112 protein-coding genes, 4 tRNA genes, 1 pseudogene, 1 riboswitch and 1 other annotated feature are annotated in these 115,343 nt (G+C 45.0%); of the genes and pseudogenes, 47 read left to right on the plus strand and 70 right to left on the minus strand.

Going from position 1 to position 115,343, the window contains the following annotated elements; translation table 11 throughout:
* From ELS82_RS04015 to ELS82_RS04045, 6 genes are all read right to left on the minus strand, one after another.
* The coding region (locus tag ELS82_RS04015) for a GNAT family N-acetyltransferase (protein ID WP_134834316.1) at positions 1 to 268 on the minus strand (268 nt) is incomplete at its 3' end.
* 715 nt (positions 269 to 983) lie between these two features.
* The gene (locus tag ELS82_RS04025; RefSeq protein ID WP_134834317.1) at positions 984 to 1,562 is read right to left on the minus strand and encodes an AbiU2 domain-containing protein; all 579 of its coding nucleotides are present in this window, start codon (positions 1,560 to 1,562) and stop codon (positions 984 to 986) included.
* Positions 1,563 to 1,708: 146 nt separating this feature from the next.
* Positions 1,709 to 2,527: an abortive infection family protein gene (locus tag ELS82_RS04030; RefSeq protein WP_134834318.1), complete on the minus strand. Its 819-nt coding sequence runs from the start codon at positions 2,525 to 2,527 to the stop codon at positions 1,709 to 1,711.
* 144 nt (positions 2,528 to 2,671) lie between these two features.
* A complete protein-coding gene (locus tag ELS82_RS04035) occupies positions 2,672 to 3,181 on the minus strand; it encodes a hypothetical protein (protein WP_114743500.1) in 510 nt (169 codons plus the stop codon).
* 148 nt (positions 3,182 to 3,329) lie between these two features.
* Positions 3,330 to 3,635 (minus strand): NIPSNAP family protein, encoded by a 306-nt coding sequence (locus ELS82_RS04040; protein ID WP_134834319.1) that lies wholly within the window; start codon positions 3,633 to 3,635, stop codon positions 3,330 to 3,332.
* 233 nt (positions 3,636 to 3,868) lie between these two features.
* The gene (locus tag ELS82_RS04045; RefSeq protein ID WP_134834320.1) at positions 3,869 to 4,576 is read right to left on the minus strand and encodes a class I SAM-dependent methyltransferase; all 708 of its coding nucleotides are present in this window, start codon (positions 4,574 to 4,576) and stop codon (positions 3,869 to 3,871) included.
* A 341-nt stretch (positions 4,577 to 4,917) separates the two neighbouring features.
* Here ELS82_RS04045 and ELS82_RS04050 point away from each other — a divergent pair, with 341 nt between their 5' ends.
* A complete protein-coding gene (locus ELS82_RS04050) occupies positions 4,918 to 5,256 on the plus strand; it encodes a thiamine-phosphate diphosphorylase (RefSeq protein WP_167489227.1) in 339 nt (112 codons plus the stop codon).
* Between the two features lie 71 nt (positions 5,257 to 5,327).
* On the opposite strand, the gene ELS82_RS04055 is transcribed toward ELS82_RS04050, so the two are convergent.
* Complete coding sequence (locus ELS82_RS04055) at positions 5,328 to 5,984, minus strand: isochorismatase family protein (RefSeq protein WP_134834322.1); 657 nt, start codon at positions 5,982 to 5,984, stop codon at positions 5,328 to 5,330.
* A gap of 183 nt (positions 5,985 to 6,167) precedes the next feature.
* Here ELS82_RS04055 and pncB point away from each other — a divergent pair, with 183 nt between their 5' ends.
* Positions 6,168 to 7,400, plus strand: coding sequence for a nicotinate phosphoribosyltransferase (gene pncB, locus ELS82_RS04060; protein WP_134834323.1), 1,233 nt, complete (start codon positions 6,168 to 6,170; stop codon positions 7,398 to 7,400).
* On the opposite strand, the gene ELS82_RS04065 is transcribed toward pncB, so the two are convergent.
* Positions 7,397 to 8,350, minus strand: coding sequence for a LysR family transcriptional regulator (locus ELS82_RS04065; protein ID WP_134834324.1), 954 nt, complete (start codon positions 8,348 to 8,350; stop codon positions 7,397 to 7,399). The genes pncB and ELS82_RS04065 overlap by 4 nt on opposite strands.
* 104 nt (positions 8,351 to 8,454) lie before the next feature.
* On the opposite strand from ELS82_RS04065, the gene ELS82_RS04070 reads away from it, so the two are divergent.
* The 5 genes from ELS82_RS04070 (at position 8,455) to ELS82_RS04090 (ending at position 14,896) form a co-directional block, all read left to right on the plus strand.
* Entirely contained in the window at positions 8,455 to 9,795 is a 1,341-nt protein-coding gene (locus ELS82_RS04070; protein ID WP_134834325.1) for an MATE family efflux transporter, read from the plus strand.
* Positions 9,796 to 9,831: 36 nt separating this feature from the next.
* Positions 9,832 to 10,284, plus strand: coding sequence for a hypothetical protein (locus tag ELS82_RS04075; protein WP_134834326.1), 453 nt, complete (start codon positions 9,832 to 9,834; stop codon positions 10,282 to 10,284).
* Positions 10,285 to 10,441: 157 nt separating this feature from the next.
* On the plus strand, positions 10,442 to 11,668 hold the full coding sequence (gene gltS / locus ELS82_RS04080) for a sodium/glutamate symporter (protein ID WP_134834327.1): 1,227 nt from the start codon (positions 10,442 to 10,444) through the stop codon (positions 11,666 to 11,668).
* 503 nt (positions 11,669 to 12,171) lie between these two features.
* On the plus strand, positions 12,172 to 13,680 hold the full coding sequence (locus ELS82_RS04085) for a DUF3360 domain-containing protein (RefSeq protein WP_134834328.1): 1,509 nt from the start codon (positions 12,172 to 12,174) through the stop codon (positions 13,678 to 13,680).
* Positions 13,681 to 13,894: 214 nt separating this feature from the next.
* A complete protein-coding gene (locus ELS82_RS04090) occupies positions 13,895 to 14,896 on the plus strand; it encodes a metal-dependent hydrolase (protein ID WP_134834329.1) in 1,002 nt (333 codons plus the stop codon).
* Between the two features lie 42 nt (positions 14,897 to 14,938).
* Here the strand turns inward: ELS82_RS04090 and glgC are convergent.
* The 3 genes and pseudogenes from glgC to pheS all read right to left on the minus strand — a co-directional run bounded on the left by glgC (position 14,939) and on the right by pheS (position 19,937).
* Positions 14,939 to 16,155: pseudogene (gene glgC / locus ELS82_RS04095) on the minus strand (glucose-1-phosphate adenylyltransferase).
* Between the two features lie 374 nt (positions 16,156 to 16,529).
* Positions 16,530 to 18,935, minus strand: a complete 2,406-nt coding sequence (gene pheT, locus ELS82_RS04100) for a phenylalanine--tRNA ligase subunit beta (RefSeq protein WP_134834330.1) — start codon at positions 18,933 to 18,935, stop codon at positions 16,530 to 16,532.
* Between the two features lie 18 nt (positions 18,936 to 18,953).
* Positions 18,954 to 19,937 carry a phenylalanine--tRNA ligase subunit alpha gene (pheS, locus tag ELS82_RS04105; RefSeq protein ID WP_004413586.1) on the minus strand — a complete coding sequence of 328 codons (984 nt, stop codon included), beginning with the start codon at positions 19,935 to 19,937 and terminating at the stop codon, positions 18,954 to 18,956.
* A 255-nt stretch (positions 19,938 to 20,192) separates the two neighbouring features.
* Between pheS and ELS82_RS04110 the strand changes: the two genes are divergently transcribed.
* Positions 20,193 to 20,675 carry a GNAT family N-acetyltransferase gene (locus tag ELS82_RS04110; RefSeq protein WP_134834331.1) on the plus strand — a complete coding sequence of 161 codons (483 nt, stop codon included), beginning with the start codon at positions 20,193 to 20,195 and terminating at the stop codon, positions 20,673 to 20,675.
* Here the strand turns inward: ELS82_RS04110 and ELS82_RS04115 are convergent.
* From ELS82_RS04115 to ELS82_RS04135, 5 genes are all read right to left on the minus strand, one after another.
* Positions 20,672 to 21,778: a GGDEF domain-containing protein gene (locus ELS82_RS04115; RefSeq protein WP_134834332.1), complete on the minus strand. Its 1,107-nt coding sequence runs from the start codon at positions 21,776 to 21,778 to the stop codon at positions 20,672 to 20,674. The two genes, ELS82_RS04110 and ELS82_RS04115, sit on opposite strands and share 4 nt — an antisense overlap.
* A 177-nt stretch (positions 21,779 to 21,955) precedes the next feature.
* A complete protein-coding gene (locus ELS82_RS04120) occupies positions 21,956 to 23,137 on the minus strand; it encodes a hypothetical protein (RefSeq protein ID WP_134834333.1) in 1,182 nt (393 codons plus the stop codon).
* A 7-nt stretch (positions 23,138 to 23,144) separates the two neighbouring features.
* Positions 23,145 to 23,939, minus strand: coding sequence for an outer membrane lipoprotein-sorting protein (locus tag ELS82_RS04125; protein WP_134834334.1), 795 nt, complete (start codon positions 23,937 to 23,939; stop codon positions 23,145 to 23,147).
* Between the two features lie 12 nt (positions 23,940 to 23,951).
* A complete protein-coding gene (locus ELS82_RS04130; protein WP_134834335.1) occupies positions 23,952 to 26,348 on the minus strand; it encodes an efflux RND transporter permease subunit in 2,397 nt (798 codons plus the stop codon).
* Between the two features lie 177 nt (positions 26,349 to 26,525).
* On the minus strand, positions 26,526 to 27,314 hold the full coding sequence (locus tag ELS82_RS04135) for a TetR/AcrR family transcriptional regulator (RefSeq protein WP_134834336.1): 789 nt from the start codon (positions 27,312 to 27,314) through the stop codon (positions 26,526 to 26,528).
* A gap of 226 nt (positions 27,315 to 27,540) precedes the next feature.
* Here ELS82_RS04135 and ELS82_RS04140 point away from each other — a divergent pair, with 226 nt between their 5' ends.
* Positions 27,541 to 28,620: a PQQ-dependent sugar dehydrogenase gene (locus tag ELS82_RS04140; protein ID WP_134834337.1), complete on the plus strand. Its 1,080-nt coding sequence runs from the start codon at positions 27,541 to 27,543 to the stop codon at positions 28,618 to 28,620.
* Positions 28,621 to 28,652: 32 nt separating this feature from the next.
* Here the strand turns inward: ELS82_RS04140 and ELS82_RS04145 are convergent, their stop codons facing one another.
* From ELS82_RS04145 to uvrY, 9 genes are all read right to left on the minus strand, one after another.
* The gene (locus tag ELS82_RS04145) at positions 28,653 to 30,080 is read right to left on the minus strand and encodes a sensor domain-containing diguanylate cyclase (RefSeq protein ID WP_134834479.1); all 1,428 of its coding nucleotides are present in this window, start codon (positions 30,078 to 30,080) and stop codon (positions 28,653 to 28,655) included.
* 62 nt (positions 30,081 to 30,142) lie between these two features.
* The gene (locus ELS82_RS04150) at positions 30,143 to 30,634 is read right to left on the minus strand and encodes a hypothetical protein (RefSeq protein WP_167489229.1); all 492 of its coding nucleotides are present in this window, start codon (positions 30,632 to 30,634) and stop codon (positions 30,143 to 30,145) included.
* 244 nt (positions 30,635 to 30,878) lie between these two features.
* Positions 30,879 to 30,954: transfer RNA gene (locus ELS82_RS04155), tRNA-Gly, on the minus strand.
* Between the two features lie 30 nt (positions 30,955 to 30,984).
* A tRNA-Leu gene (locus ELS82_RS04160) sits at positions 30,985 to 31,071 on the minus strand.
* An 84-nt stretch (positions 31,072 to 31,155) separates the two neighbouring features.
* A tRNA-Gly gene (locus tag ELS82_RS04165) sits at positions 31,156 to 31,231 on the minus strand.
* 3 nt (positions 31,232 to 31,234) lie between these two features.
* Positions 31,235 to 31,308: transfer RNA gene (locus tag ELS82_RS04170), tRNA-Cys, on the minus strand.
* Between the two features lie 236 nt (positions 31,309 to 31,544).
* Positions 31,545 to 32,102: a CDP-diacylglycerol--glycerol-3-phosphate 3-phosphatidyltransferase gene (gene pgsA / locus ELS82_RS04175; protein ID WP_134834339.1), complete on the minus strand. Its 558-nt coding sequence runs from the start codon at positions 32,100 to 32,102 to the stop codon at positions 31,545 to 31,547.
* A gap of 78 nt (positions 32,103 to 32,180) precedes the next feature.
* Positions 32,181 to 34,010, minus strand: a complete 1,830-nt coding sequence (uvrC, locus tag ELS82_RS04180; protein ID WP_134834340.1) for an excinuclease ABC subunit UvrC — start codon at positions 34,008 to 34,010, stop codon at positions 32,181 to 32,183.
* Between the two features lie 47 nt (positions 34,011 to 34,057).
* A complete protein-coding gene (gene uvrY / locus ELS82_RS04185) occupies positions 34,058 to 34,702 on the minus strand; it encodes a UvrY/SirA/GacA family response regulator transcription factor (protein ID WP_134834341.1) in 645 nt (214 codons plus the stop codon).
* A 322-nt stretch (positions 34,703 to 35,024) separates the two neighbouring features.
* Between uvrY and ELS82_RS04190 the strand changes: the two genes are divergently transcribed.
* On the plus strand, positions 35,025 to 37,388 hold the full coding sequence (locus tag ELS82_RS04190) for a DNA polymerase II (protein WP_134834342.1): 2,364 nt from the start codon (positions 35,025 to 35,027) through the stop codon (positions 37,386 to 37,388).
* A gap of 42 nt (positions 37,389 to 37,430) precedes the next feature.
* Here ELS82_RS04190 and ELS82_RS04195 read toward each other — a convergent pair whose 3' ends face one another.
* Positions 37,431 to 38,198: a nucleotidyltransferase domain-containing protein gene (locus ELS82_RS04195; RefSeq protein WP_134834343.1), complete on the minus strand. Its 768-nt coding sequence runs from the start codon at positions 38,196 to 38,198 to the stop codon at positions 37,431 to 37,433.
* 132 nt (positions 38,199 to 38,330) lie between these two features.
* Here ELS82_RS04195 and yeiP point away from each other — a divergent pair, with 132 nt between their 5' ends.
* Both yeiP and ELS82_RS04205 read left to right on the plus strand, forming a co-directional pair.
* The gene (yeiP, locus tag ELS82_RS04200; RefSeq protein WP_053438637.1) at positions 38,331 to 38,897 is read left to right on the plus strand and encodes an elongation factor P-like protein YeiP; all 567 of its coding nucleotides are present in this window, start codon (positions 38,331 to 38,333) and stop codon (positions 38,895 to 38,897) included.
* 2 nt (positions 38,898 to 38,899) lie between these two features.
* A complete protein-coding gene (locus ELS82_RS04205; protein ID WP_134834480.1) occupies positions 38,900 to 39,220 on the plus strand; it encodes an HI1450 family dsDNA-mimic protein in 321 nt (106 codons plus the stop codon).
* A gap of 130 nt (positions 39,221 to 39,350) precedes the next feature.
* On the opposite strand, the gene ihfA is transcribed toward ELS82_RS04205, so the two are convergent.
* On the minus strand, positions 39,351 to 39,647 hold the full coding sequence (gene ihfA, locus ELS82_RS04210; RefSeq protein ID WP_004413569.1) for an integration host factor subunit alpha: 297 nt from the start codon (positions 39,645 to 39,647) through the stop codon (positions 39,351 to 39,353).
* 609 nt (positions 39,648 to 40,256) lie between these two features.
* Here ihfA and ELS82_RS04215 point away from each other — a divergent pair.
* The 7 genes from ELS82_RS04215 to ELS82_RS04245 all read left to right on the plus strand — a co-directional run bounded on the left by ELS82_RS04215 (position 40,257) and on the right by ELS82_RS04245 (position 43,714).
* On the plus strand, positions 40,257 to 40,478 hold the full coding sequence (locus tag ELS82_RS04215; RefSeq protein ID WP_134834344.1) for a hypothetical protein: 222 nt from the start codon (positions 40,257 to 40,259) through the stop codon (positions 40,476 to 40,478).
* A gap of 101 nt (positions 40,479 to 40,579) precedes the next feature.
* Positions 40,580 to 41,131 (plus strand): septation protein A, encoded by a 552-nt coding sequence (locus ELS82_RS04220; protein ID WP_134834345.1) that lies wholly within the window; start codon positions 40,580 to 40,582, stop codon positions 41,129 to 41,131.
* 86 nt (positions 41,132 to 41,217) lie between these two features.
* The gene (gene yciA / locus ELS82_RS04225; protein WP_134834346.1) at positions 41,218 to 41,598 is read left to right on the plus strand and encodes an acyl-CoA thioester hydrolase YciA; all 381 of its coding nucleotides are present in this window, start codon (positions 41,218 to 41,220) and stop codon (positions 41,596 to 41,598) included.
* A gap of 104 nt (positions 41,599 to 41,702) precedes the next feature.
* Positions 41,703 to 41,999, plus strand: coding sequence for a YciI family protein (locus ELS82_RS04230; protein ID WP_004413565.1), 297 nt, complete (start codon positions 41,703 to 41,705; stop codon positions 41,997 to 41,999).
* Between the two features lie 5 nt (positions 42,000 to 42,004).
* On the plus strand, positions 42,005 to 42,409 hold the full coding sequence (locus ELS82_RS04235; RefSeq protein WP_134834347.1) for a GspS/AspS pilotin family protein: 405 nt from the start codon (positions 42,005 to 42,007) through the stop codon (positions 42,407 to 42,409).
* Between the two features lie 209 nt (positions 42,410 to 42,618).
* Entirely contained in the window at positions 42,619 to 43,179 is a 561-nt protein-coding gene (locus tag ELS82_RS04240) for a VC2662 family protein (protein ID WP_134834348.1), read from the plus strand.
* 313 nt (positions 43,180 to 43,492) lie between these two features.
* On the plus strand, positions 43,493 to 43,714 hold the full coding sequence (locus ELS82_RS04245) for a hypothetical protein (RefSeq protein WP_134834349.1): 222 nt from the start codon (positions 43,493 to 43,495) through the stop codon (positions 43,712 to 43,714).
* A 1-nt stretch (position 43,715) separates the two neighbouring features.
* Here the strand turns inward: ELS82_RS04245 and ELS82_RS04250 are convergent, their stop codons facing one another.
* Both ELS82_RS04250 and ELS82_RS04255 read right to left on the minus strand, forming a co-directional pair.
* Positions 43,716 to 43,907 carry a DUF1289 domain-containing protein gene (locus tag ELS82_RS04250; RefSeq protein WP_167489219.1) on the minus strand — a complete coding sequence of 64 codons (192 nt, stop codon included), beginning with the start codon at positions 43,905 to 43,907 and terminating at the stop codon, positions 43,716 to 43,718.
* A gap of 72 nt (positions 43,908 to 43,979) precedes the next feature.
* The gene (locus ELS82_RS04255; protein WP_134834351.1) at positions 43,980 to 44,228 is read right to left on the minus strand and encodes a DUF1289 domain-containing protein; all 249 of its coding nucleotides are present in this window, start codon (positions 44,226 to 44,228) and stop codon (positions 43,980 to 43,982) included.
* A gap of 194 nt (positions 44,229 to 44,422) precedes the next feature.
* Here ELS82_RS04255 and ELS82_RS04260 point away from each other — a divergent pair, with 194 nt between their 5' ends.
* From ELS82_RS04260 to ELS82_RS04280, 5 genes are all read left to right on the plus strand, one after another.
* The gene (locus ELS82_RS04260) at positions 44,423 to 44,869 is read left to right on the plus strand and encodes an META domain-containing protein (RefSeq protein WP_053438628.1); all 447 of its coding nucleotides are present in this window, start codon (positions 44,423 to 44,425) and stop codon (positions 44,867 to 44,869) included.
* 198 nt (positions 44,870 to 45,067) lie between these two features.
* Complete coding sequence (locus tag ELS82_RS04265; protein WP_134834352.1) at positions 45,068 to 46,210, plus strand: ABC transporter substrate-binding protein; 1,143 nt, start codon at positions 45,068 to 45,070, stop codon at positions 46,208 to 46,210.
* A gap of 7 nt (positions 46,211 to 46,217) precedes the next feature.
* Positions 46,218 to 47,927: an ABC transporter permease gene (locus tag ELS82_RS04270; protein WP_134834481.1), complete on the plus strand. Its 1,710-nt coding sequence runs from the start codon at positions 46,218 to 46,220 to the stop codon at positions 47,925 to 47,927.
* The gene (locus tag ELS82_RS04275; RefSeq protein WP_134834353.1) at positions 47,893 to 48,540 is read left to right on the plus strand and encodes an ATP-binding cassette domain-containing protein; all 648 of its coding nucleotides are present in this window, start codon (positions 47,893 to 47,895) and stop codon (positions 48,538 to 48,540) included. The genes ELS82_RS04270 and ELS82_RS04275 overlap by 35 nt, the downstream gene beginning before the upstream one ends.
* Positions 48,534 to 49,166, plus strand: a complete 633-nt coding sequence (locus ELS82_RS04280; RefSeq protein WP_134834354.1) for a CDP-alcohol phosphatidyltransferase family protein — start codon at positions 48,534 to 48,536, stop codon at positions 49,164 to 49,166. Before ELS82_RS04275 ends, ELS82_RS04280 begins: the two co-directional genes overlap by 7 nt.
* Here ELS82_RS04280 and ELS82_RS26255 read toward each other — a convergent pair.
* The 5 genes from ELS82_RS26255 to ELS82_RS04300 all read right to left on the minus strand — a co-directional run bounded on the left by ELS82_RS26255 (position 49,146) and on the right by ELS82_RS04300 (position 54,332).
* A complete protein-coding gene (locus tag ELS82_RS26255; RefSeq protein ID WP_167489221.1) occupies positions 49,146 to 49,295 on the minus strand; it encodes a hypothetical protein in 150 nt (49 codons plus the stop codon). The genes ELS82_RS04280 and ELS82_RS26255 overlap by 21 nt on opposite strands.
* A 109-nt stretch (positions 49,296 to 49,404) precedes the next feature.
* The gene (locus ELS82_RS04285; protein ID WP_134834482.1) at positions 49,405 to 50,337 is read right to left on the minus strand and encodes a class I SAM-dependent methyltransferase; all 933 of its coding nucleotides are present in this window, start codon (positions 50,335 to 50,337) and stop codon (positions 49,405 to 49,407) included.
* Between the two features lie 11 nt (positions 50,338 to 50,348).
* Entirely contained in the window at positions 50,349 to 51,044 is a 696-nt protein-coding gene (locus tag ELS82_RS04290) for a TIGR01621 family pseudouridine synthase (protein ID WP_134834355.1), read from the minus strand.
* A gap of 88 nt (positions 51,045 to 51,132) precedes the next feature.
* Positions 51,133 to 52,749: a methyl-accepting chemotaxis protein gene (locus ELS82_RS04295; protein WP_134834356.1), complete on the minus strand. Its 1,617-nt coding sequence runs from the start codon at positions 52,747 to 52,749 to the stop codon at positions 51,133 to 51,135.
* A gap of 152 nt (positions 52,750 to 52,901) precedes the next feature.
* A complete protein-coding gene (locus ELS82_RS04300; RefSeq protein WP_134834357.1) occupies positions 52,902 to 54,332 on the minus strand; it encodes a sodium-dependent transporter in 1,431 nt (476 codons plus the stop codon).
* Between the two features lie 368 nt (positions 54,333 to 54,700).
* Between ELS82_RS04300 and cls the strand changes: the two genes are divergently transcribed.
* The 4 genes from cls (at position 54,701) to ELS82_RS04320 (ending at position 59,465) form a co-directional block, all read left to right on the plus strand.
* Positions 54,701 to 56,155, plus strand: coding sequence for a cardiolipin synthase (gene cls, locus ELS82_RS04305; RefSeq protein WP_134834358.1), 1,455 nt, complete (start codon positions 54,701 to 54,703; stop codon positions 56,153 to 56,155).
* 67 nt (positions 56,156 to 56,222) lie between these two features.
* Entirely contained in the window at positions 56,223 to 57,428 is a 1,206-nt protein-coding gene (locus ELS82_RS04310; protein ID WP_134834359.1) for a cystathionine beta-lyase, read from the plus strand.
* Between the two features lie 236 nt (positions 57,429 to 57,664).
* Entirely contained in the window at positions 57,665 to 58,600 is a 936-nt protein-coding gene (locus ELS82_RS04315; protein ID WP_134834360.1) for an esterase/lipase family protein, read from the plus strand.
* 10 nt (positions 58,601 to 58,610) lie between these two features.
* Positions 58,611 to 59,465, plus strand: coding sequence for a lipase secretion chaperone (locus tag ELS82_RS04320; protein WP_134834361.1), 855 nt, complete (start codon positions 58,611 to 58,613; stop codon positions 59,463 to 59,465).
* A gap of 42 nt (positions 59,466 to 59,507) precedes the next feature.
* Here ELS82_RS04320 and ELS82_RS04325 read toward each other — a convergent pair whose 3' ends face one another.
* From ELS82_RS04325 to pspA, 7 genes are all read right to left on the minus strand, one after another.
* Positions 59,508 to 60,071, minus strand: a complete 564-nt coding sequence (locus ELS82_RS04325; RefSeq protein ID WP_134834362.1) for a DNA-3-methyladenine glycosylase I — start codon at positions 60,069 to 60,071, stop codon at positions 59,508 to 59,510.
* A 65-nt stretch (positions 60,072 to 60,136) separates the two neighbouring features.
* Positions 60,137 to 63,238: an efflux RND transporter permease subunit VmeI gene (vmeI, locus tag ELS82_RS04330; RefSeq protein ID WP_134834363.1), complete on the minus strand. Its 3,102-nt coding sequence runs from the start codon at positions 63,236 to 63,238 to the stop codon at positions 60,137 to 60,139.
* A complete protein-coding gene (locus ELS82_RS04335; protein ID WP_134834364.1) occupies positions 63,231 to 64,319 on the minus strand; it encodes an efflux RND transporter periplasmic adaptor subunit in 1,089 nt (362 codons plus the stop codon). Before ELS82_RS04335 ends, vmeI begins: the two co-directional genes overlap by 8 nt.
* Position 64,320: 1 nt before the next feature.
* Positions 64,321 to 65,352 carry an efflux RND transporter periplasmic adaptor subunit gene (locus tag ELS82_RS04340; RefSeq protein ID WP_134834365.1) on the minus strand — a complete coding sequence of 344 codons (1,032 nt, stop codon included), beginning with the start codon at positions 65,350 to 65,352 and terminating at the stop codon, positions 64,321 to 64,323.
* Between the two features lie 187 nt (positions 65,353 to 65,539).
* Positions 65,540 to 65,959 (minus strand): envelope stress response membrane protein PspC, encoded by a 420-nt coding sequence (gene pspC / locus ELS82_RS04345; protein WP_208733136.1) that lies wholly within the window; start codon positions 65,957 to 65,959, stop codon positions 65,540 to 65,542.
* Complete coding sequence (gene pspB / locus ELS82_RS04350) at positions 65,922 to 66,155, minus strand: envelope stress response membrane protein PspB (protein ID WP_053438612.1); 234 nt, start codon at positions 66,153 to 66,155, stop codon at positions 65,922 to 65,924. Before pspB ends, pspC begins: the two co-directional genes overlap by 38 nt.
* 77 nt (positions 66,156 to 66,232) lie before the next feature.
* Entirely contained in the window at positions 66,233 to 66,901 is a 669-nt protein-coding gene (gene pspA, locus ELS82_RS04355) for a phage shock protein PspA (protein WP_053438611.1), read from the minus strand.
* Positions 66,902 to 67,113: 212 nt separating this feature from the next.
* On the opposite strand from pspA, the gene pspF reads away from it, so the two are divergent.
* From pspF to ELS82_RS04390, 7 genes are all read left to right on the plus strand, one after another.
* Positions 67,114 to 68,109 (plus strand): phage shock protein operon transcriptional activator, encoded by a 996-nt coding sequence (gene pspF, locus ELS82_RS04360; protein WP_134834367.1) that lies wholly within the window; start codon positions 67,114 to 67,116, stop codon positions 68,107 to 68,109.
* Positions 68,110 to 68,223: 114 nt separating this feature from the next.
* Entirely contained in the window at positions 68,224 to 69,843 is a 1,620-nt protein-coding gene (gene sapA, locus ELS82_RS04365; RefSeq protein ID WP_134834368.1) for an ABC transporter substrate-binding protein SapA, read from the plus strand.
* The gene (locus ELS82_RS04370; RefSeq protein ID WP_134834369.1) at positions 69,843 to 70,805 is read left to right on the plus strand and encodes an ABC transporter permease; all 963 of its coding nucleotides are present in this window, start codon (positions 69,843 to 69,845) and stop codon (positions 70,803 to 70,805) included. Before sapA ends, ELS82_RS04370 begins: the two co-directional genes overlap by 1 nt.
* Positions 70,792 to 71,679, plus strand: a complete 888-nt coding sequence (gene sapC / locus ELS82_RS04375) for a putrescine export ABC transporter permease SapC (RefSeq protein ID WP_134834370.1) — start codon at positions 70,792 to 70,794, stop codon at positions 71,677 to 71,679. The genes ELS82_RS04370 and sapC overlap by 14 nt, the downstream gene beginning before the upstream one ends.
* Positions 71,679 to 72,692 carry a peptide ABC transporter ATP-binding protein gene (locus tag ELS82_RS04380; protein ID WP_053438607.1) on the plus strand — a complete coding sequence of 338 codons (1,014 nt, stop codon included), beginning with the start codon at positions 71,679 to 71,681 and terminating at the stop codon, positions 72,690 to 72,692. The genes sapC and ELS82_RS04380 overlap by 1 nt, the downstream gene beginning before the upstream one ends.
* Positions 72,689 to 73,474, plus strand: coding sequence for a peptide ABC transporter ATP-binding protein (locus ELS82_RS04385; RefSeq protein WP_134834371.1), 786 nt, complete (start codon positions 72,689 to 72,691; stop codon positions 73,472 to 73,474). The genes ELS82_RS04380 and ELS82_RS04385 overlap by 4 nt, the downstream gene beginning before the upstream one ends.
* 7 nt (positions 73,475 to 73,481) lie before the next feature.
* A complete protein-coding gene (locus tag ELS82_RS04390) occupies positions 73,482 to 74,270 on the plus strand; it encodes a DUF2927 domain-containing protein (RefSeq protein WP_134834372.1) in 789 nt (262 codons plus the stop codon).
* Between the two features lie 53 nt (positions 74,271 to 74,323).
* On the opposite strand, the gene ELS82_RS04395 is transcribed toward ELS82_RS04390, so the two are convergent.
* Both ELS82_RS04395 and ELS82_RS04400 read right to left on the minus strand, forming a co-directional pair.
* Complete coding sequence (locus tag ELS82_RS04395) at positions 74,324 to 74,701, minus strand: DUF2750 domain-containing protein (protein WP_134834373.1); 378 nt, start codon at positions 74,699 to 74,701, stop codon at positions 74,324 to 74,326.
* Positions 74,702 to 74,769: 68 nt separating this feature from the next.
* Positions 74,770 to 75,675 (minus strand): manganese-dependent inorganic pyrophosphatase, encoded by a 906-nt coding sequence (locus tag ELS82_RS04400; RefSeq protein ID WP_053438603.1) that lies wholly within the window; start codon positions 75,673 to 75,675, stop codon positions 74,770 to 74,772.
* A gap of 306 nt (positions 75,676 to 75,981) precedes the next feature.
* Between ELS82_RS04400 and ELS82_RS04405 the strand changes: the two genes are divergently transcribed.
* Positions 75,982 to 77,187 (plus strand): putative manganese transporter, encoded by a 1,206-nt coding sequence (locus ELS82_RS04405; RefSeq protein WP_134834374.1) that lies wholly within the window; start codon positions 75,982 to 75,984, stop codon positions 77,185 to 77,187.
* A gap of 100 nt (positions 77,188 to 77,287) precedes the next feature.
* Here the strand turns inward: ELS82_RS04405 and hisIE are convergent, their stop codons facing one another.
* The 9 genes from hisIE to ELS82_RS04450 all read right to left on the minus strand — a co-directional run bounded on the left by hisIE (position 77,288) and on the right by ELS82_RS04450 (position 86,420).
* Positions 77,288 to 77,923 (minus strand): bifunctional phosphoribosyl-AMP cyclohydrolase/phosphoribosyl-ATP diphosphatase HisIE, encoded by a 636-nt coding sequence (hisIE, locus tag ELS82_RS04410; RefSeq protein WP_053438601.1) that lies wholly within the window; start codon positions 77,921 to 77,923, stop codon positions 77,288 to 77,290.
* A complete protein-coding gene (hisF, locus tag ELS82_RS04415; protein ID WP_134834375.1) occupies positions 77,920 to 78,693 on the minus strand; it encodes an imidazole glycerol phosphate synthase subunit HisF in 774 nt (257 codons plus the stop codon). The genes hisIE and hisF overlap by 4 nt, the downstream gene beginning before the upstream one ends.
* Entirely contained in the window at positions 78,675 to 79,412 is a 738-nt protein-coding gene (hisA, locus tag ELS82_RS04420; protein WP_004413522.1) for a 1-(5-phosphoribosyl)-5-[(5-phosphoribosylamino)methylideneamino]imidazole-4-carboxamide isomerase, read from the minus strand. The genes hisF and hisA overlap by 19 nt, the downstream gene beginning before the upstream one ends.
* Positions 79,413 to 79,440: 28 nt before the next feature.
* Positions 79,441 to 80,055 (minus strand): imidazole glycerol phosphate synthase subunit HisH, encoded by a 615-nt coding sequence (gene hisH, locus ELS82_RS04425; protein ID WP_134834376.1) that lies wholly within the window; start codon positions 80,053 to 80,055, stop codon positions 79,441 to 79,443.
* 12 nt (positions 80,056 to 80,067) lie between these two features.
* Positions 80,068 to 81,141, minus strand: a complete 1,074-nt coding sequence (gene hisB, locus ELS82_RS04430) for a bifunctional histidinol-phosphatase/imidazoleglycerol-phosphate dehydratase HisB (protein ID WP_053438598.1) — start codon at positions 81,139 to 81,141, stop codon at positions 80,068 to 80,070.
* A gap of 60 nt (positions 81,142 to 81,201) precedes the next feature.
* Positions 81,202 to 82,242, minus strand: coding sequence for a histidinol-phosphate transaminase (gene hisC, locus ELS82_RS04435; protein ID WP_134834377.1), 1,041 nt, complete (start codon positions 82,240 to 82,242; stop codon positions 81,202 to 81,204).
* 11 nt (positions 82,243 to 82,253) lie between these two features.
* Positions 82,254 to 83,549 (minus strand): histidinol dehydrogenase, encoded by a 1,296-nt coding sequence (gene hisD, locus ELS82_RS04440; RefSeq protein ID WP_134834378.1) that lies wholly within the window; start codon positions 83,547 to 83,549, stop codon positions 82,254 to 82,256.
* A 5-nt stretch (positions 83,550 to 83,554) separates the two neighbouring features.
* On the minus strand, positions 83,555 to 84,451 hold the full coding sequence (hisG, locus tag ELS82_RS04445; protein WP_134834379.1) for an ATP phosphoribosyltransferase: 897 nt from the start codon (positions 84,449 to 84,451) through the stop codon (positions 83,555 to 83,557).
* Positions 84,452 to 84,505: 54 nt separating this feature from the next.
* Positions 84,506 to 84,642: a sequence feature (His leader region), on the minus strand.
* A 176-nt stretch (positions 84,643 to 84,818) separates the two neighbouring features.
* Positions 84,819 to 86,420, minus strand: a complete 1,602-nt coding sequence (locus ELS82_RS04450) for a Na+/H+ antiporter NhaC family protein (protein ID WP_134834380.1) — start codon at positions 86,418 to 86,420, stop codon at positions 84,819 to 84,821.
* 114 nt (positions 86,421 to 86,534) lie between these two features.
* Positions 86,535 to 86,717: riboswitch (Lysine riboswitch) on the minus strand.
* A gap of 569 nt (positions 86,718 to 87,286) precedes the next feature.
* Between ELS82_RS04450 and ELS82_RS04455 the strand changes: the two genes are divergently transcribed.
* Entirely contained in the window at positions 87,287 to 87,694 is a 408-nt protein-coding gene (locus ELS82_RS04455) for an H-NS family histone-like protein (protein ID WP_134834381.1), read from the plus strand.
* Positions 87,695 to 87,806: 112 nt separating this feature from the next.
* Here the strand turns inward: ELS82_RS04455 and ELS82_RS04460 are convergent, their stop codons facing one another.
* A complete protein-coding gene (locus ELS82_RS04460; protein WP_134834382.1) occupies positions 87,807 to 89,111 on the minus strand; it encodes an inosine/guanosine kinase in 1,305 nt (434 codons plus the stop codon).
* A 199-nt stretch (positions 89,112 to 89,310) separates the two neighbouring features.
* On the minus strand, positions 89,311 to 89,580 hold the full coding sequence (locus ELS82_RS04465) for a hypothetical protein (protein ID WP_134834383.1): 270 nt from the start codon (positions 89,578 to 89,580) through the stop codon (positions 89,311 to 89,313).
* Positions 89,581 to 89,753: 173 nt separating this feature from the next.
* Here ELS82_RS04465 and mnmA point away from each other — a divergent pair, with 173 nt between their 5' ends.
* The 3 genes from mnmA to purB all read left to right on the plus strand — a co-directional run bounded on the left by mnmA (position 89,754) and on the right by purB (position 93,081).
* Entirely contained in the window at positions 89,754 to 90,890 is a 1,137-nt protein-coding gene (gene mnmA, locus ELS82_RS04470) for a tRNA 2-thiouridine(34) synthase MnmA (RefSeq protein ID WP_134834384.1), read from the plus strand.
* A 30-nt stretch (positions 90,891 to 90,920) separates the two neighbouring features.
* Complete coding sequence (gene hflD / locus ELS82_RS04475) at positions 90,921 to 91,541, plus strand: high frequency lysogenization protein HflD (RefSeq protein WP_134834385.1); 621 nt, start codon at positions 90,921 to 90,923, stop codon at positions 91,539 to 91,541.
* 169 nt (positions 91,542 to 91,710) lie between these two features.
* The gene (gene purB / locus ELS82_RS04480; RefSeq protein WP_134834386.1) at positions 91,711 to 93,081 is read left to right on the plus strand and encodes an adenylosuccinate lyase; all 1,371 of its coding nucleotides are present in this window, start codon (positions 91,711 to 91,713) and stop codon (positions 93,079 to 93,081) included.
* Between the two features lie 290 nt (positions 93,082 to 93,371).
* On the opposite strand, the gene ELS82_RS04485 is transcribed toward purB, so the two are convergent.
* From ELS82_RS04485 to htpX, 9 genes are all read right to left on the minus strand, one after another.
* Positions 93,372 to 93,893 carry a DUF3833 domain-containing protein gene (locus ELS82_RS04485; protein ID WP_134834387.1) on the minus strand — a complete coding sequence of 174 codons (522 nt, stop codon included), beginning with the start codon at positions 93,891 to 93,893 and terminating at the stop codon, positions 93,372 to 93,374.
* Positions 93,893 to 94,435, minus strand: a complete 543-nt coding sequence (locus ELS82_RS04490; RefSeq protein ID WP_134834388.1) for a chalcone isomerase family protein — start codon at positions 94,433 to 94,435, stop codon at positions 93,893 to 93,895. Before ELS82_RS04490 ends, ELS82_RS04485 begins: the two co-directional genes overlap by 1 nt.
* The gene (locus ELS82_RS04495) at positions 94,392 to 94,910 is read right to left on the minus strand and encodes a DUF2878 domain-containing protein (protein WP_134834389.1); all 519 of its coding nucleotides are present in this window, start codon (positions 94,908 to 94,910) and stop codon (positions 94,392 to 94,394) included. Before ELS82_RS04495 ends, ELS82_RS04490 begins: the two co-directional genes overlap by 44 nt.
* A 26-nt stretch (positions 94,911 to 94,936) precedes the next feature.
* The gene (locus tag ELS82_RS04500) at positions 94,937 to 96,184 is read right to left on the minus strand and encodes an SAM-dependent methyltransferase (RefSeq protein WP_134834390.1); all 1,248 of its coding nucleotides are present in this window, start codon (positions 96,182 to 96,184) and stop codon (positions 94,937 to 94,939) included.
* Positions 96,185 to 96,199: 15 nt separating this feature from the next.
* Positions 96,200 to 96,961, minus strand: coding sequence for a DUF1365 domain-containing protein (locus ELS82_RS04505; RefSeq protein WP_134834391.1), 762 nt, complete (start codon positions 96,959 to 96,961; stop codon positions 96,200 to 96,202).
* A complete protein-coding gene (locus tag ELS82_RS04510; RefSeq protein WP_134834392.1) occupies positions 96,962 to 98,236 on the minus strand; it encodes an NAD(P)/FAD-dependent oxidoreductase in 1,275 nt (424 codons plus the stop codon). It lies immediately after the preceding gene.
* A 10-nt stretch (positions 98,237 to 98,246) separates the two neighbouring features.
* Entirely contained in the window at positions 98,247 to 98,975 is a 729-nt protein-coding gene (locus tag ELS82_RS04515) for an SDR family NAD(P)-dependent oxidoreductase (RefSeq protein WP_134834393.1), read from the minus strand.
* The gene (locus ELS82_RS04520) at positions 98,972 to 99,391 is read right to left on the minus strand and encodes a nuclear transport factor 2 family protein (protein ID WP_134834394.1); all 420 of its coding nucleotides are present in this window, start codon (positions 99,389 to 99,391) and stop codon (positions 98,972 to 98,974) included. The genes ELS82_RS04515 and ELS82_RS04520 overlap by 4 nt, the downstream gene beginning before the upstream one ends.
* 149 nt (positions 99,392 to 99,540) lie before the next feature.
* Positions 99,541 to 100,404, minus strand: coding sequence for a protease HtpX (gene htpX / locus ELS82_RS04525; protein WP_053438579.1), 864 nt, complete (start codon positions 100,402 to 100,404; stop codon positions 99,541 to 99,543).
* A 293-nt stretch (positions 100,405 to 100,697) separates the two neighbouring features.
* Here htpX and ELS82_RS26260 point away from each other — a divergent pair, with 293 nt between their 5' ends.
* A complete protein-coding gene (locus tag ELS82_RS26260; protein ID WP_167489223.1) occupies positions 100,698 to 100,865 on the plus strand; it encodes a hypothetical protein in 168 nt (55 codons plus the stop codon).
* A gap of 53 nt (positions 100,866 to 100,918) precedes the next feature.
* On the opposite strand, the gene bioD is transcribed toward ELS82_RS26260, so the two are convergent.
* From bioD to bioB, 4 genes are read right to left on the minus strand one after another with little or no spacing between them, the layout of a single operon-like run.
* Complete coding sequence (gene bioD / locus ELS82_RS04530) at positions 100,919 to 101,605, minus strand: dethiobiotin synthase (protein ID WP_134834395.1); 687 nt, start codon at positions 101,603 to 101,605, stop codon at positions 100,919 to 100,921.
* On the minus strand, positions 101,602 to 102,405 hold the full coding sequence (gene bioC, locus ELS82_RS04535; RefSeq protein WP_134834396.1) for a malonyl-ACP O-methyltransferase BioC: 804 nt from the start codon (positions 102,403 to 102,405) through the stop codon (positions 101,602 to 101,604). Before bioC ends, bioD begins: the two co-directional genes overlap by 4 nt.
* Before the next feature lie 4 nt (positions 102,406 to 102,409).
* Positions 102,410 to 103,549, minus strand: coding sequence for an 8-amino-7-oxononanoate synthase (gene bioF / locus ELS82_RS04540; RefSeq protein WP_134834397.1), 1,140 nt, complete (start codon positions 103,547 to 103,549; stop codon positions 102,410 to 102,412).
* Positions 103,536 to 104,588, minus strand: coding sequence for a biotin synthase BioB (bioB, locus tag ELS82_RS04545; RefSeq protein ID WP_134834398.1), 1,053 nt, complete (start codon positions 104,586 to 104,588; stop codon positions 103,536 to 103,538). The genes bioF and bioB overlap by 14 nt, the downstream gene beginning before the upstream one ends.
* Before the next feature lie 133 nt (positions 104,589 to 104,721).
* Here bioB and bioA point away from each other — a divergent pair, with 133 nt between their 5' ends.
* Positions 104,722 to 105,999: an adenosylmethionine--8-amino-7-oxononanoate transaminase gene (gene bioA / locus ELS82_RS04550; protein ID WP_134834399.1), complete on the plus strand. Its 1,278-nt coding sequence runs from the start codon at positions 104,722 to 104,724 to the stop codon at positions 105,997 to 105,999.
* Between the two features lie 65 nt (positions 106,000 to 106,064).
* Here bioA and ELS82_RS04555 read toward each other — a convergent pair whose 3' ends face one another.
* On the minus strand, positions 106,065 to 106,838 hold the full coding sequence (locus ELS82_RS04555; RefSeq protein WP_244230750.1) for a YccT family protein: 774 nt from the start codon (positions 106,836 to 106,838) through the stop codon (positions 106,065 to 106,067).
* Positions 106,839 to 106,874: 36 nt separating this feature from the next.
* Positions 106,875 to 107,825 (minus strand): porin, encoded by a 951-nt coding sequence (locus ELS82_RS04560; RefSeq protein WP_134834400.1) that lies wholly within the window; start codon positions 107,823 to 107,825, stop codon positions 106,875 to 106,877.
* Between the two features lie 516 nt (positions 107,826 to 108,341).
* Between ELS82_RS04560 and dinG the strand changes: the two genes are divergently transcribed.
* From dinG to ELS82_RS04585, 5 genes are read left to right on the plus strand one after another with little or no spacing between them, the layout of a single operon-like run.
* The gene (gene dinG, locus ELS82_RS04565) at positions 108,342 to 110,414 is read left to right on the plus strand and encodes an ATP-dependent DNA helicase DinG (RefSeq protein WP_134834401.1); all 2,073 of its coding nucleotides are present in this window, start codon (positions 108,342 to 108,344) and stop codon (positions 110,412 to 110,414) included.
* A 31-nt stretch (positions 110,415 to 110,445) separates the two neighbouring features.
* Positions 110,446 to 111,225, plus strand: coding sequence for a sulfite exporter TauE/SafE family protein (locus ELS82_RS04570; RefSeq protein WP_134834402.1), 780 nt, complete (start codon positions 110,446 to 110,448; stop codon positions 111,223 to 111,225).
* A gap of 10 nt (positions 111,226 to 111,235) precedes the next feature.
* Positions 111,236 to 111,784: a primosomal replication protein gene (locus ELS82_RS04575; protein ID WP_134834403.1), complete on the plus strand. Its 549-nt coding sequence runs from the start codon at positions 111,236 to 111,238 to the stop codon at positions 111,782 to 111,784.
* The gene (rsmS, locus tag ELS82_RS04580; RefSeq protein WP_134834404.1) at positions 111,784 to 111,954 is read left to right on the plus strand and encodes a pleiotropic regulatory protein RsmS; all 171 of its coding nucleotides are present in this window, start codon (positions 111,784 to 111,786) and stop codon (positions 111,952 to 111,954) included. Before ELS82_RS04575 ends, rsmS begins: the two co-directional genes overlap by 1 nt.
* Entirely contained in the window at positions 111,942 to 113,075 is a 1,134-nt protein-coding gene (locus ELS82_RS04585; protein ID WP_134834405.1) for a ribosomal protein uL16 3-hydroxylase, read from the plus strand. The genes rsmS and ELS82_RS04585 overlap by 13 nt, the downstream gene beginning before the upstream one ends.
* An 81-nt stretch (positions 113,076 to 113,156) precedes the next feature.
* Here ELS82_RS04585 and ELS82_RS04590 read toward each other — a convergent pair whose 3' ends face one another.
* Positions 113,157 to 115,274, minus strand: coding sequence for a methyl-accepting chemotaxis protein (locus ELS82_RS04590; protein ID WP_134834406.1), 2,118 nt, complete (start codon positions 115,272 to 115,274; stop codon positions 113,157 to 113,159).
* Positions 115,275 to 115,343: the final 69 nt, after the last annotated feature.

Below are 115,343 nucleotides of genomic sequence, written 5' to 3' on the forward strand. Positions count from 1 at the left end.
CTAATAACTGAGTACCTATATTTTTCCCTTGGTGGTTATTCGAAATATATAAGTGATGTATAAAATTTTCTGGTTCCCAGATTGAAATAAACCCTAATACCTCACTACCAGCAACAGCGACCAAAACACGTTCACCTTCAGTGTCACGACTAAAGTCTGAAAGTTGATAGCCACTGACATCAAGCCAAGTAAACGTGGAAACCCTAGCACTCAAATACAGCTCGCTTACTGCTTCCAAAAAGTCATCACTGTAGTCTTTGATTTCCATAAATCCCTTTCCGAAACCTAACGCCCAATTAACGTGTGAGCAGCGCAGACACTGAACTTAAACACTGCGCCGTAAACACTTAACTCAACCCGAAGTGAAAGCGCCAAGCGTTGCGAATCACTGTTGAATTGTTTGTTATGTTTTACCACAAACACATGATTTACTTGAGAAAGAACTGCTAATTTTAGCTAGCTTTCTGAAGCAAACCACAAGGCAAAAACCAACGTGGCCACCAAAAGCGACCAACCAGAAACGAGTAATTCCACTTCCCTGCCCAATGAGGCAACCCGACCTAGTTTCAACAAGCACCCTGTCTTTCCAACCAAAACGCAAAACAATGAAAAATTGCCGAGGCAACTGCCAAGCCAAAATGCTAATTGGCCTAGAACCTAAAAGCGACTTTGAGCCAGTTATACGAGAAGCCAACCGCCACGACCTTACATTGAAGCAACCCGCGAACATTGGCATGTTTTACGGGTTGAGAGATTCAAGAACTTAGGCCGACAATACTGATTTGCTGAGTCTACTAGGGACGAATTACCTGAGGGACAAAGAACTAGAGCCTAAGACATTTAAGCCTTTGAAATACAAGTAAACATAACGCCAAATTAAGGTGTGAACAACGCTACCACCTTACCTAAACCATTGTGCCATAAACACTAAACTGGCTTGAAGTGAAAGCGCCGAGCGTTGTGAATCACTCTTAAATTTATTGTTATGTGTTTTTTCTTTTGAGAGACTCAACTAAAGCATCGCTACCTGTACCGTAAGGAGCATGAACATGTTCATAGGCAGTTTCAGAATCGCTATGATAGCATTCATAGATGTTCATAAACTCTCGCACCTGTCTAAGAGCCTGTTCTATTGCGATTTGAGATATACCAGGAAGAGCTTTGTCTGCTTCATTTAACGCATGTTTCAAATCGGAGTGAGCAATTCGCTTATTGCGAATTTTCTTGAACCCTTTACAAGCTGATTCGACCTTTTCAAATGCCCCCGAAAGTTGGACATGTAAATCGTCATCTCCATGGGTTTCAGCATCTCTAAGTAGTTGTTTCAGGCTCAGGTTTTTATTTCCGCTAGTCGTCTCAGGGTCAGTTAATTTTGACAAAGACAGTGCTATATAATCCAGCATCAATAACTGATTGACGCGGAAAAAACCTGAGCCATTTCGATTGAGTAGGTCAACTACATCAGGACTTACTGCATACAAATCACAGTACATCTGCCACGTATAATGGATATCACATACTTGTTCCCATAAACGTTTAAAAATTTGTTCATATTCATTCATATCGACCAACTCATGAAAACACATAACGCCAAATTAAGTAGTGAGCAACGCTGCCACGTACCTAAACGATTGTGCCGTAAACACTAAAGTTGGTTCAAACTGAAAATGCCAAGCGTTGCGAATCTGCTTAAATTTATTGTTAGGTGCTACGAGTGCGTCAATTCCTCTATTACAAATGTAGTAACACTGTGTGCAACATTTATTGCCAAACGAGCCTCATGTGTTGAAATGGCAGGAGGCACAGACCCACGACCATGAGCCGAGCCAATATGCGATCTAAAAGCACCAACACCGTCTATTATTGTGGTTACACCAGTTAAGATCTTATTCTGGTCTTCGTTAAGTTGGGCATCCCTGTTTAAGGGCAGATGTTGACGAACGGTTTGCCATAAAGGGCCAATATTCATTCTAGTAGGCATCGTCAGTTCGTTACGTTCAATATAGTACTTCAGAACCGATTCAATAATTGCACTTGCAGCAGTTATTGATGCATGAGGATCACTATTTATATTCGAAATAGCTCTCTCGAACTCAACCTCAATAGACGTAAAGTCCCCTTTTTTTAGATAATCTTCTAGCGTCTTAGTTGTAATTGAAGAACCAGCGTCGAGAACATACCCATTCATTTTATATGTAAGCTGATTTTTCTCCAAAGCAGCGGTGATTCGGGCTTGTCCTTTGGTTATGTCATTTTCAATAATGCCCCCATCGAAAAGACACGTAGTTGGTTCAATATCCATGAAATTTTGAATGACACCACCTAACACCTCCAAAGCGTCAACATTCGAATCCTCATTGCACCTCTTCAACCAAGTGGAGCATTTAGTTTCACAGTTTCCCTCGGGTACATCTCCCGGAGCACCTGCCTCCATAAATAAAGAGTTCAACTTGCTATGACTAAAATAATGAGCAGCTATCACGTTAGCGACAGCTCCTATAACTGAATTTGGAATAATACTACTCAAATTTCCTCCAAGTACACCTAACGCCCAATTAAGGGGTGAACAACGCTTTCACCCAAACCTAAAGCATTGTGCCATAAACACTAAATTTGAAGTAAAAGCAAAAATGCCAAGCGTTGTGAATCCCTCTTAAATTGCTTGTTATGTTTAAATCTTAAAGCGTCTGATGAACTCAATCACTGCGCCACTTACAAGTGCTGCCGAAATATCTGAAGTTATCAAATACACGATCACATCCACTGTTACGTTTATCGCCACCCATATAGTGTTGTAGCTAAGTTTTAGTTCAGATAAAACGGGGAGATTGTGAGGATTCGCTGAATACAGGTGTTGATTTTCTTTAGTTTCACCTTTCTCAAGAACTTCGTAATGTTGGAAGTATTTGATTTCAAGAAGCTCTAAAATATGTTGTTTCAAGAGCTTATTTATAAGTGTCGATGGTATGAAAAACTCTAGTTCGCCACGATAACCACCTACGGCTTGATCTCCACCTTTCCACGAAACAGATTTAGTTTGGTAAGATGAAACTGACAGTATGATGTCAATCACTTGTTCACCTAGATAGGACTCTAGTAGCGTGAGTTTCATCCACTTCGACAAGCTGATGCCTTGAGTCGAACCTCTCGAGAACACTTTTGAAAATACTGAACTTCTCAATATTTACTCCTTAAACATAACGCCAAATTAAGTAGTGAGTAACGCAACCACCCACCTAAAACATTGCACCGTAAACACTTAAGCTGATTCAAACCGAAAGCGCCAAGCGTTACGAATCTGCTTAAATTTATTGTTATACGTTGCTTCCCTACCTAAGTACAGGCCTGAAAAAACTACGTTCATAGCTAATGATGCAGTCTACTTTATCTGCAAACTCAAAAGCTTCAATACACTCGGGATCATTTAGAGATTTGAGACGATACTCTTCGTATGCTGATAAGCTTTCAAATGTGAACAAAGCTAGAGCTATATTATTCGCACCTTCTGAAGGTAGAAAATAGCCATTGTGTTGACCACCAAACTTCTCAACAAGTGGAATCCACATTCTTGCGTATTCTTCAAATTCTTTGACCTTTTTCGGGTCAATCACGTATCTGACATAGCAAGTAATCATAAGCTTTAAATCCTTCTAATTGCTTAATTTCACGCGCAACGTATAACGCTAATTAACCCACATTAAGTCGCTCTAACCACTAGCACAAGTGTAACCTTTCACTCATGTGCGATTACATCAAACCACCAGCAACCTAATGATTAGTAAAGCTTTATATTACATAACCATATCACTAACTTAGGAGTTAGGTTGCAAAGTGTCGCATAATTCTCGACGTGGGTAGAAACTAACCGTTAATCGCCAAGCTTACTGCACTTCATAAAAATAAAGTTAGGGTTGCGAGATAAACGCTCATAAACGTCCTCATCTAACTCTTTTACTTTGTCTGATACTTTGCCTTCCGATAGCTGAGATATAACAAGTCCACTGCTAGTAATCGCATCCGTGATTTCCATTAAGGATCGACGGTAGAACCTAATGGGTACTGGCGTTCCGACCGTGTTCCATTCTTCTTCAACTAACTCTCGTTCAAAGTAGTTACCCGACTTCGAGCATTCAAAATCAGCAAATGGGTGATGAGTTGAAAACACAATATATCCCTTTGGCTTGAGTACTCGGCTGACCTCATTGAAAAATAGGCTTAAATCTTCGAGATAATGAAGAACGAGTGGACAAATCATGACATCCACACTAGCGCTTTTCTCTTTAGGTAAACCAAGAGAGAGATCTTGCTGATAAGTGCTCACTCGCCCGCCAAACTTCTCTTTAACTAGCTCGACCATCTCATCTGAGTAGTCAACACAAGTGATTTTAGAGGCGTCAGATTCTAGTAGATACTGCGAATAAACTCCTGGTCCACAGCCCAGATCCATAACGTTCAAGCCTGAGACAGAACCTAGCATGCTGAGAAGTGTTGGCCTGTCTAAGTGAGCATTGTAGATATTGTCGGTAATAACAGAGTCATACTGCTTCGCATAAGTTGAGTAGAGTTCAGACTTCACGGTGTCTCCTTGGGGGCTAGAAAAGTGGTGAGTATATTAACTACAAGCTGAGAATGGTCACTTGTGTGTCAATTGTTCTAGACGTTAGCAGAAAAGGCCTCAGGGGCAGAAAAATTATATTTATCGTCTAAACAAAATCCTTAAGTTGCTGCAATTTTGTCATCTCTCTACCATGCCTTCAATTATTGATTACCGAAGATAAATAGCGGTTGTTATAGATCGACCTTTGAATGTGAATTCAACTTCACCGTTTTGAGCCAAATTCGGCTCAGCTTACATCTATAAAAATCTCTATTGGAGTAATTTTCGTGAACGATTTAAAAAATATTTGTCCTGCAAGAATGAGCAAAGAGCGTATCAAGCGTGAATACGACCTACGCGTGCTCAACTGCGTTAGTGAAGGCGAGTATGAATCACGAATGGCAGTTTGGAACAGTTTAACCCTAGCGGGCGCGACAGCTCTAGAAGCCAAAACTTATGTGGATAATGCATTCGATAAGTTGCAACACGATCTTAAGGAAGCAAAGCGCGAATTAGCGATTAACTACGCTGATTTTTCTACAATGGCAAACGAAGAAATTAACTTCATCAAAGTCCACGTAGCAGACAACAAAACCCAATATTTCTGGTACGCAACGATCGTGCTGATGATCGCGGGTACCATCGCTCTGTGCATCTAGTTTTACGCGAGAGCTCATCGCCAAGGACGGCGTGAACTCTCACTGAACATTTAAACTTTCTTCATACTGATTTAGTCGATCAATACTATCGACTCTGAACTCTCGATAATCTCAACGCCAAGTTCTCTCAACTGTTCGACAATATCACTCGCGTTATCAGGAAAGACTGCACGAGTCGACGCTAGGTTTAATATCACGCTGAATCCTGCATCAACTAACTGCTCTACTGACTTTTTCACACAGAAATCTAACGCCAACCCACCAACAATCACATGGCTGATCTGGTGAGATTTCAAGAACTCAATTCCGCCAGTAGAAAGGGTATCAGCCTGGTCGTGATAAAACGCGCCATAAGGGTGTGCATCAGGATCAATGCCTTTGTTGATTTGAAAATCATACTCTCGAATAGCAGGCAGTCCTGGCAGTAGTTCAACGCCAGTTGTACCCACTACACAATGCGGGTTCCACTTAATATCAACCTCTGGCAGGCCAACTGGCTCTAACATCTGCTCGGGCGTTTCTGCCTCCCATGCAGCGCCCGGAGGATGCATATCACGTGAAACCATTTTAATCGCTGCCTTCGAATGATTACGTTTCAATTCTTCAACAATGTCTAGCGCACCTTGCACAGGTAACTCATTAGGACACAGTTCACTGAACCCTTTTTGCGGATCCACATCAATGGCTGCAGTTTTAGATCGTAGTAACTGAATAGTTTTCAAAGACATGGAGGTTCCTTTAGCGAATGTTCAAACGTATTAGGCCATTTCATTCTCTATAATACTCAAGTTAGCGGATAAAACACCTGCTTTAAGCCGAGATAGCATTTAGTATGCAGAATTTGACAATTTTCATCGCGTTAACTAGAGTGCGACTCTTCACCAAGCCTAGTAATACAATAGGAAGGCCGGATGTCAGCCTCACTTTTCAACGACAAAATTATCCAAAGCGCACTCGACTTAGATGTCTACAAAATCAATATGATGTTTGCCGCTTTCACGCACTACCCGCAAACTGAGGTGCGTTATGAGCTTATTGTGCGTTCGAGCGAAGACATATCCGACTTACACGGCTTAATTGAACAAGAAATCAATCTACTTGCAGAGTGCTCTTTCACCACTGGTGATATTGCTTACCTTAGCCAACATGCCAGTTATTTAAGTGATAACTTCCTCTCCTACTTGGCTGATTTTCGCTTTTTGCCGCAGCAACAAGTTACTGTCTCACAAGCCGATGATCAGCTTAGTGTCTCAATCAAAGGCGTCTGGCATGAGACTATCTTGTATGAAACGCTGGTAATGAGCATTATCTCCGAAATTCGCAGTCGTGAGCGTTGGAACAAGATCCCCACTGCGCAATTCTCGAAAGTACTAGAACAAAAAGTGTCATTGTTAAAATCTGAGCTTTCGAAGCGCTCGCTGACTAACTTCAATTTTTCTGAGATGGGTAGCCGCCGCCGTTTTAGTGCTCAGGTTCAACATGATGTCGTTGCCTACCTTAATCAACACGTTCCGGAACTGATGACCGGGACCAGCAACTATCACCTTGCTAAAAAGTTCGGGCTGACACCCATTGGTACCGTGGCACATGAGTGGTTTATGGCCCATCAGGCGCTTGTCGCTCCCGCAAAGTCTCAGCAAGTCGCCCTAGACCTATGGCAATCGACCTTTGACGGCAAGCTTGGTATTGCTTTGACCGATACGATTGGTATTGATGCATTCCTAGAAGACTTTAATTTGGAGCGAGCTAGCGTTTATGCTGGAGTTCGACATGACTCAGGTAACCCATTTGAGTGGGGTGATAAGATGATTGCCCACTACGAGTCTCTGGGCATAGATCCGATGTCAAAAGTGCTCATTTTTACCGATGGTTTAAACTTTGCGCGCGCGATTGAGATATGTGAATACTTCGCCGGCCGAGCGAACATCAGTTTTGGTATTGGCACTTTCCTCGCCAATGATATGGGCGGTTACGTATCAGATGATATCGAATACCAACCACTGTCTATTGTCGTCAAAATGGCAGAGTGTAACGGTCGACCAGTTGCGAAAATCAGCGATGAACCAGAAAAAGCCATGTGCGAAGACCTCCTGTTTCTTACCTCTCTAAAGCAAAGCTTTGGCCTCTTACCTCAACACAGCTAGAAATTGACTTCTTCAATAGACCAACCAAATTTGTCGCACAGTGACATGAGCTGTGTGACATCCGACTGAGTCTGTGCCACCAGCCACTCCAAGATTTCATTGGCAATAGGGTTGGGATTTCTTTGGTAACAAAAGTACTGCCATTCACTGTGCTGAAGGGTAATGTTCTCCGGACATTTGAGAAACTGGCGTTTGAGCTCAGGTAATACCAGCAGCAAATCGGTCACCGTCACTCCTTGACCTGATAAGCATGCGCTAAGAGCCAGATCTAAACTATAGAATACCGTGTCTCTGCCCTGCTTTTTGCCCTTGAGTTTGGCGTTACTAAGCCATAATTTCCAATCTTGATGGTCAAGCGTGGCATGCAAGTGCGGCAAGGTCAGTAGATCTTCAATCTTAATGCTCTTGTCCGATAGTGATTCGGCGTAAACCGGCGCCATATACTCTTCTCGTAACACGCTAATACCCGCACGATTCTGATAGCGGGAACGCTTGCAAGAGTTGATAATCAGTAAATCGCAATCTTCTGATTCGAGTTGGGGATCCTCATCGATAGCCGGAATGATGACGATCTCATGTTCTGGATACTTTTCATTGAGTAACGCCACATTGGGCATCAATACACGAGTCGCAAAACTGAGCGCACTTTTGATCACAATACGCTTCTTCGCGGGTACCTTCCACTGCCCGATTAATGCATCTAGGTTATGGTAGTTTTGTCGCAGCACCTCATAAAGATCCTTGCCACTTTGCGTCAATTCAATCGCGCGATGTTTACGTATCAGCAGTGGTGAACTTAACTCTTGTTCAAGCTGCTTGATTTGCCTGCTCACCGCGCTTTGAGTCACGTTCAGCTCATCGGCCGCTTTGGTAAAACTCATCAGCCTTGCTACCGCCTCAAAGACTTTTAATGCGTTGTGTGAATAAGGAAGGTGGCTGTAAGGGCTCATAAGTCACTCGCATGATCTGAAGTTATGTAAGAGTGGCATAAATGTCATTTGAATGCCAAGTGGATAACTCGTACCTTTATGTGATAACGATCACGAGGCGCATCATGAAAAAAATTCTCTCCTTGGCCATTCCACTTATTATCTCGCAAATGATCTCTATGGCGTTGGTGTTGACTGACGTATGGATGATGTCGCGATTAAGTGTGTCTGCCATTGCTGCGGGAGGATTAGGTGCTTCTGTCTATTCGTTCGTGTTTATTGTTGCAGGTAGTACTGTTGGCTGTGTCGCTAACCTAATCGCGATTGCCTATGGGCAGCGTGTCGCAAGGCCCGACCATGGCAACCAGCAAATTAGACTCGCAGTTAAAGGCGCTGTCTTGCTGTCATTTGTACTGACAGTCATCTTAACCATCAGCTTTGCCTTTGTTCCAGAGCTGCTAGCCCTTGCTAACCAACCAAGCGAACTCGCTGCGCCGGCCATGCAGTATGTGGACGCCTTGAAGTGGGCGATGCTGCCATCACTACTGCTGCTTGTGTTGCGCGGTTTAACCAGTGCATTTGGCAATGTGCGTTCGATTATGGTGATGTCACTACTAACCGTCTCGCTCAATGTGCCAATCAGCTATGTATTGGCCTTTAGCTTCGATTTAGGTCTTGCGGGTTTAGGGGCAGGCACAGCGCTCGCGGCCTTCATTGTTATGATAGGCTACACGCTTTGGGTATTTAAACGCCCTGAATACGCCCCGTTTGCACCGTGGTTGAATCGTGAAGAGTATTCTCTGTCTCTTCTCACTCCCCTACTGGCCATGGGCTTGCCTATCGCGATGGCAGCACTGCTTGAGCATGGCTTAATCTATGGCGGTACTTTGATGGCAGGTACCATCAGTATTGCTGCGTTAGCGCTACACCAAATTCTATTGCAATGCTTAAGCTTTACTTGGAACATCAACTTTGGCTTCTCACAAGCCGCAGCTATTCTCGTAGGACAAGACTTCGGCGCTGAAAACTATGACGGCATCAAACGCACTGCTCTGCGCAGTTTTGGTATCACCACACTACTGAGTGTCATTTTGGCAGGCGGCTTTACGTTATGGCCTGAGCTTATCGCCGGTATCTTTAACCTAGATGCTGATCTAACGCACTTACTGACTATGGTTCTTTGGGTAGTCGCGCTGTCATTCGTTGTTGATGCATGGCAATTGTTGGCGATAAACCTATTGCGTGGCATGAAGATTGTCATGGGCCCGACCATTATGACGGCGATTGGTTATTGGGCATTTGGTCTGCCGGCGGCATGGCTACTCATGCCAGAGTTTGAATTGGCGGGTATCTGGGGCGGCATTGGTATAGGTTTAGGTGTAACAGGCGTGTTACTGCTTATACAGCTCATCTTTGCTATCAAAAAGCAGCGCAACACAGATTCACTTGCGATGGCGATGAGCTAAGCGATACACTCGCAACTCATCATCAAGAGCCAAGCTATGACCGATCTAGAACTCGAATTTGAACATATCTATTTAGAAGTAAAAGCGCAGCGATGGCATCAAGTCGAGCGCTTTTTGTTTAGCTACTACTGCTACAAACACGATTACGTCAGCAAGCTAGGCAAACCTGATTGGGAGCTAGCACGTCAAAGCGTTGCTCACTCTACCCACTGTAAAAGCTTAAAAGAGTCAACCCTTGAGCCTGTCGTGCCACTTAGCGTCGTTATTGGAGAGATAAAGCGCTACTGGCGAGATGGAGAGCTGACGCCAAGCAACTTACGTCGCGTGCTAGATACTCTGCTTGACTACGTGTTGATTTCTAAAGCCGAGCTACAAGCATTAAAAAACGCAGGCCTTCAGAACGCAATGCCAGCTTCTTGGTATCAAAGCCAAGAGCGTATCCCTACCGAAAGGCTGACTTCAGTGGGCATTGAAATTACGCCTCATTAACGCCGCTTCAACCACTCTTCTCCCCCGACCGCAACCGAACAGTCACGACATAAACAATGTTTGCGACATTCGCTCTAAGTCTTTGTAAACAAACCTTGATTAAACACAGAGATGCATATTACCGTATCAGATAACTAACCCTTCATCCGGAGTACATATGGAATTTGTAGACGGTGTGTTGCGTATAGAGTCTTTTCTCGCAGTCACTCTTGGTATTGTCGTTTTATTCTTGGGTCGTCGACTGACTCAAATGAGTTCATTTCTAAAAGAGTTCAGTATTCCTGAGCCAGTTTCGGGCGGTATTCTGGTCTCTGTCATCTTTACGCTTATCTATTACGCCGTTGGTATCAACGTTGAATTTGACCTCGCGACACGCGACCTGTTATTGGTCTACTTCTTCACCACCATAGGTATAAACGCCAGCCTCAAAGATCTTCTCAAAGGTGGTAAGCCATTAGTCGTATTGCTGATCATCACCATTGGCTACATGCTGATTCAAAACCTCACCGGGATTGGTGTCGCGACCTTGCTTGACCAACCTCCTGTCGTTGGCATGCTAAGTGGTAGTGTGTCATTGATTGGTGGCCATGGTACCGCGATCGCTTGGTCACCTAGAATTGCCGAGATGTTTGATCTGCAAACCGCGATGGAGATTGGTATTGCGAGTGCCACGTTTGGTTTGATTCTCGCCAGTTTAATGGGTGGCCCAATCGCAAAGTATCTGATTAATAAGCACAGCTTAACGCCAAGCAAGATTGAACGGATGGATGTCGGCACTTCACCCACTAAACCTGATCCTAAGATCACTTCTTATGACTTTTTAGACGCCGTATTAGCCATTCATATCTGTATTATTATTGGTAGTATTCTGAATGAAGTGGTCAGCGAGATTGGTTTAGATTTACCACTGTTTGTGACCTGCCTGTTTGCCGGTATTTTGATTTCAAATCTTATTCCAAGTAACTACCGCAGATTGACCGGAACTCGCTGGCCATCACGTCAACCTGCTGTCGCTCTGATTGCAGATATGGCGCTTGGTGCGTTCTTAGCAATGTCATTGATGAGCATGCAATTGTGGGCGTTAGTTGACCTTGCAGGGCCAATATTCATCATTCTTGGAGCTCAGTTCATTGTCGCTATCTTGGTTGCCATATTTATTGTGTTCCCTCTGATGGGCAAAACCTATGATGCGGCAGTCGTGTGCTCTGGCTTTGGTGGAATATCGTTAGGTTCGACTCCAACAGCGATGGCGAACATGTCAGCGGTGACTCAAAAATACGGCAACTCGCACCAAGCTTTTATCATTGTGCCATTGGTGTGTGCTTTCTTTATCGATCTCGCAAATGCGCTGATCATCCCTTACTTCTTAAAAGTGCTTGGCTAGAACGAGCGCCATAAAAACACCCGACATTTTTCTTTGTGACTTGATGTCCTACTTATTATCTGACGTTACAAACAAGGCCCCACAATTGTGAGGCCTTATTTTTTATCGATAAATTTCATCTCTATTATCTAACCTCTTCGTCCCAGCAGTCTAACTCTACGACTAATGTCTAACTCACTGAGACTATTTGTTTTTTTGAGTTTGGTTTAAGGTACTAGCGACTTCAATGATTCGTTTATTGATAGGGCAATTTATTCTTTATATTTAACTGTGAACCTCAAGCTTTTTACAACAATACCAACGATATTCATGCTTGTTTCCGACCCTATTCTTAGTCAGTCATCTTCACTTTTAAACAATGACTCAAGTTACCCCTAATAGAGATTTATCGAATTCTTTGTAGAAGAACGACTATCACTCACTACTCCGCGACATCTTCATACCGCGAGTAAATTACGTTTGTTGGAACAACACACCTCAGAGTGTGAACGAAAGGAATCAAAATGAGCAGTACTTTAGAGTCCGCACATATAAGAACAGATAAGCCTCAAGCCAATGAGGATGAACTCAGTTATGAACAACAACACAAACCAAGCTCTGAATTTGAGTCCCGAGAGCAGTATCTAGAACACGAATTGCAAATCATGTCGCCGAAACGCTGGCGTCCAAACCTGCCGTTTAAAGATTATCGATTTGAGATTGAAGACACCATCCCAGCAATGGCGGCGACCATTGGTAAAGTGGTTATGGTGGGCGCGATTGCAGCAACCTTTGCTGGGGCTCTAGGGCTAAATGAAGGATTCATTCTAGAAAATGTTCGTTATGAATTACTTATCGCATCAGTTTTCATTATTCTTTTCTCTGGCTTTCTATTGCCGACCGCTAACCTCGCAGGTACACACGGCCCACTTATCCCTCTAATTCCTATTGTGGTTGCCGCAGGCGGACACCCGATGGCCTTTGGCTTGCTGATAGGCGCTTTTGGCTTAATGTTAGCCATCAGTAAAGGTGGCAGCATGTTGGCGAATCTCACCAGTAAAGGCGTGTGTGGCGGCTTATTGCTCTACCTAGGCTTTGTTGGGACCGTTTCTCAAGTCAAAAAGCTATTCGCTTGGGCAGAAGGAATTGGTATGAGTCACATCGCTTTCGTCGTGATTTTTTGTACCATTATTTTGTATGCGCTACTGGAACATTTCCGTAAGCGTTGGCTAGCCGTGCCTCTTAGTTGCTTGCTAGGTGGCACGTTAGCTTTTGCTATGGGCGCACCATTTTCTTTCCAAACCGAGCCTGGTCTGCCTCATATGAACCCTATGTATTGGTGGGGAGAAGATACAGGTTGGATGCTAGGCCTACCGACAATTGAACATTTCATGGTGGTATTGCCGTTCGCTATTTTAGCCGTAGCGATGTGGTCGCCAGATTTCTTAGGCCATCAAGTATTCCAAAAAATCAGCTACCCTGAACGTACCGAAAAAGTGCACATGAACATTGACGATACCATGACCACGGCTTCTATTCGTCAGACGTTTGGTTCTTTGCTCGGTGGTACTAACTTTACCTCTTCATGGGGGACTTACATCGTGCCAGCCGCAATTGCTAAACGCCCTATTCCTGCTGGCGCTTTGCTCACAGCTCTGTTTTGTATCATCGCCGCAATTTGGGGCTACCCGATGGATTTGGCTATCTGGCAACCTGTACTTTGTGTGGCGCTGATTGTTGGTGTATTCGTTCCATTGCTAGAAGCTGGCATGGAAATGACGCGTGAAGGAAAAACCACCCAATCTGCTGCGATTGTTGTGTTTTCATCAGCGCTCGTAAACCCTGCATTTGGTTGGTCGCTCACTATGCTGTTAGACAACTTAGGTTTAATCGGTTGTAAAGAACGTAGCGGTGAACTGAGTAAAATGAGCCGTTGGGTGTTGCCGGGCATTATGTTTGTAGTCCTAACCAGTGTGATGGCGCTAGTTGGTCTTCTTCCAGGTATTCCTGCAATTATTCCAAGCTTTCGTTAACCAGATTAAAGCGGTTTAGTGCTGTGGTGCTAAGCCGTTTTTTCTATTCTTCACTAAAAATACAGCTCGTTGGTATCAGTATTGGAACGTAGGAGAAATTGAGTTATTAAAGTCGGTGGCAATGTACGGCGTTCACTCGCATTACTGGTATTTGGGGTGGTGAAGCTCATCGAATCATCTACTATTAATTAATACATAATCAATGAGTTAATTGATGGACCCACTAACGCAAGGTGTACTGGGCGCGTCCCTCTCTCTATCAGCGAGCAAAAAACAGCACTTACTCGCTGCTGGCTTTTTTGGGCTAGTCTCTGGCATGGCACCCGATCTGGATGTATTGATTCGGTCTGAAAGCGATCCTTTACTCTTCTTAGAGTTCCACCGACAGTTTACTCATTCACTCTTTTTTATCCCTTTTGGCAGTTTCTTATGTGCTCTGATTTTATACCCGCTATTTGGCAAAAAACTCCAACTCTCATTTCAACAGAGCTGGCTTTATAGCGCACTTGGTTATAGTACTCACGCATTGTTAGATGCTTGTACCTCTTATGGTACGCAGCTGTTTTGGCCTTTAACCACTGAACGTTACGCTTGGAATGTCGTGTCCGTGATTGATCCAGCCTTCACCCTTCCCATATTGATATTACTCGTCTTCGCAATGCTTAAACGAAACGCTTGGCTAGCACGTATTGCCGTTATTTGGGCGTTAACTTATCCCACACTTGGCATGATTCAAAGAGACAGAGCTGAAGCGGTAGGATGGCAGCTCGCGAAAGAACGGCAACACATACCGATTCAATTAGAAGCCAAGCCGACTTTCGCGAATATTTTGGTTTGGAAGGTCATTTACGAAACGGAGGAGGAGTACCATGTTGATGCCATTCGAGTGGCTAGCTCAATTAAAAACTATCCCGGTGAGGCCATCGCAAAGCTAAACTTAAGCCGGGATTTTCCTTGGCTCGACCTTAATTCACAACAAGGCAAAGACATTGAGCGTTTCAGACAGTTTTCAAACGGCTTTCTAGCGAGATCCCCCGACGACGAACTAAGCATCATAGATATACGATATTCAATGGTACCCAATCAGTTCAATGCACTATGGAGCGTCAAGCTATCACCAACAGCGAGTGCGTATGAGCATGTCGAATACGTGACACATCGTGACAATAGTTCAGAATCGAGACAACTCTTCTCCGACATGCTATTCGATTTTTAACCAAGCCAATAGAAAACTATCTTCTACTGATTGGTTTTTTGGTCAATCAAAACGGTAGCTTTCAGGAATAACGACTACCCCACTTTCTGAAATATGAAAACGCTGAGCATCTTCAGTAGGATTAAAGCCAATTCTAGTATTAGGTGGGACCTTGACGTGTTTATCCACTATACAGTTTTGTAGTTGGCTATTTTTTCCGACCTGAACACCATCAAATAAGATGGAGTCAGCGATGGTTACCCCGTCATTAATTCTCACGTTAGCAGATAGAATGGAATGATGAACCGAACCTCCAGAATTCACGACACCGTTAGCAATAATAGAATTAATAAAGATACCTTCATTTCCCGTATCTGATGACACGGTTCTAGCCGGTGGGTATTGATGTTCGAAGGTTCTCACTGGCCAATTAGGCTGATAAAGATCTATTGGGGGAACGGCCTCCAAAAGATCCATGTTTGCTTGATAAAATGAATCGATAGTTCCTACATCTCTCCAATAAGAGTCTCTACTAACGCGGCCTTGTGCGTCACCAAATTGGTAGGCATAAACAGACTGCTTATCGATGAGCTTAGGAATGATATCTTTGCCAAAATCGTGGCTAGATAAATCATTCCCTGCTCTAACTCTAAACTTTCAGCCAGCGCTTTCATTGAAAAAATATAGATCCCCATAGAAGCTAAACTTTTGGTTTTGTCCTTCGGTGTCGCTGGTGGGTTTTCTGGCTTTTCTTCGAAGGCCACAATTTTTCGTTCACTATCGGTGCCAACGCAACCAAACGCACTCGCTTCACGAATAGAGACTTCCATACACGCAATAGTAAGATCGGCCCCCGTTGCTTTGTGTTGAGCAAGCATAGGTTCATAGTCCATACGGTAGATATGGTCACCAGATAACACCACCACATATTCGGCTTCACTTCTGTCCAGTAACCATAAGTTTTGGTAAATAGCATCTGCCGTTCCTTCATACCAATTTTCACCTTTACGCATTTGCGGCGGTACGGCTGTAATATATTCTCCAAGTTCTGGGTTGAAGATAGACCAGCCATCTCTCAGATGTTTTTGTAACGAATGCGATTTGTACTGAGTGAGAACAAGTACACGTCGTAAACCTGAATGGAGACAGTTGGATAAAGTAAAATCAAGGATTCTGTATTTACCACCGAACGGTACGGCAGGCTTTGCTCTATTATCGGTCAGCGGAGACAGGCGAGAACCCATACCTCCGGCAAGTATTATTGTGAGTACATCTTGCATAGTCGTCATCCTTGATTCTGATTTAACGTTTGGGGGGAGATACTCAAATAAGCATCAAGAATTGGACCATTTATAATTCATTGGTTTTTATATGGTTTAGCTAAACTTAAATTTTCTCTGCACTATGTTGGTGAGCGCATATCAACACAAGAGCACCGAGTTGGTGCGTTTGTATTCGTCCTTTGCCAATTTCAACAGTCTTTGCGGTTAAACATGTAGCTGCACTTATCACGTTCAGTATTCAGTTCCTCCCATCTCCTGTTATCAACGTTGTGTTGAACTGCTGTGGTTGCTCAAGCATTGGTAAAAATTACCACAAACACAAAAAGGCCTCACAATGCGAGGCCTTTGATTTTCTATCTAATCAGAAGTGATTAGTCACGCAGTGACGCACCAAACTTCTCAGATACGTGAGCTACGATAGCATCAACCGCACCAGCGATGTCTGCATCTTCAAGCGTGCGCTCAACTGACTGTAGCGTCAGTGCGATTGCTAGGCTCTTCTTACCTTCTTCAACGCCTTTACCAACGTAAACGTCGAATAGTTTAGCGTCTTTAAGGAACTCACCACCTTGCTCAAGACATGCTGCAACGATGTCACCAGAAGCGACTGCTTCATCAACAACTACTGCGATGTCACGACGGTTTGATGGGAACTTAGAAAGCTGTACAGCTTCTGGAATCACTTTAGTGTTGATTGCAGACCATTCCACTTCGAATACGATAGTACGGCCGTTTAGACCAAACTTACGCTCAAGCTCTGGGTGAACTGTACCAATCACACCAACTTGCTTACCATCAACGATGATAGCTGCAGATTGACCTGGGTGAAGCGCTGGGTTCGCTGCTTTATCTTCAGCAGAAAGTGCTGCGAAAGAGTAAGCTGCTTCGTTAGCTGTTAGCTCAAGAACGGCTTCTAGATCACCTTTAAGGTCAAAGAAATCAACTGTGTTGGTTTCGATGTCCCAGTGCTCTTCGCTGCGAGTACCTGCGATAACACCTGCAAGCATAGGCTCTTGGCGCATACCGTTTTCAGCAGACTCACATGGGATGAAACGTAGGCCGTATTCGAATAGACGAACACGTGGCTGTTGACGTTTCTGGTTGTGAACCACAGTGTTTAGTAGACCTTGGATTAGGCCTAGGCGCATTGCTGACATGTCCGCAGAGATTGGGAATGGCAGGATTAGCGGCTCAACACCTGGAACAACAAGCTTTTGCTGCTCTGGTTCAACGAAGCTGTAAGTGATCGCTTCTTGGTAACCACGGTCAACAAGTAGGTTACGAACGCGTTTTAGCGGAATGTTCGCTTCAACGTGGTCGTGCATCTTAAGTGCTGCCGCTGGGTTTTGGTTAGGGATGTTATCGTAACCGTAGATTCGGCCTACTTCTTCAATTAGGTCTTGCTCGATTGCGATATCAAAACGCCATGTCGGTGCTGTCGCTGTCCAACCTGCGTCTGTAGTCTCTACAGTTAGGCCAAGACGCTCTAGAATTTCAACAACATCGCTATCAGCAATGTGGTGACCTAGTAGGCTGTCTAGCTTAGTACGACGTAGTGACACTGTGTTTGCTTTTGGTAGGTCAGCTTCTGACTCTACAGCAACAACAGGGGCTACTTCACCGCCACAGATCTCAACAAGAAGTTCTGTTGCACGCTCCATTGCGCTTGTTTGTAGTGCGAAATCGACACCACGCTCAAAACGCATTGAAGAATCCGTGTGTAGACCGTAGCTACGAGCGCGGCCACGGATGTGGTCTGGTGCAAAGAATGCACACTCAAGTAGTACGTCTTTAGTCTCAGTCGTTACGCCAGACTCTTCACCACCAAAGATACCTGCGATAGCAAGTGCTTTGTTGTGGTCTGCGACAACTAGAGTATCAGCGTTTAGCTCAGCTTCATTGCCGTCCAGAAGAGTAAGCTTTTCGCCCTGCTCTGCCATACGAACTACGATGCCACCTTCAATCTTAGCTAGATCAAATGCGTGCATTGGCTGGCCTTGCTCTAGAAGAACAAAGTTAGTGATGTCTACAACAGGATCGATAGAACGAATGCCACAACGGCGAAGCTTCTCTTGCATCCATAGTGGTGTTTCAGCTTGAACGTTTACGTTCTTAACCACACGGCCAAGGTAACGTGGACATGCTGCTGTCGCTTTCACTTCGATAGAAACTGTGTCGTCGATAGCTGGTGCTACTGGTTTAACCGCAGGCTCAGTTACGTCAGCACGGTTTAGAACGCCAACTTCACGCGCCATACCACGGATGCTGAAACAGTCAGCGCGGTTAGCCGTTAGGTCTACGTCTACTGTTACGTCGTCAAGACCTAGGAATTCGCGGAAATCAGTACCGATTGCTGCGTCTTCTGCTAGCTCCATGATACCATCAGATTCAACGTCGATACCTAGCTCAGAGAATGAACACAGCATGCCGTGTGATGGTTGACCACGTAGTTTTGCTTTTTTGATTTTGAAATCGCCTGGTAGCACAGCACCAACAGTCGCTACAGCAACTTTGATACCTAGACGGCAGTTAGATGCGCCACAAACGATGTCTAGAAGTTCTTCAGCGCCAACATCTACTTTAGTTACGCGTAGTTTGTCAGCGTCTGGGTGTTGACCACACTCAACCACTTTACCTACTTTAACGCCAGTGAAAGAACCAGCAACAGGTAGTACGTCGTCTACTTCTAGACCCGCCATTGTGATTTGGTGTGTAAGTTCGTCAGTCGATACCGCAGGGTTTACCCACTCACGAAGCCAAGATTCGCTAAATTTCATAGTGATGTATCCCCTGGATTACTTGAACTGTTTTAGGAAACGAAGGTCGTTCTCGAAGAACGCACGAAGATCGTTTACGCCGTAACGAAGCATAGTTAGACGCTCAACGCCCATACCAAATGCGAAACCAGAGTATTTCTCAGGATCGATGCCTACGCTGCGAAGTACGTTCGGGTGAACCATGCCACAACCTAGAACTTCAAGCCACTTGCCGTTTTTACCTTTCACGTCTACTTCAGCTGAAGGCTCAGTGAATGGGAAGTAAGAAGGACGGAAACGAACTTCAACTTCTTCTTCAAAGAAGTTACATAGGAAGTCGTGCAGGATGCCTTTAAGCTGTGCGAAGTTTACGTTCTCGTCTACTAGCATGCCTTCCACTTGGTGGAACATTGGCGTGTGCGTTTGGTCGTAGTCGTTACGGTAAACACGGCCCGGTGCGATGAAGCGGAATGGTGGTTTGCCATTTTCCATCGTACGGATCTGAACGCCAGACGTGTGAGTACGTAGCATTAGATCTGGGTTAAAGAAGAACGTGTCGTGGTCAGTACGCGCTGGGTGATCTTCTGCGATGTTTAGTGCATCAAAGTTGTGGAATGCATCTTCAATCTCAGGACCAGACTCAGTGTTAAAGCCTAGCTCACCAAAGAACTGTTCAATACGCTCAACAGTACGAGTCACAGGGTGTAGACCACCGTTCTCGATACGACGACCTGGTAGAGTCACGTCGATTGTTTCAGCGGCTAGCTTCGCTTCTAGCTCTGCACGTTGTAGTGCATCTTTACGAGCTGCGATCGCTTGCTGAACAACGCCTTTCGCTTTGTTGATCTCTTGACCAGCTTCACGGCGCTCTTCTGGTGGTAGTTTACCTAGGCTTTGAAGCTGAGCCGTTAGCTCACCTTTCTTACCTAGATACTGAACACGCACTTCATCAAGTGCAACTAACGAATCTGCAGCTTCAATAGCGGCGTTCGCGTTAGCAATGATCTCTTCTAGATGTTGCATCGTTTCCTCATCTACCTACACCTACATGCAATAGGCATAAGTGGTAGTGTCCATTCTGGGTGAAGCGCAAACTGCGATTACCCGACAGGGATCTTGGGTCTATAAATAGCTGTACATAGTAACGAATGACAGGGTCAAATCCAAATTGAAATCACGCTATTTACTGCCTTTGGGTAAAATTTCGGCTGAGCGCTTGATAAAAAGCCTTTTAGCACCCAGTTATTTAATCACTAAGCTGCATTATAAGGATTTAATATGACCGTTTTGATAGAGCCAATTCGCCGCGAGCAGGACGCAAAAATCCGCGCCATCATTAAAGCTGTGGGGGCTGAATTTGGCGCTGTTGGCGAGGGGTTTGGACCTTCCGATCCTGAAGTCGATGCCATGAGCGAGCATTATATCGCTGACACTAAGAGCCTTTACTTAGTCGCGACGTTAGATGGCAAAATTGTTGGCGGTTGTGGACTTGCCCCGTTCAATAACTCAGAGCAAGTTTGTGAGCTGAAAAAGCTATTTTTATTACCAGAAAGCCGCGGATTAGGCTTAGGCAAAACATTGAGTGAACAGTGCCTATCATTTGCAGCAGCACAAGGGTTTAACGCCTGCTATCTAGACACGCTTTCTTCTATGACTTCGGCCATCAAGCTCTATGAGAAGCTTGGCTTTGAGCATCTCGATAAAGCGCTCGATGGCACAGAGCATGGTAAATGTGATGTATGGATGTTAAAGCAGCTTTAACTTTCTCTCTCAACTCGATTTCGACCTGCTGATTTCGCTTTATAAACTGCGTTATCAGCGGCTTTGATCAGATCGTTAAAGTCTGCCATCTCAGGCTTGCGCTCCCCGACTCCGACACTAATGCTGCCACGCCAAACACTTTCGCCAACCGGCACCAGCATTTGATTCACTTTGTGACGGACACGCTCAGCAATATGTACCCCACCTTCTAATTCCGTGTTAGGACATATAACAAAGAACTCATCCCCCCCGAGACGACATACCAAGTCATCACTGCGGAATGAATCCGCGAGAGTTTGCGCAAGCTCAATCAGTAATCTGTCACCTGCGTCATGGCCCGCCGTGTCATTGACCTGCTTAAAGTAATCAACGTCAATCATGATGCACACCAACGGCTCATCATTTTCCGCCGACTCCTGCCAGTATGCTTTCAGTTTACGAATCGCGCAGCGGCGGTTAGGCAATTTGGTTAAAGAATCGGTTAAGGTCAGCTCTTCAAGCTGTTTATTGACACGCGATAACTGCTTGGTTCGCTCTAAGACTTTATCTTCAAGACTCTGGTTGAGTTCAAGCAGCTCCTTGTTTCGCTCTGAGACTTGATCAAACAATCCGCTCAGTGCTTTAAGTAAAGGCTCCGTCGAACTGTCTTGTTTTTTCTCTTCCGCTTCCCACGCAATCTTGGGATCAACCCCAGACTCTATCTGCGCTACCTGACGGGACATATTCTGGTCGATGCCCAAAATGTGGTAGGCCAACCAATGAATTAAGAAATTTAATAAATGCTCAGATGCCTTCTTGTTTTCTTCACTAATGAAGGCCTGCATACTGATGATGTCCGCCATAAAAGCGCGGTGGATCTTAATATGCCCTTCAATATGCTTCTCATACAAACCGACACTGCGCATCAGTGCCTCTTCTTCCTTGAAGTGAAATTCAGCGTAACGAGACAACTCAAACAGAGCCATACGAATGTCATGCAAAGAAATATTGTTCTCTGCGATTAACGCCCCGTAACGATTGATGATCCCGACAAGATACTGATGCTGTTCATCCACGTCGTGAATACCTGTTTCGTAGCAGCTATCCCATTCAAATGACTTCATTGACCAATACCTTTAGATGTTCCCGCTAGAACTATTCATTAAGTCTAGCAGTTTATAATTACCTTTATCATTATGGGGATTTTACATATTTAGCAGACAAATCTAAGGGGCAACAAACAAAAAAGGGAGCTAGATCAGCCCCCTATATTTGGAATCGATGTCACGCATCACGTTTTATCAAAAGTAGTACTGCAACGAAAACTCGATAAAGTCATCTTTTCGCGCGAAATAAAGCAGATCGTCCGGCGTATCATTTTCAAACAACCAACCATTAACCGTCCAAGAGAGATGATTGGTTAATCGACTTGATGCCTCCAGTTTTGCGCTGTATACATCACTGTTGTCTAAGTCCTGACTGATGCCAAACAAAATCTCAGTACTGTCTTCATCATTTAAAGCCAATCGAGTGCCAGCAAAAAGATCGTTCTGGCCAACAGATTGGGCGTTGTTGCCACGACTGTCATACAAATATTCCGCTATCAGCCCGATATCCCATACCATGTCGAACGCCCCGACTATGGTGTATTCAAAGCCGCCAACGACACCCGTATGATTGTCAAAGCTGTCGCGATAAATGCTTTCTATTTTCCACAGCCAATCACCGACGATACCTTGAATATCAATCCCAACTTGCTTGGCTTGTGCGTAGTAAGGCTTTAGCTCATTGCCATGGATTTGATAATAAGGATCCCGATTGGTGCCTTGGAAATAGCTAAAACCTAAATCCCAATCCCCAAACATTTGTGAGTAGCGAACGGCGTAGTCGATGTGTTTTTCTTCACGTGAGGATTCATAAACCGCATCATTTGATACCGGAACGGTCGGCCTCAATCGACCATCAACACCTGCAAAGGTGCGCTCTCTGAAATAAGGCAAGATCATCGCATCAACAGTGCCCCACTCCTTGATAGAGGTGAAATGCACCATCGGCTGACCAAGCTTATCTTCGCCATCGACCGACTCAATGGCGTCGGTTTGGTTGACGACATCGACAAGGTGAGCTGACTCAGTTACGCCCCAAAAGACCTTGCCGATACCCGCACGCAGCTCGTAGTCGTCCCAATAGGTGAGGTATAGCGCTTCGCGAATATCACCGTGGCTGCGCTCTTCATCTAAGCTATCTAAACGATAAAACGGCGTAAAGGTAAAATCGGACGATTCACCCCACTGCCAATACAATTCAGGCTGAAATACTATCGAACTTTGCCCTTTATCTTGCCCCTGTAATCCGTGGCTGGCAAATTGGCGATGCTCTGCATTAATTTGCCCCGACAACTCAACTGCATGACATTGTAACGCCACAGAGGTAAGCAATGCGCTGGCCGTTAACCGACCAGCTAGATTGATGACTGATTTCATACCACCTCTACTTCACACGTTTAAGGACGTTTTTCTCGAAATCTTTCTCACGCAGTCCTGTTTGGAAATCCAACAGGCTCGTCGTCAGCAAGGTACTTTTACCGGTTTGGTGGTTGACCATTGCCATCGTATGAGCGCGCCAATACTTATCGAGATACTGTTTGTAGTCATCGAACTTGAGCGTTTTGAGCAATGTGCCTTTACGGTCATAAAACTCGACCTGAAGGGGGCGATAATGCTCAGTGTCCAACCAGACCAGTTGCTTGGTGTAGCCGGAGTTTTTATCCGTTGGCGTTTGCTCTAATAAATAAGTTGAGACGCCATTAAAGTCCTGATTGCCTAAATGGTTAAAGGTGTATTTTTCGAGCTCAAACGAGCTAAGATCTTCGTAAGCGAATTCACTGCCCATAAACGGGCCAGACTTATTGCGCGATGAGATACGTTTAACGCGTTTTAGAGCCGGCAGGTAAAGCCACTGATCATCCGCTTCAACGCTGTGCGAATGATTGAGAAAAGCGGTTCCTTTCACATCGCGCGGCTGATCAAAAATGGTCAGTCCCTTATCGCCATCATTAGCGACCTCAAACGACTTCAAACGCATTTCTCGGGTGCTGCTTTCACCTTGCGCATTTTTTAAGATCATCTGCATGGTCGCAACTGAATCACCCCACCCTTCATCACGTGCTTTACGTTCTTTGGCGATCTCCAGTCCTTTCTCTGGAGATGCAAAACTTTGGCTGCTAAGAGCGAACAAAGCCGTTAGCGCGATGGTTTTGATTATTGAGCTGCTTTTTACTTTCATCGAGACATCCTTTTAACTTTGTAATTGCGTCGTTGCTGGAGAAGTTGTTGCTGAATTAGTTGTTGCGTTAGCGGTCTGCGGCTCGTCTTGGCTATAGCTCGCGGTATCGAACTTCATCAGCAGCGCTGGTAGGAAAACGAAATCAACCACTAAGGCAATAAAGATAACGATCGCGCTGAGCTGGCCCATATCGGCGTTAAGTCTAAAGCTCGACATCGCCAACACCGAGAAGCCCGCAACTAGCACAACAGTGGTAATCCACAATGCACGACCTACGGTATGGAAAGCGTAACGAACCGCTTGTTCTGCGTTTTGCCCTTGCTTACGTGCTCGCTGATATTTAGAGAGGAAGTGCACCGAATCATCCACGACAATCCCCAGCGTGAGAGTCACCACCACCGATAGACCAAGGTTGATTTCACCGGAGAACAGTGCCCACAGACCAAAGCCGATAACTGCCGGCGCCATGTTAGGTACCACACTGATGATGCCGAGCCTTAGTGAGCGTAGCGAGAAGATCATCAATGCAGAAATTAAGATCAAGGTGATAGGTAGAGTCGCCAACATACTTGCCATGTTGGTTTCGCCAATGTGAGCAAACATTAGGGTTGGACTCGATGCGACGACTTGGTACTGAGGTGCATGCTGGTTAAACCAAGCGTAGATACGGTTCTCAAGATCGACCATCTCGACGCTGCCAAGATTCGCTACGGTTGCGACCATCTTGATTGAAGACTTATCGACATTGATTTGGTTGTTCAGATCCAGTCCATAAGGCAGAGACATTTCATACAGTAGCAGGTATTGCGCGGCTAACTCTCGATCCAATGGCAAGGTGTAGTAGCTGTTCTCATCGCCATGCATGTTTTTGTTCAAACGCTTATACACGTCCGATAACGTCGCCACATGGTCAGTTTCTGGTTGCTCACGCAGCCACTTGGAAAAATCGCCAATAGTCTGCAAATAGGTAGGATCCGCGATACCTTGAGACTCATCGCTTTTGACGACGATATTGATATTGCTCATGCCACTGATGCGCTCTTCCATAAAATCAGCGGCTCGGCGAAACTCGCTACGAGAATCAAAATACTTGACTGATTCATCATTGATTTTATTAAGCGGTAACAAGCTTGCAGAGACAGCGATCACTACTGCAGAGACAGGCAGCAACACTTTTCTGTTTCTCACCACCCAGTCGCCAAGCTTGTCCATAACGTCACTTGGCTCTGGGTTGTGTGCGTCAACCGCGTTGACTTTAATCGGCAAGATTCTAAGCATCGCTGGCAGCATAGATAATGAAAGCAGGCAGGCGATCATCACACCAAGGGCGGCCAGATTACCGAAATCTCGCAATACCGGAGAGTCGGACATATTCATCATCAAAAAGCCAATCGCCGTGGTGATTGAGGTAATGACGATAGGCATAAAGTTAACGCTGACACTTTGATCTATCGCGTAGCGTTTACTGTGGCCAAGCTTCATATTCTGGCGCATGGTCGCAATCACATGGACACAGTCGGCGACAGCTAATGTCATCACCAAGGTTGGGATGTTAACTGTTGCGGTGCTAAGAAACATGCCTGCCCAGCCAGAGAGTCCCATGGTCGCCGCCACAGAGCCGATAATAACGACAAGTGTCGCCACCACGCTGAGCACTGAGCGCAACATCAAGGTTAAGAACAGTAAGATGACCAGTAACATAGTCGGAACCAAAGTCGAGCTATCATCTTGCGCAGCAACCATAAACGCATGGTTCATCGCAATGATCCCTGCTTTATGGAATTCTACGTCAGGGTGCTCAACTTGATACTGAGCAATCATTTGATTCACCGCCGCCACCACTTCGAGAACTTCCGCGGTTTCATCAACCTCAGGCAGTTGCACGGTAATGTTCACGACTGACACATCACCTTTTTCTGAAATCATTGAATGCTTGATCACTGGCTCAGAGAGCGCGATCTGTTTCACTTTGGCGATGCGTTCAGGCGTAAGACTATATTCGTCGAGCAATAGATCTTCGACAATCAGATCGTCTTCGGTCGCTTCGGTATGTTGGTAGTTTGCTAACGAATCAACACGGCTGGAATATGGGACTTGCCAAGCATCTTGAGTAAGACGCTGGATAAGCGTTAAGGTTTTTGGCTCGAAAACATTACCGCTTTTAGGTGCAATAACAATTGCGAGGTTATCTGACTTGGCGAAGGTAGTTTGAATTTCATCAAACGCTCGTAGCTGAGCATTTTCGCCATCAAAGAAGATGTTGTAATCACCTCTGAAATAGAGGTTTTTTCCACCGATTGTTGCTGCAATCACCATCAGCATGGTTAGTAGCAGTACCCACCAACTTAAGCGAGTGGGCATCGTTAGCCAATTAGGGGGCTGTTTTGAGCTTGTTTGTCTGGTATTCATCACACTCTCCGTTTGTGACGTTTCGTCAAAAGTTATTATTTAAAAACCAGCAAGTGCTGGTATTTAAGTAATAAAACTCACAATGAATTACTGAACCTAAGTTCAAGAGTCATTTATTGACGATTCGTCACTAACATCTAATTGAAAAGCCCTAATGGGCTCTTAATCGAGTGTTTGTTATCTTCCGACCGAGTCGAGATACTCAATCTCTTGAGCAAACAGTTCTTGCTCGACTCGTTGCCATGACTTTCTGTAATCCCACTCACTAGAAAGTGGTTTCCAGTTAAGACCATCCAACAGCATATTCGCGTTATGTAGTACAGAGAACGGATCCTGAATACGTTTAATACAGTGGCTGTTTGAAGCGTTTTGCGTTAAGGCGTTAGAACCAAAGGCAATCGACCAATTGGCAAACACGATTGCATCAGAACCAATACCAGGGGAGAATTTCAAATCCCCCTGCTCTACAGCGAAATTCACTAGTCGATCGGCATTTCCAATCACTTCTTCTTCTAGTTCATTTAGTGCTTTAACGCGCTCGGGTGACGCTTTTTCTAATACCCATGGGGTTTTAGCCATGATCGCGCAGGTAGACAATATCGGCTCCATACGAGCATAAATACGATAGCCTACGTGCATCGCCATCACTTTTTCACGAGTATTACCTTCAAATTCCGCCGCCCTTGCAAACAGCACACCTTCACTCTTCAATGAGTGGATGCACAGGGCAACAATCACATCTTCTTTGCTACAAAAATGGTTATAGATAGTCCCTTTCGAGTACGCACTCGCCGCAGTCAACTTATCCATAGTTAAGTTATTCCAACCCTGCTCCTGTACCAAAGATTTGGCAAGAAGGGTCAGCTCAACTTCTCTATCTGCAATTGCCTGCTGCTTTTTAGAACGTCCAAAACTGCAACTAGGGCCTTCTTTTTTGTCATTTTTACTACAGCCAAAGCCAAACATGATCTACCAATCCGTATCTATCCGTTACTCCTTAACTTTTTTAATTGTAACACGAATAACGAAAGCGTGATAAAACACTTTTATGACGCATCGTCATTTTTGACACTTCGTCATAATAGCGCATAGATTGATCAATTCAAGTAAATTTATAAGAAACATTTATGACAGCTATAGATTCTCACTAATGCTACTCTTTGTGCATGAAGGTGTTTAAAAGGAATGAAAGATGAAGCATAGGGTCTATTTGTTGGTGATAGCACTAATGGCCTCGTTCGCTACCCATGCGAGCAACTGGAATGGTGAGCTATTAGCTGAGGGGCTGAACGTACCGTGGGGCTTGAGTTACGTTGGTAACAACCGCGTGATGGTCAGTGAAAAAAACGGCACTGTTGGCTTACTTAACCTTAGCAATAACAAATACACTGCCATCGGAACACACCCTAATGTTCGTGTTTCTGGGCAAGGAGGACTGCTCGATATCGCCCAATCTCCTTTTGATCATCAGCAGATCTATTTTACCTACGCTAAGCAAGTTGGCAATGCAATAGAAACGACCCTAAGCGCAGCCAAATTCAATCAAGATCAATTATCCGATTGGCAAGATTTGCTCACGACTCACTCTGGTTCAGACGGTGGACGCCATTTTGGCAGTCGCATTACCTTCGATAATCAATCACTCTATTTTAGCGTCGGGGATCGCGGAGAGCGCAGTAATGGACAGAACTTAGCAACCCATTCAGGAACGATTTTACGCGTCACTCCAGAAGGTCAGCCGGTCGCCGACAACCCATTTGTTTCCAATAGTAATGCTAGAGCTGAGATATGGAGTTATGGCCACCGTAATCCTCAAGGGCTATTTTTTGATAAAGCAAAGAATCAACTGTGGTCGATTGAGCACGGTCCAAGAGGCGGTGATGAAATCAACTTAATTGAGAAAGGTGCAAACTACGGCTGGCCGATAACATCACATGGTAAGGAGTACTGGGGACCAATAAAGGTTGGTGAAGCGCAAGAGAAAGAAGGCATAAACTCGCCGAAGAAGGTGTATGTTCCTTCAATTGCTCCGGGATCGTTGATTCTTTATCGAGGAGATAAGCACCCTCAACTGGATGGAAAGCTACTTGCGGGTGCTTTGAAGCTCACACATATCAATATTCTTACCTTGCAAGGCAGTGAAGTGATATCCGAGCTGCGAATATTAGAGCAGTTAGGTGAGCGAATCCGAGATATAGAAGCTCTGCCAAATGGTGAGATTATATTCAGTACCGACAGCGGCAAGATCTATCGCTTAACAAGTAGCCAGTAATCGATATTAGCCGCTAGCGCTAACTTGACGTATCAGTTGCTACCCGACCATGTCGCTTGGTTTCGCCCGTTCTGCTTACCAACATAAAGGGCTTTATCAGCGACATTAAACATCGACTCTTGCAACTCTCTATGGGTGATGAAGTATTCGTTGATGTCTTGTAGCGTGGCCACAGAGCCGCCTAAGGTGATCGTCACTGTGCCATAGGGCTGATTGCCTTCATGCGTGACGTTTAAGCCTTCAATCTCTTTTCTTAACCGCTCGGTAAAGTTGATCAACTGATTCATTTCAGGTCGAGCACAAAGAAGAACAAACTCTTCGCCGCCATAACGGAACGCCAGATCGTTATCCCTTGCAAGTTCATTGATTTTTGACCCAATCAACGACAGGGCATTGTCCCCTTCCGTGTGGCCGTATACGTCGTTGAACGCCTTAAAATTATCGACATCGCAAACAATCAGGCCAACATATTGCCCCTTGGAAAGGTGGTGCTTTAAAAATGGAATCGCGGTGCGTGAATATTTGTAACGTGAACCTAGGCCCGTCAATGGATCGGTATCCGACCGAGTACGAAGGATATTAAGCTGGTGATCCAATTTTTTCAGTAGCCCTTGATAAGCACGCGCCAACTGACCAATTTCATCACTTCGATCCAATTCGTTTAGTGTATTGAGATTTTCACTGGTGTTGTCGGAACGCATGTGATTAGCCAATGACTTAAGTGGAGAGACAATCCAATGAGAGACCCAACCAATCAATACCAGAGAAATAGCCAGTGCAACTATCGCCTCAGCAATGATCTCTTCAACCAGAGAATGTTGTAAGGCGGTAAGTTCGCTTGCATCAAAAACCGCCCATACCTCACCACCATTTTTATTTCTCAGCGGCAATACAACATTCAAGGTACAAAGCTCTTCATCCAAGTAATAGCTTTCATTGTTCACTGGCGACTTTTGCCAAGGAATATAGATGTTCTCCGACACAAAAATGCTTTCTGCAACCGCTTCATATTCGCGCTTGACCCTATTTTGAATGAATTTAAGCTTTTTATGTCGAACCGCATTTGCAGGATCTGTTGCCTCAATCTGCGCTTTTAAGTCCGAGAGCTTACTCTCTAGCTTGTGCAGTTCCTCTTGGCTAACATCCGCTCGCCACAAGTACTCTAAGCGCTTAAAGTAACTGATGTGCATGGTCTGTGCGGAATAGTCGGACGTGCCCGTAATATCAAGAAACTCTAAGTCATCAATCGATGCAAACAAGTCTTTGGTCGCGGGCATGGTCAAATTGGCATAATTGATACCAGCAACAGAAGTGGAAATAAACGAAATATGCGGCGCAAGCGTGAGCTTAGCTAAACTGGCAGAATACTCGACGTGCCTGTTCCACTCGCTCTGATAGCGAGTATAGCTAAAACCCGATATGAGAATTAGCACCAAAAGAAGATGCGATACGACCAACATTTGATTGATCGATAGCTTCTTCACAAGCCTTTTAGGTAACTTTCGGAGCTTCAAGAAAGTAATCACTCACTGTACATCTCTAGAACAGGCTCAGTGCATGTTCCATTGATACAGATATCTTTATAGGTGGTATGGCAGCTTTGACAAAAGGTCGGCTGCAAGGTTGGGTGCTGATGGCTGATATCCTCACCTTGGCGATTGTAGCTGCCATACACAGCTTCTCCACCAATATGCTCCGTTACCCACACAATACCCTGTGCTTCTGACACTGCGACAGCGGTCGGCCCGTCGCTGTATGGGCCATGCGTTTGGTATTCGGCTAACTTGTTAGGATTCACCCGAATCGTTAACGGAGATCCCTGTCCGTTATTAATCCAACTGTAAGCTCTTACGGACTCTTGAATAAATAGAGAGGTATCCGGGGGTAAAACCGCATCGGCGGGTAAACTAGCGGACTCTTTGACCACAGGCCAATCTAAAAAATCTTTAGGAAAAGAAGCAATCGATTCGGCTTTTACTGGTAGGACAATCAAAGCAGTGACGAATAGACACATTGCCAGCAATCCTTTGGGTCTACTCATACACATTTACCTCACTGATTTGTGTCATCCTCATTATATATTTTGGTCATTTTATTTGATTTAAAAATAAAATCACTAAAAAGTATGAACAAAAATCGGTCTAAACGGGCATAAGCGAGGCAATACTCATTAAGGATTAGACGTTAAGCACTAATTCCATTGAAGAAAAATGCCAGAAACGAAAAAACCCCAGCATTTCTGCTGGGGTTTTAAAATTTGGAGCGACACACGAGGTTCGAACTCGTGACCTCAACCTTGGCAAGGTTGCGCTCTACCAACTGAGCTAGTGTCGCATATTGTTTGCTAATTAAATTAGCGTTAGATGGTGCCCCGGGCCGGACTTGAACCGGCACAGCGCGAACGCCGAGGGATTTTAAATCCCTTGTGTCTACCAATTCCACCACCAGGGCACACAAATCTAAATTTGCGATGCCTTTACTGAATAAAGTAAAACACCATCTTGATATCGAACTATATTTCGCTATCCAAAAATTTGGAGCGACACACGAGGTTCGAACTCGTGACCTCAACCTTGGCAAGGTTGCGCTCTACCAACTGAGCTAGTGTCGCAAATGGAGGCGCGTCCCGGAGTCGAACCGAGGTCCACGGATTTGCAATCCGCTGCATAGCCACTCTGCCAACACGCCTTCACAACACCAATCAGAACCGCTTCTCGCTGCATTCCTCTTGGGTACGGGATGCATTCTACGGATTCGAACTAATGAGTCAACACTATTTTTTGTTTTTTGAATCGTTTGTCTATTTAACGTCCAAAATCGCCCAAATAGATGAGTTTTCTAGCAAATAACAGTTTAAAACTGCTGACTTAAGTGAACTATTTGGTGATTGAGATAAAAAAAAGCGGACTGTCGTCCGCTTTTTTTTAATGATGTTCTTCGTCGAGCAAATCGTCTTTGGCAGCCATTAAATACTGCGCCATAGACCAGTAAGTCAAAATCGTTGCTATATAGAGAGCTGCATAACCAACCCAAATCATCCAGTCGTCATAGCGCCAGATTAGTACCCAAAGCGCAAACATTTGACTGACTGTCTTTACCTTACCTACCCAAGAAACGGCAACGCTCGCACGTTTACCTATCTCAGCCATCCATTCTCTTAAGGCTGAAATGATGATTTCACGAGCAATCATCGTCACGGCTGGAATAGTTATCCAAATGCTGTGGTAGTGTTCAGTAATCAAAATTAGCGCTGTGGCGACTAGGACTTTATCCGCCACTGGGTCAATAAATGCACCAAAACGGGAGGTTTGGCCTAACTTACGAGCCAACATGCCATCAAGCCAATCAGTAAAGCCTGCTACCCAGAACACCATTGCTGCGGCAAAAGGAGACCAGCTATAAGGAAGATAAAAAACAACGACAAAGACTGGTATCAAGAATAGTCGCAACAAAGACAGTATATTGGGGATATTTAAACGCATATTTTATTAAGGCTCTTTTTGTTTGCGTATTGCTCTATTTGGTACTTCAAACAGGGCCCTTATGGTGCGGGATTTTTGTTATTGTTTCAATGCTTGATAGATGTTTTCTGCTAAAGAAAAACTAATACCCGGCACTTTGGCGATTTCTTCTACACTTGCTCGCTTCAACTCTTGTAAGCCACCCATGTATTTTAGAAGTGCTTGCCTACGCTTTGGCCCTACCCCTTCAATCCCTTCTAAGGCACTGGTTCTTCTGGTTTTTCCGCGTTTCGCTCTATGCCCTGCAATCGCATGATTATGGCTTTCATCACGAATATGCTGCATGAGGTGAAGAGCTGGCGCGTCACTTGGCAAATTAAATTCGTCTCCTTCGACGGTAATCAAAGTTTCCAAACCCGGTTTACGCGTGACGCCTTTAGCAATACCAATCAAATGCGGGCGCTTTGGCCAATCTCCCCAATATTGAGAGATAATTTCATGCGCTCGATTGAGCTGTCCTTTACCACCATCGATGAAAACAATATCGGGTATTTTTTCCACTTCGAGCTGCTTAGAGTAACGGCGCTCTAATGCTTGTCCCATGGCAGCGTAATCATCACCACCGGTAATTCCGGAGATATTGTATCGACGATACTCCTGCTTCACCGGCCCTTCTTGGTTAAACACCACGCACGATGCAATGGTACTCTCCCCCATCGTATGGGAAATATCGAAACACTCCATGCGAGTAATGCTTTCCATGTCCAATAGCTCTCTTAGCTCTTTAAAACGCTGAGAAATCGTCATCTTATGGTTGATCTTGGTGGTGATCGCCGTAAGAGCGTTGGTATTGGACAGTTTGAGGTATCGACCGCGGGTTCCGGTTGGATTGACATGAAACTGCACGCGACGCCCTGCAATCTCAGACAAGGCCTCTTCTAGTGACTTGGTTTCATCCACCAGCCCACTATTGAGAATGATTCTGGTCGGAACCGTACGCGCCTCATTGTGACTGAGATAGTATTGACTCAAGAAGGAGTAAAACACTTCTTGCGAGGTGGTACTGTTCGGGATCTTAGGAAAATGACTGCGACTACCAAGCACTTTACCTTGGCGGATCATCAAGATGTGGATACAAGCAATACCGTTTTCTTGGGCAAAACCTAATACATCCATATCATCCATCGAGTCTTCAGAGACAAACTGCTGCTCTTGAACTCGGCGAATGGCCTGGATTTGGTCGCGGAACTTAGCGGCTTGTTCAAAACGCAGCGACTGGCTCGCTTGCTCCATCTTCTCAACCAAGGAACTCAGGACTTGCTGATCTTTACCCTGCAAGAAAAGTCGAACCAAATCGACCAGCTCCGCATACTCTTGATCAGAAATAACACTACTGACACAAGGTGCGGCGCAGCGGCCAATTTGATACATCAAACATGGCCGCGTTCGGTTGCTGTAGACCGTGTCTTCACACTGTCTGACGGGAAAGATTTTTTGCAGTAGATGGAGCGTTTCTCTTACCGCGCCGGAGTCTGGGTAAGGTCCAAAATACTCGCCTTTGCGCTTTTTCGCCCCGCGGTGCATAGAAAGTCTTGGATGCTTGTGTCCACTGACGAAGATATAAGGATAGGATTTATCATCACGCAGCAGTACGTTGTATTTCGGCAAATACTGCTTGATGTAGTTGTGCTCTAGAATCAGTGCTTCTGTCTCGGTATGAGTAACCGTGACATCAATCTTATCGATGTTACTGACTAACGCGCGCGTTTTCTCGCTATCCACTTTGACACGGAAATAGCTAGAGAGGCGCTTTTTGAGATCTTTTGCTTTACCGACATAAATAACAACAGCCTCGGCGTTATACATACGATAAACGCCAGGCTGGTTAGTCACGGTTTTGAGAAAAGAAGCCGAATCAAATTGGCTCATACCAACTCCGTGAATTGGCTGAATAGAGTTGCGATGGTAATGATGCCTTATAAGGTTTCGGTATCAATCATGCCATGGCGAATAGCCAAGTGAGTCAATTCTACATCACCACTAATATTCAGTTTATTGAATAAACGGTAGCGGTAACTGTTCACTGTTTTCGGGCTAAGATTTAGCTGCTCTGAAATATCAGTGACTTTCTGGCCCTTGGTAATCATCATCATGATTTGCAATTCACGCTCAGACAAATCAGCGAACGGGTTTTCCGATGCCGGAGAAATTTGACTTAATGCCATCTGCTGTGCGATTTCAGGCGAAATATAGCGTTGTCCACTATTCACCATGCGAATTGCGTTGACCATTTCATCTGGACCAGCGCCTTTTGTTAGGTAGCCTGCGGCACCTGCTTGCATCACTTTCGTTGGAAACGGATTTTCCGTATGAACAGTTAAAACGATGATTTTCACATCAGGATTAAAACGCAGGATCTTCTTGGTTGCTTCAAGACCACCAATACCCGGCATATTCATATCCATTAAAATGACGTCAGCATGATTGCTACGACACCATTTTACTGCTTCTTCACCGCTTTCAGCTTCCCCTGCTACGTTCATTCCACGGACGTCTTCAATAATACGTCGTATCCCTGTGCGAACCAGCTCGTGATCATCTACAAGGAAAACATTTATCAAACTTGTATCTCCACACTTTTACATTCGCTTTTCACCCACAATTTATGGGTTATGCTATAGATGTTTAGTTTAACCTAAAACACAAAATTTACTTAGTCTGAATATGTGCTGAAATGGAAAGATTAGCAAGTACTTATTTTCATATCTGCCACTCCTGTAGCATTTAACCTATTAATCAATGAGTTATAAGTAATTTACTGGCGCTTAATCAACCAGCGTCTATAAAACTCAGTATGCTGAGAGGTTCTATTTATGTGGCTTCGCATGTGGTAATCTATCGCTGCGGGTCAGGCTCCGCATCACCTCACTTATCGTCAGTATCATGGTTATTCAAAACGGTTTTTTACTCACTCGCCAAGCTCGCGACATCAATGGTCAGACTCAAATTGATCTTTGGCTATCGACCCCTAGTGGACCTGCGCAACTGCTTATTCATGGTGAAAAGCCAGTCTTTTTTATCCATCAGGCAGACTTAGCCACAGCAGAAGGCATAGCTAAGCAGCATTCGTTCACCGCCCAGTGGAAGCCGTTACCACTTAAGAGTTTCGCTTTAGAACCTCTTGCAGCCTGCTACTGTCAGTTAAGTAAGCAGTCTCAACAATTGAGTCAATTACTGAAACAGCAAGAAATTACCGTGCTTGAGGATGACATTCGCCTTGCCGACCGCTATTTGATGGAGCGCTTTATCAAAGGCAGTGTTGAATTTACTGGCAACGAGCAAAACAGAACTCACTTTACTCGCTATAGCGACGTGAAATGCCGCCAAGGTGACTATACACCAAGCCTGAAAGTCGTCTCGCTGGATATCGAATGTTCCGAGAAAGGCATCCTCTACTCTATCGGCCTAGACAGCCCTATGGATAGCCGAGTGATCATGATTGGTTCACCACAAGAGTCTGACACCCCGATTGAATGGGTAGCCGACGAAAAAGCCTTGTTGTTGGCCATGGTTCACTGGTTCCAGAAATTTGACCCTGATGTCATCGTCGGCTGGAATGTGATCGATTTCGACTTTAGATTGCTACACAAACGGGCCGATTGGAACAAGGTCAAGTTGGCGATTGGTCGTGGCCAGCAAAATAGCTATTTCCGAACGTCTAATACCACCCAACAAGCGTTTATCTCGATCCCTGGCCGTGTGGTGATGGACGGTATTGATACCCTGAAAACCGCTACTTACCACTTCCGTAGTTGGTCATTAGAGTCGGTATCACAGGAGCTCCTTGGTGAAGGAAAGCAGATCCACAACGTTCATGACCGCATGGATGAAATCAATCAGATGTTTCGTTCTGATAAGCCTTCACTCGCCAAATACAACTTGCAAGACTGTGTGCTGGTCAACAAGATATTCGCCCATACCCACCTGTTAGAATTTGCCATTGAGCGGGCTAAATTGACCGGCGTTGAGCTGGATCGCGTCGGTGGCTCAGTCGCCGCCTTCACTAACTTGTATCTGCCTCAGATCCATCGTGCTGGCTACGTGGCCCCTAATCTGCACCCAGAGAACTGGATTGCCAGTCCGGGTGGTTATGTGATGGACTCGATTCCCGATCTCTATGACTCGGTATTAGTACTCGATTTCAAGAGCCTTTATCCATCTATCATCCGTAGCTTTTTGATTGATCCAATGGGGTTAATTGAAGGGTTGCAGCTCGATATAGGTAAAGAGGATAACCAAGCAGTACCGGGCTTTCGCGGTGGCCAATTCCACCGTTCGCACCATTTTTTACCGGAAATGATCGCACACCTTTGGGCTGCTCGTGATGTAGCAAAAAAGAACAATGAGAAGGCGTTTTCTCAGGCGATTAAGATCATCATGAACTCTTTCTACGGTGTATTAGGTTCGTCTGGTTGTCGCTTCTTCGATACACGCCTTGCCTCAAGCATTACCATGCGCGGTCATGAGATCATGAAGCAGACCAAACTGCTGATTGAGGAAAAAGGCTATCAAGTGATTTACGGCGATACTGACTCAACCTTTGTCTCGCTAAATGGTGAGTACTCACAGCAACAAGCGGATGAAATAGGTCATGAGTTGGTTGCCTATATTAACGCGTGGTGGACTCAGCACCTGAGTGAAGAATATAACCTCAACTCGATACTTGAGCTGGAGTACGAAACCCACTATCGCAAGTTCTTGATGCCGACCATCCGTGGCCAAGAGACGGGGTCGAAGAAGCGCTACGCCGGACTGATTGGTGAAGGCGACAATGAACGTATTATCTTCAAAGGTCTGGAGAGTGCCCGCACCGACTGGACGCCGCTTGCGCAGGAATTCCAACAGTCACTCTACTCTATGGTCTTTAAAGGGCAAAACCCTAGCGACTATGTACGCACCTTTGTCGAGCAAACCAAAGCTGGCGAGCATGATGGCAAGCTCATCTATCAAAAACGACTGCGTCGCAAGTTGCATGAATATCAGAAAAATGTGCCGCCCCAAGTGCGTGCTGCGCGCATGGCCGATGAAATAAACGCCCAGCTCGGCAGACCGCTGCAATATCAGAACAAGGGCCGTATTGAGTATGTGATTACCCTAGGTGGGCCTGAGCCGAAAGAATATCAGCAAAACCCGATTGATTATCAGCACTACATTGATAAGCAGCTTAAACCGGTTGCTGAGGCTATTTTGCCGTTTATCGGCATCGACTTTACGTCACTGAGTGAACCTCAGCTTGGCTTGTTCTAGCGAGGCAGGCCGTTGATTCCAATAGGTGGAATCACCACAACCTTAGCCAATTCGAAATTCTGTTTTTTTGTATTGCTTGACCAACCAATCACCAAAGCTATCTAGAATGCCAATCACCGAACGCTTGGCAATCACTCGACCAGACAACAAGATTCCTAAACGTTCAATTTCGATCTTCTTCTCTGGATAGTAAGTGAGGAATTGCTTTCCGCACTCTATCGGATCATCAAACCACTGTTTATCTTTGTACATCACTAGTGAGTAACTCGCTCGCAGCAGTTTCTTAGCAATGATCTTTTGCGCCTTCACTTGGTCTTCATCTTTGTCGGTTCTTGCGATGCGATTACGGTAGACCGCGACCCAATCCTCAACGTCCATATTCCAATGTTTGGCAATCTCCCAGCTCGGCTCATAATCGCCAAAACATTCCGAAAGATCTTCCCCGTGAACACACACAGAGCAATGACGAAGTAAGAATCCCCACGAAAGGATACCTTCAAGGCTCGCCACATCATCCACCAGCGCCGTTTTAAATGAGACTTCCGTTACGAATGGATAGGCTATTTGAAAACGCCATTTGATCGAGTTAAATAGCGTGGTACGCATATCGCCAAAGCTGCGGTGTGTCACCACAATAACATCAATGTTGGAATGGCCAGGTCTAGCTGTCTTACGCGCCACACTGCCATACAAATACAGGCTATGCAGATTTTCGCCTAAGCCATTTTTCAGATAGCTCACGAGATCATCAATTGCTGGTTGGTAATTAGGCTGAAAGGCTTGGTTAGGATCAATCGTGGTAAGATGCATCTGATTATGAACAAAAAAATGAACGGACTGTCTCTTATGTTCGCCTACAGCGATAGATGAATCAAGATATTCCTTCCTTAATTAGCTCGGTATATAATGCCGCTACTACCTAACACACGAAGGAAAATGTTCATGCCAAAGGCAAGTGAGCTTAAAAAAGGTTTTGCTATCGAATCTAATGGTAAAACACTACTAATCAAAGACATCGAAGTAACCACTCCTGGTGGTCGTGGCGGCGCTAAAATTTACAAACTGCGTTGTACTGACCTAAATACAGGTGCTCGCGTTGATGAACGCTACAAATCTGACGATGTGCTTGAAACAGTAGATATGTTCAAGCGCGCATCTTCTTTCTCTTACGTTGATGGCGACGAGTACATCTTCATGGATAACGAAGATTACACTCAATACACGTTCAAGAAAGACGAAATCGAAGAAGAACTTCAGTTCATCACTGAAGAAATCAAAGGTCTTCACATCATTCTTGTTAACGGCAGCGCAGTAGGCATTGAACTACCAGCGACAGTAGAGCTAGTGATTGAAGAAACAGACCCATCAATCAAAGGTGCTTCTGCTTCAGCGCGTACTAAACCTGCTCGTTTCTCAACAGGTCTAACGGTGCAAGTACCTGAGTACATCGCTACTGGTGACCGCATCGTGATCAACACGACTGAACGCAAATACATGAGCCGCGCATAGTGATGACTGAGTTAATGTCATACGACGACGCGATTGATACCGCTTACGATATCTTTCTGGAAATGGCGCCTGATAATCTTGAGCCTGCAGACGTGATTTTGTTCACTGCGCAGTTCGATGAGCGCGGTGCGGCCGAACTTGTAGAAACCGGTGATGACTGGGCTGGACATGTTGGCTTCGATGTAGACAAAGAAGTCTATGCTGAAGTGCGTGTTGGTCTAGTGAACGAAGAAAATGACGTCCTTGATGACGTGTTTGCGAGACTGCTGATCAGCCGTGACCCAGAGCATAAGTTCTGTCACGCATTGTGGAAGCGCGATTAATTCGTTATCAAACGCTAAATACTAAAACACCCTAGCCTAAGCTGGGGTGTTTTTTTATCAGGGTATCACCGTGTTCATCACATATGCGCTAGCAAGCAACATCGCGACTTACCAACATCGGAAACCAGACTTAGTCATCGATCTTAATGTTTTCGACACGGGCTTTTAGTTTTTGCCCAGGACGGAAGGTCACTACGCGACGTGCACTGATTGGAATGTCTTCACCTGTCTTCGGGTTTCGACCTGGTCGTTCATTCTTATCACGCAGATCAAAATTCCCAAAACCAGACAGTTTTACCTGTTCGCCACTTTCAAGTGCCTTACGAATTTCTTCGAAAAACGCCTCAACCGTTTCCTTGGCATCCCGTTTACTGTATCCAAGCTTCTCAAACAGGTTCTCAGCCAAATCGGCCTTTGTGAGCGCCATAAAACTTTCCTCAAAGCTGTGTTAAACATTGCCACCAATAGGCGGCGCCTAAACATTTCGCCAAGCCAATCAACAACATATCGGCTTTACTTTGGAAAGTGTATGCCAAGCTTATGATTTTCGCCAACTTTTTTATTAAAAGAGCAGAGTTTAACCACTTAAAACAACAACATAGATGCTATTTACAACAGTATTATCTAAAATTTCTGAGTAAATACCCCTTAAATATCAGAATATTAGCCCATTAGTAACACTTAACTCAGTAGCAAAAACTAAATCCATTAACTTTTACAATTAAGCTGTTGATGTAGAAAGAGAAACAAAATCCCCCCTATTGGGTATGTGTCATTCTAAAGCAAGAGGCACAATGCTTTGATAATAATTGCATGTCGAATTGAGTCGCAAATTGCCTCTCAATCGATTTTAGCGTTCAAATTACCGCCCAGTGGCAAGGATCGTCAATTTCCTTACTCTAGATTGTTCACCTTTATCTGCTTAAATTCATCCACTTAACCTCAGCTGCTCGTAAATGGCATTGAATATGCTTTTTAACAAGGCAAGAAGTAATACGGCAAAGTTTCGACACTGCTAGACGTTAAGGGGTACATTATGGAAGTTCAACGTCATACCTACTACCGACTCATTCACCATGGAATTAAGAGTCTACTCGTTGACCGAATTGGCCATTTTACCGAGTTGGAATATCACGAATATTTAAATGGCATGACGGGTAAATCCTGTTGTTTTGCCATGAGCGATGACGAACTCAGATTTACTGTTGATAGCCTACGTAGTGAAGGATACTTGGAGGACTTAAAGCACGTTATTTAACGTCAAGTTCCTAGAGTATTGTTAGAGTTACGTGAAGCGCTTTGTCAATGACGTATATTTCGTTAGACTGAGCGCAATTTCGTCTCATAAAAATTAACGCAATGAAACAACTGCTCGACTTTATCCCTCTGATTATCTTTTTTGCCTTATACAAGCTGCAAGATATCTATGTCGCAACCGGTGCACTGATCATTGCGTCTGCGATCCAAATCGCTATCACCTATGTCATCTATAAAAAAGTCGAAAAGATGCAACTTATCACTTTTCTGATGGTAGCCATTTTTGGTGGTATGACGATATTCCTGCACGATGATAACTTCATTAAATGGAAAGTCACCATTATCTACACTCTATTCGCATTTGGCCTCGCGATAAGCCATCTAATGGGTAAGTCGGCAATAAAAGGAATGCTGGGTAAAGAGATGAGTCTACCAGAGCGTGTCTGGGCCAAAATAACTTGGGCTTGGGTGATTTTCTTCTCATTGTGTGCGGGCCTCAATATTTACGTCGCCTTCCAGCTCCCACTTGATGTCTGGGTGAACTTCAAAGTGTTTGGTTTGCTCGCCGCTACGTTCGGTTTCACTCTATTGACGGGTATTTACATCTATAAGTACCTGCCAAAAGATGACAATAAGGCAAGCCCTAGCGAATAGCGCGCCTGTTTTGCTACAATGCCCTTTTTCCAGCGACCTCTTTGGTCGCTGTTTTGTTTGTACCGGATGTCACAAAGAGCCACGCAATGAATACACCTAAAGGCCAACTTCTTCTAAGAACTCTCGCAATGCCCGCTGATACTAACGCTAATGGCGATATCTTCGGCGGATGGATCATGTCACAACTCGATTTAGCTGGCGGTATACTGGCCAAAGAAATTTCGTCCGGTCGTATCGTTACTGTGTCTGTTTCAAGCATTACCTTTAAAAAGCCAGTACGTGTGGGTGATGTTGTATGTTGCTATGGCGAATGTACCCGCATCGGTCGTACATCAATGAGTATTGATCTAGAGGTTTGGGTTAAGCCAGTGAAAGAACATGGCTTAGAAGACCGCTTTATGGTCTGTGATGCCACTTTCAATTACGTTGCGATTGATTCTGACGGTAAACCTCGTCCAATCAAGTAAGCAATGGCAGAAGTCTAATATCTCTATTTCAAGGCTTTAAATTAGCTTGATTTCAGGTAGAGTAATTGAACTCTGTTACATTCTTCATATAAGGACATCTGAACATGTGGTACGTCATCTTTTCACAAGACGTTGAAAACTCATTAGAAAAGCGCCTAAGCGTTCGCCCTGCACACTTAGAGCGTCTGCAAGCACTGCAAAATGAGGGACGACTGTTAACCGCTGGACCAATGCCTGCTATCGACTCAGATAACCCGGGAGAAGCTGGCTTTACTGGCTCTACGGTTATTGCTGAGTTTGACTCCCTTGAACAAGCGCAAACTTGGGCCGATGCCGACCCATATATTGAAGCGGGTGTTTACGAAAAAGTCATCGTTAAACCATTTAAGAAAGTATTTTAATCACTATGATACGAGTAAAATCGCTTACTTTGCTGACTCTTGCTGGCATTCTAGCTGGCTGTTCATCTGCAACCGCAGAGAAGCAAAGACACCTTGAAATGCTCGCCGACAGTCGAGCAAACCTGCTGGCATCAGAGTTACCTTTGGAACACGGGCCGCTTTCTATCATGAGAGCAAGCTCGAAGGGGACGACCATTGAGATGATGATGGTGTACAACCAAGACGCTCCAGGTGCGAAGCCAACAGCGCAAGTGCTAAAGCAAAGCGTTCACACCTATTGCACCAACCCAGCGACAAAGAATAACCTTGAAGTGGGGTTAAGCTATCGAATTAAGATTCGTAACAGCCGCGGCCAGCTAATGGCGGATGAATTGATCACGCACGAGCGCTGCACCAATTCAGCAAACTAATCGTTTTACCTTCACAATATTCAAAGCCTCGCTATGCGAGGTTTTTTTATTCCCCCACTCCGATACAACGACTTGCTCTACCTTACAAGTCGGCATATGATAAAACCATCACCCATATCTAAGACCTTGACTATAATTGCAATGTCTCAGCCTATGGGTGAGCAATGACTCTCAAATGGGTAAACGGAAAAATCCTCGGAGCTATAACTATGAAAAAAATTCTTACTGCAGTGGCTATTGCAACAGCATTCGCATCTTCAGTCGCTGTTGCTTCAACGCCGGTTATGTTTTCTTCTATTAATAATTTCAACGCACCTGATAACTCAGCGGTAGGCGGTGTTCGTCTTGCAGCCCTACACGGTAAAGTGAATACGTTAAAAGGTGTCGATTTTGCGATTGTTGGCATGTCAGAATCAGACGTGACAACAGGTGTTAACTTTGGTCTTTTCCTTGGTGCATCAAAAATCAATCAAGAGATGACCGGTGCGTCACTCGGCCTATTCAACTGGAACGAAGGCCAAACCACAGGGGTTAACCTAGGCGCAGTTAACGTGACTAACGATGTGAAAGGCGCAAACGTCAGCTTTGTGAACTACTCAGAAGGTAACACTATGGTTGATGTAGGTGCAGTTAACCTTTCAAGTGAATCAACCGTTCAAGTTGGCTTCTTCAACAAAACAGCCAAAATTGAAGGTGTGCAGGTTGGCCTTATCAACTGTGCTGACAATGGCTTTCTGCCATGCTTCCCTATTGTAAACTTTGCTAAGTAATACTTGGTTTAAGTCTCCAATACTAAGGCCTCGCAATGCGGGGCCTTTTTGTATCTGCGCTCTCACCCAGTGAGTGTTAACTTTTTCGGTATCCAGCAAAGTATCTATGAATTTTTTATTTCAACTGCTTTGCTGCCTTAACTAACAAGAAAGCCATTGAATCAAGCACCTACCCAACCTAACAAATCAATGCCATCGCAAATGAATTCTATCCTGACTATTTTCTGACTATTTTTTAACCAAGATCAATTGACGTAGGTCACATAGACTTCTAACTTTTCATATTAGTGTCATAGCCAAGGAGGTCCACCAAATGAAACGTGCTAGCAATTCATACCGTCTGCAGTTAATTAAGGAAGTCGCCACTCGTCAGCAGCGGCTTAAAGGTGGCGATCCCATGGCAAGTCATATCCAACATCTGTTGGATGATAAAGGGCACGATGACTCAAAAAGCGAATTGAACCACCGCTTTTCCGGCACTCACTTTGATGAACACGCCGGTGGTTGGGTCAGTGATCACTGGGGCCCTAAATAAGCTAGCGCGGATCGACAATGATTGAGAGAGAGTCGCTATCAAGTCTAGTCAGTATCTCTCTCTGTTCTACTTCAGATAGCTGATACCAACGGTACCTTTCTTGGCGCGTTCTTCCGCAGCCAATACAAAGGCCATTGCTGTCAGCTTGGCATAGACCGACACAGGGGTTTGTCGGTTGACATCTCACATCCATATAACACCTCAATATACAATGCGACATAGTTATTGTATGGGATGTAAATGTTGAAATGTCAAGGAGTTAACTCTAAAACAAGTCTTGTTGCGGGTCTGAATCAGGTGCATTTACACCTATGTCCCCAGGCGATCTGCGGTGTTTACGGATATATCGTTGGCGACAAAGCTTAATCACATGTAGTTGCTGGGCAGGCGTCATATTGAGCCAATTGAAGCGCTCTTCGCGTTTGCGCATACAGCCCTGACAGTAGCCTTTTTCGTCTACTGTACAAATGCCCACGCACGGACTAGGGACAATGAAAAACTCTAGTTGCTCCAAAAGATGACTCACCTATTAATGTGCCACTCATCTACTTTATGTGAACTATAAGTAGATGTTTATCAATAAGTTCCAATATGTGATTTAGTCCAAACTATGACTTAGAGCTGACAAAAACAGTGTTTTATTATCTATACTGCTCTCATCAGGCCTAGCAACAGGCTTACCTATCTACTTATTGGAGTTGATCTATTATGAAGCTTAGTCCAAAAACGTTACTTGCAGCAATTGCCCTTCCTTTTGTTGTAACAGCATGTGCAAGCAATGGTGACGATGTGAAACAAATTACAGCTCAAGATCTACAGCACCACAACTGGGAGCTTGTGAGCATCGACGGTAAAGACATTGTTCTTGAAGGCCGTCAGACTGCCCCTCGCCTAGAAGTTGGTGAAAAAATGACAGCAAATGGTAACGCTGGTTGTAACAACTTCTTTGGCCAAGCAGAGCTAAAAGACAACCAATTCCGCATTGAAAAAATGGGTATGACGATGAAAATGTGTGTCGGCGACGTAATGGACGTTGAACAAGCTTTCTCTCAAACTCTGTCAGATTGGAGTGATATGACTCTAACTAAAGACGCAATGGTTCTTAAGAATGACGTTCATACGCTAACGTTCAAACTTAATGACTGGAAGAACTAATCGGTTCTCCCTTTGATTTGAAAAAAGCAGCTCTCGAGCTGCTTTTTTTGTTTTTGAGGCCTAATTTTCATACAACCCGTCAACAAACATATCAAATAGTTAATAAATCAGACTTTTTTCAGTCATAATGAATGAATAATTGGATTGCTCCGGTCTATCACACTGACCGTCACAACTATTCAACGAACAGGGACTATTATGACAAGGTTGATCACGCTCCTCTCTACTTTACTCCTTTCTATTAGCGCTTACGCTAGTGAAGAGTGGCAACAAACATTAGAAGAAGCAAAAGGACAAACTGTCTATTTTCACGCATGGGGTGGCAGCCAAGAAATTAATCAATATATTCAATGGGCAGGTGCCAACCTAAAAGCCAATTACGATGTCACACTTAAACACGTAAAAGTTACCGACATTGCGGAAACCACGGCGAGACTCATTGCTGAAAAAGCCGCAGGCAAAAACAGTGGTGGCAGCGTTGATATGGTTTGGATCAATGGTGAAAACTTTAAGTCGATGAAAGACAATCAACTTTTGTTTGGCCCTTTCACGCAAGCACTGCCAAACTGGCAATACGTTGATCAGTCACTCCCTGTAGACGTAGATTTCTCTGAACCAACAGAAGGTTTAGAAGCACCTTGGGGTGTCGGTCAATTGGTATTCATTCATGATAAATTGGCCCTCAACAACCCGCCGCGTTCGTTTAGCGAATTTATCAGTTACGCCAAAGCGTTTCCGAATCGCTTGAGCTACCCTCGCCCACCTGAGTTTCATGGCACCAGTTTCTTGAAAGCCTTGTTGATTGAACTTACCAACAACGATGCTTCCTTAATGAAGCCAGTAGACGAAGAGAGCTTCCAACTAGTGACTGCACCGCTATGGAAATACCTAGACGAGTTCCATACGGTTGCATGGCGTGGTGGCAAACAATTCCCATCGGGTACGGCTGAATCTATCCAACTACTTGACGATGGACAAATCGATCTCGCGATTACTTTTAACCCAAATGCGGTCTATTCAGCGCAGGCTAATGGTAAGTTAGCAGAATCAACCCAAGCTTATGCGATGGACCAAGGCGCGTTGTCTAACATCCATTTCTTAGCGATTCCTTGGAATGCCAATGCGACGGCAGGTGCTCAGGTTGCCATTAACTACCTATTAAGCCCAGAGGCGCAATCGCGTAAAGGGGACACGAGCATTTGGGGCGATCCGTCAGTGCTAAATAGTCAGTACCTGACAGGCACAGCGAAAAATACCCAGCAATTTAAAGCCGTGGCTGAGCCGCACCCAAGCTGGCAAAGCGCCCTTGAACAAGAGTGGCTAAAGCGTTACGGAAACTAAGCTTGTGATCTTACCTGCGTTATACCTACTACTTATTGTCATCTGTATTTTGCCTACCATCCCGGGATTACTCGGGGTGGGATTGGCAGCATTCGGTTATATCCCGCCCGTCGGGTTAACCAATATTGGCTTAGATGGGTTTACGCAGGTATTCAATTGGAGTGGGGTTAGCACATCGATAACTCTAACCCTCTACTCGACAATTGTGAGCAGCTACCTTGCCTGCTTTATCACCTTCTTCATCTTGCAATCCTGTTGGAATAAACGTTTTTGGCGAGTGATTGAATCGACGCTCTCGCCTTTACTCGCTATGCCTCATGTCGCTTTCGCTATTGGCTTTGCGTTTCTTTTCTCTCCAACCGGCATTGGCGCTCGCACCCTGTTTCATCTATTTGGTTATGACCCTAATGACCAATCAGTGTCTGACCTTGCTCTGCTGATCAAAGACCCATATGCGATTGGGCTGATTGTGATGCTCACATTAAAAGAGATCCCTTTTTTACTCCTGATGAGCATTCCAATTATTCAGCAGCTGAAAGTCGAGCGAATTGAGACAGTCAGTGCATCTTTAGGCTACAGCCGAGCTCAAACTTGGTGGAAATGTGTGTTACCGCAATGGTTGTCTAAAATGCGCTTCCCAATGTTTGCGGTGATTGCTTATAGCTTATCTGTAGTCGATGTCGCGCTGATTATTGGACCAACAAACCCACCGACATTCGCCGTTCTCGTCTGGCAATGGTTCAATGACCCAGACTTAGCCTTATTGCCGAGAGCATCGGCAGGCGCGGTAATACTGTTTATCATCGCTACCCTACTCATCGGCTTTGCAAGAGCGTTCGAGTGGCTGCTGATTCACCAATGGCGCAGCTGGCAAACGTCAGGCCGCTTTGGCGTGCAATTGCCCGGTCGCGGGGTGTTTGTGGGCTTAGTGCTATTAACAGGGGTGATGATCCCGTTAACTGTATTATGGAACTTTGCTCAGCGTTGGCGCTTCCCTGATCTTCTTCCGAGCCAATACAGCAGTCGATTTTGGCAATACGAATGGTCCAATATTTTGAGTACTCTTAGCCAAAGTCTGTCTATTGCCGTGATTTGTGCCTCTGCGGCGCTAATACTGGCTGTTATTGCCCATGAATACCGTTTGCGCCATCGATGGACGCTGCCTCACTATCTGATCGCAATACCTATGCTGATCCCGCAGTTATCGATTTTATTTGGCATTCAAGTAACAACGCTCTATATCGACAGTAGCGCTTATCTGTTGTGGGTTTGCTGGGCGCATGTGTTCTTTATCTTTCCTTATGTTTACCTCTCGCTGGATGGGCCTTGGAACAGCTACGACTCAGGGTTAACTCGTGTGGGACTTAGTTTAGGCAAATCTCCCATCCATGTATGGCTAAAAATTAAACTGCCGATATTACTTCCTGCGGTGCTTTTCGCTTGGGCAATTGGTGTCAGTGTTAGCCTGGCACAATATCTCCCAACCTTGGTATTAGGCGCAGGCCGAATAAGTACCATCACCACTGAAGCGGTTGCGCTTTCAAGTGGATTCGACCGCAGAGTCACCGCCATCTACGCCTTATGGCAAGCACTGTTGCCGTTACTGTTTTTCTCTATTGCTATCTTACTTGGCCACTTCCACGCTAAGTATCGTAGGTTGTCTATAAAGGGATTGTTACCCAATGAGTCTTTGTCTCGAAAACCTCACCGTCTGTAAAACTGACGGCGAGCCTCTGTTTACCGATTTTTCTCTCGAAATAAACCGCGGGGAGATTGTCACCATCATGGGCCCTAGTGGTTGTGGTAAATCCACACTGCTTAGCGCTATCGCCGGTCACCTCGCAGCAGACTTTACCCTTACAGGCTCTATTCAGCTCAATAATCACAGCATTGACCAACAGCCAGCCCATAAGAGACAGGTAGGGATTCTTTTTCAAGATGACTTACTCTTCCCTCACCTGACCATTGCTGAAAACCTCGCATTTGCTTTACCTGAGTCAATAAAAGGCGCCGAGCGAAAACAGCACGCAAACGATGCATTGAAAAGTATTTCGCTGAGCAAGTTGGCAAACGTATTCCCAGATCAAGTGTCAGGAGGACAACGAGCGCGAATTAGCCTGACTCGTATGTTACTTGCTAAGCCTCAAGCGGTACTTCTTGATGAGCCGTTCAGTAAACTCGACAAGACCCTGAGAGCGCAGTTTCGTGATTGGGTTATTGAGCAACTCGCCAGAGAAAATATCCCGACGTTAATGGTTACGCATGACGAAGAAGACATTCCGCCGAACAGCCGCTGTATTACTTGGCCTTGGGAGGGAACAACATGCTAGATAGATTTAGCATCAAGGTGATTCGCTGGCCCCTGTCCCAATGTGCAGCCCTGATTGATAAAACGGGCGTCAGTGCAAATCAAGTGACCTTATTTGGCTTTGTGCTTGGTTGTATGGCGTTTCCATCACTCATTGCTGAGCAATATACGCTGGCTTTAGTTTTTATCGTCCTCAACCGCGTTTGTGATGGGTTAGATGGTGCGCTTGCACGAATACAAGGCATCACCGATGCAGGCGGCTTCTTAGATATTAGCCTCGACTTTCTGTTTTACTCGCTAATCCCGTTTGGCTTTGTGCTCGCCAATCCAGAGCAAAATGCCATTGCCGGCGCATTTTTGATTTTTTCGTTTATTGGAACGGGTTCAAGCTTTCTTGCTTTTGCCACTATGGCGGGCAAACGGGGCATCGATAACCCTGTCTATAAACACAAATCACTCTACTACATGAGCGGCTTAACTGAGGGGACGGAAACCATTGGCTGTTTCATTACTTTCTGCTTATTCCCTCAGCACTTTGCCATTATTGCTTATCTGTTTGGTGCCGCTTGCTGGTTTACTACGTTTACTCGGATTTATTCAGGTTTTCATACTCTGCACAGTGATCCGCTAAAACACGATAAAGAGTAACAATGACGCTACCACACCCGCACTAAAGCTTGGGGTATGGAATCGACTGCCGCGAGCTCGAACATACTCTTTGGCTAGCTCTTCTTGGTAGGTTTTGATGCTTAGTTCTTTGATGTAATTGTTGTACATAATCTTGTCCTCCTCATTGACTGTTAAGCCAAGCTTAAAACCTCAAGTTAAGTTGAGATCAAGAGCGAACTACAAAAAAAGCGCCATTTGGCGCTTTAGTCGTAAGAGATTATTTAAATCTAAGTACTTTAAGTGAAGCCTCAGGGTCCGTATCTTCAAATTCTGGCGGGTTATCTAAACGCTCAATAAAGCTGAGTGCTGGCGCTTCTTCCTTCATACCATCAATCAAGAACTGGCTTGTCACCTGCGGAGAGTTAACACACGCAATCACTTCCCCACCCTCAGCAAGAAGTTCAGGGAGTTTTCTTAAAATACGTTTGTAGTCTTTGGTTAACGCAAAGCTGCCTTTTTGGAATGATGGCGGATCGATCACGATAAGATCATAACGGCCCATCTTTTTGATTTTTCCCCACGAGCGGAAAATATCATAGCCTAAGAACTTCACCTGATTGATATTGTGTTGGTTAAGTTTGTGGTTCTCGCGACCTTTCGCCAGCGAGCCTTTCGACATATCCACATTGACCACTTGGTCAGCACCACCAGCGATTGCTGCGACTGAAAATCCACACGTGTACGCGAATAGGTTAAGTACATTCTTGTGTTTTGAGTTCTCTTTTACCCAGTCACGCCCATAACGCATATCGAGAAACAGGCCGAAGTTCTGGTTACGACCAATATTCAGCTGGTATTTCAGCCCCGATTCATGCACGACAGGCTGGCTTTCTAGTTCACCCAATACCACTTCAGAAGGTGCACCGTCTGCGTAGCGATGCTGAACAACAATCGACTTACCCTGCTTGTGTTGCCACAAATCAGATTCAGACAAGGTTGCTAAGCCCTGCTTAAGCGTTTCAATAAACAACTCATCCACTTGCTTGAATATCGCAACAATTAATTGGCCTTGAACCCAATCACAGGTTAACTGCTCTAGACCTTCAAAACGACGACCACGACCATGAAAAAGTCGGCGAACCTCGTTTGGCGCCTCAGTTAACTGCAGATTTAGCTGCTCAAAGAACGTTGGTAGTTTGTCAGCCTGCATAGGCGCAGGAATTACTTGTTGATCTTCGGCCATGATAACTCCCATGGGGTAAGCCAAGCCTCGACACCTTGGCATGTGATATCCGTGTTCCATTTACTCCCCAAAACACTGTGGTTTCTTGGGTCGCAAACAAATTCAAAATCTTGATGTTGATAAGTGAAGCACAGCGCAAAAGCGTGCAGATAACCACGATCCGACTCAGAGCCTGCATTGTAAATAGGATCGCCGACGATCCCTGAACCAACAGATTTGAGCGCCACCCTGATTTGGTGCGTTTTTCCGGTATGTGGCTTACATAAAAACAATCTCTCCCCCGGCTCTGCGGCCAGTGAGAAGAACTGAGTAATAGCAGGATTAGTTTGAGAGTTAAGCAGCTTCCACGAAGCGCGGCGTGAACGCTCCATATCTCCGCTCACAAGCCCTTGTTTCTTTTTCGGCTTCTTACTACCAATCGCAAGATAGTACTTTTCTACACTGCGCTGGGCAAACATTTGAGAGAGTTCACTGGCTGCTGCAGAACTTCGGCCCAAGAGCAAAATTCCTGAGGTCATTTTATCTAGACGATGGATAAGATAGAGCTTTGCGTCGCCGGTTTGTTTGGCAACTTCTTGCAGTAACATGGTATCGCCATCATCCTTATGTACAGAAACATTCGGGTGTTTGCTGATGACAATAAAATCAGTGTGGGTGTGTAAGATATCGAACATTAAAACTGGCTCCACTTTGGACGCACGAGTATACCCGTAATCCCAATGAAAGCCAGTTTCAAGTGTGGGGAACTAAACCCGTTAGGCCTTAGCTCAGCTTGAACTTGCCGACCAACTGCTCTAACTCTGCAACTTTCGAGTTCAAGCCTTCTACATTCTGTGAGCTGCTGTTTGCCAATTGCAGTGAGCGCTCGGAAATATCACTGATCGCGGTAATATCGGCGGCAATTTCTTTAGTCACGGCAGTCTGCTCTTCTGCTGCAGTAGCAATTGAGTTGACCATAGCCTGCACGTTGGCGGCTCCAGAAACGATTTCTTCTAGCGCATTCACGGCTCCAGAGCTACGTTCAACACCGATTTCAACCAGCTGGCAGTTCTCAACGGTATAGGTCACCGCTTCTTGAGTGCCAGATTGGATCTGTTGAATAATGCCGCCCACTTCCTGGGTCGCTTTGGTTGTTCTTTCAGCCAGCGCTCGCACTTCATCAGCAACCACAGCAAAACCACGACCAAATTCACCAGCGCGAGCTGCCTCAATCGCGGCATTAAGTGCAAGTAGATTGGTTTGCTCAGCGATTTCTTCAATCACTCGAATCACTGAACCTATTTGCTCACTGTGCTGACCTAGGCCATTCATCTGCTTTGACATCTCTGTCATTTGCAAACTCACCTGCTGAATTGAGTCGACCATCTCAGTAATCACTTGGCGACCAGACTCGGCACTTCCTTCTGAGCGCTGAGCCTCTTCAAACGTAGCAGAGCCTTGCTGCGCTACCTCAGCGATCGTTAAGCTGAGCTCTTCTGCTGCGGTTGCAATCAAATTAGCTTTGTCTGCCTGAGATGACGCGCCATGAACAATGTCTTGGCTAACGTTAGACAACTCGCCGGTGACACTCTTCACTTCATTCGCCACAGCGGAAATTCCGCCAATCAAGGTCGTAAGTGATGCTTGCATCTTATTGATCGACACCGCAAGGTTTGCCAACTCATCGCCCGATTTATCGGCAATATCTTCTGCTGTCAGATCGCCGTTCGCGACCTTTTGCGCCACACTATCTAACTTGGTGAGACGCGTGGTAATTGAGTTTGAAAGCAAGTAGGCAATGGTACAAGTCAGGATCAATGCGATAACAAACAGAATTAAGATCGTGTTTTCAATGGTGTTAAATGATTCAGTCAAGCCAAGCAGAGAGTTGTCCGTATCTTCAATTTCTTCTGATGATGCGGCATCCAATAGCACTTCGATTGGCGCTAGGTAAGATTCATACAACTCACGCAGTGCTGAGATTTCTTGCTCTAAGGCATCTTTGTTACCCAGTAAAGGGACGATATCTCGCTCAAACCCTTGGGTAAAGCCGCGCATCAGTTGTTCAATTTCTTCAACTCGCTGGTAGTCTGATTTTCCCGGCGTTTCTAATGTTTTCACGTGAGCAATCGCATCAGCGAATTCTTGCTTATTGGTTTTGTAATCTTCAAGTGCACCCGGCACGCCCGTTATGGCTCCCGTTGCGTCTCGATACACATCGCCGGCCTCATCAATCAAGATCAAATAGCCGACCACTTCTGGGACATCATCGTTACGGATTTCATCGGCAACAGCATGTGATTTGGTCACTTCCATCCAGATAACACCCGCCATGATAGTCATAATGGTAAGAATACAGCCAAACCCGGCGTACAATTTATTTCTAACAGACCATTTCACTATGTACCTTCCTATACTAAATGCTTCACGTAAACTTAGGATATTCCTTACTTATCGGCGGGGAGGAGGGTTTCTTTAATAAAGTTATTATTAGAAACGAAAAAACCTCCCAATTGGGAGGTTTTTGCTTATTTCAGATTGTCTGAGTCGCTTTATAGCTTCTTAGAGAACAAACCTGCTAGAGCGATGATACCAATACCTAAGAGCATGATTTCACCTTTACCGCTATCAAAGCCAGACTTGATGCCCATAAACGCTACGATTGCGATTGCTACTGGAATTACGTACTTAACTAGGTTGTACCATAGACCGAACAGTGGGAAAGATACTTCACCGTCGTTAGTGATCTCTTTCTCTAGCTCAGCACGGTTTAGACGCCAGCCAGCGAAGATACATACCAACATACCGCCAACAGCTAGGAAGATCTTATCTGTTAGTAGGTCGAAGATATCGAACGCGCCAGTACCGAATAGTGTTGGACCAACACCACCTAGTGATAGTGATGCGAACACACATAGCGTTGCCATTACTGAACTTGCAGAAATAACCGCTGTTGAACGCTTCATGCCTTTTTCATCGATTAGGTAAGACACTACAACTTCAAGTAGAGATACAGAAGATGTCAGTGCAGCTACCGTTAGACCAAGGAAGAACATTAGAGCGATTAGGAAACCAATCACCCCGCCCATTTCAGCAAATAGCTGAGGAACCACTACGAATACTAGACCTGGGCCTGCTGCTGGCTCCATACCGAATGCGAACATTGCTGGGAACATAGCTACACCAGCTAGAATCGCAACGCCTGTATCCATTGCCGTAACCATACCTGTCGTTTGAACAAGGTTCTCTTTCTTCTTCAGGTAAGAACCGTATGTCAACATACAACCCATACCTAGTGATAGAGAGAAGAACGCCTGACCAAGAGCAGCAAGTACTACATTGCTGTCTACTTTCGAGAAGTCTGGCATGAATAGGAATTCTAGACCCGCCATTGCACCTGGAAGCATTAGGCCTTTAACAGATACAAAGATAAGGATCAGGAATAGAAGAGGCATTAATACCTTACCTGCTTTCTCGATACCGCCAGAAATACCTTTCATTACGATAGCGATGTTTAGCACTAGGTAAATACCCATCCACATTAGTGGCTGTACTGGGTCAGAGATGAAACCACCGAAGCTATCACCGATTGCTTCAGGCGTGTTCAGTAGACCACCACCCACTTTGAAGATATAAGCAAGCGCCCAACCACCTACTACAGGGTAGAAACCCATGATTAGTAGGCCACTAAGCACACCCATAACACCAGTAAACGTCCAACGACGGTCAGTCGATTTAAACGCACCTACTGCTGATAGACCTGTCTTACGACCAATAGCGAATTCTGTAAGCATTACGCTAAAGCCGATAAAAATTACAAAAATTAGGTAGATAGCAACGAATGCACCACCACCACTTTCACCCGCTGTATAAGGAAACTTCCAAATGTTGCCAAGACCTACAGCTGAACCTGCTGCAGCCATTACGAAGCCTAATTTAGACCCCCATGTATCACGGGGCTGTGCACTTGTACTAGTAGCCACGATTTACTCCATTAAAATCATTTTATAAGTTGTGTTTGCTTCTGTTAGGCGTCTAGAAAAGTGATTGTAAATATATTTTTACACTTATTAGAATTTTGAGTGACGCTAACGTTGTAGCAAGTAAACCAGTTTAGGAATAAAATTGGAAGTCAAAAAAGTATATTTTCCCACCACAAATGTAATTAATATGTTTAAATGCTGTTTTTTTAGCCTTTAACATGTATTACACACCAGTTTTAACATTCACCTAACAGATTTGTCCTATCTATTAATCTATAGCCATGATTAGCTGATTTGCGAAAATCCTGCTTGTCGTTGTTCCTGTTGAGTTCTACTATTGGGAGTGCCATACACTTCTAGGTTATTGAATGGAAAAGTTTTATCACTTTCTTACACTTGCTGGGATTGCCTTTTACTGGATTCTAGTCGCGGGTGTGACGATTCGCGTTGTACTTAAACGACGCGCTGTCAGTGTTTCTCTAGCTTGGTTGATGATCATCTATATCATCCCAATTGTTGGTGTTGCGTGTTACTTCATGTTTGGCGAACTCAATTTGGGGCGCAAACGTGCCGAACGTGCCAAAGAAATGCTCGCTCCCTTCGCTAAGTGGTTCTCTAGCCTTAATAACTGCCACGCACACTCTCCAGAAAGCTTTGGCCGCCACATCTACCGAATTGATGAACTTTGTAACAATCGCTTAGGTTTACCAGCTCTTTCGGGCAACTCACTCTCTTTGCAAAGCTCACCTGATAAAATCCTTCATTCGATCATTGAAGATATTGAGAGTGCGCAAACTAGCATTCGTCTGGTCTTTTATATCTGGCATCCGGGTGGATTGGCAGATTCCGTTGCATCAGCACTTATCCGCGCGTCAAAAAGAGGGGTAGATGTTAAATTATTGCTCGATTCAGCGGGCAGCCCGCGCTTTTTCCGCAGTCAGTGGGCGCAAATGATGCGTAATGCGGGTATCCATGTCGTGCAAGCGCTTGAGGTTAGCCCATGGCGTATTTTCCTCAGACGCCTCGATTTGCGACAACATCGTAAAATAATTGTTATCGATGAGAAGATTGCCTATACAGGTTCAATGAACTTGGTCGACCCTGCCTACTTCAAACAAAATTCCGGTGTCGGCCAGTGGATTGATATTATGGTGCGTATTACTGGGCCAACGGTGAATGTCCTTTCAGCAATCCACTGCTGGGACTGGGAAGTAGAAACCGGCTCACGAGCATTCCCTCAATCACCAGAGTGTTCTATCAAGCCCAACGAACCGCAACACCCTGTTCAAGTGGTGCCATCAGGCCCCGGTATGCCTGAGCATTTGATTTCTCAAGTGCTGACGCTGGCGATTAACCAAGCAAATCAATCTGTACGCATTACTACCCCTTACTTTGTGCCAAGTTCCGACCTACTGGAAACACTGAAAATGACAGCACAGAGGGGAATCAATGTTGAGCTGATCATTCCACATAAAAATGACTCGATGATGGTTCAATGGGCGTCTCGCGCTTTTTACAGTGAGTTATTATCCGCAGGGGTTAAGATCTTCGAATTCTACGGTGGACTATTGCACACCAAGTCAGTTGTGATTGATGAGCAGTTCTGTTTGGTGGGTACGGTCAATATGGATATGCGCAGTTTGTGGCTCAATTTCGAACTGACTTTGGCGATCGACGACGAAGCGTTCACTAAAGAGATGTTTTGGCTACAGCAAAGCTATATCGACAATTCACACCAAGTCGACTTTGAACAGTGGAAAAAACGTACCCTATCCTCTCGCTTTTTAGAACGCACTTTCTATCTATTCAATCCGCTACTTTAATCGGGCTTGCTATTCACGCTTTGCCATGGTTTAAATATGGCAATACGTGATTAGATAAGGACTTCCAATGTCAGAGAGCAAGCAGACCAAATACGTTACCGCAGGTCGAGATAAGAAGTGGACCAACGGAGTTGTAAACCCTCCGGTACAGCGCGCGTCAACCATCGTATTTGATACTGTAGCGGAAAAGCAGCAAGCGACGATTAACCGCGCCAATAAAACGCTTTTCTATGGCCGCCGTGGTACTAATACCCACTTTGCCTTCCAAGACGCAATGACAGAAATTGAAGGCGGCGCTGGATGTGCCCTTTACCCTTGTGGTACTGCGGCCATCGCCAATGCCATTCTTTCGTTTGTTGAAACTGGCGACCATATTTTAATGGTGGATACCTGTTACGAGCCAACACGTGATTTCTGTGACACCATCATGAAGAAGATGGGTGTTGAAACGACTTACTACGAGCCGACCATTGGCGAAGGCATCCGCGACCTGATCAAACCTAATACCAAGGTTCTGTTTTTGGAGTCACCAGGCTCAGTCACGATGGAAGTTCAAGACGTTCCTACGCTGTCAAGAATCGCGCACGAACAAGAGATCATCGTAATGCTCGACAACACTTGGGCTGCCGGTGTGAATTTCTCACCTTTCGAACATGGCGTTGATATCTCAATTCAAGCCGCGACCAAGTACATTGTTGGTCACTCAGATGTGATGCTGGGTACAGCAGTCGCCAGCGAGAAGTATTGGGACCAGTTACGTGAACAAAGTTACTTGATGGGTCAGTGTGTTTCTCCAGATGATGCATACTTAGGCCTACGCGGTATTCGTACGCTGGATGTGCGCCTGCGCCAACACGCAGAAAACAGTTTAAAAGTCGCCAAGTGGCTACAATCTCGCCCAGAAGTCGATCATGTTCGCCACCCTGCCCTTGAAACCTGCCCTGGTCATGAATTCTTCAAGCGTGACTTTACCGGAGGTAATGGCCTGTTTTCATTTGTCCTGAAGACTACTTACCCGAAAGCGACCACTGCCCTGTTAGATGGCATGAAGCATTTCAGCATGGGTTATTCATGGGGTGGTTACGAGAGTCTTATCTTAGCCAACGAACCAAAGAGCTTTAATAGTCTGCGCACCGTGGCTAACCCGAACTTTGAAGGCACCTTAGTGCGCCTGCATATCGGCTTAGAAAATGTCGATGATCTGATCGCAGACTTGGAAGCAGGGCTTTCTCGCTACAATACGTTGATCTTAGAGAAAGAAGCGACAGCGTAGAGCTTATAGACCTAAGCACGACCACCAAAAAGCCTCGTTCGCGAGGCTTTTTAACACCCTGATTTTATTGATAAAAACACTCTCGGTTATCTGCCTCATCTGCTCACTAATTAAAACTGTTGTTTTCTAACTAAATATCACAGTTTAACATTTCACTCGCCAGCCAAATTTGTATCAGTTGGTTTTTCTTCTACGTTTAAATATCTCATCAGAGGTCATACCAGAAGGAGCTAACTTTGAAACCATTCTATTCACTTGTCCTAACTTGCGCTTTAGCACTTGGACAACCAATATTCACTAATGCTGCCCATGCGAGTGGCTACACTCAGACTCAATACCCAATTGTCTTAGTCCACGGACTGTTTGGCTTTGATACCCTTGCTGGCGTCGACTATTTCTATGGAATACCCCATTCATTAACCAGAGATGGAGCCACGGTCTATGTCGCGCAGGTATCCGCCTCTAACAGCACTGAAGTTAGAGGCGAGCAACTCCTCGCCCAATTAGAGACCTTGCTTGCCGCCACTGGCGCGACCAAAGTAAACCTAATTGGCCATAGCCATGGTGGGCCAACTGCTCGTTATGTTGCTTCGGTAAGGCCTGATCTTATCGCATCAGTTACCAGTATTGGCGGTGTAAACAAAGGCTCTAAAGTCGCCGATCTGGTTAGAGGCAATGTTCCTGAAGGCTCTGGCTTAGAAGGGTTAGCCGTCAAGCTTGCTGGCGGACTCACCACACTGATTAACCTTCTTTCTGGCGGCACAGATCTCGATCAAGACCCACTAGCCTCTCTCGAAGCGTTAACCACCGAAGGTTCGTTAGCTTTTAACCAACATCACCCATACGGAATCCCTAACACTGAGTGTGGTGAAGGCGATCTGCTCGCGAGCAATGGGGTGTATTACTACTCTTGGACAGGTTCTTCCACTTTCACCAACCTTTTTGACCCAACTGATGGTGCTTTGGTAGTACTCGGATGGGCCTTTGATGAACCTAATGATGGATTAGTCAGTGCATGTAGTACCCACCTAGGCAAAGTAATTCGCGACGATTACAAGATGAACCATTTGGATGAGATTAATGGACTGATAGGTATTCACCATCTGTTTGAAACTGACCCTGTGACCCTCTATCGCCAACACGCTAATCGTCTTAAACAGCAAGGACTATAAGGATTACACGATGAAAAAGGCCGCTCTCATTTTCGTTTCTCTTATGACATCTGTTGGGTTAGGAGCGGTCTTATTTTTCTCCGATCAACAGTCACCTTCAGCCCCAGTCGCGCAATCCCAAGCAGATGTGGAGGTTGATACTACGAGCACAAAGCACTTCTTCGATTTTTCACTGAGCAGTTTAGGTGAGCAAAATCTCGATGAGATTAAACAGAGAATCAGTCAGCACACATCGTCTGACATAGACCTCAACGACGACGAAGAGCTCTTTGAGGCCTATTTACAGTACAAACAAGCACTGACCGAATTAGAGCCTTTACAAACAACCCAACTCTCGGCAGTCGATTTAGAGCAACTTCACTTACGCATTTTAGATCTGCAATTTGAATACTTTTCCGAACAGCAAATCGAGCAATTATTTGCAGAGGAGAACCAGCTGCGCCAGCTAGCAATAGAAAAAATGAAAATAGCGCAGAATGATTTGGCTAGCGAACAGAAACAAGCACTGCTCAATGACCAGCTTGTCGATATGCCTGAATACGTTCAGCAAGCAGAAAAGAACAATCAACTAGTGGTTAATCTCACCACTCTATCGACGCTCGATGGCCAACAGAAACATCTCGCAGCAGTTGAATTGGTTGGAGAAGCGGGCGCAGAGCGACTGAAAGCACTCGATCAACAAAGAGCTTCGTTCCAAGACAAGATTGACTCTTACTTACAGCATCGTGATGAGTTACTGACATCAGACTTTCTGTCCGAGCAGGACAAGCTCATGCAAATCACTCAGCTTAGAGAGGAGAGCTTTGACCCAACACAACTTAGACGGGTCGAAGCGCTTGAGCGGATTCATGATCAAAGCCGCTAGGCATGCAGACATTGGCAGCGCAATACCGGCTGCCAATTAGCACTAACTTGCCTTTTTAGGACAGTCGACCAAATGGTCATCGACCATACCTACTGCCTGCATGAAAGCATAGCAAATCGTCTCGCCGACAAACTTAAAGCCCTTTTTCTTTAAGAACTTACTCATTGTCTTTGATTGCTCAGTAGAAGCAGGTACATCGCTCATTTCCGTCCAGTTATTGATGATGGGTTTGCCATCAACAAACTGCCAAAGCGCATTAGATAGGCTGCCATACTCTTCTTTTAAAGCCAGTGCTGCGCGCGCGTTACTGAACACGGAATTAATTTTTCCTCGATGCTTAACCACATCGAAGTTTTCAATGATTCGCTCGACTTGTGACTCATCATAATTGGCAAGAATGTTTAAATCATAGCCTTCAAATGCCGCGCGGTACCCTTCTCGCTTCTTGAGAATAGTGATCCAGCTGAGGCCAGCTTGCGCACCCTCTAAGGTTATAAACTCAAACAGGACGTTATCATCATAAACCGGCACGCCCCACTCAGCGTCATGATACTCACGCTCTAGTTCATGGTTCATTGCCCATGCACAGGTTGTATCCTTGCTCATCTATTATCTCCTTTAAAAACAAACGCCCCTAACTTAGTCAGGGGCGCTTGATTCGTTGTTACTCTTTAACTTGGCACTTTGACTTTGTGGAATAGACGATATAACACAGGTACGACAATAAGTGTCAGTACAGTTGCAAAGCCTAAACCAAACATGATGGTCACCGCCATTGGTTTGAAGAAGATATCAGGCAGTAGTGGGATCATACCTAAGATAGTCGTGATTGCCGCCATACATACAGGACGTACACGACTAAGCGATGCGTCAACTACCGCTAGATATGGGTCTTTACCTGACTTCATTTCAATTTCAATCTGATCCAGCAGTACGATACCGTTTTTCAGTAACATACCTGACAAACTCAAGAAACCGAGTAGTGCCATAAAGCCAAACGGGGTGTTCAGAGCGAGCAGACCCGTGGTTACACCAATGATCGCTAGTGGCACCGTTAACCATACAATCAACGGCTCTTTGACCGAGTTGAATAGGAACACGGTTACTAGGAACATAAACAAGTAACCCATCGGCATTGTGGTAAATAGCGAAGCTTGTGCGTCACCTGAAGACTCATACTCTCCACCCCACTCTAGCGAGTAGCCTGGCGGCATTTCAATCGCTTCGATTTGCGGCATTAAACGTTTCTGTAATGTCGAAGCGGTCTCTTCACCAAGAAGATCCGGATCCGCCATAACCGTTAGCATACGTTTACGGTTCTTACGCACAATAATTGGATCTTCCCAACGTAGGTCATAGCCCATTGTAATTTGCTGCAGTGGGATGTATTCACTCAGCGCCGGACTCCAAATCTTCATACCTTCGATATTGCGAATATCGACACGCTCATCTTCAGGCAAACGAGCCACAATTGGCATCAAGGTTGTACCATCACGATAAACACCGATCGCATTGCCTGAGAACGACATCGCTAAGAACTCATCCACATCAGACTTCGTGATACCGTAACGACGAGCTTGGCTTTCGTTGAATTGCGGCTCTAGCACCTTAGTACGCGCACGCCAGTCATGTCGAACGTTGGTCGCACCTGGGTCAGCGTGCATGATCTCTTCAACTTGTTTGGCAATACCACGCAATATCGTTGGATCAGAGCCAATAATACGAGCTTCAATCTTAGCGCCGCCACCTGGACCTAATTCGATCTGCTTCAACTTGTAGTTGATCTCTGGGAAGTTTTTCTCAAGATGCTGTCTGAAATTCGCCATCAAATCGGCAAGCTTTTCATAGTCCGTCACGCGAGTCGTGATCTCACCATAGGCTGCATAGCTCTTTTCTGGAGCGTAAGTCAGCATAAAGCGCTGCAGACCTTTACCGGCAGTGGTGGTGATGTGATCAACGCCATCCTGCTCCGAAATCCATGACTCTAACGCCTTTAATTTGGTGTTAGTTGCACGAATGTCTGTCCCTTCTGGTAGCCAAATATCTGCCTGGAAGATTGGCGTTGTTGAGGAAGGGAAGAATGACTGTTTAACTTGCGTAAAGCCGGCAATGCTAGCAGCAAGGCCCAGAATCAAGACAATGACCGTCAACCATGCGCGCTTCATACAGAACTCTAAGAAGCCCTTATACAGCACGAAAATCATACCGTTATATGGGTCACTATTTTCGCCATCTTGCTTGAACTTCTGACCTTTAAAGAAGATGTCAGCAAAAAACGGCGTCAGCGAGATAGCGGTAAACCAACTCAGCATTAGCGAGATCAACAGTACGGTAAATAGAGTGCCACAATATTCACCGGTTGCGTCTTCAGACAAACCGATCGGTGCAAACGCGGTAACAGCAATAACCGTTGCCCCTAATAAAGGCCACTTGGTTTGCGTCACAATGTCGGTCGCCGCTTGCATCCTCGTTCGGCCTTTCTGCGTCCCTATCAATATCCCTTCGACGACCACGATGGCATTGTCCACCAGCATACCCAGCGCAATAACCAACGCACCTAGCGAGATACGCTGCAGATCGATGGCAAAGTACTTCATGAAGATAAAGGTACCCAGTACCGTCAACAGAAGAATCAAACCAATCAACAGACCAGAGCGTAAGCCCATAAAGAACAGCAGAACAATGATTACAATCGCAACCGCCTGGCCTAGACTGACAACAAAGCCGCTAACGGATTTATCCACCTCTTTTGGCTGGCTGTAGATTTCAGAAATATCAACGCCAACAGGTTGTTGGAACTTCAATTCTGCTAAGCGGCGGTCAAAGCGCTTGCCTACCTCAACCACGTTGACTCCTTGGGCGAATGAAACCCCTAGGTTCAGCGCAAGGTCACCATTGAATGTGATGATGTTGGTCGGCACTTCAACATAGCCGCGCTTAATCTCCGCAACGTCTTTCAAGTAAATGAGGCCCTGAGCACCACTTTCAGTAATGATCAAATCACCTAACTGGTCGACATTTTGGAACTCACCGGTTGGATGAATACGAACATATTCGTCACCAATTCGAATGGCGCCGGCATCAGAGACCACGTTCTGGGTCGAGAGTAAATTAAATACGGTATTTGGCGAGAGGCCTAAGCTACTTAGGCGCTTCATCGACACCTCGATAAAGACTTGCTCTTGCTGCTGACCCGACACCGAGACTTTACTCACCCCATCAATCAGCTCTAGCTCACGCCTCAAATAATCCACATAATCAAGCAGCTCTTTATAGCTATAACCATCACCTGTTACCGCTAATAAGATCCCGTAAACATCACCGAAATCATCGATAACCTGAGGATCGTTCACCCCAGGCGGCAATTGCCCTTTCAAGTCATTAACTTTACGACGCAGTTCATCCCAGATCTGAGGTAAGTCATCAGGACCATAGTTATTTTTCATGGTCACGGTGATCTGAGATAACCCACGGCTTGAAATGGAGTTCACTTCGTCAACATAGGTTAGCTGCTGAATCGCTTTCTCAAGTGGGTAAGTCACCTCTTCTTCCACTTGCTGAGGCGTTGCACCTGGGTAAGAAGTCACCACCATGGCATCTTTAATGGTAAACGCCGGATCTTCTAATCGGCCTAAGCCAAAGAAAGCAGCGGCACCGCCAATAAGAAAGATCAGTGAGATCATCCAACTGATTACGCGATTGCGAATAAAATACGCCGCGATCCCTGTGATATCGTCATCGCTTTGAGGCGAGTTCACTTTGTTATCACTCATTACCAGCCTCCTGCTCGATCACTTCAACTTCTAGTCCTTCGGTTAATCGCGACACACCCGCAATCACAACGACTTGCTCATTGGTCAAACCTTCTAAAATCTGCACGGCATCTTTACTCGCTTTACCTGTTTTCACTAATTGCTTAGTTACCGTGTTATCTGAGTTGAGAGTCCAAACGTATTTATTATCTCGCCCAAGTTCATCACCATCGCCATTGAAGATCGCTTCAATCGGAATTCGTACCCCCGCATTGAGGTCAAGGCCAATGTCTTCACCTTTTGATGTCACCGATACCGCCATACCATCAAGGATGTATTCATTTTCTGGCATTGGCAGTGATAACGTCACGGTAAAGGTCCCAGTAGCAGGATCTGGCTCTGTGGTGAATTCCTTAATTCGCGCGCTGTATTCATTGCCACTCGGGACCTTCACATACGCGTTAACCTTCTCAAGTGCCGTTTGGCTTGGTTGATTCACGTATAAACGGTCAGGTAGCTGAATCAATACTTCAACGTCTTCGACACTATGAATATTCACCACTTGCTGGCCCACTTGAATATTCTCAAACTGATCGGCACTGACGCGGGAAATAATTCCGTCAACGGGGGCTTTTAGCTTGGTAAACGACAGGCGTAGCTTTGATAACTCCAGCTCTGCATAAGCTATCTGTCTGTTAGCGGCAATTTCATCAAATTGAGATTTCGCCAGCAGCCCTTTTTCAACTAGAGGTTTCGAACGCTTGTACTGACTATTAACAACGCTATAGCGAGCGGTGGCATTATCTACATCCAATTGATAGTCGGTTGGATCCAACTCGGCAATCAAATCGCCTTTTTTAAGCTGGTCACCCTCTTTGACATAGATCTTGCTGATTTCCCCTGCAACGCGGAAACTCAAATGTGAACGTTCTGCCGCGTTCGCTACCGCAGGAAAATAGAGTCGGTCTTCTTGCACATCACTACCGGAAAGTTCAAACACCTTCACTTTAGGCGCACCAAAATCAACATACTGTTGTTCACCGCCACAGCCAGCCAAAAGCGCTGCCGTCGACAATGCGCATAGATTTATCCATTGCTTCATCTTATAGGCCTCGCTCTTTAACCCATTCACGAACCTTAATTCCCGGTTCGATCCCTGCCACACCAGAAGTAATGATCTGGTCACCTTCATTTAAGCCGCTTTCAACTTGGCGCTTGTCATTGAGCTCGACTTGAGCCTTAGCGACAATACCTTGTTCATCAACGCGCCATACGTACATTTGGCCATTTTCATCCATCAGCGCCGACTCTGGTATTCTCGTTGCACCGGTTGATTCAACCGCAACATGAACTGCTCCAGCCATGCCCGGTAAAATACCGACATCACTTGGCCTTTCCATCACCATGGTCACCTTATACGAGCCCGTTTTAGGATCCGCTTCAGTGTCGACTTCTTGGAAAATTAATTCGTATTGATTTTGTGGAAAGGCATCAAACGTCATGGTCGCGGCTAAGTTCACGCCACTGGCAAATCGATTCAACAAATGATCCGGCAGTTGAAAGATCACCTTCATCAGTTGGTTAGTTTGAATGTTCATTACACCTTGTTTCGCTGCAATGTACTCATGGGTTTCGGCAGGAATAAGAGAGATGGTTCCCTCATAAGGAGCAACAAGCTGTGTGTAGCGTAGATTAGCTTTCGCTTGCTCTAACGTTGCTTTGGCTGAGTTATGATTCGCTTTCGCTTGGTCAAAGTCTTGTTCAGAGACGACTTTATCTTTACGTAGCTTTTTATAACGCTGATATTGAACATCCGCTAAACGAAATTGCGCTTCGGCCTGTTTAGCCAACAAGGTGTATTCGTCTGGGTTTAAGGATGCGAGGACATCGCCTTTTTTAACGGGCTGTCCAGCTAATACATCTATCGATTGCATTTGGCCAGGTACGCGGAATGCGAGGACAGCTTTATCGCCAGCTTCAGAAGTTGCAGGAAAAGTTCGTTCAAACTGGGCATTGCCAACGGAAACTGTAAATAATTTTGCGGGCCTAGAATCAGGCTCAGGAACAGGTGGAAGCTCCTTGCCACAGCCACTCAAAGCGGCCGTTATTGCAAGAAGCAAAACAGATTTATGCATAGTCAATCATCCATTTGTATCTATTAGGTACAAAGATAGATGAATGCTAACGTGACTTCCATAGCGATGGCAGTAAATTATTATGAAAATTAATAATTTGCTTGTGTATGGCGACAATGTCGCAAAAGCGAACAAAGAATAATTATGAAAAAAGCACTCTAAGCATAGAGTGCCTTAAAAAGTGGAGTTACAGCGATTTAAACTCTCGATCGACTTTAAATGCATCTGAGGTCACATAGGCCTCTAGGTTGCGTACCTGCGTTTCTAGCTGAGAGAAATCTTTTTCTATTGTGTTTAGCAATAGCTCTGGTGTCTGGCCTTGCTTCCACGGTTTATTTTTCAGCTTGTGCTCTTGCTCTGCTTTCATCGCTTCGACATAATTTTTCGGCTGCTTTTCAATCATGAGCGTCATTGCGATATAAGCGAGCAATACTAGGAAGCTCCCTCCTAATAGCGCCGCAGAAATCACTAGGATTCTCACTAGCCACACTTCTAATGAAAAGTAGTTAGCAAGACCAGCACAAACCCCGGTGATCTTGCCATTGACCGTATCTCTATAAAGCTCTCGTTTAGTCATAACGGCGTCTCCAACTTGGCGACTCCGCATCAAGAATTCGCTCTAAGGTATCAACACGCTTTTGCATGTTTTCTGCTTTCTCAGATAGTGACTCTAGACGCTGCAAGTCTTCTTGCGATAACCCAGTACTGGCATTCTTTTTACTTCTGTAATGCAAAAACAGCCATAACGGGGCAACGAAAATGAGAAAGACAATTAACGGACCAGCGATTAGAAATGACGACATATATAACTCCTTAAATGGGGAAGATGAGTGGGCTTAGCACCCATCTACCTAGCTAACCTAACAAAAACAAACAGGAATTACTTTTTATCTTCCATTTGCTGCTTCAATTTCTCTAGCTCTTTTTCAATCTCATCTTGCGCTTGAAGCTCGGCAAATTCCTGATCAAGAGATTTTGCATTGCCAGTTTTTGCGTACAAGTCGGCTTCCGCTTCCATTTCATCAATCTTACGTGAGTACTGCTCAAACTTAGCCATAGCTTCGCTTGTTCTTGCCGTGTGGAGATGCTTTTGCACGTCACGACGGTTTGATGCAGTTTGGCTACGAATTGCTAATGCTTGTTGCTTGGCGCGAGTCTCAGTAATCTTGGTTTCTAACTTACCAATCTCGCCAGTTAGCTTTTCAATGGTTTCTTCTACTAAAGTTTGCTCAGTGTGAAGGCCTTTAAGCATATCTTGTAGCTTTTGCTTTTCAATCAGTGCGGCGCGAGCTAAATCTTCACGCTGTTTCGCCAACGCTAATGTTGCCTTGTTTTGCCACTCTTCAATGGTCGCTTCAATAGATTCTACTTTACGTGCTAGCTCTTTTTTATCCGCAATGGCTTTTGCAGAATTAGTACGCACTTCTACCAGTGTGTCTTCCATTTCTTGGATGATGAGACGAATCATCTTTTCTGGATCTTCAGCTTTATCTAATAGAGCACTGATGTTTGAATTAACGATGTCTGCAAATCGAGAGAAAATACCCATAGCGAGGCTCCTTATGTTGATAATATTGGAACACAGTCAACTGTACTCCGTATAAATTCGTTTAGTGTTACCTAATGCTATGTAATATTCCAATTAACGTGCCAACTTTTAAAACAATAAAAATCAAACACTTAACAAATAGCACATTGCAATCCTACGCTTCCTGTGATGAATTTAACCAACAGTAGGTAAATTTCGCCACGGAGTCAGTCATGCAACAAAACTTGATTGGAGAGTCGCCCGCTTTCCTATCGGTACTGGATAAAGTATCTAAATTGGCAGCAATCGAACGCCCTGTACTCATTATTGGTGAGCGCGGCACAGGTAAAGAACTGATTGCTCAGCGACTCCATTACTTATCCAAGCGCTGGGATCAGCCACTTATCTCGCTAAACTGCTCGACCTTAAGCGAAGGGTTGATTGACTCCGAATTATTTGGCCATGAACAAGGCTCATTTACTGGTTCAAAAGGTCGCCATAAAGGTCGCTTCGAGCGTGCAGAAAACGGCACCTTGTTTCTCGATGAACTCGCGACGGCGCCTTTACTGGTGCAAGAAAAATTACTTCGCGTGATTGAATACGGTCAATATGAACGTGTCGGTGGGCACCAACTGCTCAACGCCAATGTACGACTTGTCTGCGCCACCAATGCCGACTTGCCCCAAATGGCAGCACAGGGCGGTTTTCGCGCGGATTTACTCGATCGACTGGCATTTGATGTGATTCACCTTCCGCCTCTTAGAGAGCGCCAAGAAGATATCTTGCTGCTCGCGGAATACTACGCCATCAAAATGTGTCGTGAACTCGGCTTTGAATACTTTGTTGGATTCACTTCGTCTGCAGAGCAAGACTTACTCGATTACCCATGGCCCGGCAACGTTCGCGAGCTAAAAAACGTCATTGAGCGCGCCGTCTATCAACATGGTATGCAAGATACCCCAATCGACGAATTGGTCTTTGACCCTTTCCAATCAAGTTGGCAAGACCCCGCAGACGCAAATAGCCAACCACCAGAACTAACCGCGGCACAATCATTTCAATTTCCACTCAGCTATAAGCAGTGGCAAGAAGACCAAGACCAACTCATACTTAAAGCAGCATTGGTTCAGAGTCAGTACAACCAGAAGAAAGCGGCAGAGCTTTTGGAGCTGAGCTATCACCAATTGCGAGGGATGGTACGTAAGTACGACATCAGCAACGACAGTTAACCCACCAAATTTGTGGTTTTACTATCGTTCCAAGCGGTAAATAGTGGTAAATTATTAGGATCTTAAGGCATAATGGCCAGTTCCATTGCGCTTTGTCTCAGACAAGTTCTTTCTATGAAAGTATTCATACAGTTTACATTAGGTTTATTTAGTCTCGGTCTATTAGCAGGCTGTGGCGAAGAGATTGATCATGACAAAATCCGTCAGAAGGGTTTTGTCTATTGTGGTCAAGGTGGACCAGATACGTTCAACCCTCAATTGGTTGATAGCGGTATCACACCTGAGACGCTCAGTCCTCAGCTATTCAATACATTGTTGACGTTAGACAATAAGACATATCAGCCAAAACCTAGCTTGGCGAGTTCGTGGCAAGTCAATCAACAAGGTACCGAGTACATTTTCGAGCTGCGTAAAAACGTTCAGTTTCAAACCACTGCTTGGTTTACCCCGTCTCGCGCAATGAATGCGGACGACGTCGTGTTCAGTTTCCGCCGCATCATCGACAGTACTAACCCATTCCACTATGTGGGCAGTGGTTTATACCCTTGGTTTAGTGGTATCGATTTTCAGAACTTGGTTGTGGATGTTGTTGCTCTGTCAAAACACAGAGTCAAATTCACTCTTAGTCGCCCTGATAATAGTTTCTTATCAAATATCGCCACCAGCCACGCAGTTATCCTCTCTAAAGAGTACGCGGGGCAACTCGAAATAAGTGACGAAAAAGGCATGCTCGACAGTCACCCTGTTGGCACTGGGCCATTTTATCTCGCTGAATACCAAGTTAACGATTTGATTCGTCTAAAACGCCATAATGGTTACTGGGGTGGTTCACCGAAGATGGATCAAGTGGTGTTCGATATTTCGCAGCGCGGTACGGGTACCTTAGCCAAATTACTGAGAAAAGAGTGTGATGTGCTCAACTCACCTCTTTCTAGCCAACTGCCGATTATCGAGAAGAATGAACACGTTGAGTTGACGGCAAAACCTGCGATGAATATTTCTTTCGTGGCCGTAAATACTTCTCACCCTGCGCTCAATGATGCGCGGGTTCGCAAAGCTCTCAATTACGCTATCAACCGCCAGAACATCCTTGATTCGGTTTACTACGGAACGGGTAGTCAGGCCTATTCGGTACTGCCACCATCTTCTTGGGCGTACCATAAAGATGCGGTGCACATTCGCTATGATCGTAACTACGCTATCGCACTGCTTAGAGAAGCAGGTTACAGCAAAGGGCTAGAGCTGACGATGTCAGTCCCTCTCGAACCTAAAGCCTATAATCCAAGTCCAAGAAAGACAGCTGAGCTCATCCAAGCTAACCTTGCTGATGTGGGCATTAAGCTTAAGTTGATGACGGACGATCGTTTCGATCGTAGTAACCTCAGCGAAAATACCTATATAGACCTTTATCTGACGGGCTGGAGCGCGCATACCGGCGATCCTGATAACTTTTTCAGACCGCTACTTTCGTGTGACTCGAAACGGGCTGGGCTGAACGTTTCAAGCTGGTGTAACCCAGATTTTGACTTCCTACTTGATCTTGCGCTAGAGGTCGACAAGCCCCGCTACAGACTCAACCTGTATAAACAAGCGCAAAACATCTTGAACGAAGAGTTCCCTGTCATCCCGCTCAACCACGGAATGCAGATGCAAGCTCACGATCGTTCTTTACAAGGATTTAAAGTGAGCCCATTTAATGCTCAGCCGTTTGATACCGTCGAGAGGGTTCAGTAATGCTGTTATACACTGTTCGACGTTTGAACCTGTTTATCATCACCTTGCTTATTTTGACGATGGTGGGTTTTAGTCTACTGCGACTTGAACCTCAATCACCTTGGGCTATTCAAGATTTCTGGAGTGGTTGGTCAACCTACTTAGGTGAGTTGATGCAGCTGAACTTTGGAGTGAATAAAGCGGGAATTCCAATTATTGACGAGCTGCAGATTGTCTTCCCGGCAACGCTAGAGCTGTGTTTTATCGCCTTTGTTCTTTCCTTGCTGATCGGTATTCCGATTGGCACAGTTGCGGGAATGAAGCAAGGTAAGTGGATTGATACCGCAATCTCATTTACCTCAATGTCAGGCTACTCTGCGCCGCTGTTTTGGATTGCGCTGTTGATGATCATGGTGTTCTCCCTACATTGGGAAATCTTCCCTGTCGCAGGCCGTTATGACTTGCTCTACCAGATTGAACACGTGACTGGATTTGCTCTCATTGACGCCTTCTTTGCTGATGGCAAATACCGCGCTCACGCATTACAAAGCGTCATTGAACACTTAATCCTGCCGTGTTTGGTGCTGGCACTAGCCCCGACGACACAAGTTATCGGCTTGATGCGTACCTCTGTCGCTGAAGTGATGGGGCAAAACTACATTCGAGCGGCGCGAATCAAAGGCCTCTCTACTCGTGAGATCGTCACTCAGCATGTACTCAGAAATGCCATTCCACCCATCATTCCAAAAATTGGCGTACAGCTTTCAAGCATGTTAACCCTAGCGATTATCACCGAATCTATCTTTAACTGGCCGGGTATTGGCCGCTGGTTACTTGATGCCCTCTCTAATCAAGATTATGTCGCGATTCAAGCTGGCGTTATCGTCGTTGCGACATTCGTGCTGACCGCTAACATCCTGTCTGATTTGATTGGCGCTATGATTAACCCGTTGGTAAGGAAAGAGTGGTATGCTAACCGATAACGTATATCAAGAAGAGCGCATCCCTACTCAGTTCGAGCGCTTTTGGCGTAGCTTCCGCGCAAACAACCTAGCGATGTTCGGCTTGTGGTGTTTATTACTCATCGTATTGCTGACACTGGTATCACCTTGGATAACGCCACATGATCCACAAGCTCAAACGGGCGAACTGCTTGTACCACCATCATGGAATCCAGCAGGAACGGTCGAGTATTTCTTGGGTACTGATGATTTGGGCCGTGATATTCTCTCTCGCCTGATTGAAGGCACTCAGCTCACGTTTGGCGCTGCGGTGATCATCACCCTGATTGCCTCCTTCATTGGCTGCATTATTGGCGTATTAGCGGGTATGACTAAAGGCTTACTATCGAGCACGCTTAACCACTTACTCGATACCGTTATGTCGATTCCGTCGTTGCTACTGGCGATTATCTTCGTCGCATTTTTAGGCTTTGGCGAATTCAATATCTTACTCGCGATCTGCTTGGCGCTGATCCCCCGCTTCATTCGCTCAGTCTATATTGCGGTTCATACCGAAGTTGAAAAAGATTACATCATGGCGGCGCGCTTAGATGGCGCAAACGACTTTTACTTGCTGTGGAACTCGATACTACCCAACATCTTGGTTGTGATCGCCTCTGAAATCACCTTAGCGCTGTCTATTGCGATTCTCGACATCACCGCACTGGGTTTCTTAGGCTTAGGCGCACAAGCACCGAGTACGGAATGGGGCGCCATTTTGGGTGACTCCGTTGAGCTTATCTACTTAGCGCCTTGGACAGTGACACTGCCGGGTCTGGCGATCATGTTTACCGTTATTGTGATTAACCTTGTTGGTGAAGGTGTTCGCCAAGCACTGAATGCGGGGATCGAATAATGCCATTACTTGATATTCGACATCTGACGATTGAGATTGAAACTCCGCAGGGCATGATGAAAGCCGTTGATCGTATGAGCCTGACCCTTAACGAAGGTGAAATACGCGGTCTTGTGGGTGAGTCTGGCTCAGGCAAGAGTTTAGTTGCAAAAGCGATCGTTGGCGTCTGTAAAGATAACTGGAAAGTGACTGCTGACCGAATGCGCTTAGGTAATGTTGACCTTCTGCAACTGACACCGAAAGAGCGTCGACGCGTTATCGCCCGTGATATCGCGATGATTTTCCAAGAACCGTCGACATGTTTAGACCCGTCAGAAGAAGTGGGTAGCCAGCTGATTGAAGCCATTCCTTCACGTTCATTTGAAGGTAAATGGTGGGAGCGCTTTAAGTGGCGCAAAAAGCAAGCTATTGCCCTACTGCACAAAGTTGGTATTAAAGATCATAAGCAAATCATGAGTAGCTACCCATACGAGTTAACTGATGGGGAATGTCAAAAGATCATGATTGCGATGGCTATCGCGGCTAAGCCTAAGTTGCTGATTGCCGACGAGCCAACTAACGACTTAGACCCAATTACCCAATCGCAGATCTTACGATTGTTGAGTCGTATGAACCAAGTGCACAACACCTCAATCATGCTAATCGGTCACGACTTAACCACGATTACCCAGTGGGCAAACCGTATTACCGTGATGTACTGCGGTCAATCGGTTGAATCGGCCGATACCAAGAAAATTTTAGAGAAACCTAAGCACCCATATACGGTTGCTCTACTGAAAGCGATGCCTGATTTTAGTGATTGGATCCCTCACAAAGAGAAGCTTCAATCATTGCCTGGCACCATCCCACCACTTCAGCACCTCCCGATTGGTTGCCGACTGGGTCCGCGCTGCCCGTATGCTCAGCGCCAATGCGTCGAAATACCAATGACTCGCCGTATTAAGAACCATAAATTTGCTTGTCACTTCCCATTGAACCATTCGCCTAAAGAGCGGGAGAAGAAAAAAGTATGAGCGCACTATTAGAAGTAACCGATCTTTCTAAGTCGTTTATCACTCGTTCTGGTCTGTTTCGCAAAAAAGTTCAAGAGGCGGTCAAACCTGTCAGCTTTAGCCTTGAAGCGGGACAAACCATTGGATTTATTGGCCAAAATGGTTCGGGTAAGTCGACCCTTGCGCGTATGCTCTCTGGCGTGGTTGAGCCAACTTCAGGTGAGATTCGCGTTAATGGCGAGCTGTTAGAGCACGAAGATTACTCAACGCGTTGTAAATTGATTCGGATGATTTTCCAAGATCCAAACACTTCTTTGAATCCACGTATTCAAATTGGTCGTATCTTAGAAGGTCCGCTCAAACGAAACACCAGCATGCCTCCTGAAGCGCGTATTAAACGTGTCAAAGAAACCTTGCTGCGTGTTGGCTTGCTACCAGAGCATGCCTATTTCTATCCGCAAATGCTGGCAACAGGTCAAAAGCAGCGTGTCTGCCTTGCTAGAGCGTTGATTCTACAACCCTCAGTCATTGTGGCCGATGAAGCGCTGAACGGCTTAGACATGGCTATGCGCTCACAGATCATCAACCTATTTCTGGAACTTCAAGAAGAAATGGGCGTATCCTTTGTGTATGTATCGCAGCATATCGGGGTGGTGAAACATATCACCGATAAAATCATGGTAATGCACGAAGGCGTAGTGGTTGAAAGCGGAGAAACCCATCAAGTTCTCTCATGCCCTGAGCACCCTATCACTCAGCGACTGGTTGAAAGTCATTTTAATAAGGCAACATGCTTTAAATAGGAGAGACATGCTAAGGACAGCAGCTATATTATTAGGCCTATTCTCCCTACTCTTTACCGCTCCTGGATTTGCTTATTCTTCTCAGCAGACTTGGCTTGAGCCAGACTTTGTCGCGCAAGCCTTTATCGATGTCGCGTTAAGAAATGAATACTCTTCCGGCCAAAAACCACTTGTTAAGTGGCAAGAGCCAATTCGAGTCTGGGTCAAACATGACGTTGCCGATCGAGAGCTTCATGATGAACTCACCAATGCCCACCTTAGACACCTAAGCAGTATTACAGGCCTGCCAATCAAACGGGTTCCATCAAGAAAAGAAGCTAACATCGTTTGGATCTATTCCAATGATGCTAAATGGGAGAAAGAGATTGAGCGAGAGATGGGCAAGTCCTCTCTCAAGCATGTTAGAGATGCGATTTGCAAAGCTGGTTATCGCATTGGCAGCAATAACGCCATCGTCTCAGCGTCGATAGTTATTCCTGTCGACCGCGCCAGAATGCACGGAAAGTTGATTGCTTGCGTGGTAGAGGAGATAACCCAAACTCTTGGACTACCTAACGACTCCGACAGCGCGTTTCCTTCGATCTTTAATGACAATACGCCAGAGGACCTACTTTCGCCTCTTGATGTAGTGCTGCTTAAACTGCTCTATGAACCGGAGCTCAAGGTTGGAATGACAGAGCGACAAGTCACGCCTATCGTCAAGCGCATACTCAAACGCTATCAACAAGATGGTACGCTAGACAAGGCTGTTTCGATTGCCAAAAGCGGTGAGCTATTTCAGTTAATTGGCTACTGAAAGCGATAAGGAGATGCCCAACTATGAGGACATCACCAAATGAAAACCTACGGCTATTTAGCGCGCTTTTTCAATTCGAATTCAAACTCATCAGGGTAAAGTACCACACCCTCTTCGTTGTCATTCGGGAACACGACTACCGACAGTTCATCATCTTCCAAACCGTGAGTCCAACGGCTGAACCACTTAGCGGTTGAGATTGCTTCTGCTTTACAGTGCTCCCACTCGCCAGTCGCCCACTGCGCGGCGAACTCTTCATGCGGCCATACTGGCACGCAATCTTCATCTTCCGTGTTTAGCATCACACAGCCATGTTCGTCGGTAAGAATCCACACTTTGCGATGCTGTGCAATTTCTTTAACGCAGTAGTTAAAACGCTCGTCAGGGCGCATTTTGTTAACCGACTCCAACTGATCTTTAGATAGTGACATTTTGTATCCTCCAAATAAAACGCCCACGGCTAAGCCATGGGCGTTTAAAATTCATTGAGCTATGGAAATTAAGCCAGTTCAGTTTGAAGCCAAGGCCAGCCTTGCTTCTTACGGCTTAGAGTGTTTTCCATCATCAGCATGCCGTTTTCTTCATGCTTAACCAGTTTCTCAGCCCACTCACCTTTGTAAAGTAGACGAGTTTGAGCTGTAGTGATGTCAGTTAGCATCACTGCTGCAAACGCTAGACCTTGCTCAGCGCAACGACGCTCAAGATCCGCTTCTAGCGCATCGATCATGCCGTCTACTTGCTCAAGAGTTGCAAGCTCAACCTGACCAACAACCACATCACGGCCATTGAACGGGTAACCTTTCAGGTCTTTCTCAACAAGCTCAGCTGCTGATAGACCTTCAATGTTTGTCTTAGCAATCAATAGATCTTTAATGAATGCATCTACGTCACATACGTCAGCGATAGCCGCTAGTTCTTGAACTGCGTCTTTATCTTTCTGAGTACATGTTGGTGATGCAAAACCAACTGTGTCAGATAGGATAGCTGACATCATTAGTTTAGCGATCTGAGGAGTGATTGCGTGACCTTCAATCTTGAACATGTTGAATAGTACAGTATTAGTACAACCAACAGGCCAGATCCAAGCTTCCATTGGGTTAATAGTCATCACATCACCTAGACGGTGGTGGTCAACAATACCTAGGATTTCAGCTTCAGCTACGTCATCTGGTGCTTGTGCAAGATCTGAGTAGTCTACTAGCCAGATTTTTTCACCAGCTACTGAAGTACGTAGTTCAGGAACTTCTGCACCCGCGACTTCTAGAATGTGCTGAGTTTCACGGTTGATTTCACCTTGGCGAATTGGCATAGCTTCAACGCCGCGTGCTTTTAGTAGCTCAGTTGCTACTAGTGCACTACAGATACTATCGCTATCAGGGTTCTTGTGACCTACTACTAGAATCATCTTTTTTCCTATCTGACTATATTTCTACCCAACAGAGGGCTATTACTCACAAACCCAACATTTTACCTGATTTTGATAATTTGTCATCGGATCGAAAAAGAATATTTCGCTATAAGGCATGACAGACCTTAACAATGCGATCTACTCTCCCTATAAGTTTAGCACCAACCCGTCAATTTCGTGGTTCATGCTCCACCATCTCGAGTCAGTAAATCTGCATAGTTAGCACTCTTAAAAATTATTTATTGCAAATAATTCTCATTAGCACACAGTTGATAATAATTCGTATTCACATTATGTTAGCTTATGGATTCTTTACGACTTTCTCAATCATTGCCTAGCTGGTTATCCTTAACCCAGTTTAGGCCTGCGTATAAGCGCCTCATTTTACCTATCTCACTGATTGCTCTTGTGGCAAGTGGCGTCACCCGTGAAGTGACCGTAAATACTTTGTCTGATGCCTTTTGGGCTGTGTCGAGTTACGTCGCATTCACCCTCGCGATCTATCACTACGTGTCCGGCTTTATCAACAAAGAAAATCGGATTGCCAATCTCTATCGTACCTCCCGTGATCACCAGGTTTTCTTCGCCGCCTTATTAGGTGCGCTTCCGGGATGTGGCGGGGCGATCATCGTTACTACACAGTTTGTCAGTGGCCGCGTTGGCTTTGGTGCCATTGTTGCCGTATTAACATCAACCATGGGTGATGCCGCTTTCTTGTTGCTTGCGAGCAAACCTGATGTTGGATTGGCCATTGTTGCTCTTGGTGTATTCGTCGGCGCCCTTTCTGGTTGGATAGTCAATGCGATTCATTCCGATGATTTTCTGCGCCCTGAAGTCTCAGCACTTGCAGAGCGATTTGGCTGCGGAAAACATGAAACAAGTGGCATTGAACAAAAAGCGATCAATCTTCAAGGCGCGTTTTGGAAGTGGTTACTTGTCCCTGCAACAGTTATCGCTGCCCTTGGCTCATTCCAAGTTGATATTAACCAACTCCTTCAGTTGCCAGAAATGACGATTGAGTGGATTGGCGCGGTACTCATCATTGTCAGTATGCTGCTTTGGTCATTAACCAAAGAGATTAAAGACTACGAATCGACTGTCGCTGAAGATACCAAACAAGTTTCTTCTCACCCGATACAAAAAGCGGCGCAAGACACTAACTTTGTCACGGCCTGGGTTATTCTCGCCTTTATGGCTTTTGAACTCATCACATTCTTTGGCCATATTGACCTTGCCACTACTTTTTCTGGCTGGGGAGTTTGGATGCCGTTAATGGGCTTGGCCGTTGGTTTACTGCCTGGATGTGGTCCCCAAATCCTAGTGACCAGTTTGTACATTTCAGGCGCGGCTCCGCTGTCTGCACAATTGGCTAATGCGATCTCCAATGATGGTGATGCTTTGTTCCCTGCGATTGCTCTTGCGCCTAAAGCAGCCCTTGTTGCAACAATTTATTCCGCAATACCCGCTTTCATCGTAGGCTACGGTTACTACTTCTTGTTCGAAATATAATGCTAGCAATACTAAGTTAGCGCTAACAACTCTAATGGCTAGGTTCAAGAAGCAAAAATGCCCTCTTAATTGAGGGCATTTTTGTTGGATTGAATAATGATTACTTGTGACGCTCTTTAAGCTTATTCACCACATCATTCATCGATAGACCTTGATCTTGCAGCAGAACCATCAAGTGATAAATCAAATCTGCCGATTCACACACTAGTTCCGCCTTATCGCCCGACGTCGCCGCAAGCGCGACTTCAACGCCTTCTTCGCCCACTTTTTGCGAAATACGCTTGGTACCACGCGAATATAGGTGCGCTGTATAAGAAGATTCTGGGTCGGCGTCCTTGCGGGCAGCCAGTAGCTGCTCAAGTTGATGAAGCCACACCATTTGGCTCTCTTCCTGAGGATCGCCATCCCAGCAAGTTGTCGTCCCTGTGTGGCACGTAGGGCCAATAGGATCCACTTTAACGAGTAGCGTGTCATTGTCACAGTCGAGTGCGATATTTTTTAGCTGAAGAACATTCCCAGAGGTTTCCCCCTTAGTCCACAGGCGCTCTTTGGTTCGTGAGAAAAAAGTGACTTGACCCGTTTCACCAGTTTTGGCTAACGCATCTTGGTTCATGTATCCCATCATCAACACTTGGCTTGATTGAAAATCTTGAACAATTGCAGGTACAAGGCCATCTACTTTGTCCCAATCAATACGTTCAGCTAGCGTATTTACTTCTGTCGCTGCAAAACTCATAGACGTACCTCTACACCTTGTTGTTTTAAATACTGCTTAAGTTCACCAATATTGATGACTTGCTTATGAAATACCGATGCTGCTAACGCTCCATCAACATTGGTTTGCTTATAAGCTTCAGCAAAGTGTTCCATTGCCCCAGCGCCGCCAGAAGCGATAAGCGGTACATTACACACCTCACGAACCATATTAAGCTGATCCAAGTCATAGCCGTTACGGACACCGTCTTGGTTCATCATGTTCAATACAATTTCACCCGCACCACGCTTTTGTACTTCTTGTACCCAATCTCGGGTTTCCCACTTGGTTGCTTTAGTGCGCGCCTCGTCACCGGTAAATTGGTATACCTGATATTTGCCCGTATCTTTGTCAAAGTAAGAATCGATACCCACTACAATACACTGCACACCAAACTTATCAGCAAGCTGAGTAATCAGTTCTGGATTCGCAAGCGCAGGTGAGTTGATAGACACTTTGTCAGCACCAAACTCTAAAATGCGTGCGGCATCTTCTGCTGACTTAATACCACCAGCGACACAGAAAGGAATATCAATCACTTCAGCAACACGTTGAACCCAGCTCTTGTCGACCACTCGGCCATCGCTCGATGCAGTAATATCATAAAACACCAACTCATCAGCACCTTCTTCAGCATAACGCTGAGCAAGAGGGACGATATCGCCTATGATTTCGTGGTTGCGAAACTGAACACCTTTTACGACTTGTCCATCACGAACATCAAGACATGGGATTATTCGCTTTGCCAGCATGCAAACGCCTCCTCTGCGGTAAACTTACCATCCAATAGCGCTCGGCCAACAATCACGCCTGCGACACCACTACCTTTTAGAGCTTCGATATCGGCTAATGAACCGATACCACCTGAAGACTGAAATTGCACCTGTGGATATTGCTTGCATAGGTCAACGTAGAGTTCTACGTTCGAGCCTTCCAGCGTACCGTCACGAGAAATATCGGTACAAAGCACGTGCTTAAGACCAACAGTTAGGTAGTCATTGATCAAGGCTTCAATCGTCACACCAGAGTCTTCTTGCCAGCCTGAAATCGCGACTTTACGCGTGCCGCTTTCATCAATATTGATATCGAGCGCTAAGACGATTTTCTCTGCGCCGTATTTCTCCATCCAACCTTTGACTAGCTCTGGTTGTTTTACCGCTGTAGAGCCGACAACAACGCGCTGCGCGCCAGCTTCCAGAAGATCTACAACATCTTGTTCACTGCGAACGCCGCCACCAATTTGAATATTGGCCGGGGTACTTGCCAGCAGCTTAGCAATCAGGTCTAGCTGACGAGCCGTGGTATCTTTAGCGCCAGTTAGGTCAACAAGGTGCAACCAACCCGCACCTGCTTGGTGATAGAGATTAAACTGCTCTGCTGGATCAACTTTGTATTCGGTTACTTGCCCGTAGTCACCTTGGTATAAGCGTACTACCTGACCTTCAATTAAATCTAATGCTGGAATAATCACTGAATTACTTCCCTTTGATTCTTTAAAATTACAGCTCTAAAAAGTTCTGTATAAGCTTTGAGCCAGCTTTCGAAGAGCGCTCTGGGTGAAATTGCACCCCGTAGTAATTGCCACTTTGCACTGCCGCTGTAAAGGGTTTGCCATACTCACACTGAGCAATGGTGTAGTCACCAACGGGCATACCGAAACTGTGTACGAAGTAGAAGTACTCTCCCTCTTCGATATCTTTAAACAGTGGGTGTTCTGGAATCGATTTAACGGTGTTCCATCCCATGTGTGGCAAGGGAAGGTCGCCTGTTTCAAGCAATTTGACTTCGCCTTCACATAGGCCGAGACATTCGACCAATTCATTCGCTTTCTGGCCTTTCTCTTGCGACACTTTGCCAAGTAGCTGCATACCCAGACAAATACCAAGCAGAGGTTTTTCTACTTGCTTCACCAGTTCAATCAGATCGCGCTGCTGGAGGTTTTTCATCGCCTCACTTGCCGTGCCTACACCAGGTAGAAATAGCTTATCGGCTGCAAGAACAACGTCAGGCTGTTTTGAAATCGTCACGGCATAACCAAGACGCTCGATAGCAAACTTTACTGAAGAGACGTTGGCGCAGCCGGTGTCAATAATCACTACTTTTTGATCAGTCATAACCCGCCCTTCCTACAGTACGCCTTTACTACTTGGTAGCTCGTTGCCTTCTACTTTAATTGCTTGGCGCAGCGTGCGGCCAAACGCTTTAAAGAGAGACTCAATGATGTGGTGATCATTGTCGCCAGCAGAAGATAGGTGCAGCGTACACGCAAGGGTATCGGTTAACGAACGGAAGAAGTGCACGACCATTTCTGTTGAAAGATCGCCGACTTGTTCGCGGCTAAACTCTGCATCGAACTTAAGGTATGGACGACCAGACAGGTCAAGCGCACACTGAGCGAGACACTCATCCATAGGTAGGCTAAAACCGAAACGGCCAATGCCACGTTTATCGCCCAGAGCATCCTTCAATGCCTGACCAAGCGCTAGAGCGGTATCTTCGATTGTGTGGTGATCATCAATGTGCAAATCACCTTCGACATTACACACCATTTGGAAGCCACCGTGAGTCGCAATTTGATCCAGCATGTGATCAAAGAAACCAAGGCCAGTTGAGATTTGATTGCCGCCCTGCTCATCGAGGTTAACCTTAACCTTAATATCGGTTTCTTTGGTAGTACGAACGACTTCAGCAACACGCGCTTTTACTGTTAGGTCTTTAAGAATTTGCTTCCAACCCATTGTTTCAGGGTTGTACTGAATACCTTGAATCGCCATGTTTTCAGCAAGCTGAAGATCGGTTGCACGGTCGCCAATCACAACTGAGTTTTGGAAATCGACTTTGCCACCTTGCAGATACTCTTTAACCATGCCTAGCTTTGGTTTACGGCACGAACAGTTATCTTCTTCGAAGTGTGGACAGATAAGCACATCATCAAACTTAACTCCCTGCGATTCGAAGATCTCCATCATCATGTTGTGTGGCGCATCGAATTCGTCTTGCGGGTAGCTATCAGTACCTAGGCCATCTTGGTTGGTCACCATCACTAGACGGTAGCCAGCGTCTTGCAGTGATAGCAAACTTGGAATTACGAACGGCTCTAGCTTAAGTTTATCTAAGCGGTCCACTTGAAAATCAACCGGCGGCTCAACAATAAGGGTGCCATCTCGGTCAATAAATAGGATTTTTTGTTGCTTGCTCACACGAACTTCCTTATTTCTAAAATTGGATGGCTCTTGCAAAGGGCAAGAGCCAATAAATCGTTAGTTGTAATAATTTCTAATAAAACCAAGTGTTTTTTCACACTCATCTCGGCTGCCAATACTGATGCGAACGCAGTTGTCGATTGGCGAGTTACGCAGAATAATTCCGTTATCCCAAGCTGCTTTAAATATTGCGTCACCGTCAGGGAATTTAACCAAAAGGTAGTTGCCCCACCCTTCAAATATCTCCAGACCTTGAATCATCGACAAACCAACTTGAAGGTAAGCGCGATTGGCATTAAGGTCTAGCACTTGATATTTAGCGCGCGCTAAACCAGCTTCTGACAAGGCTTGCGTCGCAATTTCAGCCACTGGGATTGGCACTGGATACGGTGCAATCACCTTAAGCAAAACATTGATTAGCTCTTCATTCGCGAGTGTGAAACCGCAGCGAAGGCCTGCTAATGCGAAGGCTTTTGACAGCGTACGTAGAATCGCTAGATTTGGATATTCTGCCAACAAGTCAACTGTCGAAGCCTCTGGACAAAAATCGATATACGCTTCATCCATTACGACAATCGCTTTGCCTTTGGTCATCTCCAATAAAGAAACGATATCTTCACGCTTAACTAAGTTACCTGTTGGGTTATTTGGGCTACACACAAAGACTAACTTAACGCTATCTAGGTTTTGCGCAATGCCCTCAAGGTCTAACTGCCAATCAGCAGTAAGTGGAACCGTCTTACGTTCAACACCAATAGTTTCCGCACTGATCGAATACATTCCATAAGTTGGAGGGCAGTATAAGATCGCATCTTCGCCTGGCTCACAAAACGCGCGGATAAGCAGTTCAATACCTTCATCAGCACCACGAGAAGTGAGTGTTTGCTCAGGTTTAACTCCCGCGTATGCCGCATAAGCTTCAATTAACGCTTTAGGCTGACATTCGCTGTAACGATTCAAACGCGAGAAGTCCGTTTTGTATTCATTATCAAACGGAGATTCATTGGCGTTGAGCCAAACATCACCCGTACCACCGATACGTCTTGCTGAAAGATAAGGCGTCAGTTTTTGAACTTGTTTACGTGCTAGCTTTTCCATCTCAAACTTCCTTATGCTTTCGACGCTAACTTTTCAACGCGAATTGTTACTGCGCGTTTGTGCGCATCTAAACCTTCCGCTTCAGCCATAGTCACGACTGTTGGTGCAAGAATCTGTAGGCCTTCTGCACTCAATTCTTGCACTGTCATGCGCTTAGAAAAATCAGCAAGACCAAGGCTTGAGTAAGTACGCGTATAACCGTAAGTCGGCAGTACGTGGTTCGTACCTGACGCATAATCACCTGCAGATTCTGGCGACCAGTCACCCAAGAAGATTGAACCAGCGTTGTCTAACAGCGGCAATAGCTCACGTGGGTTCTTGGTTTGCACAATCAAGTGCTCTGGACCGTAGTAATTCGAGATAGAAACCGCTTGTGTCAGTGACTCCGAAATAATGATCAAGCTTGACGCCAACGCTTTCTCGGCGATATCTGCGCGCGAAAGCTCTTTTAGTTGACGCTGAACCGCATCAGTTACCTGATCGGCAATCACTGGGGAAGGCGTAACCAACACAACTTGTGAATCAGGGCCGTGCTCTGCTTGGCTAAGCAGGTCAGCCGCAATAAAGTCCGCATCAGCAGTATCATCCGCCAGAACCAGTACTTCTGATGGGCCAGCAGGCATATCAATCGCAGCACCGCGAAAATCATTGCTTACTTGACGCTTTGCTTCCGTCACATAAGCGTTACCCGGACCAAAAATCTTATCCACTTTAGAAACCGATTCAGTGCCGTAGGCCATTGCCGCGACTGCTTGGCCACCGCCTACGTTGTACACCTCATCAATACCACACAGTTTTGCTACATAAAGGATCTCATCGGCAATCGGTGGCGGCGAACAAAGAACAACCTTACGACACCCTGCAATCTTTGCAGGTACACCTAGCATAAGCACGGTTGACGGTAGTGGCGCACTGCCACCTGGAATATATAATCCCACTTTTTGAATTGGGCGAGTCACTTGCTCACACACTACGCCCGGTTGAGTCTCTACCTTAATTGGCTGCGGCTTTTGCGCCTTGTGAAACTTTGCAATATTGGCATAAGCTTGCTCTAACGCCTGCTTCATCTTGTCTGATAAACGGTCGCATGCCTCATCCACTTCTTGTTGAGATACGCGAATAGACGCAGGTTTTACACCATCAAATTTTTCAGTTAACTCTTGAAGGGCTGCATCGCCTTCTTTACGTACTTTAGCGATAACTTCAGCAACCGCCGCAGTAATGTTTGCGCCTTCTGTGATCGCTGGACGTTCAAGAATCGAATCTTGCTGCGTCTCACTTAATGATTGCCAAACGACTGTTCTCATCGCGACTACCCCATCATTTTTTCGATTGGAAGAACCAGAATTGAACTTGCGCCGAGCTCTTTAAGCTGCTCCATGGTTTCCCAGAACAGATTTTCAGTACTCACTAGGTGTACCGCTACTTTGTCTTTGTCTGATGATAGAGGTAGCACTGTTGGGTCTTCAGCGCCTGGAAGTAGAGACTTAATTTGCTCTAGTTTATCTGTCGGAGCATGCAGCATGATGTACTTAGATTCTTTCGCTTGCTGTACACCTTGCATACGAGTAAGTAGCTTCTCGATTAGCGCCGTTTTTTCTGCATCAAACTCACCGGTACGTTGAATTAGCGTCGCTTTCGATTTGAAGATAATTTCCGCTTCTTTAAGTCCGTTAGCTTCAAGTGTTGCACCTGTTGAAACAAGGTCAGCAATCGCATCCGCAAGACCTGCGCGCGGAGCCACTTCTACAGAACCCGTTAGCATACACGTCGAGAATGGAACACCTTGTTCATCCATATACGCTTTTAGTAGTTGTGGGTAGGTCGTTGCAATGCGCTTACCAGCAAGGTCTTGTGGGCCGTTGTACTGCTCATCTTTATCAATCGCAATTGAAAGACGGCAACCACCAAAATCTAAACGACGCAGTGGAACAAAGTCACATGGCTCACCTAACGCTTTGCGATCAAGGCGCACTTCTTCCAGTTCGTTCTCACCGATGAAGCCAAGGTCAACCACGCCATCCATGATTAGGCCAGGAATGTCGTCATCACGAACAAGCAGAAGATCAATTGGCATATTTAGTGAGTGCACAACCAGACGCTCACCCATGATGTTAAATTTCACGCCGCACTTTTTAAGCAGAGTTTGGCACTCTTTACTTAGGCGACCTTTCTTTTGAATTGCGATTCTTAGGCGTTGTGTTTGCATTGCTGTATCCCTGTGCAAGATTTTGTAATTCGTAAACTTTTTTAAAACTGTAAAACTAAAAAACCCTCGGAAGAGTGTATCTCCCGAGGGTTCTAAATCTTGTAGTTTGCGATTTTAGCCTCCGGGAGTTTCCTGTCTCCCGGGTATGCGTGCATCTCCCGAAAGACTAGACTGGGTGATGGTGATGATGAATATTCATGACTAATTTACGCATACTTAATAAGCTCTTCTGTTTCGCTTTGTTGATATCCACACTAACCAAGGTGTAAACATTTTTCAACCATTTATTTAAACTTTTTTCATTTTGTCATATACAAATAAAAAGGGAGCCGAAGCTCCCTTTAACATTGCGATTTATATCATGTCGTTATGCGTTCTGACAGCTCGCCATTTTTGACTTTGACAGTACCGAAAGCAACACACAGACAGCTATAAATGCAGCCATTGATGCGGCGAATGAAATACCGATTGATGCTGTCATACCTAACGTAATGAAGCCGATACAAGAAACCGCTGCGACAGAAAGTGCGTAAGGCAGCTGCGTCGCAACATGGTCAATATGATTACAACGAGCACCTGTTGAAGAGAGAATCGTTGTATCTGAGATAGGTGAACAGTGGTCACCAAATACTGAACCAGCCAGTACTGCACTTAGCATAGGAAGCATTAGCGCTAAATCTGTCGCACCTGCCATATCACCTGCAATCGGTAGCATGATACCGAACGTACCCCATGATGTCCCCGTTGAGAATGCCATAAGACCAGACAATAGGAACAAGATAACAGGAAGCCAATGTGGGTTGATGTTGCCTTGTGCAAGCGTCGATAGGTATTTACCTGTGTTCATATCACCGATCACAGAACCAATCGTCCAAGCAAAAACAAGAATCAAGATTGCGCCAAACATCGATTTAGCACCAATCCATAGTGTACGTGTAATCTCAGTTGCTGCGATACCTTGCTTAAGCACAGTAAATAGAGCAACGGCTAAACCAACAAGACCACCATAGATTAGCGATGTACCTACATCAGTATTCTCAAACGCGCCCAGCAGATTAAATTCAATACCGTCAGCAGCAAGTGCTTGACCGCCGGTGTACATCATAGAAGCGATCGTCGCGATGATTAGGAATACGATAGGCAAAATAAGATCAGATACCTTACCGCCCTCGCTTTCTTGAATATCCAATTCTTCATTTAGCTCATGAGCTTCTTCTGAATCTTCCGCTTGCTCTTTAGCAAAGCCATGGCCACGTGAAGCTGCGATTTCATGCTCGCGCATTTTACCAATATCTAAACCAAACCACGCAACGGCAAATACCATCAGTAGTGCAAAGATTGCGTAGAAGTTCATTGGGATAAGGCGAACGTAAGCACCTAAAGCTGAATACTCAGTAATACCGTGAGAAACTAAGATACCACCAATAATCGTCATGATGTATGCACCCCAGCTTGATGCTGGCATGATCACACACATAGGTGCAGCAGTAGAGTCCAGAATATAAGCCAGCTTAGCACGTGAGACATAAAAACGGTCAGTAACAGGGCGTGAAATCGCACCTACTGCAAGGCTATTAAAGTAATCGTCAACAAAGATGAACACACCTAGAAAAGCAGCCAGAAGTTTAGAACCTCGTTTGCTCTTTACTCGTGTTTGAGCCCACTCAGCGAATGCACGTGTACCACCTGACAGTGTCAGCAGCGCGGTCATCATACCAAGTAGTAATAGGAAGCCAACGATACTCATATTCCAAGTGTTGATACCACCATCTTCAACAAATACGCTCGATACCGTTGAAGCGACGTAGCCAAGCGCGCTACCGAATGAGTAGTCATTCAGTAAAATAGCGCCAAGAACAATACCAACACCCAGTGAAACAAGTACACGGCGTGTAAGGATAGCAAGACTCAAAGCCACAATAGGCGGCAATAGAGACAAAGGAGATGATGCAAAATCAATTAAATTCATGATCTTCAAAAACCAGTAATAAATGGTTAGAGATCTACTGCAGACTCATTGAAGGAACTCATTTCCTAACAAATAAGCAAAAAGAAGCGACGGGAAAGCGATTGCTTATCCCAGCCCTACAGTAGCGCTCCATAGTTTTACAAAATTATAGACTATGGCAGTGTTACCCCTTTCGAGTGTAACCCCAGCGAACGTCTTTGATATGAACATTCACTTCGGCGAAATACCCTTTCCTGCTTACTCATTGGCATCACCCCAGTAAACATTACTTATTTATTCCGCGCCTCTACCGCGAATGATGGAATTTTAAACTATTGAAAAATCATTTTAACAACAATTTAACCAACACTACGCATTAGGTTCCGCCCATTGTACTTATCTAGGTTACCATTTCAACATATCATTCCATTTTTATTGTTAAAGTTATAGCTAATGACTCGTGCTTAAGGTTGCACTGCTAATGAATAGTCATCCTAGCGCGGGAAGAGAGTTCATCAGTTAAAATAATCACCCCATAGAATATCATTCCATATAACGGTACTCATACTTTCATTACTAGTCATGTAAGTAAGGTAGCGTTGGATGTAACTGACTTTGACAACAATATCCACACAAAGCATATTGTTAGACATATAAGTTATACGCATTTGATAAATATTGATCACGATTTATATGAAACTAAAGTGACAATGTGCATCTTAGCTCCTTCTCGTTTACTCATTAATCCAAATTAGATTTTAAATAACGGCGTTAAACGAATTAAATAATACAAAAATAGTTATTTAAATCTATTTCTCCGATTGTATTATTTAATTCCACAGTTTATGATTCGTATATCGGCAACTTATATATGAAGAGATGAATAAATGTCGGAACTAACAAAGACACTGTTAAACATTCGTAGTCTACGTGCATTTTCACGTGAACTAACTTTAGAGCAACTAGAAGAAGCTTTAGATAAACTGACTATCGTAGTAAACGAGAGTAAAGAATCTGAAGAAGCTGACCGCGCTGCCGCTGCAGAGCAAGAAGCGAAACTTGCTGCAATTGCAGAGCAAATCTCTAAAGATGGCATTGATGTTGAAGCTTTGATTTCAGCTTTATCTGGTAAATCAAAAACTAAGACAAAATCAAAGCGTGCTCCTCGCCCAGCTAAATACAAATATGTAGATACAACTGGTGAAGAGAAAACTTGGACTGGTCAAGGTCGTACGCCTTCAGCAATCCAAGAACAATTAGATGCTGGCAAATCGCTAGAAGATTTCCTAATCTAATCGTACTAATCAGTATTGATAATAAAAAGCGCCTATATGGCGCTTTTTTGTTGTCTGCAAATTCAGAAAAGCCCCACAAAAGTGAGGCTCTAATTATTGTGACGTTATTGAATTAACGTTCCCAATATGCTTCTTCTAAGCTATCTTCACGCTCTGGTAGGCCACGCGATAAACGAGGTGAGTGCTGTACCAACACTTCATAACTTGCGCGGTTTGAATATTTACATACCTGAGAGAAAGAAGAGTAAGTTAGGTAAGTATGAGCATGCTTACTTGAATTTGGCACATTCTCTCTGTGATATTTATTCGCAGCCATGTCATGCAACAACGCTGATAGAGCCGCATCACCCGCACCATTAGTATTTTTAATTTTCTCTGGTCCACCCATATAAGGTGCAATATGTGAATACACTTTAATTGGGTTGTCACATAGCTCTTTCGAAGCTGGGCGACTAAATTCGTAGCGGTTAAACTCAGCGATACTACCTGGCAGTAACGGCAGAGATGTTTCGCGTTTAGCAGAATCTTCAGTATAACCTGCCATGAACAGACCTACAGGCCCTGCAGTACAAAGTACAAGGTCAACCCACTCTAGCGCTTTATCTGATGCAGCTAATGGCTCTGATTCACCCGTCAGTGCTTCCGCTTCATCTTCATTCATCGCCACCACAGACACATGATCGCGCAAGAAATCCTGCCAGAATTTAGGATCGTCTTGAATGACGAACTTAGTACCTAAAGTCAGTACAACTGGTACATCATGCTTTTTCGCGTACTCAATCGCTTTCATTGTCGCTTCTGGCATTGGATCGCCTTCTTTACAACGAACCAAATAAGCCGTCAGCACCAATGCAGACGCATTTTTGAAAATTTTCTCTGGGATACTTTCTGGCTTCAGTTGGTTCATTTGACCTTCACTGATAGCAAAAGTACGTTCGCCATCTTCCGTAATCAGCGCGAAACAGCGGCCAATCGCCCCTTCTACGCCTTGAAGATGGTTAAGGTCCATACGGCTAGATGTATTACATAGGTAACGGTAGCCATAGCTGCCAATTTTAATATCTTGGCTCATTACACCCAGTAACGTTGAGCGATCATCTGCAAGCACTGAGTAGTTATGAAGTGTATTACCGATCGTACCACCAGCGTATTCATTGGTGATCAGCGCACTCTCTTTTAATTCGTTGTAAAGCGCTTCAGCTGTTGTGTCATCAATTACTAGAGAGTGTCCCTTACTCAGATTATATTTTTCGATCAATTCACTGCTGACTTTCGCTTCAATATCAACCAAAGTCTGATCGATACCGATAATATGCGTACGTGACATTTTTTTGCTTTCTTGCGATTGGCTTACAAGCGGATCGCGAGCATGAACCGGAAAATAATGCTTAGATTTACGTTGACCAGGAAATTTCATAACTGTTTTTCTGCCGTAAAGGATTCTGAATAAGGGATGAAAAGAAGCCGGATTCTACCTTGCGCACGTGGGTGCGGCAATAAGCGCAAGTATAGCAAACGTTTGCAAGACTAATAATTTTGCTGGCGACTCAAGGTGTAATAAATAAGAGGGGAAAGTATTCGTGAGCAAGTGCCATTACCCACTCACGAATTAAGGGTTATTCGCCTTCCATAAAGCTAAGGTCTGGTAACGAATCCAAATTCTCAGAATAACGCTTTAAGTCAAACTCACTGTCATTTTTCATCACATCAAAGATCTCAATCGCTACGGCACAAGCCATCATCGCTACCGCATCTTCACGTGGTGTACCTGTCATCATCAGGCGCATTAGTGTTTCTTTGGTTTTCATTGGATTGCCATCAGCTAGCTGGTTTTCGATCACTTCAACTAACTGCTCTTCACCCATCATCTGATTTTCATCAGTCATATTATTTTCTCGTAGTGACTTGAATTCCGCTTACTATGCCATATATAGGCACTCTATACTTGTAAAACCGCAGATATAGTGAAAATAGCAAGTGTGATTTCCGTCTCGGATCTGTCCCACTGCTACGCTTTCTGATAAAATCTGCGTCCAGTTAATTTAAGTGGTGTTTAGTAATGTCTGACAACTGTACTGATAACAGTCAAAAGAAAGTCATCGTTGGCATGTCCGGCGGTGTTGATTCATCGGTTTCTGCTTACCTTCTCAAGCAACAGGGCTACCAAGTAGAAGGCCTGTTCATGAAGAACTGGGAAGAAGATGACAATGAAGAGTACTGTACAGCAGCAGAAGATCTTGCCGATGCGCAAGCAGTGTGTGACAAGCTAGGCATTCACCTACATACAATTAACTTTGCTGCAGAATACTGGGATAACGTATTTGAGTACTTCTTAGCGGAATACAAAGCGGGACGTACACCTAACCCTGATATCCTTTGCAACAAAGAGATCAAATTCAAAGCATTCTTAGAGTTTGCAGACGAAGTTCTTGACGCTGATTATATTGCGATGGGCCACTATGTTCGTCGCACCTTCCCGACGGCTGAAGAGCTAGCAGCAGGCGAAAAGCCTAAGATGTTACGTGGTCTTGATGGTAACAAAGACCAAAGCTACTTCTTATACACACTGAGCAGTGATCAAGTGGCGCGCAGCCTGTTCCCTGTTGGTGAGCTAGAAAAGCCAGAAGTTCGTCGCATCGCGGAAGAGCAAGATCTGATCACTGCGAAGAAAAAAGACTCAACAGGTATCTGTTTTATTGGTGAGCGCAAGTTTACCGACTTCCTTGGTCGTTACCTACCAGCTCAACCGGGTAACATTGAAACGCCAGAAGGCAAAGTCATCGGTCAACACAACGGCCTGATGTACCACACGCTAGGTCAACGTAAAGGCTTACACATTGGCGGCCAAAAAGGCGGCGGTGGTAACGAAGAACCATGGTTCGTTGGTGAAAAAGATCTTAAGCGTAACGTTCTAATTGCCGTACAAGGTAAAGACCATCCTATGCTTAAGTCTCAGGGGCTTATTGCCTCTCAACTGCACTGGGTCGATCGTGAAGCGATTAAAGAACCGTTACAATGCACTGTAAAAACTCGCTACCGTCAAACAGATATCCCATGTACTATCATCCCTATTGATGATGAGAACATCAAAGTTATCTTTGACGAACCGCAAGTTGCTGTTACGCCAGGACAATCAGCTGTTTTCTATAAAGATGAAATCTGCCTTGGTGGCGGTATCATCGAAGAGCGTATCTAATTTAATCGTAACCATCAGGAGTAGAATTACGTGGCTAACACACTTTACGACCGCACTATTGCATTTGCTGGAATCTGCCAAGCTGTCGCTTTGGTTCAACAAGTCGCTAAAAACGGTCACTGTGACTCTGACGCGTTTGAAACTTCTTTAAAAGCAATCCTAAACACCAACCCAAACAACACGGTGGGGGTTTATGGTCGTGAAGTCGATTTGAAGTTGGGCCTAGAATGTCTTGTGAAAGGCATTGATAGCACGCCGTCTGGCAGCGAGATCACTCGTTATATTATCAGTTTGATGGCACTTGAGCGTAAATTGCAGACGCGCAATGACGCTATGTCACAACTTGGTGACCGCATTCAAATGCTTGAGCGTCAGCTTGAGCACTTTGATCTGCTTGACGAGCAAATGCTCAGCAACCTAGCGAGTGTCTACTTAGATGTCATCAGCCCTGTTGGCCCACGTATTCAAGTAACAGGCACTCCAGCAGTACTGCAACAAACATCAAATCAACATAAAGTTCGCGCTCTGTTACTGTCAGGTATCCGCAGCGCCGTATTGTGGCGTCAAGTTGGTGGTAAACGCCGCCACCTGATTTTCGGCCGTAAAAAGATGGTCGAACAAGCTCAGATTCTACTCGCTAGAATGTCATAATCTCTACAAGCTCGCACATGGATGCGAGCTTGTTGTTTATGCCAGTACAACACTTTTCTTATACCAGCACATCGCTCACGCAAACGTTTGCGCAATATTCGTGACAAATGGCTCAGATACTGGTATAAAGCTCTCAAAATTTCGAAACTCAATTTTTCAGGAGAACATCATGGAACTGTCAGCATTGACTGCTGTTTCACCAGTAGACGGTCGTTACGGAAGTAAAACTATTGCACTTCGCAGCATCTTTAGTGAGTTTGGTCTACTAAAGTACCGCTCTATCGTTGAAATTCGTTGGTTACAAAAGCTTGCAGCTACAGATGCAATCAAAGAAGTTCCTGCATTCAGCGCAGAAGCAAACACGTTCCTAGATGAGCTAGCAGCAAACTTCTCTGAAGAAGACGCAGCTCGTATCAAAGAGATCGAACGTACAACCAACCACGACGTTAAGGCTGTAGAATACTTCCTTAAAGAGAAAGTGGCTGGCGTTCCTGAACTGCACGCTGTTAATGAGTTCATCCACTTTGCATGTACTTCAGAAGACATCAACAACACTTCTCACGCACTAATGCTTAAAGAAGCTCGTGACGAAGTTATTCTTCCTGAAATCCAAAACATCATCGACGCAATCAAAGCGCTTGCTGTTGAATACCGCGACATTCCACTGCTTTCTCGTACGCACGGTCAGCCAGCTTCTCCATCAACAATGGGTAAAGAGATGGCGAACGTTGCATACCGTATGGAACGTCAATACAAGCAAATTGCTAATGTTGAGATCTTAGGTAAGGTTAACGGCGCGGTAGGTAACTACAACGCTCACCTTTCAGCTTACCCAGAAGTAGATTGGCACCAGTTCTCTGAAGAGTTCATTACTGAGTCTCTAGGCGTAACTTGGAACCCGTACACTACTCAGATTGAGCCGCACGATTACATCGCTGAACTATTCGATGCTGTTGCACGTTTCAACACTATCCTAATCGACTTCGATCGTGACGTTTGGGGTTACATTGCACTAGGTCACTTCAAGCAGAAGACTGTTGCAGGTGAAATTGGTTCATCAACAATGCCACACAAAGTTAACCCAATCGATTTTGAAAACTCTGAAGGTAACCTAGGCCTAGCAAACGCTGTATTTGGCCACCTAGCTCAGAAACTGCCTGTTTCTCGTTGGCAACGTGACCTAACTGACTCGACAGTTCTACGTAACCTAGGTGTTGGTGTTGGCTACGCAATCATCGCTTACACGTCTACGCTAAAAGGCATCAGCAAGCTTGAAGTTAACCGCGAAGCGCTGCTAGCTGAACTAGACAAGAACTGGGAAGTACTAGCTGAACCAGTACAAACAGTTATGCGTCGTTACGGCATCGAGAAGCCATACGAGAAGCTAAAAGAGCTAACTCGTGGTAAGCGCGTTGACGGTGAAGCAATGCGTAGCTTTATCGACGGTCTTGAGCTTCCTGAGCACGAGAAAGCACGTCTGAAAGAGATGACGCCAGCAAACTACATCGGCCAAGCAATTGAGCTAACTGACAAGCTGTAAGAAGCGCATAATACAAAAATTGAAAAGGGTTGATGTAAAAACATCAACCCTTTTGTTTTTTGTGTTTCATATTCGATAGTAAGTAGATAACTGATTTAGATTCACTACTCCGTCCTACGTCAATCTAGAGAATGACGCGCCATATAGCATCCGTCTCTCTGTCATCCCCGAGAACGAGGAACGAGAGAGTTGGGGATCTCTCAACGCTTGTCGAAAACTTAAAGAGATTCCTTACTCGCAACTTCGTTGCTCTAAGGAATGACTTCAAGCTGTATGGTTAGATTAACTCTCTACTCTTTCTGAAAAAACAGCGTGATCTGCCCTACTTCAATGCCGAATTTTTTAATTTTGGTTAAGTTGAAGACATGCTTACTGTCTTGTCGGTACATCCAGTCATCAAAAGAAACAGCCAGACTGGAATCATCCATCACGAGCTCGAAATCATATTGCCACTGCAAAGCATTGCCCAACTCTTTACCGGTGGCAACGCCAATGATGTCGTCTGCTCTACCTATATATTCACCGTTGTCTAATCGCTCTATAACCCAAATTCTCTGAGTTATCTCTCCATCAGCAAACACGAAGTCTTCCACCAAGGTTAACGTGTTGTCTTCTACACGGCCTTCTATCTTCACTTCAAACCTTCTCGTTTGTTGCTCAGAATAATCTTGGACCATACCCCAAGCCATCGTCTTGCCTTCAAAGTATTCAAACAAATTAAACGCCGGAGAAGCCTGCTGATAATCATCAAGGTCGCTTGAGCAGCCCGTAACAGAGATAAGCAGCAACACAGCAAGAAACTGTTTAAGCATTATTGTTCTCCTATAAGATTTTGGCGTAGCTGCGGATAGTCCGTCTTAGGCGAGAGCCAAATGGCTAAGAAAGCATCATTCATCAACTCTTCTTCGACTGTGCCAATACTTTTCATTGAGGCTAGATCACTGGTATAAAAAAACTCACCTTGGCTTCCATCGGTGACATAAGTGAGATTATGTCCCTTACTGATATCTGGGAAAATCGCTTCTAATTGCCCCACCCAGGCTTGAGTCGTATTATCGGTATAGCCTAGCTTCTGCCATTGCTCTTGGGTCGCCTCAAGCAGTTGACTACGAGAAATGTCTCTTTGATAGGTAATAGAAAGAGCTAATGGGTGAGGTGTGATATCTTGACCAACTGCGTATGAGCCTGTCGGGGTCAGAAGTTGAGACTGGTAAATATCGAAGAAAAGCATAGTAAGCTGAGCTTGCCCCACAGCATTCCACTTCCGCCAATCTCCCTCAGTCTCTTCATCAGGTCTAGCAGCAAATACATTACTTGCTAGTATCAAACACCCCGTTATCAGTATCGCTCTCATATCCATATACCTTTAGAATTACCGCTATCACGATTACCCACTCGACAAATAGGATGATTGCTGTGGTTGATAGCGATGAACCAAAAGAAACCGCGCCTAATTTGCTTCCAGCGACATAACTAAGGGAACCGGCTATGCCTCCAACAACTATTACGATAATGGCTGGATATTGGTTCACATAAGGATAAAGAAAATAGGCATACCATGCGAAGATAGCCCACAGTGCGACAAGCCAGTAAGGTATCCCAGTTTGATCAAATTCAAACCAGCCCATAGCGATATTGAAGTAATCAAGCAGAGAGCCAAATACCACTATGCCCACCAACTTCTTCCACTCAATATTGGTATTAATTGAGGTAGCAAGCATGGTTATTATAACTAGCGACATCGTTAAATATTGCCATTGCGCTTGCCCCATTACCGCCAAGAACCATAGCAGTTGAAACCACGTCGACATTAAAATAAGGCGTTTCATACTAATTACCTACAATACGTGCTCAGCTATGGGCGCTGGAATGTCATATGTACGGTACTGATCGACTTCGCTTTAAAGCCCCCTTCACAGTAACAAAAGTAATAGTTCCACATTCGAATAAATCGCTGATCAAACCCTAACTGTTCTACTTGTTGAAGGTGATGATTGAACTTTATATACCAGTGATTCAATGTTTGAGCATAGTCCTGCCCTATGTCATAAAGATCTCTTAGGATCAGATCGCTGCTATTTGTTGTCGCTTGTGTCAGCGCTGTAATTGAAGGTAGAAAGCCGCCCGGGAAAATGTATTTCTGAATAAAGTCGACACTATTGCTGTAGTAGTCATAACGTTGATCGGCAATGGTTATTGCTTGAATCGCCATTAACCCACTAGGCTTTAATAAAGATTGGCATTTTTGAATATACGACGTTAAGAATTGCTTTCCGACCGCCTCTATCATCTCGATAGAAACCAATTTATCGAACTGGCCATTAAGATTACGATAATCTTCTTTTAGGAGAGTAATTCGGTCCTCTAAGCCTTTTTGCTCGATTTTCTGTTTGGCGTATTGGTACTGTTGTTCTGAAATTGTCGTCGTTGTGACGCGGCACCCATACTGCTCTGCCATATAGATTGCCATGGCCCCCCAACCTGTCCCGATCTCAATAACATTATCGTCTTCAGACAGTTTCAGTTGCTCGCACAAACGTTGCATCTTGTTTATTTGTGCCTGCTCTAGCGTGTCACTAGCGGAGTTGAATAAGCCCGATGAGTACAGCATCCGCTCGTCGAGAAACGTTTCATAAAGCTCATTACTCAAGTCATAATGGGCTCCGATGTTTTTCGCCGAATTACTCACTGTATTGCGGTTTAGCCAATGACTGACTTGGTTAACTAACTTAGACAATAGTGTTGTTCGGCTTTCAATCGAATCGAGTGCAGATAAGTTTAGAGCCATGAGTTCCATCAATTTGGTTAGGTCGGGACTCTCCCACCACCCATCCATATAGGCTTCCCCCGCGGCAATACTGCCTCCCTTGAGTAATCGTGAATAGAAAGCTGGGTTTTTCACTTCTATCAACGCATTAGGCTCGCTGCTATTTGGCCGCCCAAACACTTCTCTTAATCTCTGGGAAGAGCCCTGCTGGAAAGATTCAACAATCGTTAAGCTACCGACCTGAAGTTTGTTCAAGCAAGAGAATGCAATATTACGAGCACTCTTTTGAACCGTTGTGAGTTTGCGGGGTAATGGCAGCGTCTGTGAACTCATCATCTTTTATTCCCTTTATTATTTTTCGATATCAGCACTAGGTTGGTCACTACTGTCACAGTGATACTTCGGATGAGAATAGAAAGGAGCTCCCTTTATCCAAAGTTTTAGCGCATGCCAGTAAATACCTATGGTTACTTTTACTGCCATTACCGGCGTAGAGATCAAATGTTTGACTAATACTTTAGAGTTAAACGGATATTTGTGCATTTTCAAGGTCGCGTCGAACTCTTTCGAATCTCGATGACACTCTAAGTGGATAGAAAGTTGTCGCTCTAACGGTTTCAACTTCCATTGATATTGCTGAGCGATCGGGTTGAATGGAGAAACGTGAAACTGTTTTTTGTGCCGCCAAGTCGACTCATCTTTGGCGTTTAAGGCGTAATAGTGGCGTTCATTCCACGGAGTGTTACTCACTTCAGCTAAAAGATAACGCCACTGATTGTTTTCATCGTAGATGTAATAGAAATTTACCGGACTAAAATAGATACCGAGATACCGAAGATGGATCACTGCCTCAACACGACCTGAGATACGTTCTCCGGTCAGCTCCCAGACTTTATCAAGCACCGCCTGTTTCAAGTCCCCTTCACCTAGATAATCTTGGCGTTTAAATCGAGCCCAATGCCACCAGCGTGAGCCAAAACCCCAAACCTTTTTTTCAAGCTGGCCGATTTCATCCAAGTCAAGGCATGGCATGAATAAGGGGTAGCTCAAACTGTGTTTTACAGGCGTAAAACGTCTGTGCCTAACCATGCCAACCAATAAGGCGCTATTCATTTAAGCGACACCTTTTGAGCTGAGTTCCAAGCTGTCGATTCCCCGAACAACATCCAAGGCACTGCGTACACCATCTTCGTGAAAACCGTTATACCAGTAAGCACCACAAAACCACGTTTTATTTATCCCATTGATTTCACCACGCCTAGCCTGCGCATTAATTGTCTCCTGATTAAAAACAGGGTGGTGATAAACAAAACGCTTAAGAACCTTATCTGGATCAATTTGAGCACTGCTATTGAGTGATACACAAAACGTGTAGGGAGACTCTATATGCTGCAGGATGTTCATATTATAAGTCAGTGTCGGCGCTCGTGACTGTTCTGAGGAAGACCCATCCAACCAGTAATTCCAAGATGCCCAAGCCGCTTTTCGTTTCGGTAGCAACTGCTCGTCAGTGTGGAGAATGACCTCATTGGCCTGATAAGCAAGTCCTTTTAAAATGTTACTTTCAGCCTTGCTCGCGTCATGCAATAGTTTTTTCGCTTGATCGCTGTGGCAAGCAAAAATCACTTGGTCAAAACGCTCAACCTTTCCATTGGCACGTATGATGACCCCTGCAGAATCACGATGAACGGACTCAACAGGAGTGTTAAGTCTGATTCTATCTACAAAGCCTTTCGTTAGTGCTGGGATATACTCTCGCGAGCCTCCTTTGACCACATACCATTGGGGTCGGTTGGTGATATCAAGCAGACCATGATTAAGGAAGAATCGAGCAAAAAACTGTAATGGAAAGGCGCGCATATCCGCCAGTGTGGAGGACCAGATTGCTGCTCCCATCGGCAAGATGTAATTATCACAAAAATAGTCGCTGAACTTATGTTGGGCTAAGAAATCCCCAAGTGTGGACTTCCCTTGCTTGTCTTCACTCGCTATCTCTTTGACCATTCGGTTAAAACGTAAGATCTCGAGAATAAAAGAATAAAATTTCGGATTAAGCCAATTTCTGCGCTGAGCGAAAAGCGTTGAAATTGTATGGCCATTATATTCGAGTCCATTACTGTCGTTTCGAACACTGAAGCTCATTTGGCTTGGCTGACCTTCTACACCAATTTCGGCCATCAGTGCTATGAAACTAGGATAGGTTCGATCGTTGTATACGATAAAGCCGGTATCTACCGCGTAAGTCTTATCGTCAAGTTGAACATCAACCGTCGCTGTATGACCACCAATATAGTCATTGGCTTCGTAAAGAGTGACATCATGCTGACGATATAAGTAGTAACCACACGTCAATCCGGAAATCCCGGTACCAATTATTGCTATTTTCATGCAACCTCCTCTAACCCTGCACTAAGAACTTGGTCGTGATAGCGTTTTGCCAACGATAAGGCAGCAAGCCAATCACTCTTAACAGGGAGGTGAACTTTTTCGGGAAGTAAATGTGAGCCTGTTTCTTTGCTAGGCCGTGACGAATTTCTCGAGATGCTCGCTCTACCGATATCAGCATTGGCATCTCAAAGGTGTTTTTATCGGTAAGAGGCGTTTTGACAAACCCTGGATAAATCACAGACACATCAATATTCTTAGGTTTTAAGTCAACTTGCAGAGTACGAGCAAGATAACTGACTGCAGCTTTGGAAGCGCCATAGGCCTCCGCTCTAGGCAGCGCAACTTCACTGGCAATCGAACCAACAATAGCGATGTGATGCCCCGCTTTATAATGTTGTTGGCTGGCTTGGATCACGTTAGATAAACCGATGACGTTGATGTCGAATACTCGCTTCATCAAACTAGCATCCACTTTTCCTTCATCCATATATTCACAATCACCCGCGTTAAAAATCCATAATTGTGGGATGAAAGGGAGTGACTTAAGCACAGTGCCTGTCTGCTCTGAATCGGTCAGATCGAACACTAAAGGAGTGAGAGTAGCATATTGAGATGAGAGTTGTTCGAGAACTTCTTGGTTACGACCACAAGCTAAAACAGCAACTCCTGCTGAGGCATAATCCTTTGCTAATTGCAGACCGATACCCGATGTGGCTCCTGTGATTAAAACACCACTCATTGACCTAACCTCTGCTTGATTGTTTTGATAACTGAACCGAGCAGAGGCAAGTTCTCATACAACATCTCACCTAAATCGAAGTAGTCACGATGGTAAATAACTCGACCCTGACTGAACTTTAAGTGACTAACGCCATTAACGTAGATAACTTCTCCCTTAGAAAGCTTTGGGTGCTCCAAACACATTATCCAAGTCAAGAAGCCAGTATCACCAGATTGTTGATGGTCCTGAATTTCAAAGTCGCAGCGTTTTACATTGGCGTACAAAGATTCAAAGTAATTTTCTAATGCGGGCCAACCTTCCAATCGATGGGCGGCATCTTCAAAAATCACCTCTTGGTGGTAAACATCCGACAGTATGTGCAAGTTTGTTTTATTCAGCTGTTGGTATAATTGCCCAACCGTTTGAACATCCATTCTTTTGCCCTCAGCGCTAAAGCAGTAAATGAGCAGCGTACTCCTACTGCCGCTTACGTTTGTTGAGTCTTGTACGAAGGTATTAAAAGAATAGATCAAAAAAGGCTTGGTTATAAACCAAGCCTTTTCAATAAAATAGAGAGTTTTCGTTACGAATTACGTAGCGCAGTAATACGTTTATCTAATGGTGGGTGGCTCATCAACAGCTCAGTCAGTGACTGTTTGCCATTGATACCAAATGCCATCATTGAACCCTCTAGCTGAGATTCTTGGCTCATTTTTAGACGCTCTAGCGCGGCAATCATCTTATGTTTACCCACAAGTTGCGCGGCACCAGCATCAGCGTGGAATTCGCGATGGCGGCTGTACCACATGGTGATAAAACTTGCTAGGAAGCCGAACACCAACTCAAGTACCATGCTGACACCAAAGTAAACCATCATGTTGCTGCCACCCTCTTCTTCGTCGCTATTTGACGAGACGATATTGGCGATAAAACGAGATAGGAAGATAACAAAGGTATTCACCACGCCTTGCATCAAGGTCATGGTTACCATGTCACCATTCGCGATATGGCTCACTTCGTGCGCGAGAACCGCCTCTGCCTCATCACGTGTCATATTGTGTAATAGACCTGTCGATACTGCGACAAGAGAGTCATTGCGCTTGGCACCGGTCGCAAACGCGTTGATATCCGCTGAGTCATAAATAGCAACAGTCGGCATACCAATACCAACTTGCTCTGATTGACGGCGAACCGTCTCTAATAGCCAATGCTCAGTTTCATTGCGTGGGCTTTCAATAACCATACCGCCCACAGAACGCAGTGCCATGCCCTTTGACATCATCAAAGAGATAAATGAACCACCAAAACCAAACACTGCAGCCATTACTAACAAACCTGATAAGCTACCCGGTTGCATGCCTGTCATTGCGTAAACAATATTCAGAACAACACTTAGTACCAGAACAACAGCTAAGTTGGTTGCAAGAAATAACATTACTCGCTTCATTACTTTTCTCCAAAAAAACGGAAGCATTTTATTATTGCTAGAGATTTGCTCTCTAGCTTGTTCTTAACCCTATAGATATAGTCTATTCCTTTTAATTACAAGGTTAAGCAGCAAATTGAAACATTTGATTTCTATATTCACTATTTTTATCAAACAAATCAGAATGATTCACACAAGCCAATTCAAGTCTAACATCGAAGATTAGGTGTTAGACTTTGGTAGTATTGCCGATCAAATCAAACATGTTAGATTTAGGGTAGATGAGAAAATCCATGGAACAAAGGAAGAGAATCATGGTTGAAACTAACAACTATCAAATGGCTATTGATCTGTTGTGCTGTCATTTAGGGCTTTCTGAAGAAGAAGCGAAAAAGCAGTTAGGTATTTCTTCGGAAGATAAAACGCAGAAGCGAATCATTGAAACGCAATCTGCGCTGATGGGTCTTAATCACGACAAGTAATTTGCACAATTAATTAAAAACGGCTGCCCACCTGGCAGCCGTTTTACTTTTCGTTAGTCTCTATTGAGTAAAGGAGAGACATCGATGTATTTCGCAAGCCCTTGACGCTTAACAGAAGGAACATAAGGGATCTCACCGATCTTCGGCGCATCAATTTTCTGCTCAAGCATCTCGATAATGTCTGCGTAATGCTCAGTACCTGGATTGACACGGTTTGCTACCCAGCCAACCAGCTCAAGTCCATCCGCCTTAATCGCATCCAACGTCAGCATCGCATGGCTTAAACAGCCCAATTTAATGCCAACAACCAGCACCACTGGTAGCTTTTCTTGCTGAACCCAAGTGGATAGACAGTCTGAGCTCGAAACGGGTACACGCCAACCACCAGCGCCTTCCACTAACACAATGTCAGAGTTTTGCTTATGCTGCGCCAGTTTGTCACTCAAAATTGAGTATTCAATTTCGACATTCTCACGCATAGCGGCAATATGCGGTGACGCAGGCAACTCTAACGCGTATGGATTTACATCATCATACGCTACGTCAACGGTCGCTGCTTTCTGCAAATAGAGCGCGTCTGAATTTCTAAAACCTTCGGCAGTTTTATCACTGCCCGCTGCAACCGGCTTATAGCCAATTGTCTTTAATCCTTGCTCTGCTAACGCGTTCAATATCGCTTTTGAAGCAACTGTTTTTCCAACATCGGTATCCGTACCCGCAATAAAAAATGCATCAATCATAGATGAATAACCCCTAAACAGACCTGATATGTTGCAGGTAGAAGACCCTGATGATTTTGATAGGCTTGATACTCTTGCTCTACTCGCATTAAAGCTTTTCGACTCGTAAGACCGTTTGCCCTACCATCGACATGCGTTGCTCCGATACCTTTTAAATCTCGCATCAGAGCAAAAGCAGTGTCGTACCACACCGTAATGGCCGCCAAGTCTAGTTGATGCTCATGGCAATCAGATTGCGCTAACGCAATTTTTACCTGATTGGTTGAGATAAACTCATTGACGTGTTGATATGAATCAATTTTGGCCCACGATTGTTTTAGCTCGTGTAGTGATCCATCCAGCAAAGTGGAAAGATAAGCGCGGCCTTGTGGTTTAGTCACACGCTTGATCTCACGCAGTGGCACTGACAAGTCCTGACACCACTGAAGCGCCAAACTTGAAAACACGTAATCAACACTATTATTTGCGAAAGGAAGTTGCTCTGCATCGCCTTGTCGATAAGTTACACCGTCTGCTCCACAGCGCGTATAAGCCGCTTCAAGCATCTGCTCGGACAAATCAAAACAGATAACATGCGCGCCGCGTTTCAATAGCTCTAAAGAAAAGTAGCCTGTACCACAGCCCACATCCAACACGGTTTTGCCGGTTAGATCCTGTGGCATTTTCGCTAATAGACGCTCACCAACATCACGCTGAAAGGCCGCATGTTTATCGTAGCTTGTTGCCGCACGTCCAAATGCTTCGGCGATGGCTTGTTTATTTAGCTCGGCAGGTGATTCCATCAATATCGCTTGTTCCATTTACTCACCCTTTTACCGCTTGCTTTAGCTGTTCAGCCAACTTATCTATATGGTGGAATTGATGCTCAGCAGTAAGCGTAATCCTTAGCCTAGCGCTCCCATTAGGCACAGTCGGCGGACGAATTGCGGTCAACCAAATTCCGGCTGATTTTAATTGCTCAGCTACTGCAACCGCTTTATCAGAGCTACCAATAATGAAGGGCTTAATGGGTGTCTCAGTTGTCTGGTATCCTTCGATATCGGAAAGTAGGCGGTGATAGTACTCACTGAGCTCTGCCAATTTGTCCCTACGCCATTGCTGCGTTTGAATCATTGAAGCGGCATGACACAAAGCCACAGCTTGAGAAGGTGGCATCGCAGTCGAGTAAACGTGATGACGGGCGAATTGTGTAAGATAGTCACCGACTTGCTCACTACACATAATGGCTGCGCCCGATAGGCCAAACGCCTTACCAAACGTCACCACAAGAATTTCAGGCTGAATGCCAGCGGCAGCGCAACTGCCCTGCCCTTGCTTACCCAATACGCCAATACCGTGGGCATCATCCACGGCTAGCCAGCCTTTACCGTTGGTGACCGCATAGATATCAGCTAATGGAGCCATGTCGCCATCCATGCTAAAAACGCCTTCAGTTACCACCAATGCGTTGTCACTCATCAAACTGGTTAAATTATTAACATCATTGTGGCGAAACCGTTTCATCACTGCTGGTGAGAGCATTCCCGCTTCCATCAGCGAGGCATGATTAAGCTTATCTTGCAACAAAACATCGTCTTTCTCTAACAGAGAAAAAAGCAGCGCTTGATTAGCCGAAAAGCCGGAACTAAACAGTATCGCACGATCGAAACCGAGCCAGTCACAAAGTGTTTCTTCTAGTTGCTGATGAGCCGATGAAAAACCCGTGACAAGTGGAGAAGCACCGCTACCGTTACCATATTTATCTAGGCCGTGTTGCCATGCTTTGGTCAAACTCTTATCAGACGCTAACCCGAGATAGTCGTTGCTAGAGAAATTAATATAACCCGCAGAACCATTTTTCAACTGCGCTGAATTTCCGTCATCAATAATACGAATTGAGCGGCTAAGCCCTTGCTGGCTTCTTTGCGCAAGGGCTTGCTGGATGCGAGTATTAAACGCTGGCATCGTAGAATAGATCGTCTTTTGCTGGTCTTGCGGCAACGCGCTCAACTACACGGTCAAGCAAATCATTCTCTTCAATCTCGTCAGGTTTTTGGGAAACTTGTTGGCTGTTAATACCCAGCTTATTAAATAGCTGCATATCTTTATCTTCAGATGGGTTTGGTGTGGTTAGTAGCTTGCAACCGTAGAATACTGAGTTTGCACCTGCCATAAAGCACAATGCCTGCATCTGTTCATTCATGTCTTCACGACCAGCAGACAGACGCACAGCAGACATTGGCATCATGATACGAGCAATAGCGATCAAACGAATAAAATCGAACGGCTCTACGTCATCGACCTCTTCAAGTGGCGTACCTTTCACTTTAACCAGCATATTAATTGGCACACTTTCAGGGTGCGCTGGCAAGTTTGCTAATTCAACAAAAAGCCCCGCGCGGTCATTGGCACTTTCACCCATGCCAATGATACCACCTGAACAGATCTTCATACCTGCTTCACGAACGTGGGATAAAGTATCTAGTCGGTCTTGGTAAGTACGTGTTGTAATGATGTTGCCGTAGAATTCTGGCGAGGTATCTAGATTATGGTTGTAGTAATCCAAACCTGCGTCTGCCAAAGAGTTAGCCTGCTCTGGCGTCAACATGCCGAGTGTCATACATGTTTCTAAGCCCATGCCTTTAACACCCTTGATCATATCGGTTAGGTGAGGCATATCGCGCTCTTTTGGATTCTTCCACGCCGCGCCCATACAAAAACGTGTTGAGCCTGCGTTTTTGGCCTTTTGCGCCGCATCGAGAACGCGCTCAACTTCCATTAAACGCTCTTTTTCAATGTCGGTGGTGTAACGCGCACTCTGAGGACAATATTTGCAATCCTCAGGACAAGCACCGGTTTTGATGGAGAGTAACGTACTCACTTGTACATGGTTATGTTGCTGGTATTGACGATGAACCATTTGCGCTTCGAACAGAAGATCCATAAATGGTTTCTCCATAAGCTCTCGAACTTCGGCAACAGTCCAGTTGTGACGTACTTCCACGTGCTTTCCTTTCATTTATTGTTGGTTTGATTGCTTGGCTAGTCTACTGACACAATGTAGACTGTCAACACAACAAAAAACCAAAAGTTTACATATGGTTAATTATTGATCATTTTAATTTTAGGAATTGAACATGGATCTCGCTTTCGATCGCCGTCATATATGGCATCCTTACACATCGACGTTAACACCTCTGACCTGCTATCCCGTAAGCTCTGCCAAGGGAGTAATGCTTGAACTAGAAGATGGCAAACAGCTTGTCGATGGGATGTCCTCATGGTGGTCAGCGATTCACGGCTATAATCACCCATACCTTAACCAAGCCGCTCACAGTCAAATTGATAAGATGTCTCATGTGATGTTTGGTGGTATTACTCACGAACCAGCGATTAACTTGTGCAAGAAGCTACTCTCACTCGCACCAAATAATCTTCAACATGTGTTTTTGGCCGATTCAGGCTCGGTCGCTGTAGAAGTAAGTTTAAAGATGGCCTTGCAATACTGGCATGCCAAAGGAGAATCGAGACCTAAGTTTCTTACCTTAAGAGACGGTTACCACGGCGACACCTTTGCGGCGATGTCGGTCACCGACCCTGACAACTCAATGCATTCTTTATACAAAGGCTTTTTGCCTGAGCATATCTTTGCCCAATCACCTAAAACGGGATACTGGCAAGAGTGGAATGAATCAGATCTTGATGATTTCAAACAGAAGCTAAACCAACATCATCAAGAGATCGCCGCAGTGATCTTAGAGCCGATCGTACAAGGCGCTGGCGGTATGCGTATCTACCACCCCAATTTCCTAAAAGGTGTAAGAGATCTGTGCGATCAATTTGGAGTGCTATTGATCCTAGATGAAATTGCTACAGGGTTTGGCCGTACAGGTAAGATGTTTGCGTGTGAACATGCTGATATTCAGCCTGACATTTTGTGCGTAGGTAAAGCACTTACCAGTGGATATATGACACTATCAGCGACCTTAGCTTCCAGCGAAGTAGCGCATACCGTTTGCGGTGGGGACGCAGGCTGCTTTATGCACGGACCAACCTTTATGGGTAACCCATTGGCATGTGCTGTCGCAACAGCGAGTATGGAACTCTTAGAACAGAACCACTGGCAAGCGCAAACAAAACAAATTGAGAGCCTATTTGCGGAGTTACTACCAAAGCTAATGCACTATGACTTAGTCGATGATGTACGTTGGCTAGGTGCGATTGGCGTGGTTGAAACTAAATCCCCCGTCAATATGGAAAACATCCAAGCGCATTTTGTTGATCAAGGCGTGTGGATTCGCCCATTTGGTAAGCTGATTTACATGATGCCACCGTTTATCAGCGAAGCAGAGCATGTAGGGAAACTAGTGGGCGCTATCGAAACCGCATTACAAGATCCGAATTGCTTCCAATAATAGTGATAAAAAAAGCGAAAGGCTTCCATATAGGAAGCCTTTCTTATATCTATTGCCAGTGATGATTATTCTTGATCAATCATCCAACGGCGGAATTCTTTACGCTCTTCTTTAGAAGATTTTAGATACCAAGCTTTTAGTTGGTCTAGGTTGGTTGAAGCAGCCGGCTTAACTGCTGGAGCTTTTACATCTGTTGGTACCGAAGCTACCACTGCTGATGTTGTTGAAACAGCGATTGTTTGCGCTTCTACAGGCTTATCCAATAGCTTACCACTCTCAAAGTAAATACCTTTCGATTGGTTGTATTCAGCGACTAGTTTGTCCATCGCTAGGTATGGAAATAATCCACCTTTTGAGGGCAACTTTTCTTGTGTGTATTCTAACGCAGAGCCATCTTGATTCAATTTCCAATCCGGTTGCTCTGACTTAAACGCGTTTACGGCTTCCTGATGGCTTCGAGCTGGTGGATTGTCAATTTTGATTTCTTCACCATTTACGGTGAAAGACAAAACGTATGGTTTAGATGTAAAGACCTTAGCCGAGTTACCTCTGCCAAGTTTCTTATCCATCTTAACAACCAGTTGCACATCTCCTTTAGGAATCTGTTGGCTTCCAATCTTAGAATCGGCTTCTTGACCATTAACATAAAGAACCGATAAGCCTTTTGCAGGAATTAATGTCGCTGCACTTACCGTAAAAGAAAACAAAGCACAGATCGTTATCATCCATTTCATCATAATAATCTCTTTAATCCCATGATATTCAGGCTTAATTCTAACAGTAGCTTCACTGGGTTGAAAGCTATAAACCGTTGTTATAAATAATAAAAAGCCACCCATATGGGTGGCTTCTAGGTATTACTTAAAAGTCTTCAATTAGAATGAAGCTTTGATACCAACACCGTAACCTAGATCAGTGTTGTCTAGATCGTTATCACCAATCTCTGCGTAGATAGTAGTGTTTGGTGCGATACCGTAACCAGCGTTTAGGAACCACTCAGTGTAGTCTTCATCTGCGCTACGGTCGATTGTTGCAACGCCACCAGCAAAAGTAGTTTTACCCATAGTGTAGTCTGCGGCTACTGCAATAGTATCTGAATCAGTCTTAGTACCAGCTGCTGGCTTGTTCTCTACGTTGTAGTAACCAAGCTCTAGGTTTAGGTTTTCAACACCAGCGAAGCGAGCTTCTAGAGCTAGAAGAGATTCGTCAGCGTCTAGACCGTTACCTTTAAGCTCTGCGTCACCGTAGAATGCTGTGAAATCAAAGTCAGCTACACGTGCACCAACTTTAACGTCGAAGTATTGACCATCTTCACCGATGTTTTGAGCATTGTGCTTGTCTTGGATTAGACCAAGACCAAAGTAGAATGCGCCTTTATCTAGGTCGTAACGTACTGCTTCTTCACCACCGAAATCAGCATCGTTGAAGAACGAGCTAACACCGAATAGGTAATCAGAACCGATACCAGCGTCATCAAGTTGAGTATCTAGTTTACCAACTTTTAGTGTACCAAGAGTGTTGTGGTAGAAACCAAAGTAAACGTTACCTACTGAAGAGTTACCAGTAGCACGGTCACTGTTGTCACCAGAGAACTCTAGGAATGCACCGATTTGTAGGTCATCGTTTACAGCGTAACGAGTGTCAAAGCCGAAATCTGCATCATCGATTTCTTGCTTAAGCTCTTGGTTGTCGCCGATTGCCTTCTTGTAACGAATCTCTACGTCGCCAGTCATGTTAACTGAAACGCCTTCTTGGTTGTAAAGTTCGATAGCTTGAGCAGACGTCGCTGCCATAAGTACTGAAAGAGCTACTAGAGTCTTTTTCATAATAATCCACTGCCTTTTCTATAGAATGGGAGATCCTTGCCCGGTTCCCTTTATGTTTTTTGATGATGATTCCTGCCTCTTTTGGGTTGGATATCATCGCCACTAAATTTCGAGGTCTAGATTGCAAAAGATTATTCGGACTGTCAAATATTCTAAAAAACATTACTAAAAAAACATAAAGCCATTAAATAACAAAGGGTTACATTGAATTTAGAATAAAATACGAGCAACTTCATAACATTCCAGCGTCCTTGCTTAAGTTAATCCTAAAACACAATTTCAGAACAAAACCCCGAGTAGGTCGATAAAAACAACAAATGTCAATATTTTAAACTAGAAGACACCCAAATGTAGCGGGATATATTTTTTACATTTAGAATTAATTGTAAGTAATTGAAGGTTCAGTTTTTTTTTGTGAACAAGATCCACATTTGGCTATTAAGGATTCTATTTCGTGAACTGAGTAGTGTTTAGCAAAGTGTGCTATGATGCGTCACCCGCCATATAGGTCACAGTATGATTACCAGTAAAATCCAACAATCCATTCGCACTAGTTATCAAAACCTCCAATCACAGCTAGAAAACTTTGTACCTCGTCGAGCTCAGAATTACCTCGTTGCGGAAATCGCCAAGACACTTTGTGGCGAATATCACAAATCTACTCGCATGATTGTGGCTGAAGCTGGGACCGGAATTGGTAAATCTCTTTCTTATTTAATGGCGGTTATTCCAGTCGCAGTGTTAAACAACCGCAAAGTTGTTATCTCTACTGCGACAGTTGCACTGCAAGAGCAGTTGGTCAATAAAGATCTCCCCCTATATAGAAGGCTAACCGATCGCGAGTTCTCTTTTATATTGGCTAAAGGTCGTCAGCGCTATTGCTGCGCCGAAAAACTTGCCTCTGCAAGCGGCGTTGATGGTGGCCAGCTGGCAATGTTTGAAACCAAGCCAAAGAAAAAAGACATTGAGCTGCTTGAAACCATGTATAAGTCCTTAGCCCAAAGTAAGTGGGATGGTGACAGAGACTCGTGGCCTAAACCTATCAAAGATGAAATATGGCAGCTCATTGTCAGTGACAAACATAGCTGTAATAACAGTATGCCTGCTCATCGAGACTGTCCGTTTCAAAAAGCGCGCTCAGAGCTAGACAAAACTGATGTCATTATTGCAAACCATAGTCTAGTGATGGCTGACGCCGATCTTGGCGGTGGCGTTATTCTGCCAGAGCCAGAAAATACGATTTATGTTTTTGATGAAGCGCATCACCTTCCTCATGTGGCGCGTGACCATTCATCGGCGGCCGCTAGCTTAAAAGGGGCTGCAACCTGGTTAGAGAGACTCAATCAATCGGTGACCAAGTTTGCCAACATGGCGGATGAAAAGCGTGTCTCTCGCTTTCGTAATGAGCTGCAAGATTCAGTACAGCAGTTAATTCCCTCTTTATCTCAGTTAGCAACACGCTTTGACCCGGCACATTTTGAAGAGAACATCTATCGCTTCGAAAATGGCGAGCTGCCGAGCTGGTTAGAAGAAGAATCAAAAGAATTAAAGAAGCTGTCGCAAAAAGGCGCTCAAGCTGTGGCAAAGATTGCGGACTTGATAGCAGAACGAGTGAAAGACGGTGAGCTAGCGAACAGACTGGCTGAACCTGCTTTGGCTGAACTCGGCTTTTACATCCAGCGCATGGATAACCTTGCTCAAGTATGGAACCTAATGGCTGAGCCGACACGCGAGAAAGGCGCCCCTCTAGCGCGCTGGCTCGAAGTCAGCCCTGAGCGAGAAGGCGACTTTATCGTCAATGTCTCACCACTTGAGGTTGGCTGGCAGTTGGACCAACAACTTTGGAGTCGCTGCGTTGGAGCAGTGCTTACTTCAGCCACAATGAGAGCGCTAAATTCATTCAGCTTTTTCTGTCGTCAGGCCGGCATCAGTGAAAAGCCCGATGATGGTGTACGTTTCTTAGCGCTCGCTTCGCCGTTTGACTATCAAAACCAAGCCGAGCTGCATGTTCCGAAAATGAAGTACGAACCGCAAGCACCGCAGTTTACGGAATATCTTATTGAAAGATTGCCTAACCTAATTGAAGACAAGAAGGCCAACTTAGTTTTATTCTCATCCTATTGGCAGATGAATCAAGTTGCAGAAGCGCTCTCAACAGATTTCGTTAAACAAGGCTGGGCATTACAAGTTCAAGGGCAAGAATCTCGCTCAGAGATCCTAAAAAAACATAAAACCCTTGTTCAGTGCCAGAAAACCAGCATCCTTTTTGGAACGGGGAGCTTTTCTGAAGGACTCGACTTACCAGGTGAACTGCTTGAGAATCTCATCGTGACTAAAATTCCTTTCGCCGTTCCGACTTCGCCAGTTGAGAGAGCTCACGCCGAATATATCGAGAATAGAGGCGGCAACCCTTTCATGCAGATCACGGTTCCGGAAGCGAGCAAAAAACTGATTCAGTCAGTGGGTCGTTTGCTGCGTAAGGAACGAGATTCTGGTAAAGTCATCATCCTTGATCGCCGCGTGGTGACCAAGCGCTATGGTAGTGCTCTGCTCGACTCATTACCGCCTTTTAAACGAATAATAGAATAATCTTCGCCCTATATATAAGAAGAATCATTATATGGAATTTTTAGAGCCAACCATGTTGTTGGTGTTGGCACTTGTCGCTTTTCTCGCAGGATTTATCGATGCGGTCGCCGGTGGTGGTGGTATGCTCACCGTCCCTACCCTATTGTCATTAGGCCTACCGCCGCATATTGCCTTGGGTACAAACAAACTTGCAGCAACCTTTGCCTCCTCGACGGCGGCATTCACCTATTATCGCAAGAAGTTGTTTAAACCTGAGTGTTGGGGACGCGCTTTTGTCGCGACCTTAACTGGGGCAATTTTAGGTACCTTGTTTGTCGACCTAATCAGCACCCAGTGGCTAGAAAAGATTTTGCCACTTGTGATTCTCGCAGCGGCGATTTACACCATTTGGCATAAAACGCCAAATCAGGTGAACAACGAAACACCGGATCCATGTCCAACGATTAAGAAAAAACAGTATGCCCAAGGTTTAACCCTTGGTTTTTATGACGGTGTTGCCGGACCTGGGACAGGCGCATTTTGGACTGTTAGTTCAATGGCGTTATACCGACTAAACATCTTGTTAGCGTCAGGCCTTGCTAAAGCGATGAACTTTACCAGCAACTTTACCTCTTTAGTTACCTTCGCCATTTTAGGCCACATTGATTGGGTGCTAGGCTTAACGATGGGAGTTTGCTTAATGGCCGGAGCATTCGTCGGGGCTCATTCAGCGATCAAGTTTGGCGCAAAATTCATTCGCCCTGTCTTTGTCACTGTAGTTAGCATTCTCGCAGTAAAACTTGCTTACGAAGCATGGTTTGTAAACTTGTAAGGCACCAACGATGAGCAAAATAAACCAGCTTAAATCAACACTAGAAGAGCTTGCGGTTCAAGCCGCTAGCCTCGACAGGCAACGAGGTGAGCACCATCTTGCACTGTTTGATGAAAGACTATTCCAGTGTAAAGCGAAACTCTTGGTCCCATGTGTGAAAGAGACCCAATCGACTCTGCAATCTATCATCAGAGAAGAAGAAGCAGGCAAACTTACAGCCATGCGCGCGGAATATCTCACTGAGCGTCTTTTCGCCCAAGTCAGTGCGATACAACGCGAGCTAGCGACCACCAAGATTCGTAAAAACGAACCTAAGCATAAAAGCTACTTTCAAAAACCGATTAACGAGCTTTACCAACACTTGTCCCAGCACCAAGATTGGGAGCGCCGTTTAATGGAAATGGTTAGAGATAAAGAACTCGCGCTGCAATATGCGCCACCATTTCAGCAGCAAGCCGCTCAACAAGACCTTCTGACCACAGAGCAACGTCTCAAGCGCTGCCAAGAAGCCAAGCTTAAAATCGAAAAGCAGATCACCTACCGAGAGAGAAACCAATAATGTCTTCATCTAACTCAGGCTTAGATCAAGCACCTGACGAGATCAAACTCGCCGTTGACCTTATTTATCTATTCGAAAGCAACGAAGTCGATCCAAAAGTCGCGCTTGAAGCATTAAAAATTGTTCAGTCTGATCTTGAGCGCAAGCTGGAGCAACCATGTACCAACTAAGCTTTGATATGAGCGCTTTTCTGGCTGAGCATTGGCATAAAAAACCAACCGTAATCAAAACTGGATTTGCTGACTTTATTGACCCGATTTCGCCAGACGAGCTTGCGGGCTTGGCGATGGAAGAAGAGATCGACTCACGCTTCATTTCGAATAAAAACAATCAGTGGTCAGCTACTCATGGACCACTGCCAGAATCTCACTTCGAATCGTTGGACGAATCCCACTGGCAACTGATTGTCCAAGCCTGTAACCACTGGCATTTAGGCTCTGCTGAGTTGGTTGACGCATTTAAACAACTGCCTCAATGGTTATTTGACGATCTAATGGTTTGCTTTTCTGCCCCAGAAGGTGGCGTCGGTCCGCACATCGATCAATATGATGTGTTTATTATCCAAGGTAGTGGCAAGCGTCGCTGGCGCGTTGGTGACATCGATAAAGGTCAGTATAAAGAATCCATTCAAGCGAGTGCTTTAAGACAAATTGAAGGCTTTGAGCCTATTATTGATGAAGTGCTTGAGCCAGGGGACATTCTTTATATTCCACCAGGTTTTCCTCATGAAGGTAACACGTTAGAACCTAGCATGAGTTACTCAATTGGTTTTCGTTCACCAAAAGAGCAAGAGTTACTGAGCAACTTCGCCGATTATGTGCTGGCTCATGATATTGGTGACGTTCACCTGCATAACCCAGAGCAGTCAACACAAAACAACTGCGGCGAGTTACTCAACCAAGATCTTGCCAAGCTTACCGATATGCTAAAAGCGACACTGAACTCCGAGAAAGACATTCAAGCGTTTATGGGCGCTATGCTGAGTCAATCTCGCCACCAGCTTGATGTTGTCGAGCCAGAAGAGGAACAGCGCAGCGTTGAAGTAAGCGAATATTTACGTTCAGGCGGGGTGCTAAGAAAAGTATCTGGGTTGAGAGCTCTTTATCATCAAGGCCAACTAAGCACTATTTACATTAATGGTGAAACCTTCGGTGTGCCAAACGCAAACTTAGCGCAAGCTTTGTGTGACCAAGATGTAGTCTCAATCGACTGTTGTAACGACTCTGAGCTTAATGAAGCTATCGCTCTACTCACGAAGCTTGTAAATAAAGGCTACTGGTATTTCGATTAAGTTGCTTTACTCACTATCAAACCAACAAGGGCTTCGATATTTCGAAGCCCTTGTTGTATCAGGATAATCTAGCTTACCAAGTTAGACTTTAAACTGATCGACCAGTGATTGCTGCTTAGAAGAGAGTTCACCGATCTGCGAACTGACCATCTCAGACTCTTCCGCTTGGGTTAAGATCTGAGCGCTCAAATCGCGAATGTTACTCACATTCTGGTTAACTTCCGCGGAAACAGACTGCTGCTCTTCAGCGGCTTTCACGATCTGCGAGTTCATATCGTTGATTGACGCAATAGCCTCAAAGATCTGGCTTAACTCTGCCGCGGCATTTTGGACTTGAGCTGCTGAGTCATTGGCCAAGTCATTACCATCTTGTATTGCTCGAACAACGTCTCGCGTACCATTTTGCACGCTCTCAATCACCTGGCGAATTTCACCCACAGATTCCTGAGTACGACTTGCTAAGTTACGCACCTCGTCTGCAACCACAGCAAATCCTCGTCCTTGTTCTCCTGCCCTCGCCGCTTCGATTGCCGCGTTTAACGCAAGTAAGTTGGTCTGCTCCGAAATTCCCTCAATGACCGAAAGAATTTCAGTGATATTAGCATTGTTCGATGCCAACTCTTCAACAACAGGCACTGCCGCGGTCATACGATCCACTAAGCGAATCATTTCAGCTTGAGACTGCTCAATCACGTTTTGGCCACTCGCCGCCACTTCATTAGCTTTTTCAGCGGCTCTTACCGCTACTTCCGCATTTTGCACCACAAGACTTGCGGTTTGAGTCATCTCTTCCGATGCGGTTGCAACCAAATCGACCTCTTTAAATTGCGCGTCGCTACTGCTTCTCGTTTGCTGGGCCGCCACTCTCGATTGCTGAGTCGTTGTTCCTATTTGCAGCGTAGTATCAACCACATCGCTAATGATCGATTGAAGTTTATCTAAGAATTTATTGAAGCCAATGGATAACTGACCAATCTCATCTTTAGATTTAATGTCTAGTCGCTGGGTTAAGTCCCCTTCACCAGATGCAATATCCTCTAAGCGAGCTGCTACTTCACGAATCGGTTTAACCAAGCGAGAAGCCGCAAATGCAATCGTCGCTAACCCTAACAAAACCAAAGCAACGCCAGCAATAAGTTCAGTCTGAACACTTGATTCGACTTGCTGGCTAATAATCGCGTCGAGTTCTTCGGCATCAGATAAAACGCTCGAACGTGGCATATCAAATAGTACACCCCACGTCTGATTTGCCACCATGATCGGCGCAAATACGCTTAGCCATGCTCCATCTTTATTCCATTGAGTTTTCACTTCTTGACCAAAGAGCAGATCCGTCAGTTGATCGTTGGAAAGAATATCACTATTGAACGGCTGACCTACTTGCTGTGACGTATCGTCGCTTGCTATCAGTGAGCCATCCAAGCTAATTAAGTTAATTGACCCGCTACCCGAAAATAGCTCTTGATCGGAATTGGCAACAATGCTCGCCAACGGATCAAGCCTTAGATCGATACCAAAGAAACCAATGGCTGTCTCTTCAACCATCAACGGTACAGAAATCGAGCTAGTAAGGAAGGTTTCCCCATCGTGAGTAATAACACGTGGCGTTGTCACACACGTATCGCCCGACGCCAGCGGGCAAAAGAATCGTTCGCTATTTACAGCATCAGATAAGTTTGCTTCTGAGATAACATTCGAAATGATGTTTTCGCCATTTTCTGCCGTCATCCAATAAGGCGAAAAGCGGCCTTTATCGTTTGAACCCACATACTCTGCATCAACATAGTTGTTATCTTCACCATCCAGCATATCTGGCTTAAACACCAAATAGGCTCCTTCGATACTCTCGAAGTCTAATACCGCTCGGCGCACCATTTCATCTAGCGCAATTCGTAGCTCTTCACTGTCGCCAAAGTTCTCTTCACTGAGATTCTTTTGGAACATGGCACTCGATGCCAGCATTTCAGCACGGTATAAGGCTTCGTTAAGATACTCGGTCACTTCGGTTGCATTGAGCAACGCGCGAGTTTCAACAATTTGCTCAGACTTATCGATAACCGATGCCGAACTTTGTTGTTTGATTTGTTGCTGATTAGAAATCGCGTTGTAAACCGAGAAACCGATCAACGACAGAGAGGTGATAAGCAGGCACGCGCCCGCAAGAAGTGTGATTTTCCACTGCACAGATAACGTTCGCATATTACATCCTTTTAGCAAACTCGGTGATTTCAGACTTTTAGTGAATAAAAGTGGTTATCAATTACACCA

It is taken from the genome of Vibrio ouci (assembly GCF_004551525.1).
GTDB lineage: Bacteria > Pseudomonadota > Gammaproteobacteria > Enterobacterales > Vibrionaceae > Vibrio > Vibrio ouci.

What these genes read in the sequence shown, in the direction of transcription:
- ELS82_RS04025 (WP_134834317.1), bottom strand. Translation starts at nt 1,562, where the DNA reads ATGAATGAATATGAACAAATTTTTAAACGTTTATGGGAACAAGTATGT.
- ELS82_RS04040 (WP_134834319.1), bottom strand. Translation starts at nt 3,635, where the DNA reads ATGATTACTTGCTATGTCAGATACGTGATTGACCCGAAAAAGGTCAAA.
- ELS82_RS04050 (WP_167489227.1), top strand. Translation starts at nt 4,918, where the DNA reads ATGAGCAAAGAGCGTATCAAGCGTGAATACGACCTACGCGTGCTCAAC.
- ELS82_RS04055 (WP_134834322.1), bottom strand. Translation starts at nt 5,984, where the DNA reads ATGTCTTTGAAAACTATTCAGTTACTACGATCTAAAACTGCAGCCATT.
- pncB (WP_134834323.1), top strand. Translation starts at nt 6,168, where the DNA reads ATGTCAGCCTCACTTTTCAACGACAAAATTATCCAAAGCGCACTCGAC.
- ELS82_RS04065 (WP_134834324.1), bottom strand. Translation starts at nt 8,350, where the DNA reads ATGAGCCCTTACAGCCACCTTCCTTATTCACACAACGCATTAAAAGTC.
- ELS82_RS04070 (WP_134834325.1), top strand. Translation starts at nt 8,455, where the DNA reads ATGAAAAAAATTCTCTCCTTGGCCATTCCACTTATTATCTCGCAAATG.
- ELS82_RS04075 (WP_134834326.1), top strand. Translation starts at nt 9,832, where the DNA reads ATGACCGATCTAGAACTCGAATTTGAACATATCTATTTAGAAGTAAAA.
- gltS (WP_134834327.1), top strand. Translation starts at nt 10,442, where the DNA reads ATGGAATTTGTAGACGGTGTGTTGCGTATAGAGTCTTTTCTCGCAGTC.
- ELS82_RS04085 (WP_134834328.1), top strand. Translation starts at nt 12,172, where the DNA reads ATGAGCAGTACTTTAGAGTCCGCACATATAAGAACAGATAAGCCTCAA.
- ELS82_RS04090 (WP_134834329.1), top strand. Translation starts at nt 13,895, where the DNA reads ATGGACCCACTAACGCAAGGTGTACTGGGCGCGTCCCTCTCTCTATCA.
- pheT (WP_134834330.1), bottom strand. Translation starts at nt 18,935, where the DNA reads ATGAAATTTAGCGAATCTTGGCTTCGTGAGTGGGTAAACCCTGCGGTA.
- pheS (WP_004413586.1), bottom strand. Translation starts at nt 19,937, where the DNA reads ATGCAACATCTAGAAGAGATCATTGCTAACGCGAACGCCGCTATTGAA.
- ELS82_RS04110 (WP_134834331.1), top strand. Translation starts at nt 20,193, where the DNA reads ATGACCGTTTTGATAGAGCCAATTCGCCGCGAGCAGGACGCAAAAATC.
- ELS82_RS04115 (WP_134834332.1), bottom strand. Translation starts at nt 21,778, where the DNA reads ATGAAGTCATTTGAATGGGATAGCTGCTACGAAACAGGTATTCACGAC.
- ELS82_RS04120 (WP_134834333.1), bottom strand. Translation starts at nt 23,137, where the DNA reads ATGAAATCAGTCATCAATCTAGCTGGTCGGTTAACGGCCAGCGCATTG.
- ELS82_RS04125 (WP_134834334.1), bottom strand. Translation starts at nt 23,939, where the DNA reads ATGAAAGTAAAAAGCAGCTCAATAATCAAAACCATCGCGCTAACGGCT.
- ELS82_RS04130 (WP_134834335.1), bottom strand. Translation starts at nt 26,348, where the DNA reads ATGAATACCAGACAAACAAGCTCAAAACAGCCCCCTAATTGGCTAACG.
- ELS82_RS04135 (WP_134834336.1), bottom strand. Translation starts at nt 27,314, where the DNA reads ATGTTTGGCTTTGGCTGTAGTAAAAATGACAAAAAAGAAGGCCCTAGT.
- ELS82_RS04140 (WP_134834337.1), top strand. Translation starts at nt 27,541, where the DNA reads ATGAAGCATAGGGTCTATTTGTTGGTGATAGCACTAATGGCCTCGTTC.
- ELS82_RS04145 (WP_134834479.1), bottom strand. Translation starts at nt 30,080, where the DNA reads ATGTTGGTCGTATCGCATCTTCTTTTGGTGCTAATTCTCATATCGGGT.
- ELS82_RS04150 (WP_167489229.1), bottom strand. Translation starts at nt 30,634, where the DNA reads ATGTGTCTATTCGTCACTGCTTTGATTGTCCTACCAGTAAAAGCCGAA.
- pgsA (WP_134834339.1), bottom strand. Translation starts at nt 32,102, where the DNA reads ATGCGTTTAAATATCCCCAATATACTGTCTTTGTTGCGACTATTCTTG.
- uvrC (WP_134834340.1), bottom strand. Translation starts at nt 34,010, where the DNA reads ATGAGCCAATTTGATTCGGCTTCTTTTCTCAAAACCGTGACTAACCAG.
- ELS82_RS04190 (WP_134834342.1), top strand. Translation starts at nt 35,025, where the DNA reads ATGGTTATTCAAAACGGTTTTTTACTCACTCGCCAAGCTCGCGACATC.
- ELS82_RS04195 (WP_134834343.1), bottom strand. Translation starts at nt 38,198, where the DNA reads ATGCATCTTACCACGATTGATCCTAACCAAGCCTTTCAGCCTAATTAC.
- yeiP (WP_053438637.1), top strand. Translation starts at nt 38,331, where the DNA reads ATGCCAAAGGCAAGTGAGCTTAAAAAAGGTTTTGCTATCGAATCTAAT.
- ELS82_RS04205 (WP_134834480.1), top strand. Translation starts at nt 38,900, where the DNA reads ATGACTGAGTTAATGTCATACGACGACGCGATTGATACCGCTTACGAT.
- ihfA (WP_004413569.1), bottom strand. Translation starts at nt 39,647, where the DNA reads ATGGCGCTCACAAAGGCCGATTTGGCTGAGAACCTGTTTGAGAAGCTT.
- ELS82_RS04215 (WP_134834344.1), top strand. Translation starts at nt 40,257, where the DNA reads ATGGAAGTTCAACGTCATACCTACTACCGACTCATTCACCATGGAATT.
- ELS82_RS04220 (WP_134834345.1), top strand. Translation starts at nt 40,580, where the DNA reads ATGAAACAACTGCTCGACTTTATCCCTCTGATTATCTTTTTTGCCTTA.
- yciA (WP_134834346.1), top strand. Translation starts at nt 41,218, where the DNA reads ATGAATACACCTAAAGGCCAACTTCTTCTAAGAACTCTCGCAATGCCC.
- ELS82_RS04230 (WP_004413565.1), top strand. Translation starts at nt 41,703, where the DNA reads ATGTGGTACGTCATCTTTTCACAAGACGTTGAAAACTCATTAGAAAAG.
- ELS82_RS04235 (WP_134834347.1), top strand. Translation starts at nt 42,005, where the DNA reads ATGATACGAGTAAAATCGCTTACTTTGCTGACTCTTGCTGGCATTCTA.
- ELS82_RS04240 (WP_134834348.1), top strand. Translation starts at nt 42,619, where the DNA reads ATGAAAAAAATTCTTACTGCAGTGGCTATTGCAACAGCATTCGCATCT.
- ELS82_RS04245 (WP_134834349.1), top strand. Translation starts at nt 43,493, where the DNA reads ATGAAACGTGCTAGCAATTCATACCGTCTGCAGTTAATTAAGGAAGTC.
- ELS82_RS04250 (WP_167489219.1), bottom strand. Translation starts at nt 43,907, where the DNA reads ATGGATGTGAGATGTCAACCGACAAACCCCTGTGTCGGTCTATGCCAA.
- ELS82_RS04260 (WP_053438628.1), top strand. Translation starts at nt 44,423, where the DNA reads ATGAAGCTTAGTCCAAAAACGTTACTTGCAGCAATTGCCCTTCCTTTT.
- ELS82_RS04265 (WP_134834352.1), top strand. Translation starts at nt 45,068, where the DNA reads ATGACAAGGTTGATCACGCTCCTCTCTACTTTACTCCTTTCTATTAGC.
- ELS82_RS04275 (WP_134834353.1), top strand. Translation starts at nt 47,893, where the DNA reads ATGAGTCTTTGTCTCGAAAACCTCACCGTCTGTAAAACTGACGGCGAG.
- ELS82_RS04280 (WP_134834354.1), top strand. Translation starts at nt 48,534, where the DNA reads ATGCTAGATAGATTTAGCATCAAGGTGATTCGCTGGCCCCTGTCCCAA.
- ELS82_RS26255 (WP_167489221.1), bottom strand. Translation starts at nt 49,295, where the DNA reads ATGTACAACAATTACATCAAAGAACTAAGCATCAAAACCTACCAAGAA.
- ELS82_RS04285 (WP_134834482.1), bottom strand. Translation starts at nt 50,337, where the DNA reads ATGCAGGCTGACAAACTACCAACGTTCTTTGAGCAGCTAAATCTGCAG.
- ELS82_RS04290 (WP_134834355.1), bottom strand. Translation starts at nt 51,044, where the DNA reads ATGTTCGATATCTTACACACCCACACTGATTTTATTGTCATCAGCAAA.
- cls (WP_134834358.1), top strand. Translation starts at nt 54,701, where the DNA reads ATGGAAAAGTTTTATCACTTTCTTACACTTGCTGGGATTGCCTTTTAC.
- ELS82_RS04310 (WP_134834359.1), top strand. Translation starts at nt 56,223, where the DNA reads ATGTCAGAGAGCAAGCAGACCAAATACGTTACCGCAGGTCGAGATAAG.
- ELS82_RS04320 (WP_134834361.1), top strand. Translation starts at nt 58,611, where the DNA reads ATGAAAAAGGCCGCTCTCATTTTCGTTTCTCTTATGACATCTGTTGGG.
- ELS82_RS04325 (WP_134834362.1), bottom strand. Translation starts at nt 60,071, where the DNA reads ATGAGCAAGGATACAACCTGTGCATGGGCAATGAACCATGAACTAGAG.
- vmeI (WP_134834363.1), bottom strand. Translation starts at nt 63,238, where the DNA reads ATGAGTGATAACAAAGTGAACTCGCCTCAAAGCGATGACGATATCACA.
- ELS82_RS04335 (WP_134834364.1), bottom strand. Translation starts at nt 64,319, where the DNA reads ATGAAGCAATGGATAAATCTATGCGCATTGTCGACGGCAGCGCTTTTG.
- ELS82_RS04340 (WP_134834365.1), bottom strand. Translation starts at nt 65,352, where the DNA reads ATGCATAAATCTGTTTTGCTTCTTGCAATAACGGCCGCTTTGAGTGGC.
- pspC (WP_208733136.1), bottom strand. Translation starts at nt 65,959, where the DNA reads ATGCGGAGTCGCCAAGTTGGAGACGCCGTTATGACTAAACGAGAGCTT.
- pspB (WP_053438612.1), bottom strand. Translation starts at nt 66,155, where the DNA reads ATGTCGTCATTTCTAATCGCTGGTCCGTTAATTGTCTTTCTCATTTTC.
- pspA (WP_053438611.1), bottom strand. Translation starts at nt 66,901, where the DNA reads ATGGGTATTTTCTCTCGATTTGCAGACATCGTTAATTCAAACATCAGT.
- pspF (WP_134834367.1), top strand. Translation starts at nt 67,114, where the DNA reads ATGCAACAAAACTTGATTGGAGAGTCGCCCGCTTTCCTATCGGTACTG.
- sapA (WP_134834368.1), top strand. Translation starts at nt 68,224, where the DNA reads ATGAAAGTATTCATACAGTTTACATTAGGTTTATTTAGTCTCGGTCTA.
- ELS82_RS04370 (WP_134834369.1), top strand. Translation starts at nt 69,843, where the DNA reads ATGCTGTTATACACTGTTCGACGTTTGAACCTGTTTATCATCACCTTG.
- sapC (WP_134834370.1), top strand. Translation starts at nt 70,792, where the DNA reads ATGCTAACCGATAACGTATATCAAGAAGAGCGCATCCCTACTCAGTTC.
- ELS82_RS04380 (WP_053438607.1), top strand. Translation starts at nt 71,679, where the DNA reads ATGCCATTACTTGATATTCGACATCTGACGATTGAGATTGAAACTCCG.
- ELS82_RS04385 (WP_134834371.1), top strand. Translation starts at nt 72,689, where the DNA reads ATGAGCGCACTATTAGAAGTAACCGATCTTTCTAAGTCGTTTATCACT.
- ELS82_RS04390 (WP_134834372.1), top strand. Translation starts at nt 73,482, where the DNA reads ATGCTAAGGACAGCAGCTATATTATTAGGCCTATTCTCCCTACTCTTT.
- ELS82_RS04395 (WP_134834373.1), bottom strand. Translation starts at nt 74,701, where the DNA reads ATGTCACTATCTAAAGATCAGTTGGAGTCGGTTAACAAAATGCGCCCT.
- ELS82_RS04400 (WP_053438603.1), bottom strand. Translation starts at nt 75,675, where the DNA reads ATGATTCTAGTAGTAGGTCACAAGAACCCTGATAGCGATAGTATCTGT.
- ELS82_RS04405 (WP_134834374.1), top strand. Translation starts at nt 75,982, where the DNA reads ATGGATTCTTTACGACTTTCTCAATCATTGCCTAGCTGGTTATCCTTA.
- hisIE (WP_053438601.1), bottom strand. Translation starts at nt 77,923, where the DNA reads ATGAGTTTTGCAGCGACAGAAGTAAATACGCTAGCTGAACGTATTGAT.
- hisF (WP_134834375.1), bottom strand. Translation starts at nt 78,693, where the DNA reads ATGCTGGCAAAGCGAATAATCCCATGTCTTGATGTTCGTGATGGACAA.
- hisH (WP_134834376.1), bottom strand. Translation starts at nt 80,055, where the DNA reads ATGACTGATCAAAAAGTAGTGATTATTGACACCGGCTGCGCCAACGTC.
- hisC (WP_134834377.1), bottom strand. Translation starts at nt 82,242, where the DNA reads ATGGAAAAGCTAGCACGTAAACAAGTTCAAAAACTGACGCCTTATCTT.
- hisD (WP_134834378.1), bottom strand. Translation starts at nt 83,549, where the DNA reads ATGAGAACAGTCGTTTGGCAATCATTAAGTGAGACGCAGCAAGATTCG.
- hisG (WP_134834379.1), bottom strand. Translation starts at nt 84,451, where the DNA reads ATGCAAACACAACGCCTAAGAATCGCAATTCAAAAGAAAGGTCGCCTA.
- ELS82_RS04450 (WP_134834380.1), bottom strand. Translation starts at nt 86,420, where the DNA reads ATGAATTTAATTGATTTTGCATCATCTCCTTTGTCTCTATTGCCGCCT.
- ELS82_RS04455 (WP_134834381.1), top strand. Translation starts at nt 87,287, where the DNA reads ATGTCGGAACTAACAAAGACACTGTTAAACATTCGTAGTCTACGTGCA.
- ELS82_RS04460 (WP_134834382.1), bottom strand. Translation starts at nt 89,111, where the DNA reads ATGAAATTTCCTGGTCAACGTAAATCTAAGCATTATTTTCCGGTTCAT.
- ELS82_RS04465 (WP_134834383.1), bottom strand. Translation starts at nt 89,580, where the DNA reads ATGACTGATGAAAATCAGATGATGGGTGAAGAGCAGTTAGTTGAAGTG.
- mnmA (WP_134834384.1), top strand. Translation starts at nt 89,754, where the DNA reads ATGTCTGACAACTGTACTGATAACAGTCAAAAGAAAGTCATCGTTGGC.
- purB (WP_134834386.1), top strand. Translation starts at nt 91,711, where the DNA reads ATGGAACTGTCAGCATTGACTGCTGTTTCACCAGTAGACGGTCGTTAC.
- ELS82_RS04485 (WP_134834387.1), bottom strand. Translation starts at nt 93,893, where the DNA reads ATGCTTAAACAGTTTCTTGCTGTGTTGCTGCTTATCTCTGTTACGGGC.
- ELS82_RS04490 (WP_134834388.1), bottom strand. Translation starts at nt 94,435, where the DNA reads ATGAGAGCGATACTGATAACGGGGTGTTTGATACTAGCAAGTAATGTA.
- ELS82_RS04495 (WP_134834389.1), bottom strand. Translation starts at nt 94,910, where the DNA reads ATGAAACGCCTTATTTTAATGTCGACGTGGTTTCAACTGCTATGGTTC.
- ELS82_RS04500 (WP_134834390.1), bottom strand. Translation starts at nt 96,184, where the DNA reads ATGATGAGTTCACAGACGCTGCCATTACCCCGCAAACTCACAACGGTT.
- ELS82_RS04505 (WP_134834391.1), bottom strand. Translation starts at nt 96,961, where the DNA reads ATGAATAGCGCCTTATTGGTTGGCATGGTTAGGCACAGACGTTTTACG.
- ELS82_RS04510 (WP_134834392.1), bottom strand. Translation starts at nt 98,236, where the DNA reads ATGAAAATAGCAATAATTGGTACCGGGATTTCCGGATTGACGTGTGGT.
- ELS82_RS04515 (WP_134834393.1), bottom strand. Translation starts at nt 98,975, where the DNA reads ATGAGTGGTGTTTTAATCACAGGAGCCACATCGGGTATCGGTCTGCAA.
- ELS82_RS04520 (WP_134834394.1), bottom strand. Translation starts at nt 99,391, where the DNA reads ATGGATGTTCAAACGGTTGGGCAATTATACCAACAGCTGAATAAAACA.
- htpX (WP_053438579.1), bottom strand. Translation starts at nt 100,404, where the DNA reads ATGAAGCGAGTAATGTTATTTCTTGCAACCAACTTAGCTGTTGTTCTG.
- ELS82_RS26260 (WP_167489223.1), top strand. Translation starts at nt 100,698, where the DNA reads ATGGTTGAAACTAACAACTATCAAATGGCTATTGATCTGTTGTGCTGT.
- bioD (WP_134834395.1), bottom strand. Translation starts at nt 101,605, where the DNA reads ATGATTGATGCATTTTTTATTGCGGGTACGGATACCGATGTTGGAAAA.
- bioC (WP_134834396.1), bottom strand. Translation starts at nt 102,405, where the DNA reads ATGGAACAAGCGATATTGATGGAATCACCTGCCGAGCTAAATAAACAA.
- bioF (WP_134834397.1), bottom strand. Translation starts at nt 103,549, where the DNA reads ATGCCAGCGTTTAATACTCGCATCCAGCAAGCCCTTGCGCAAAGAAGC.
- bioA (WP_134834399.1), top strand. Translation starts at nt 104,722, where the DNA reads ATGGATCTCGCTTTCGATCGCCGTCATATATGGCATCCTTACACATCG.
- ELS82_RS04555 (WP_244230750.1), bottom strand. Translation starts at nt 106,838, where the DNA reads ATGGGTGGCTTTTTATTATTTATAACAACGGTTTATAGCTTTCAACCC.
- ELS82_RS04560 (WP_134834400.1), bottom strand. Translation starts at nt 107,825, where the DNA reads ATGAAAAAGACTCTAGTAGCTCTTTCAGTACTTATGGCAGCGACGTCT.
- dinG (WP_134834401.1), top strand. Translation starts at nt 108,342, where the DNA reads ATGATTACCAGTAAAATCCAACAATCCATTCGCACTAGTTATCAAAAC.
- ELS82_RS04570 (WP_134834402.1), top strand. Translation starts at nt 110,446, where the DNA reads ATGGAATTTTTAGAGCCAACCATGTTGTTGGTGTTGGCACTTGTCGCT.
- ELS82_RS04575 (WP_134834403.1), top strand. Translation starts at nt 111,236, where the DNA reads ATGAGCAAAATAAACCAGCTTAAATCAACACTAGAAGAGCTTGCGGTT.
- rsmS (WP_134834404.1), top strand. Translation starts at nt 111,784, where the DNA reads ATGTCTTCATCTAACTCAGGCTTAGATCAAGCACCTGACGAGATCAAA.
- ELS82_RS04585 (WP_134834405.1), top strand. Translation starts at nt 111,942, where the DNA reads ATGTACCAACTAAGCTTTGATATGAGCGCTTTTCTGGCTGAGCATTGG.
- ELS82_RS04590 (WP_134834406.1), bottom strand. Translation starts at nt 115,274, where the DNA reads ATGCGAACGTTATCTGTGCAGTGGAAAATCACACTTCTTGCGGGCGCG.